At 33.5% G+C, this 87,025-nt stretch carries 66 protein-coding genes and 7 tRNA genes; 31 read left to right on the top strand and 42 right to left on the bottom strand.

Annotated elements, in window-relative coordinates:
• The first annotated feature begins 191 nt into the window (after window positions 1-191).
• Window positions 192-593 (top strand): acyl-CoA thioesterase, encoded by a 402-nt coding sequence (locus tag ACXGQW_RS12065; protein WP_457823067.1) that lies wholly within the window; start codon window positions 192-194, stop codon window positions 591-593.
• Between the two features lies 1 nt (window position 594).
• Here ACXGQW_RS12065 and ACXGQW_RS12060 read toward each other — a convergent pair whose 3' ends face one another.
• Genes ACXGQW_RS12060 through ACXGQW_RS12045 form a run of 4 tightly spaced genes read right to left on the bottom strand, consistent with a single transcriptional unit; the run spans window position 595 to window position 3,591 of the window.
• Window positions 595-1,206 (bottom strand): IMPACT family protein, encoded by a 612-nt coding sequence (locus tag ACXGQW_RS12060; protein ID WP_457823066.1) that lies wholly within the window; start codon window positions 1,204-1,206, stop codon window positions 595-597.
• Entirely contained in the window at window positions 1,206-2,072 is an 867-nt protein-coding gene (locus ACXGQW_RS12055; RefSeq protein ID WP_457823065.1) for an EamA/RhaT family transporter, read from the bottom strand. The genes ACXGQW_RS12060 and ACXGQW_RS12055 overlap by 1 nt, the downstream gene beginning before the upstream one ends.
• A gap of 2 nt (window positions 2,073-2,074) precedes the next feature.
• Window positions 2,075-3,124 (bottom strand): bifunctional diaminohydroxyphosphoribosylaminopyrimidine deaminase/5-amino-6-(5-phosphoribosylamino)uracil reductase RibD, encoded by a 1,050-nt coding sequence (gene ribD / locus ACXGQW_RS12050; RefSeq protein WP_457823064.1) that lies wholly within the window; start codon window positions 3,122-3,124, stop codon window positions 2,075-2,077.
• The gene (locus ACXGQW_RS12045; RefSeq protein WP_457823063.1) at window positions 3,124-3,591 is read right to left on the bottom strand and encodes a hypothetical protein; all 468 of its coding nucleotides are present in this window, start codon (window positions 3,589-3,591) and stop codon (window positions 3,124-3,126) included. The genes ribD and ACXGQW_RS12045 overlap by 1 nt, the downstream gene beginning before the upstream one ends.
• A 49-nt stretch (window positions 3,592-3,640) precedes the next feature.
• Between ACXGQW_RS12045 and prmC the strand changes: the two genes are divergently transcribed.
• The 4 genes from prmC to ACXGQW_RS12025 all read left to right on the top strand — a co-directional run bounded on the left by prmC (window position 3,641) and on the right by ACXGQW_RS12025 (window position 8,398).
• Complete coding sequence (gene prmC, locus ACXGQW_RS12040; RefSeq protein WP_457823062.1) at window positions 3,641-4,486, top strand: peptide chain release factor N(5)-glutamine methyltransferase; 846 nt, start codon at window positions 3,641-3,643, stop codon at window positions 4,484-4,486.
• Between the two features lie 31 nt (window positions 4,487-4,517).
• A complete protein-coding gene (gene trmD, locus ACXGQW_RS12035) occupies window positions 4,518-5,195 on the top strand; it encodes a tRNA (guanosine(37)-N1)-methyltransferase TrmD (protein ID WP_457823061.1) in 678 nt (225 codons plus the stop codon).
• Window positions 5,196-5,635: 440 nt separating this feature from the next.
• On the top strand, window positions 5,636-5,989 hold the full coding sequence (gene rplS, locus ACXGQW_RS12030) for a 50S ribosomal protein L19 (RefSeq protein WP_457823060.1): 354 nt from the start codon (window positions 5,636-5,638) through the stop codon (window positions 5,987-5,989).
• Window positions 5,990-6,187: 198 nt separating this feature from the next.
• Entirely contained in the window at window positions 6,188-8,398 is a 2,211-nt protein-coding gene (locus ACXGQW_RS12025; RefSeq protein ID WP_457823059.1) for an NADP-dependent isocitrate dehydrogenase, read from the top strand.
• Between the two features lie 137 nt (window positions 8,399-8,535).
• On the opposite strand, the gene ACXGQW_RS12020 is transcribed toward ACXGQW_RS12025, so the two are convergent.
• Complete coding sequence (locus tag ACXGQW_RS12020) at window positions 8,536-9,732, bottom strand: NAD(P)/FAD-dependent oxidoreductase (protein ID WP_457823058.1); 1,197 nt, start codon at window positions 9,730-9,732, stop codon at window positions 8,536-8,538.
• A gap of 103 nt (window positions 9,733-9,835) precedes the next feature.
• Between ACXGQW_RS12020 and ccsA the strand changes: the two genes are divergently transcribed.
• Both ccsA and ACXGQW_RS12010 read left to right on the top strand, forming a co-directional pair.
• A complete protein-coding gene (gene ccsA / locus ACXGQW_RS12015) occupies window positions 9,836-13,039 on the top strand; it encodes a cytochrome c biogenesis protein CcsA (protein ID WP_457823057.1) in 3,204 nt (1,067 codons plus the stop codon).
• A gap of 64 nt (window positions 13,040-13,103) precedes the next feature.
• Complete coding sequence (locus tag ACXGQW_RS12010; protein ID WP_457823056.1) at window positions 13,104-13,619, top strand: DUF2892 domain-containing protein; 516 nt, start codon at window positions 13,104-13,106, stop codon at window positions 13,617-13,619.
• Between the two features lie 84 nt (window positions 13,620-13,703).
• On the opposite strand, the gene bshA is transcribed toward ACXGQW_RS12010, so the two are convergent.
• Window positions 13,704-14,840, bottom strand: a complete 1,137-nt coding sequence (gene bshA / locus ACXGQW_RS12005) for an N-acetyl-alpha-D-glucosaminyl L-malate synthase BshA (protein ID WP_457823055.1) — start codon at window positions 14,838-14,840, stop codon at window positions 13,704-13,706.
• Between the two features lie 191 nt (window positions 14,841-15,031).
• On the opposite strand from bshA, the gene ACXGQW_RS12000 reads away from it, so the two are divergent.
• A tRNA-Phe gene (locus ACXGQW_RS12000) sits at window positions 15,032-15,107 on the top strand.
• A gap of 117 nt (window positions 15,108-15,224) precedes the next feature.
• Here ACXGQW_RS12000 and ACXGQW_RS11995 read toward each other — a convergent pair.
• The gene (locus tag ACXGQW_RS11995) at window positions 15,225-15,995 is read right to left on the bottom strand and encodes a M90 family metallopeptidase (RefSeq protein WP_457823054.1); all 771 of its coding nucleotides are present in this window, start codon (window positions 15,993-15,995) and stop codon (window positions 15,225-15,227) included.
• 72 nt (window positions 15,996-16,067) lie between these two features.
• The gene (locus tag ACXGQW_RS11990) at window positions 16,068-17,075 is read right to left on the bottom strand and encodes a glutamine synthetase beta-grasp domain-containing protein (protein WP_457823053.1); all 1,008 of its coding nucleotides are present in this window, start codon (window positions 17,073-17,075) and stop codon (window positions 16,068-16,070) included.
• Between the two features lie 335 nt (window positions 17,076-17,410).
• Here ACXGQW_RS11990 and ACXGQW_RS11985 point away from each other — a divergent pair, with 335 nt between their 5' ends.
• Window positions 17,411-18,598 carry an AIR synthase related protein gene (locus ACXGQW_RS11985; protein ID WP_457823052.1) on the top strand — a complete coding sequence of 396 codons (1,188 nt, stop codon included), beginning with the start codon at window positions 17,411-17,413 and terminating at the stop codon, window positions 18,596-18,598.
• A gap of 517 nt (window positions 18,599-19,115) precedes the next feature.
• Here ACXGQW_RS11985 and ACXGQW_RS11980 read toward each other — a convergent pair.
• A complete protein-coding gene (locus tag ACXGQW_RS11980) occupies window positions 19,116-19,790 on the bottom strand; it encodes an NAD(P)H-dependent oxidoreductase (protein WP_457823051.1) in 675 nt (224 codons plus the stop codon).
• Between the two features lie 95 nt (window positions 19,791-19,885).
• On the opposite strand from ACXGQW_RS11980, the gene ACXGQW_RS11975 reads away from it, so the two are divergent.
• Together ACXGQW_RS11975 and ACXGQW_RS11970 are read left to right on the top strand one after the other, a co-directional pair.
• Window positions 19,886-20,218, top strand: coding sequence for a winged helix-turn-helix transcriptional regulator (locus tag ACXGQW_RS11975; protein ID WP_457823050.1), 333 nt, complete (start codon window positions 19,886-19,888; stop codon window positions 20,216-20,218).
• Window positions 20,219-20,279: 61 nt separating this feature from the next.
• Window positions 20,280-20,990, top strand: coding sequence for a DUF1223 domain-containing protein (locus tag ACXGQW_RS11970; protein ID WP_457823049.1), 711 nt, complete (start codon window positions 20,280-20,282; stop codon window positions 20,988-20,990).
• On the opposite strand, the gene lpxK is transcribed toward ACXGQW_RS11970, so the two are convergent.
• Complete coding sequence (gene lpxK, locus ACXGQW_RS11965) at window positions 20,980-21,993, bottom strand: tetraacyldisaccharide 4'-kinase (RefSeq protein WP_457823048.1); 1,014 nt, start codon at window positions 21,991-21,993, stop codon at window positions 20,980-20,982. The two genes, ACXGQW_RS11970 and lpxK, sit on opposite strands and share 11 nt — an antisense overlap.
• Window positions 21,994-22,075: 82 nt before the next feature.
• On the opposite strand from lpxK, the gene ACXGQW_RS11960 reads away from it, so the two are divergent.
• The 3 genes from ACXGQW_RS11960 to ACXGQW_RS11950 all read left to right on the top strand — a co-directional run bounded on the left by ACXGQW_RS11960 (window position 22,076) and on the right by ACXGQW_RS11950 (window position 26,704).
• Window positions 22,076-23,170, top strand: coding sequence for a Nif3-like dinuclear metal center hexameric protein (locus ACXGQW_RS11960; protein ID WP_457823047.1), 1,095 nt, complete (start codon window positions 22,076-22,078; stop codon window positions 23,168-23,170).
• Between the two features lie 5 nt (window positions 23,171-23,175).
• Window positions 23,176-23,949 carry a zinc ribbon domain-containing protein gene (locus ACXGQW_RS11955; RefSeq protein ID WP_457823046.1) on the top strand — a complete coding sequence of 258 codons (774 nt, stop codon included), beginning with the start codon at window positions 23,176-23,178 and terminating at the stop codon, window positions 23,947-23,949.
• Between the two features lie 160 nt (window positions 23,950-24,109).
• A complete protein-coding gene (locus ACXGQW_RS11950) occupies window positions 24,110-26,704 on the top strand; it encodes a DUF6923 family protein (RefSeq protein ID WP_457823045.1) in 2,595 nt (864 codons plus the stop codon).
• A 110-nt stretch (window positions 26,705-26,814) separates the two neighbouring features.
• Here ACXGQW_RS11950 and ACXGQW_RS11945 read toward each other — a convergent pair whose 3' ends face one another.
• From ACXGQW_RS11945 to hemA, 19 genes are all read right to left on the bottom strand, one after another.
• Entirely contained in the window at window positions 26,815-27,006 is a 192-nt protein-coding gene (locus tag ACXGQW_RS11945) for a cold-shock protein (protein ID WP_457823044.1), read from the bottom strand.
• A 144-nt stretch (window positions 27,007-27,150) separates the two neighbouring features.
• A complete protein-coding gene (gene infB / locus ACXGQW_RS11940) occupies window positions 27,151-30,006 on the bottom strand; it encodes a translation initiation factor IF-2 (protein WP_457823043.1) in 2,856 nt (951 codons plus the stop codon).
• Window positions 30,007-30,067: 61 nt separating this feature from the next.
• On the bottom strand, window positions 30,068-31,318 hold the full coding sequence (nusA, locus tag ACXGQW_RS11935; protein WP_457823042.1) for a transcription termination factor NusA: 1,251 nt from the start codon (window positions 31,316-31,318) through the stop codon (window positions 30,068-30,070).
• A 9-nt stretch (window positions 31,319-31,327) separates the two neighbouring features.
• The gene (rimP, locus tag ACXGQW_RS11930) at window positions 31,328-31,792 is read right to left on the bottom strand and encodes a ribosome assembly cofactor RimP (protein WP_457823041.1); all 465 of its coding nucleotides are present in this window, start codon (window positions 31,790-31,792) and stop codon (window positions 31,328-31,330) included.
• 185 nt (window positions 31,793-31,977) lie between these two features.
• Window positions 31,978-33,555 (bottom strand): sulfatase family protein, encoded by a 1,578-nt coding sequence (locus ACXGQW_RS11925; RefSeq protein WP_457823040.1) that lies wholly within the window; start codon window positions 33,553-33,555, stop codon window positions 31,978-31,980.
• Window positions 33,556-33,628: 73 nt separating this feature from the next.
• A complete protein-coding gene (locus ACXGQW_RS11920) occupies window positions 33,629-35,989 on the bottom strand; it encodes a glycoside hydrolase family 2 TIM barrel-domain containing protein (RefSeq protein ID WP_457823039.1) in 2,361 nt (786 codons plus the stop codon).
• A 12-nt stretch (window positions 35,990-36,001) separates the two neighbouring features.
• The gene (locus ACXGQW_RS11915) at window positions 36,002-37,480 is read right to left on the bottom strand and encodes a sulfatase family protein (protein ID WP_457823038.1); all 1,479 of its coding nucleotides are present in this window, start codon (window positions 37,478-37,480) and stop codon (window positions 36,002-36,004) included.
• Between the two features lie 188 nt (window positions 37,481-37,668).
• Window positions 37,669-39,072, bottom strand: a complete 1,404-nt coding sequence (locus ACXGQW_RS11910; protein ID WP_457823037.1) for a sulfatase-like hydrolase/transferase — start codon at window positions 39,070-39,072, stop codon at window positions 37,669-37,671.
• A gap of 2 nt (window positions 39,073-39,074) precedes the next feature.
• Window positions 39,075-40,445: a sulfatase gene (locus ACXGQW_RS11905; protein WP_457823036.1), complete on the bottom strand. Its 1,371-nt coding sequence runs from the start codon at window positions 40,443-40,445 to the stop codon at window positions 39,075-39,077.
• 188 nt (window positions 40,446-40,633) lie between these two features.
• Window positions 40,634-42,451, bottom strand: coding sequence for an alpha-1,3-galactosidase-related protein (locus ACXGQW_RS11900; protein WP_457823035.1), 1,818 nt, complete (start codon window positions 42,449-42,451; stop codon window positions 40,634-40,636).
• Between the two features lie 255 nt (window positions 42,452-42,706).
• Window positions 42,707-45,754, bottom strand: coding sequence for a glycoside hydrolase family 2 TIM barrel-domain containing protein (locus ACXGQW_RS11895; protein ID WP_457823034.1), 3,048 nt, complete (start codon window positions 45,752-45,754; stop codon window positions 42,707-42,709).
• Between the two features lie 262 nt (window positions 45,755-46,016).
• Window positions 46,017-46,919 (bottom strand): oxygen-dependent coproporphyrinogen oxidase, encoded by a 903-nt coding sequence (gene hemF / locus ACXGQW_RS11890; RefSeq protein ID WP_457823033.1) that lies wholly within the window; start codon window positions 46,917-46,919, stop codon window positions 46,017-46,019.
• A gap of 71 nt (window positions 46,920-46,990) precedes the next feature.
• Entirely contained in the window at window positions 46,991-48,016 is a 1,026-nt protein-coding gene (hemE, locus tag ACXGQW_RS11885) for a uroporphyrinogen decarboxylase (protein ID WP_457823032.1), read from the bottom strand.
• Window positions 48,017-48,214: 198 nt separating this feature from the next.
• Complete coding sequence (gene hemL, locus ACXGQW_RS11880) at window positions 48,215-49,507, bottom strand: glutamate-1-semialdehyde 2,1-aminomutase (RefSeq protein ID WP_457823031.1); 1,293 nt, start codon at window positions 49,505-49,507, stop codon at window positions 48,215-48,217.
• Between the two features lie 125 nt (window positions 49,508-49,632).
• Window positions 49,633-50,178 (bottom strand): DUF922 domain-containing protein, encoded by a 546-nt coding sequence (locus tag ACXGQW_RS11875; RefSeq protein WP_457823030.1) that lies wholly within the window; start codon window positions 50,176-50,178, stop codon window positions 49,633-49,635.
• Between the two features lie 41 nt (window positions 50,179-50,219).
• A complete protein-coding gene (hemB, locus tag ACXGQW_RS11870; RefSeq protein ID WP_457823029.1) occupies window positions 50,220-51,194 on the bottom strand; it encodes a porphobilinogen synthase in 975 nt (324 codons plus the stop codon).
• A 48-nt stretch (window positions 51,195-51,242) separates the two neighbouring features.
• Window positions 51,243-51,923 carry a uroporphyrinogen-III synthase gene (locus ACXGQW_RS11865; protein WP_457823028.1) on the bottom strand — a complete coding sequence of 227 codons (681 nt, stop codon included), beginning with the start codon at window positions 51,921-51,923 and terminating at the stop codon, window positions 51,243-51,245.
• 70 nt (window positions 51,924-51,993) lie between these two features.
• Window positions 51,994-52,914 (bottom strand): hydroxymethylbilane synthase, encoded by a 921-nt coding sequence (gene hemC / locus ACXGQW_RS11860; protein ID WP_457823027.1) that lies wholly within the window; start codon window positions 52,912-52,914, stop codon window positions 51,994-51,996.
• Between the two features lie 10 nt (window positions 52,915-52,924).
• Window positions 52,925-54,169 (bottom strand): glutamyl-tRNA reductase, encoded by a 1,245-nt coding sequence (gene hemA, locus ACXGQW_RS11855; RefSeq protein ID WP_457823026.1) that lies wholly within the window; start codon window positions 54,167-54,169, stop codon window positions 52,925-52,927.
• Window positions 54,170-54,439: 270 nt separating this feature from the next.
• Here hemA and ACXGQW_RS11850 point away from each other — a divergent pair, with 270 nt between their 5' ends.
• The 5 genes from ACXGQW_RS11850 to ACXGQW_RS11830 all read left to right on the top strand — a co-directional run bounded on the left by ACXGQW_RS11850 (window position 54,440) and on the right by ACXGQW_RS11830 (window position 58,742).
• Window positions 54,440-55,345 carry a helix-turn-helix transcriptional regulator gene (locus tag ACXGQW_RS11850; RefSeq protein ID WP_457823025.1) on the top strand — a complete coding sequence of 302 codons (906 nt, stop codon included), beginning with the start codon at window positions 54,440-54,442 and terminating at the stop codon, window positions 55,343-55,345.
• A complete protein-coding gene (locus tag ACXGQW_RS11845; RefSeq protein ID WP_457823024.1) occupies window positions 55,345-55,863 on the top strand; it encodes a TrmH family RNA methyltransferase in 519 nt (172 codons plus the stop codon). The genes ACXGQW_RS11850 and ACXGQW_RS11845 overlap by 1 nt, the downstream gene beginning before the upstream one ends.
• Window positions 55,864-55,865: 2 nt before the next feature.
• A complete protein-coding gene (hemH, locus tag ACXGQW_RS11840) occupies window positions 55,866-56,882 on the top strand; it encodes a ferrochelatase (protein ID WP_457823023.1) in 1,017 nt (338 codons plus the stop codon).
• Window positions 56,883-56,884: 2 nt separating this feature from the next.
• Window positions 56,885-57,451 (top strand): CopD family protein, encoded by a 567-nt coding sequence (locus tag ACXGQW_RS11835; protein WP_457823022.1) that lies wholly within the window; start codon window positions 56,885-56,887, stop codon window positions 57,449-57,451.
• 88 nt (window positions 57,452-57,539) lie between these two features.
• Window positions 57,540-58,742 carry an IS256 family transposase gene (locus tag ACXGQW_RS11830; protein WP_457823021.1) on the top strand — a complete coding sequence of 401 codons (1,203 nt, stop codon included), beginning with the start codon at window positions 57,540-57,542 and terminating at the stop codon, window positions 58,740-58,742.
• A gap of 84 nt (window positions 58,743-58,826) precedes the next feature.
• Here the strand turns inward: ACXGQW_RS11830 and ACXGQW_RS11825 are convergent, their stop codons facing one another.
• From ACXGQW_RS11825 to ACXGQW_RS11800, 6 genes are all read right to left on the bottom strand, one after another.
• Window positions 58,827-59,960, bottom strand: a complete 1,134-nt coding sequence (locus tag ACXGQW_RS11825) for a glycosyltransferase family 2 protein (RefSeq protein WP_457823020.1) — start codon at window positions 59,958-59,960, stop codon at window positions 58,827-58,829.
• A 1,068-nt stretch (window positions 59,961-61,028) separates the two neighbouring features.
• Window positions 61,029-61,367, bottom strand: a complete 339-nt coding sequence (gene cas2 / locus ACXGQW_RS11820) for a CRISPR-associated endonuclease Cas2 (protein ID WP_457823019.1) — start codon at window positions 61,365-61,367, stop codon at window positions 61,029-61,031.
• 3 nt (window positions 61,368-61,370) lie between these two features.
• Complete coding sequence (gene cas1 / locus ACXGQW_RS11815) at window positions 61,371-62,258, bottom strand: type II CRISPR-associated endonuclease Cas1 (protein ID WP_457823018.1); 888 nt, start codon at window positions 62,256-62,258, stop codon at window positions 61,371-61,373.
• Between the two features lie 15 nt (window positions 62,259-62,273).
• Window positions 62,274-66,422 (bottom strand): type II CRISPR RNA-guided endonuclease Cas9, encoded by a 4,149-nt coding sequence (gene cas9, locus ACXGQW_RS11810; protein ID WP_457823017.1) that lies wholly within the window; start codon window positions 66,420-66,422, stop codon window positions 62,274-62,276.
• 367 nt (window positions 66,423-66,789) lie between these two features.
• Window positions 66,790-66,863 (bottom strand) — tRNA-Asp (locus ACXGQW_RS11805).
• A gap of 217 nt (window positions 66,864-67,080) precedes the next feature.
• Entirely contained in the window at window positions 67,081-68,589 is a 1,509-nt protein-coding gene (locus ACXGQW_RS11800) for an acyl-CoA dehydrogenase family protein (RefSeq protein ID WP_457823016.1), read from the bottom strand.
• 311 nt (window positions 68,590-68,900) lie between these two features.
• Between ACXGQW_RS11800 and thrA the strand changes: the two genes are divergently transcribed.
• The 10 genes from thrA to ACXGQW_RS11750 all read left to right on the top strand — a co-directional run bounded on the left by thrA (window position 68,901) and on the right by ACXGQW_RS11750 (window position 76,354).
• Entirely contained in the window at window positions 68,901-71,351 is a 2,451-nt protein-coding gene (gene thrA / locus ACXGQW_RS11795; protein ID WP_457823015.1) for a bifunctional aspartate kinase/homoserine dehydrogenase I, read from the top strand.
• Between the two features lie 79 nt (window positions 71,352-71,430).
• A complete protein-coding gene (locus ACXGQW_RS11790) occupies window positions 71,431-72,354 on the top strand; it encodes a homoserine kinase (RefSeq protein WP_457823014.1) in 924 nt (307 codons plus the stop codon).
• A 168-nt stretch (window positions 72,355-72,522) separates the two neighbouring features.
• Window positions 72,523-73,821 carry a threonine synthase gene (gene thrC / locus ACXGQW_RS11785; protein ID WP_457823013.1) on the top strand — a complete coding sequence of 433 codons (1,299 nt, stop codon included), beginning with the start codon at window positions 72,523-72,525 and terminating at the stop codon, window positions 73,819-73,821.
• 87 nt (window positions 73,822-73,908) lie between these two features.
• Window positions 73,909-74,529 carry a DEAD/DEAH box helicase gene (locus ACXGQW_RS11780; protein WP_457823012.1) on the top strand — a complete coding sequence of 207 codons (621 nt, stop codon included), beginning with the start codon at window positions 73,909-73,911 and terminating at the stop codon, window positions 74,527-74,529.
• Between the two features lie 73 nt (window positions 74,530-74,602).
• The gene (gene gcvT / locus ACXGQW_RS11775; protein ID WP_457823011.1) at window positions 74,603-75,685 is read left to right on the top strand and encodes a glycine cleavage system aminomethyltransferase GcvT; all 1,083 of its coding nucleotides are present in this window, start codon (window positions 74,603-74,605) and stop codon (window positions 75,683-75,685) included.
• A 143-nt stretch (window positions 75,686-75,828) separates the two neighbouring features.
• Window positions 75,829-75,902: transfer RNA gene (locus ACXGQW_RS11770), tRNA-Met, on the top strand.
• A gap of 38 nt (window positions 75,903-75,940) precedes the next feature.
• Window positions 75,941-76,013, top strand: a tRNA-Gly gene (locus ACXGQW_RS11765).
• A gap of 33 nt (window positions 76,014-76,046) precedes the next feature.
• Window positions 76,047-76,119, top strand: a tRNA-Gly gene (locus ACXGQW_RS11760).
• 46 nt (window positions 76,120-76,165) lie between these two features.
• Window positions 76,166-76,238 (top strand) — tRNA-Gly (locus ACXGQW_RS11755).
• A gap of 41 nt (window positions 76,239-76,279) precedes the next feature.
• Window positions 76,280-76,354 (top strand) — tRNA-Pro (locus ACXGQW_RS11750).
• Between the two features lie 250 nt (window positions 76,355-76,604).
• Here ACXGQW_RS11750 and ACXGQW_RS11745 read toward each other — a convergent pair.
• Together ACXGQW_RS11745 and ACXGQW_RS11740 are read right to left on the bottom strand one after the other, a co-directional pair.
• The gene (locus tag ACXGQW_RS11745; protein WP_457823010.1) at window positions 76,605-78,011 is read right to left on the bottom strand and encodes an ArnT family glycosyltransferase; all 1,407 of its coding nucleotides are present in this window, start codon (window positions 78,009-78,011) and stop codon (window positions 76,605-76,607) included.
• 2 nt (window positions 78,012-78,013) lie between these two features.
• Window positions 78,014-78,766 carry a glycosyltransferase gene (locus tag ACXGQW_RS11740; protein ID WP_457823009.1) on the bottom strand — a complete coding sequence of 251 codons (753 nt, stop codon included), beginning with the start codon at window positions 78,764-78,766 and terminating at the stop codon, window positions 78,014-78,016.
• A 232-nt stretch (window positions 78,767-78,998) separates the two neighbouring features.
• Here ACXGQW_RS11740 and trxB point away from each other — a divergent pair, with 232 nt between their 5' ends.
• Window positions 78,999-79,946: a thioredoxin-disulfide reductase gene (trxB, locus tag ACXGQW_RS11735; RefSeq protein ID WP_457823008.1), complete on the top strand. Its 948-nt coding sequence runs from the start codon at window positions 78,999-79,001 to the stop codon at window positions 79,944-79,946.
• Window positions 79,947-80,026: 80 nt separating this feature from the next.
• Here the strand turns inward: trxB and ACXGQW_RS11730 are convergent, their stop codons facing one another.
• The gene (locus ACXGQW_RS11730; RefSeq protein WP_457823007.1) at window positions 80,027-81,937 is read right to left on the bottom strand and encodes a T9SS type A sorting domain-containing protein; all 1,911 of its coding nucleotides are present in this window, start codon (window positions 81,935-81,937) and stop codon (window positions 80,027-80,029) included.
• A 250-nt stretch (window positions 81,938-82,187) separates the two neighbouring features.
• On the opposite strand from ACXGQW_RS11730, the gene ACXGQW_RS11725 reads away from it, so the two are divergent.
• Entirely contained in the window at window positions 82,188-82,379 is a 192-nt protein-coding gene (locus ACXGQW_RS11725; protein WP_167187329.1) for a cold-shock protein, read from the top strand.
• A 56-nt stretch (window positions 82,380-82,435) separates the two neighbouring features.
• On the opposite strand, the gene ACXGQW_RS11720 is transcribed toward ACXGQW_RS11725, so the two are convergent.
• From ACXGQW_RS11720 to ACXGQW_RS11705, 4 genes are all read right to left on the bottom strand, one after another.
• Window positions 82,436-82,885 (bottom strand): thioredoxin family protein, encoded by a 450-nt coding sequence (locus ACXGQW_RS11720; protein ID WP_457823006.1) that lies wholly within the window; start codon window positions 82,883-82,885, stop codon window positions 82,436-82,438.
• Window positions 82,886-83,048: 163 nt separating this feature from the next.
• On the bottom strand, window positions 83,049-84,146 hold the full coding sequence (locus tag ACXGQW_RS11715) for an OmpA family protein (RefSeq protein WP_457823005.1): 1,098 nt from the start codon (window positions 84,144-84,146) through the stop codon (window positions 83,049-83,051).
• Window positions 84,147-84,379: 233 nt separating this feature from the next.
• Entirely contained in the window at window positions 84,380-85,978 is a 1,599-nt protein-coding gene (bshC, locus tag ACXGQW_RS11710) for a bacillithiol biosynthesis cysteine-adding enzyme BshC (protein ID WP_457823004.1), read from the bottom strand.
• A gap of 233 nt (window positions 85,979-86,211) precedes the next feature.
• Window positions 86,212-86,940 carry a Dph6-related ATP pyrophosphatase gene (locus tag ACXGQW_RS11705; protein ID WP_457823003.1) on the bottom strand — a complete coding sequence of 243 codons (729 nt, stop codon included), beginning with the start codon at window positions 86,938-86,940 and terminating at the stop codon, window positions 86,212-86,214.
• Between the last annotated feature and the right edge of the window lie 85 nt (window positions 86,941-87,025).

Below are 87,025 nucleotides of genomic sequence, written 5' to 3'. Positions count from 1 at the left end.
TGTTTTGGTTAACACTTTTACGTTAGTTTAGTTTGTTTAATTGTATCAAGGGTAAATTAGATCAATTTCTAACTATCTTTCTAAATTAGGGGATTACAAAAATGTGAATAAATTTCAGTAAAAAAAAACCAAACGGCTATTGTATTTCATGTTTTTTTTACCTACTATCAAACTAAAATAAATACACCTACATGAATACTAAAATTTATCAGCATAGAGTGAGGTATTATGAAACTGACAAAATGCAATATTCCCATCATAGTAATTATATAAAATACTTTGAGAACGCCCGTATTGAGTGGCTTCGCGATGCAGGAATCAGTTATAAAGACTTAGAGGATAGTGGTATTATGTTACCTGTAGTGAACATCAATACAGATTTTAAAAAACCTGCGAAATACGATGATTTTTTAACGGTAAAAACAGCTATAAAATCACCCCCAAATGTGAAGGTTGTTTTTACTTATGAAGTTTACAATCAAGACGAAGAATTGCTAACCGTTGGTGAGACCACACTGGTGTTTGTTGATATGAAAAAGAACAAACCTATGAGGTGTCCAGATCATGTTTTAGAGGCTATTTTAAGACAATAAATTAGTCTAATAAAATAACTTTAACACATCTTAAATCTTTAAATTTTTTTACGACATCATCAAAAATAGAGACTGGAGAAAGTAGCTCAAATTTACAATCTAAATACATTTCTTGATTTTTAATTTCTAAATCGAACATTTTAATGAATTTCATCACCTTATCTACATGTTCATAAGAGCTTTGTACAGTGAACGTTTGTTTAATTACTTTCTCCTCTATGTTAGCGAATGATAAAGTTTCTTGAGCACAAGTTCTATAAGCTTTAATTAAGCCCCCCACTCCTAACTTTACCCCACCAAAATACCTTACTACTACAAGTAATACGTTAGTAACTTCTGTAGAAAGTAATTGTCCGTAAATGGGTTGACCTGCCGTGTTACTAGGTTCTCCATCGTCGTTCACTCTATACTTAGCTCCGTCAAACCCTAGCCTGTATGCGTAACACCAATGTCTGGCATCGTAGTATTGTTTCTTTAAAACATCTAAGTAGTTTTTAACCTCATCTTCGCTGGTTACGTGATACAAATAACCTATAAATTTGCTTCCTTTGTCTTTATACAAAATTTCTTTTACAGGAACTTCTACTGTTTTATAAGTTGATATCTTTTCCATCAAACCGCTACATATAATAATACAATAGCAATTACCGACATCAGTACCCCCAAATAATTACGGATGGTTAACTTCTCTTTATAAAACAACACTCCTAAAAAAACAGAACTCAAGACCACTAATACATTATTTACTGAAAAAATAAAAGAGGTTTGGTAATTGGGTTGCGACAAAGCTTTGAGTAAAAAGTAAACTGAAAAGTAATTGGGAATTCCTAAGATGCAGCCTCCAACGATACTTTTTGCGGATGGTTTTAAAGTACCTCTAAGCAACTTTATTACATGAAAAGTCAATCCCATCAATCCGCAAAAAAGGAAAAGAGAGGTGGAAAAAACACCTATTTCGTTTTGAGGTACGTAGAATGTTTGCATATGGTTAATTATGGTATCTGCAACGCCACTACCTACAAATATGATTATTGGCAAATACCACAAATCTTTACTAAAGCTTTGCTGCTCTTTCTTAATAGAAGTAAACCACACTCCTAACAAAGCCATTAAAATCCCTAAAACTTTGTAAAAGCCTAATCCTTCCCTATAAAAAACAACTCCTACCATAATAGGAATCACTACACTCATTTTGTTGGCCACTGACATGATAGACAATCCTCCTTTTTGAGCAGTGATAGCCATAATATTAAATACTGAAATAAATATCAACGAGATTGATAGGGCTCCATATACCCAGGACTTATGAATTAAAAAAGAATAAGTGGGTTGAATTTCGCCAAAAAAATAGCCAATAAAAGTTGCTGTAAAATAACTAGCAACAATTCCTTGAAAATTATCTATTTTAAATCGATTAAATTCTTTAAGACCTAGAAATACGATACTCGTAAAAAGTACGCTCAGTAATAGATATAACATATTTAATTAGCTATATAATGTTTTAGCAAATCACCATGTACGGTGGTAACCTTCTTTTCTTTTCGGTTTAACAATGGAGCTTCAACACCTTTCCAAAATAATGATTGCCCTACAAATACATATGCCTCGTCCCAACTATTGGACTCTATAAACGATGTTAGCAACTGTTTTCCTCCCTCAACAATTACCGATTGTATTTGTTGTTGATGTAAATGCTTTAATACTTGAGGAATGATATTCTTGGAGAAATCAATTTCAACATACAAAACTCCCTTGTGAGTTCCTTTCTTCTCTGTAAATACAATGGTTTTAGCTTCTTGATTGTAAAGCTCAAAATCTACTGGCACTTTTAACGATTTGTCCAACAAAACTCTTACTGGAGACAAACCTCCGTAAGTCCTTGTTGTTAAACTTGGATTGTCTTTTAATGCTGTTTTGGTTCCTACCATAATAGCATGTTCTTTTGCTCTTAGCTGATGAACCTTTTGTTTGGAAAAATCATTGGAAATCCAAGTAGGTTGAGCTTGTCGGATATCCGTTACACTTCTTTCCTTATCGATAAAACCATCTTGAGTTTCTGCCCATTTAAGAATAACATAAGGTCTTTGCTTATTGTGGAAGGTTAAAAATCTCTTATGCAAATCCAAGCATTCATCTTCCAAAACCCCAACATGAACTTCTCTACCCGCCTCTAACAAAATCTGAATTCCTTTACCTGATACTTCCGAGAAAGTATCTAGACAACCTATAAAAATTTTAGGAATGTTCTTTTCTTTAATTAAGTTAGCACACGGTGGTGTTTTTCCGTAATGAGCACAAGGTTCTAACGTTACATACAAACTAGACTTGGATAATAAGCTTTTATCAGCAACCGAATTAATAGCATTTACCTCCGCATGCGCTCCGCCATACTCGTTGGTATATCCTTCTCCAATAATACAATCATTATAAACCACTACCGCACCTACAGACGGATTGGGATAAGCACGTCGAGTTCCTTTTTTTGCCAAATCAATAGCTCGCTGCATGTATTTTAAATGAAAAGCTTCCATTACTTTATAATTTTAACCTTTTCCGAAAACTGAATTGAATACTTTTTATTCATCAAAAACTTTTTAAAAGTAGCATCTCCATTAAACCTAACCTCAACTGCATTGGTTAAAATACTGTTTAACAAAGTTCCTAATAATCCATTTTTCGAATCAAAAATTTGTCCGTAAGATAATTTGATTTCTAGCGGAACTGAAAAATCTTTTTTGGAAGGTATTCGTACACTCTGACGTTTTAGAAAACCTAAATCAATTTTATTGACTTCTGCATGCAAATTATCTAACACTAACTTTCCTCCTAGTCTATTGGGATTCTTAAAATTTAATGCTGCCTTTATGGTAATAGAATCGTTCACTATTTTTGAAAACTTTACCTCTCCAACCCCTACATATTCTGGAGCTTTTAAATTTGAACAAGAAACAATTAAACCTGTAGTGAAAAGGAGGAATAGTATTTTTACGAACTTCATATTTGTATATTTGTAACGAAAACAAAAATATCAATAAATAAGCCAATTAATGACTTTACTATCATTTAAACAAAAACTTTATTCAACTTTAGAAGGTCATTACCCAGCAACAGAAATTGGAACTTTTTTTAGAATGATTTTAGAGGATATTTTAAACTTATCCAAAGTAGATTTTGCTTTGAATCCAAATATGGACATTAACGCAGAAGAATGTATAAAAATCGAAGCCATTATAAAAGGCTTACAGGATTATACACCCATACAATATTTGATAGGTTTTGTAGATTATATGGACTTCAAACTAGAGGTAAATAGCAATGTTCTAATTCCAAGACCTGAAACTGAAGAACTTATTCAATGGATTATTGATGATTATAGAGACGTCATCAATTTAGATATCTTAGATATTGGTACGGGAACAGGCTGCATCCCCATTGCTTTGGATAAAAATTTAAACAAGGCCAAAATCAGCTCCATAGATATTTCTAAAGAAGCTACCGAAACTGCTATTAGAAATGCAAACAACAATCATGCGAGGGTAAATTTTATTACCCAAAACATACTCGCTACAAACTCCCTAGCACAACCATACGATATAATAGTGAGTAACCCTCCCTATGTTAGAAATTTGGAAAAAGTTGAGATTCAAAAAAACGTACTAGAGCACGAACCTCATTTAGCTTTATTTGTTGATGATAACGATCCTTTAATCTTTTATAAAAAAATTGCTGAACTGGCTCTAAAACATTTAAAATCCGATGGAGTATTGTATTACGAAATCAACCAATATTTAGGAAACGAAACGGTTGAATTGCTAAAAAATATCGGTTTTAAAAATGTAGAATTAAAAAAAGACCTATTTGGAAACCATAGAATGATTAAAGCTTTTTTGTAACACTTTACTTACTTTTACCAAAAAATTAGAAATGAGAATAGATATCATTACTGTATCGCCAGAATTAATTAAAAGTCCTTTTGAACACTCTATTATGAAGAGAGCTCAAGACAAAGGATTAGCAGAAGTTCATTTTCACAATCTTAGGGACTTTGCGTTAAATAGCTATGGTAAAATTGATGACACTCAGTTTGGAGGGGGTGCTGGTATGGTGTTGATGATTGAGCCTATAGATGCTTGCATTTCTAAGTTAAAAGCAGAAAGGAATTATGATGAAGTTATTTATATGACTCCCGATGCTCCTACGCTAAATCAAAGAACAGCCAATACACTTTCAATGACAAAAAATATCATTATACTGTGCGGGCATTATAAGGGCGTAGACCAACGTGTAAGAGATTTATTTATCACCAAAGAAATATCTATTGGTGATTACGTGTTAAGTGGTGGTGAATTAGGTGCTGTGGTTTTATGTGATACTATTCTAAGGCTAATTCCAGGTGTACTGGGAGATGAAACCTCTGCCCTAACAGATTCTTTTCAAGATGATTTGTTATCTCCACCAGTATACACTAGACCTGCTGAATACAAAGGGCTTAAAGTACCCGAAATTTTAACTAGCGGAAACTTTCCTAAGATTGAAGAATGGAGATCTGACAAAGCGTTGGAGATTACAGAAAGAATTAGACCTGATTTGTTAGAAGAATAATTGCTGTAGTGCCTTTTAGTTCTTTAGCGATGTATCTTCCATCAATCTTCTTACACCCTTTTGTACATCGTACTTATTGAAAAAAACCTAATGTGAATCTAGTTTCTTAGAAATACGTCTTCTTGAGTAATATTTTGTTGGAAAGATATTTTTGATCTTAATATTGGATGTACAAATCCTATTTTCTATCGAAAATTACTCAAAACCACCATTTCAAAACTTTGCTATTACTCATCTAAATCGCATTCATTCTACAGAAACGCAACGTGCTTGCTATCAAGATTAATTCTTTTACAAATTGCTCCACCTTTTTAACTTAAAATTTTAACAATTAATCTTTTAATTCATATTTAAATTATTATTTTTGCAGTCCTGAATTAACCTCTGACGAAAATCGTGAACGTTGCTTTAGATTAAAAACCATTATTAAATAAGCTAAAATGGAAAATTTAGTAAAATTTGTACAAGAAGAATTTGTATCAAAAAAAGAATTACCAAACTTTAAATCTGGAGATACAATTACTGTATACTACGAAATTAGAGAAGGTGAAAAAGTACGTACTCAGTTTTTTAGAGGTGTTGTAATCCAAAGAAAAGGAAGTGGTTCTTCTGAAACTTTTACCATCCGTAAAATGTCTGGAACTGTTGGTGTAGAGCGTATCTTCCCAATCAACTTACCAGCAATTCAAAAAATTGAATTAAACAAACAAGGTAAAGTTCGTAGAGCTAGAATTTACTACTTTAAAGAACTTACTGGTAAAAAAGCAAGAATTAAAGAAATTAGAAGAAAATAATTTCTATTCAATTCAACAAATTAAAAGCTCAATACGGTGTATTGAGCTTTTTTTGCGAACTAAAATAGCACAGTTTTTTATAAAATCGTTATGATTTTAACAGGCTGTAAAATAAGTTAAGAATATTATTACATTTGCAAAACTTATGACCTAAGAGCTCATTTGTTAGAACTAAAAAAACAATTTTAAAGAATTACAATGGCAACAGAAAATTCAAAAATCATTTATACGCTTACGGACGAAGCTCCTGCTTTGGCAACGTATTCATTATTACCAATTATTAAGGCTTTTACAAGTAAAGCAGGTATAGAAGTTGAAACAAGAGATATCTCTTTAGCGGGAAGAATATTAGCTAACTTTCCAGAATTTTTAACTGATGATCAAAAAATTTCTGATGCTTTGTCTGAACTAGGAGAATTAGCTAAAACTCCTGAGGCAAATATCATTAAATTGCCTAACATTTCTGCTTCTATTCCTCAGTTACAAGCTGCTATTAAAGAATTGCAAGAGAAAGGATTTAACATTCCTAGCTATCCATCTAGTCCTGCCACTGAAGAAGAAAAAGAAATCAAAGCTAAATATGCTAAAATATTGGGTTCTGCAGTAAACCCTGTTTTACGTGAAGGTAACTCTGACCGTAGAGCTCCTAAAGCTGTTAAAAATTACGCTAAGAAAAACCCACACCGTATGGGAGCTTGGCAAAAAGATTCTAAAACTCATGTAGCCTCTATGGAAGCTAATGATTTTTATGGATCAGAAAAAGCAACTACTGTAGCAAACGCAACTGAATTTAAAATTACTTTTAACGGTAAAGACTTAAAAGGATATGCTCCTTTACAAGCAGGTGAAATTATTGACTGTTCTGTAATGAGTATTAGTGCTTTAAAAGAGTATGCAGCTAAAGAAATTGCAGATGCTAAGGCTAATGGTGTATTGTTATCGCTACACATGAAAGCTACCATGATGAAGGTTTCTGATCCTATTATTTTTGGAGCTGTTGTAGAAGTGTTCTATAAAGATGTATTCGAAAAATATGCAGAATTATTTACTGAATTAGGTGTTACTGCTACCAACGGTATTGGTGATGTGTATGCTAAGATAGCTGGACACGCTAAAGAAGCAGAGGTAAAAGCTGCTATTGAAGCTGTTTACGCAGATGCTCCTGATGTAGCTATGGTAAACTCCGACAAAGGGATTACTAACTTACACGTACCTTCTGATGTAATTATTGATGCCTCTATGCCTGCTATGATTCGTACTTCTGGTCAAATGTGGAATGCTGAGGGACAACAACAAGATACTAAAGCATTGATTCCAGATAGATGTTATGCTGGAGTTTTTCAAGCAACTATAGATTTCTGTAAAGAAAATGGTGCTTTTGATCCGACTACCATGGGAACAACTCCTAACGTAGGTTTAATGGCTCAGAAAGCTCAAGAATATGGTTCTCACGACAAAACTTTCCAATTGTCAGAAGCTGGAACTGTACAAGTTGTAGATGCTGAAGGAAATGTATTATTAGAGCAAACTGTAGAAGCTGGAGATATTTTTAGAATGTGCCAGGTAAAAGATGCTCCTATTCAAGACTGGGTTAAACTAGCGGTAAACAGAGCAAAAGCAACAGGGGTTCCTGCTGTATTTTGGTTAGACGAAAATAGAGCTCACGATGCGCAATTAATCAAAAAAGTAAACACTTATTTAGCGGACCATGACACAGCTGGACTAGAACTATTAATCAAAGCTCCTTTAGAGGCTACATTATATACTTTAGATAGAGTTAAAGCTGGAAAAGATACGATTTCTGTAACAGGAAACGTATTGCGTGATTACTTAACAGATTTATTTCCAATTTTAGAGTTAGGTACTTCTGCTAAAATGTTATCTATCGTACCATTAATGAATGGTGGTGGGTTATTTGAAACAGGTGCGGGTGGATCTGCTCCAAAACACGTTCAACAATTACAAGAAGAAAACTACTTGCGTTGGGATTCTTTAGGAGAATTTTTAGCGTTGGCTGTTTCTTTAGAGCATTTGAGTGCTAGATATAACAATCCGCAAGCTCAAGTTTTAGCAGATACTTTAGATGCTGCTACTGGTAAATTTTTAGATACAGACAAATCTCCAACTCGTAAATTGGGTGGAATTGACAACAGAGGTTCTCACTTTTACTTAGGTTTATACTGGGCTCAAGAATTAGCTGCTCAAGATAAAGATGCTGAATTAAAAGCAATCTTTACTCCTGTTGCCGAAGCATTGACTAGTAATGAAACTAAAATTGTTGAAGAACTAATTGCTGTACAAGGGAAACCTGCTAACATTGGTGGATACTACGCTATGGACGAAGCTTTAACTTATAAAGTTATGAGAGCTAGTGAAACTTTAAACAAAGTAATAGACGGATTGGTTTAACAACAAAACCCATCATTCAATCATATTAAAAGAGCCTTACTTAGCTGTAAGGCTCTTTTAATATATAAAAGCAAAAAGTAAAATATAAATAGATCTCCAAAGATAAAATCTAGGAGATTTCTTAAAAAAGAACGGTCTTATTTAACAAAAGCCATTTTCTCTTTTAGTTTCTCTTTTAACGCTTCCATCACATCTTTAGGATACAGCTTTTCTCCCATAAAAATATCTGTCATAGCCTCACTAAAACGCTGTCCGTATTTTTTTAATAATGTTTTACGAATCAATTTACTTCCGTAAAACAATTTTGCCAATTTCATAGAAGTTAACAATTCAGGCATTATGGTATCTTCAATAATATCAGTATATATTTTTGCAGCCTTTTCAACATCTCCTTTGGATTCAGCAAGAGCATCCGCCACCAATTTTCCACTATAAATAGCATTAGAAATACCTTCTGCCGTTAAAGGATCGGCAAAACCTGCTGCATCACCAATTAAAAATACATTGTTTTTCACAAAACCATCTAATCTAGGAGTCACTGGTATTTTATATCCGTGTTTTTCAATACTAACAATCTCCTCAATTCCCAAGAACTTGATATAGTCTGCACAGTATTCTTTAATTTTTTTGTCCTCTTTTAGAATAGCTCCTACTCCAATAGACAAGTGATTTTTCTTTGGAAAACACCAGCCGTAACCTGCTGGAATTGCATCAATATCAAAACGAATTTCTTTAGACAATCTTTCAAAATCTGCATCGTTTACCTCAATTTCGTACTCTAAGGCAGGTATTAAATTTCTAGTGTCTTCTGTCCAACCAGCCATTTTAGCAATGGTGCTATAAACACCATCGGCCGCAATAACACAATTAGCATTTATTACTCCTTGAGCCGTTTCCAACACCACACCACTCTCGTTTTTTGTTAGATTGGTAACTTTACAATTTTGTATAAGCTCTACTCCTAGCTCTTGTCCTTTTTTAATGATTAAATTATCAAAGGTATCTCTCATTACAAGAGAAACAATAGGCTTTTCTCTTTTAGTCACAAAATGAAGTTTTTTTCCCATGTAAATATCTACTTGGTTAAACTCCACGTCTACAGTTTCAGAAATATCAAAAGGCATTTCTTTTCTTCCTCTATACACAAAACCTCCTCCACATACTTTATATCTTGGCAAGGTTTCTTTTTCTAATACAACTGTCTTAAAACCAGCTTTTGCTAAATGAAATGCTGCCGAAGCTCCGGAAGGTCCACTTCCAATAACAGCTACATCAAAACTACTCATCTTAGTTAATTTTCGGCTAATATAAATCAATCTAAAATGAATTACCATTCTAAATAATAAAAATGTGAAATAACAGGTTTATTGAATATCCATATCGCTACTTTTTTATGCTTTATTCCGTAATTTAGCGGCTCAAAATTTGATGACAATCATGAAAAATATTTGGAATTTAATTTACAGCACTCGTTTGATGGCTATTCTCTTTATCGTTTTTGCTGCCGCTATGGGAATTGCCACTTTTATTGAAAATGATTACGGTACCGAAACTGCTAAAGTATTGGTTTATAATGCATGGTGGTTTGAGGCTATTATGGTTTTGTTTGTGATCAATTTTTTTGGAAATATTTTTAAATATAAATTATACAGAAAAGAGAAATGGGCTGTGCTATTGTTTCATCTATCTTTTGTTTTGATTATTGTAGGTGCTGCTGTTACAAGATATATTAGTTACGAAGGAGTTATGCCTATTTTGGAAGGTGAACAATCTAATGAGTTTTTTTCGGAAAAAACATACATCAATCTTACTGTTGATAATTTAAAAGAGCAAAAAGAAATTCACAAACCTATTCTTTTATCAGCAAAGGGAAAAGCTTCTTTTAATTTTAGTGATGATTTTAGAGATCAGGATTTTTCTTTTGAACTTGTAGACTACATCCCAAACGTAAAAACCGAATTTACTTTATCTGAAAAGGGAGAACAGTATTTACATTTTGTTGAATCTAGTTCAGGGAGTAGACACGATCATTATATCAAAAAAGGGACTATTGAGAATATTCATGGAATTTTGGTGGGATACGAAAAGCCAGAAAATACCTCCATCAATTTTACAGAGATAGATAACGTTTTACACATTCAATCCAGACATGATGGATCTTTTATGCGAATGGCAGACAGATACAACGGATTGATCACTAAAAACACCACTGAAAAATTCAATTATTTAAGTCTACATCAAATCGCGGGTTTGAGCTTTGTAATTCCTGAAAAACCAGTGACGGGAAATATGGAAACTGTTTCTGCTCAAGACAAAAAAGCAAACCCAGAAGCTCTGCTTACGTTTAAAGTTGATTCTAATAACGAATCTACTACTGTTCAGGTACAAGGAGGACAATATACCTCTAATAGACCTGTTTCTTTTTCATTATCTGGTCTTAACTTCAAATTATCTTACGGTGCTAGAATTTTGCAGCTTCCTTTCTCTATCAAACTAAACGATTTTCAGTTGGAAAAATATCCTGGTTCAGAATCTGCGGCTTCTTATGCAAGTGAGGTTACTGTTATTGATGATGCCAACAATGAAACTTTTGATTTTAGAATATTCATGAATCATATTTTAAACTACCAAGGCTATAAGTTTTTTCAATCTAGTTACGACTTATCTGGACCTAAAGAAGAAACAAGGCTTTCTGTAAATCACGATGCGGTGGGAACTATTATTACCTACATCGGATATTTTGCGCTCTATGCTGGTTTGATGTTAATTATGTTTATGAAAAAGACTCGTTTTGGAATTTTAAGTGCAAAATTAGACAAGTTAAAAAGCAAAACAACAGTTATTGCTACACTTGTACTTTTGTCTGGTTTTAGTGGATTTTCGCAAGATCACAATCACGATGACCATCAACACGAAGATCATGATCATAGCCACGAACAACACAACCATACTGAAAGCGCACAGACCTCCGCTCCAAATGCTTTGGACCCAGAGGAAGTCAAACAAAATATTACCAAATATGCTACTAAACCAGATCATGCTTTGGAGTTTAGTAAACTAGTTATACAAGATGCTGGAGGTAGAATGAAGCCTATTCATACCTTTGCAAGCGAACTGTTAAGAAAGGTAAGTAAAAAAGATACTTATAACGGTCTAGATGCCAATCAGGTGTTTTTATCCATGGTAGAAAATCCAAGATTGTGGTACGATGCTCCAGTTATCTATTTAGAGAGAAATAACAAAAAGTTGAGGACTATTTTAGGCCTTGAACAAGACACCAAATATGCACCGTTATCTAGTTTTATTGATCCTAGTGGAAATTATAAATTAACATCTTATGTTTCTGAAGCGGAAAAAAATCAGAAAAAAAGTGCTTTTGAGAAAGATGTCATCAATGTAGATAAAAGAGTAGGATTGCTCTACACTGCTATCAGTGGAAGTATTCTACGCATTTACCCAAAAATAAACGATGAAAACAACAAATGGGTTTCTCAACTAGAACTAAGTACTGCGGGCTTTAGAGGTATCGATTCCGTATTTGTAAAACAAATTATTCCTGCTTACAGACAAACATTATGGAAAGCCAAAGAAACTGGAGATTATAAAGATGCTAATGAAATACTAGAAGGAATCAAAAATTTTCAGAAAAAACATGGTGCAGAAGTTTATCCTAGTGAGAAAAAAATAGATTTTGAAATTACCTATAATAAATATGACATCTTTAAAAAGCTGTTCTCTTATTACATGTATATCAGTGCTTTATTATTCATTTTTATCATCATACAAATTTTTAAAGACGGAAAAATAATACGCTTTCTAATTAAAGGCTCCGTGGCCATTACCATATTTTTATTTGTATTGCAAACTGCTGGTTTGGGAGTTAGATGGTTTATTAGCGGTCACGCTCCGTGGTCCGATGCCTACGAATCTATTATTTATGTGGCTTGGGCTACTATGTTTTTTGGTTTGGCATTCGGAAGAAAATCTACCTTAACCATCGCCGCTACTGCTTTTGTAGCTTCCATGATATTAATGATTGCACATTGGAACTGGATGGATCCGCAAATAGCCAACTTACAACCTGTATTAAATTCTTACTGGCTAATGATTCACGTAGCCGTTATTGTTGCGAGTTACGGACCTTTTACATTAAGTATGATATTAGGTTTGGTATCTCTTATTTTGATGATTTTAACGACTTCAAAAAACAAAAAATCTCTAAAATTAAAAATTGATGAGCTTACTATTGTAAACGAAATGAGTATGACTGTGGGAGTTGTAATGCTTACCATCGGTAACTTTTTAGGAGGTATGTGGGCCAACGAAAGTTGGGGACGTTATTGGGGATGGGATCCAAAAGAAACTTGGGCTTTGATTAGTATTATGGTCTATGCTTTTGTTTTGCATATGCGATTGGTACCGGGCTTAAGAGGAAAATTTGCCTTTAACCTTGTCTCCGTTTATGCTTTTGCAAGTATTATGATGACTTATTTTGGTGTTAACTTTTACCTATCTGGATTACACTCCTATGCTAGTGGAGACCAAGTAGTAACTCCTAATTTTGTGTACTATTCTGTAACAGCTGTAGCTATAATTGGATTGATTGCTTACTTCAAGTTTAAAAAGCATTACAAAAAATAAATTGGATGTTTAAATCCGCAATTAAAAATGTAAATTCGCAATTCTATAATTACAAATAATCAACATGTTTAATAAATATTTAAAATTAGTCTTAGCAGCTATTATCACAATCTTTGCCGTATTACAATTTATTGATGAGAATATTGGAAACGGTATTTTATTACTATTACTAGCAGGGATTTTTGTCTTCTTATATTTTAAAAATGAAATTTTATTATTAGCATTTTTACAAATGAGAAAACAAGATATGGAAGGAACGGAAAAATGGTTAAACAAAATCAAAAATCCAGAAGCCTCATTAATTGTTTCTCAACAAGCTTACTACTACTATTTAAAAGGATTAATGGTTGTTCAAAAAAACATGACTCAAGGTGAAAAATTACTGAGAAAAGCTCTTGGATTAGGTTTACGCATGGGACATGACAAAGCAATGGCCAAGTTAAATTTAGCGGGAGTAGCCATGAGCAAACGCAGAAAAAGAGAAGCTACAACTTTATTAAACGAAGCAAAGAAATTAGATAAACACGGAATGTTGGCGGATCAGGTAAAAATGATGAAAGATCAGATGAAAAGAATCTAATCCTTAAAAAATAACTAACGGCTACAAAAAACGTCTTCATCATTAATGATGAAGACGTTTTTTATGAATATCTATTCCCTCCGTTTAAGCTGTAGTAACTACTAAGCTCTCGTAGATTTCTTCGTATTTGGGTAAAACATTAGCAATACTAAATGTTTTAGCTCTATCGTACGCGTTCTGTTTGTATGTTTCCAATACTTCCTTACTTTCAATTAGTTTTAGAGTATTTTTAGCCATGTCGTTGACATCCTTCACGTTACTTAAAAAACCGGTAACTCCGTGAACATTTACTTCTGGAAGACCTCCTGTATTGGTAGAGATAATAGGTGTTTTTGCAGCCATAGCTTCTAGAGCTGCCAAACCAAAACTTTCAGATTTAGAAGGTAAAATAAACACATCTGAATAGCATAGAATTTTGTTCACTTCTGTACTATTTCCTAAAAATAAAATTTTGTTATAAACCCCTAGTTCCTTAGCCAACTTTTTCACCTCTGGCATATCAGGTCCTTGCCCAACTAGTATTAATTTTACAGGTTTCTGTTCCAAAACCTTAGCAAAAATTTTCACAACATCCTTTGCTCTCTTCACAGGCCTATAATTACTAACATGCGTAAGAATAAACTCATCCTCGCTAGCAATACCACCTCTTAAACATTCAGGACCTCCCAGCTTGTGTCCATATTTATCTAACTCAATAAAATTGTAAATCACTTCAATTTCTTTATTGATGTTAAATAATCTATAGGTATCCTCTTTTAAACTATTAGATACAGTAGTTACAACGTCTGACTGATTGATGCTGAATTCTACAGCTGCTTTGTAGTTAGGATGACTACCCACCAAGGTAATATCTGTACCGTGTAAAGTTGTTACTACTTTTATATCAATTCCTTTATCGCGTAACATTTGTTTGGCTGTGTATGCTGCATAAGCGTGAGGTATAGCATAATGAACATGTAAAATCTCCAAATTATACTTTTCTGCTACTTGAACCATTTTACTAGACAAAGCTAACTCGTAAGGTTGATATTGAAATAAGGAATATTCTTCTATCTGTACCTGATGAAAATGAATACCACTAGATATCAAATCTAATCTTACAGGTGGGTTATAGGTGATAAAATGTACTTCATAACCTTTGTTGGCCAATGCCATTCCTATTTCCGTAGCAACTACACCACTACCCCCAAAAGTTGGGTAACATACAACACCTATACGCATACTTTAAATTTTCTGTATTTGTAGGCTAAAATACCTTTAACTTACGGCTTAGACAAAATTATTGTAGGTTTCTAAATAAAAATAAATGTTAAATATCTCATTATGAATTCTCTATAAAAAACTAGTTTTTTTTAGCATAAATCCCTTTAAACATCTACAAAATAGCTTATATTTGCAAGCGCAATAGCACTGGTGCCTTAGCTCAGTTGGTAGAGCAAAGGACTGAAAATCCTTGTGTCCCTGGTTCGATTCCTGGAGGCACCACCATAAAAGCCTTAACATTTATTTGTTGAGGTTTTTTTAATTTAAATACATGATTTTTTATAGTATATAGTCATACACTATTGTTGTGCTGTGCATTCCCAAATGCTGGTCAAATAACTTTTACCTTTTAGTTGTTCCTTTACAAAAACACCTTTCTAGCATTGTATATAAATCTGGATGCTTTCTTTTTAATAATTCTGGACGTTCAAAAAAATATTCTGCAGCTACAGCAAAAAATTCTTCTTTACTGGTACCTCCATACGCTCTAATATCGGATTTATCGCTATTAATCATTTCTATTTTTTCATGCATCAAGTTTAACCAAGGAATTACAAAAGAACGATCCATTAGTGATTTAGGAATTCCGTCAACCTCTCCATCCATTTTGTCTATTAAGTGTACAAATTCGTGGATAGCTGTATTACTTTTATCAGATTTATTACTAAAACCGTGGTGTAGTGCTCTTCTGGATAAAATCATTTGATGATTAAATCTACCTGTACCCACCAAACCTGCTACATTTCTATTTTTTCCCTTGTAATTTAAGTCTTTATCAAAATAGTCGGGATAAATAATTACTGTGGATAAATTAGCGTACTCCCAATCATCAAGATAAAAAACAGGAATAATAGCACTAGCTGCCACGTATGCAATATCTATATCTTCTAAAACAAAACCTACAGCATCTATATTTACTCTTACTAAAAAGTCTGCCACCTTATCATTAAATATTATCCGTTCTTCTTTGGTTAATTTTTGATAAAACAAAATATGCTCTAAAAGCAACTCTTCTATGTTGCTAGGAACATATACGTTAGGTTTTGCTTTTCTCCTATTAAAAAGTAGTACTACTAAAACAGTACCTAGTAAAAGTCCTATAAATAAAATCATAGTTGTAAATGAATAACATAAAAAAAGCTCGGTAAAATTACCGAGCTTTTAAAAATAGTTATATGCTTATAATTAGCAAACAGTTTTAACTGTTTTGATAATACGTGCAGCAATTTTGTATGGGTCTCCGTTTGAAGATGGACGACGGTCTTCTAACCATCCTTTGTATCCTTTCTCTACAGCGATAATTGGAATACGGATTGAACATCCTCTATCAGAAACTCCCCAAGAGAAATCAGTAATAGCAGCAGTTTCGTGCTTACCAGTTAAACGTTGGTCGTTATCTTCTCCATAAACAGCAATATGCTCATCTACTACAGGACGGAAAGCCTCACAGATTTCAGCGTACTTTTCTTTAGATCCACACTCTCTTAATACAGAGTTAGAGAAGTTAGCGTGCATTCCAGATCCATTCCAGTCAGTATCACCTAATGGTTTTGGGTGGTACTCAATATACATTCCTCTATCTTCAGTTAATCTGTTTAATAAGTAACGAGCAATCCAAATTTCGTCTCCAGCTTGCTTAGCACCTTTAGCGAATAATTGGAATTCCCATTGTCCACAAGCAACCTCTTGGTTGATTCCTTCAAAGTTCAATCCAGCTTCGATACATAAATCAGCGTGCTCTTCAACTAATTCTCTACCAAAAGTGTTTTGTCCTCCTACTGAACAGTAGTACTGACCTTGCCATCCGTGGTGAGGGAAACCGATAGGTAATTTAGTTTCAGAATCCATAATAAAGTACTCTTGCTCAAATCCGAACCAGAAATCATCATTATCATCTTCAATAGTAGCACGTCCGTTAGTTTCATGTGGTGTATGATCTGCGTTGAAAACCTCAGTCATTACTAAATATCCGTTAACTCTAGCAGGATCTGGGTAGATAGCCACAGGAATTAATAAACAGTCAGATGAACCTCCTTCAGCTTGGTTAGTTGATGAACCATCAAAAGACCAGTTTCCAATTTCTTCTAAAGTTCCTTGAAAGTTTTCGTGCTCTTCAACTTTAGTTTTACTTCTCAATTGTTGCGTTGGAAAAGTACCATCTAACCAGATGTACTCTAATTTAATTTTAGCCATAATTTAAATATGATGTTAATAAAGTTTTAATTTTATCTCTTATGTCCACAAATATAAAATAATTATTCTATTGAACAACCGTAGTTCTACGTATTTTTACGTAGCAAAAAGCTTTTTTACATAGCAATGTTTTTGCGCAAAAAAAAAACTGATTTTTCGCAATTTACCCAATTTACTTCCACATGTTAGTACGATAAATATCTTTGGTTTGAATACTTTCATCAATACTAGCCGTCTATTTTTTTAGGTTATCAATGTTATTTCAATTTTATATTTCTAACTAAAATCAAATAACTAAATTTGCACATCTTTAAATCAATATTTAACACACCTATATGAGTTCTGAAGTAAGTAAAAGATATAGCCAAAGAGGAGTATCCGCTTCCAAAGAAGATGTTCACAATGCTATTAAAAATGTGGATAAAGGATTGTTTCCTAAAGCTTTCTGTAAAATTGTTCCTGATTACTTAACCAACGATAACGATTATTGTTTAATTATGCACGCTGATGGTGCTGGAACAAAATCATCTTTAGCCTATATGTATTGGAAAGAAACTGGGGATGCTTCTGTATGGAAAGGAATTGCTCAGGATGCTTTAATTATGAATATTGATGATTTATTATGTGTGGGGGCTACGGATAATATTATGTTATCCTCTACTATTGGACGTAATAAAAACTTAATCCCTGGAGAAGTAATTTCAGAAATCATTAACGGAACTGAAGAACTATTAGCCGAGTTAAAAGATTTTGGAGTAACCATACATTCTACGGGTGGAGAAACTGCTGATGTTGGAGATTTGGTAAGAACTATTATTGTAGATTCAACCGTTACTGCTCGTATGAAACGTGCCGATGTAGTGAACAATGCTAATATAAAACCAGGTGATGTAATTGTAGGTCTAGAGTCTTTTGGTCAGGCCACTTACGAAAAAGATTACAATGGAGGAATGGGATCCAACGGATTGACCTCTGCAAGACATGACGTTTTTGACAAATATTTAGCTAAGAAATATCCTGAGAGTTTTGATGCTGCTGTACCAGACGAACTGGTATATTCTGGAAAAACAAAATTAACAGATGCTGTAGAAGGATCTCCTATAGATGCCGGTAAATTGGTTTTATCTCCTACAAGAACCTATGCTCCTATCATTAAAGCTATTTTAAACAAATATACTCCAGAAGAAATTCATGGAATGGTTCACTGTTCTGGTGGAGCACAAACTAAAATTTTACACTTTGTAGAAAATCTACACATTGTTAAAGACAATATGTTTGAGGTACCTCCTTTATTTAAATTGATTCAAGAAAACTCTGGTACAGACTGGAAAGAAATGTATCAAGTATTTAATATGGGACACAGGATGGAAGTTTATGTTCCTGCAGAAATTGCTGAGGATATCATTGCTATTTCTAAATCTTTTAATGTCGATGCTAAAATTATTGGTCGTGTAGAAGCTCCAAAATCCGAAGGACAAAAATCGCTAAATATTACTAGTGAATTTGGTTCTTTTGACTACTAAAATTTGAATACAACTATATAAAAGGGCTTGTGAATTTTACCACAAGCTCTTTTCTTTTTTAGTCGCTATTCTAAATTTATTTCAGACTAGCACCTCGCCCCTAAATAATTTGCATCATTCTTTTAGCGCTCCCAAGGTCGGGCTATCCGCTATATCTTTTACTTGTTTTCGATACAAATTTATTCCGTCTTACTACATAAATTCACTCAAACTGACAGTAAAAGGATGTCGCTGCTATCCCTAGCGCATTAATATGGTATTTTTGAATTTTAAAAGTAAAGACTAATAAAAACATCTAAACTCCTATCGATGACCTGCTAATATGCTGTGTAATTGAGATAGCATAAAGAATGTTCAAGCGCAGTCCAGAATTTTCATATAAACTATCAACAAATTCCATTTAAATCATCTCGACTCCGATCAATAACCTTCTGAGATTCAACATAACTAAAACAGCAAAAAGGGGGTTCGAACGCAGTTCAGAACATTAGTATAAATCACTACTTTTTTCTAAAAACTATTTCCAAGTAACAATATCCTCCAAAGGTCTTCTAGTTTTTGGATGTGCAGGATCGTCTTTTCTGTAACCAAAAGCTACCATATAAGACAAACCATATTTGTCGGTATCTACACCAAACTTTTCTTTTAACAAAGCTTCTGCTTTTTCTTGATGAAACCCTTCTATAGGACAACTATCAATACCTGTTAAAGCTGCAGCAGTCATCATATTCCCTAAAGCAATATAAGTTTGTTTAGAAGCCCAATCAAATAATTTTTTATCTGTATCAAGTTCAAAATCTCTCTCTTGGAACTCTCTATAAAACTTAGAATACATTTCTACAACATCTTCTGGAAATTGCTTTACCTCTTTCATCATCTTCATAATATAATTTGAATCCCATTTGGTCATAGGGGCTTTCATAGCTAAACCTAATACAAAATGACTTGCAGTATCTAATTTATCTGGTGCTCCCCAAGCTACTGGCTTTAGCAATTCTCTTAACTCTTTGTCTTGAACAACAATAAAATGCCATGGTTCAAAACCAAAAGAGCTTGGAGATAAATGAGCAGTTTTTAAAATAAATGACATTTGTTCTTCCGATAATTTTTTAGAACTATCAAAAACTTTGGTTGCATGCCTGTAATTAAATACTTCTATAATTTCTTTTTCTGTAATATTTGGTTTACTCATAATTTGATTATTTAATTAAACTATACTTTTTATAGTTACAAACTTAACTATAGTCATGTATATTTGCAATAACGGTTGTAAATGATAGTATAAAAATGTATCAATTTAAAAACAAAGAATATCCTTGCTGCACAAGCTTAACCATGGGAATTATTGGAGGAAAATGGAAAACTGTCATATTATATTACTTATCGCAAGAAACACTTCGATACAACGAGCTAAGAAAAAAACTTCCGATGGTCACAGAACGTACCTTAAGTTTACAGTTAAAAAAACTTGAAGAAGACAATGTAATCAGTAGAAAAGTATATTCTGAAAAACCTCCATTAAAAGTGGAGTATGCCTTAACCGAAATGGGAGAAAGCTTAAAACCTTTAATACAAGCAATAGCAAATTGGGGTGACTACGCTGTTAAAAATTATCATTAAATAACTTTTGTATGTAATCCTAACACATAAGAAACGTCTATTTATAAATAATAGCAATCTTATGAAATATACAAAGCTTCTTGTATTAGCAATTTTTCTATTCCACATTTCAAAAATCACTGCTCAAAATAAAACTCCTGTAGTTTTTGAATTATTTACCTCGCAAGGTTGTAGTAGCTGTCCTCCAGCCGATAGTGTTTTAAAAGAAATTAAAGAGAACTACAAAGGTGCTTATGTACTATCGTATCACGTAGATTACTGGAACAGGTTAGGATGGAAAGATCACTTTAGCAAAGCAGATTTTAGTAGATATCAATCTCAATACTGTCATCAACTAAAAAGCAAATACACTTATACACCTCAATTAGTTGTTAATGGATCCGAGCATTTTAATGGTGGAAGTAAACAAAAAGCTATAAAGGCTTTTAATAAATACAACCAGCAGCTCGCTACTAATAAAATTGATTTAAAGCTGATAAAAAAGCAAGCAAGTATGTTAGCTATTGAGTACAATATTGAAAAACATAATGAAATTGTAGTTTTCAATTTAGTAGTAGATCAAAGAACTACTCATGTCAAGAGAGGAGAAAACAGTCATAGAACTCTTGTTAACCACAATATTGTTGCAAACTTGGTCATCGAACAAAAAGAAAATGGAACGTTGAAAATGGAAATACCAGCATGGGTGAACCAAAAAGATCAATTATCCATCATAGCAATAACCAAGAATAAAGATTTGCAAATTACTGCTGCCTCTAGCATTAAAATTTAGAGACAAAATTTAAAACAGCCTCATCAAAATCTGTTTCGTTTTGCATGATTTCAGTTTTAATAGGCAAGTAATACAGTTCATCTAACTCTTTTTCTAACCGAACGTAATCCTTTTCTGTGGTTAATATTTTAGAAATTGTAGCCTTATCTTTAATTAAGGATAATTCTTGTTTTGTAAAATGATGATGGTCTGGGTATTCTAAATGTTCAAACTCAATTCCTAAACTTGTTAAATAATCTAAAAAAGGTACAGGCTTAGCTATTCCAGTAACAACTGTTATTTTTTGATGGACAAACTCTTTTAATAAGACTTGCTTGGTTCCATTCAAAGACTCAGCATAACGAATCGTACTAAAAAATAATTGTTGATGAGGCTTTAATCCTATTTTTCTCTCAATTCTTAATCTTTCTTTCTCACTTAAATCACCAGGGCATTTAGTTACAATAATGATATCTGCCCTTTTTTTACCCCACCACATTTCTCTCAAATTTCCAGTAGGCAACATAAAATCATTGTAAAAAATACAATCATAAGAACTCAACAAAATATTAAATCCTGCCTTAATTTTTCTGTGTTGGTATGCATCGTCAAGCAAAACGACTTCTGTTTTAGGTCTCAACTTTAAAATTTGTTTTACCCCATTTACTCTGTTAGCATCTACGGCAACCTCAATCTTTTCAAACTTGTTGTAATACTGATACGGTTCATCCCCTATCATTTCTGATGTGGTTGATTCATCCGCCAGTATAAAACCTTTTGTTTTTCTTTTATAACCTCTACTTAAAGTAGCTATTCTATGTGAATCACTTAACAATCTTATCAAGTATTCTATTTGGGGTGTTTTTCCAGTTCCCCCTGCACTTAAATTCCCCACACAAATAACGGGTAGTTCAAATGATGTAGCTTTCAACAAACCCATATCAAACATTAAATTTCTGATACTTGTCACAACTGCATATACCACAGATAAAGGAAACAGTACAAGTCTTAAGAATTTAATCATTATCAATTTTGTCTAAAAACGTTAATAGATAACAAATATAAATATTCAAAAATGTTATAACACAAATTCTGTATTTTTGAGTATGAAAATTAAAGACATTACAAACTATATAGAAGAATTAGCCCCTTTGGCCTATGCAGAAGGATTTGATAACGTTGGATTGTTGGTAGGAAACTATGCAACTAAAGTTACGGGAGTTTTAGTTACACTAGATACTTTAGAAGAAACTGTCGACCAAGCTATTAAAGAAAATTGCAATTTAATTATCAGTTTTCATCCCATTGTTTTTTCTGGTTTAAAGAAATTTAATGGTAATAGTTATGTAGAACGTGTGGTAATGAAAGCAATTAAACACGATATTGCTATTTATGCTACACATACTGCTTTAGATAATTCGTTTGAGGGAGTGAGCGCTAAAATGTGTGAGGTATTAAAGCTAAAAAACAAGCAAATTTTAATCCCTCAGAAAAACACCATTAAAAAACTAATCACTTACGTTCCTGTAGATAAAGCTGACTCGCTTAAAGCGGCATTATACAATGCTGGTGCTGGATCTATAGGTAATTACAGCAATTGTAGTTTTGACGCACGAGGGATAGGTAGTTTTAAAGGAAATGACGATTCTAATCCTGTTATTGGAAATAAAAACGAACTACACAAAGAGAACGAAGTTCAAATTCACATCACGTTTGAAAAACATTTAGAACGTAAAATTTTACAAGCACTGTTTAAAAACCACCCATATGAGGAAGTTGCTTACGAAATTACAACCTTAGAAAATACTCATCAGCATATTGGTATGGGGATGATTGGGGAGCTAGAAACCTCTCTTGATACTACTGAATTTTTAGCTTATGTAAAAAAGCAGATGAAAACCGAATGCGTAAGACATTCGGCTCCTTTATCAAAAAAAATAAAAAAAGTAGCGGTACTGGGAGGTTCTGGAAGTTTTGCCATTGAAGCAGCTATGAATAGGGGTGCAGATGCTTATATTTCAGCAGATTTTAAATATCACGAATTTTTTAAGGCAGAAGGTAGAATACTAATTACCGATATAGGTCACTACGAAAGTGAACAGTTCACAAAAAATTTATTAGTTGATTATCTTAAAGAAAAATTTCGTAATTTCGCCATCATTTTATCGAATAAAAGTACAAACCCAATATATTACTCATAGTTATTATGGCAGTTAAACAAGAAGTATCTGTAGAAGACAAGTTAAGAGCTTTATATAATTTACAATTAATTGATTCTAGAATTGACGAAATAAAAAGCGTTCAAGGAGAGTTACCTTTAGAAATTGAAGATTTAGAGAGCGAAATTGGAGGGTTATCAACTCGTGTTGAAAAATTAAATCAAGATGTAGTTAACTTTGAAACTGAGATTGCTAATAGAAAAATTAGCATTGAAGAATCTAAAGAATTAATCAAAAAATATACAGAGCAACAAAAAACGGTTCGTAACAATCGTGAGTTTGATTCTTTAACTAAAGAAACTGAGTTTCAAGAATTGGAAATTCAATTGGCAGAAAAGAGAATTAAAGAGGCTTATGCTAAAATAGAGCACAAGAAAGAAGCTATTGCTAAAACTACTGAAAAATTAGAGGGACAACAAGCTCATTTAGACCATAAAAAAGCTGAGTTGGATGCTATTTTAAAAGAAACTGAAAACGAGCAGAATGAATTGAAAAAGTTATCTGATGAGATGGCGGAAAAAATTGACAATCATTTATTAGTTGCTTATAAAAGAATTAGAGGGAATGTAAAAAATGGATTGGCTGTTGTTGCTATTGAGAGAGGTGCTGCAGGGGGATCTTATTTTACAATTCCACCACAGGTGCAAATAGAAATTGCTGGTCGTAAAAAAATCACTATTGATGAGTATTCTGGACGTATTTTAGTAGATGCTGGATTAGCTGAGGAAGAAAGAGAAAAATTAGCAGCTATCTTAAAATAATAAGCTGACAAAAATATTTTTTATACAACACCTTTAACTTCAATAGTTAAGGGTGTTTTTTTTACCGTTAAACTACAGTAATGGTTCATTCACCTATTATCTAAAAAAGAAACGACTCTTCTTAGATAATTTTGACATTAGTAAACAAAACACCAATGTCATGAAAAAATTAACTACACTTCTATTTTTACTTTTACAATGTATTACCACTATTGCTCAAGAAAAGACCAATCAGCCTTTTAATTGCGTATATAACTCGTACTTATTCCAATACAACAACATTTATGCTTTAAACTTGGCTTCTGGAAACTCTATACTAGTGGCAGAAAACATTAACGATAGTAGGGTAAATGCAGCTGCTTATAATTCGGTAGATGGTTACCTTTGGGGATTTTTACAAGAAAAGCACAAGACTTTAATTAGAATTGGTAACGATTTTAACACAACCGAATTTAAAATAGAATCAATACCTAACACAGCTGCTAATAGTTATGTTGGAGATATTAGTCTAAACGGTATTTACTACTACAAAAAAGGAATAGAAACTCATATGATTGATTTAAATCCAGAGTCTACTGATTATCTTTCCCATGTTGGTAGCTTTAATTTATCGCGAAATCTAAATATCCACGATTGGGCTTTTAACGCCAACGATAATAATTTATATACTGTAGAAAAATCTAGTAATCATTTATTCTGTATCAATACGAGTAACAATACTATGTCAGATTTAGGTGAAGTACCTATCCTAAAGGGAAATAATTATACTTACGGTGCAGTTTACTTTGATTTGGATGGAAACCTTTACGTATCTGCCAATCAAACAGGAACTGTATATATTGTAAAGCGCACGCATACAATTAAATCAGAAAGTGATATAAGTTCTAACTTGTTTGCTTACGGACCTGCCAGTGCTTCTAATGACGGAGCCAGATGCCCAACTGCTCCAGTACCCGTAGAAAATTGTAGTAACGGTGTTGATGATGACGGAGACGGATTGGTAGATTGTGATGATCCTGCATGCTCTGGTGTAGAGGCCTGTCCTACTATCACATTAACAACTAGTGCAAATGATGGAGGTTTAGAGAGTAACAATAGATTAAGTCAAAAAATCACCGCTAGAAATTACCAGAGAAGTAGATTAAATTACCAATTTAACAAAGCAAAAGCTCCTGTTTATAGACAAAGCCAACGTTTTATCAATCAAGCAAAAACTGAATTAAAAGATTTTATCCCTTTTGGAGTTATTCACAACGCTGAAACCATTGTAACTAGCCCGTCGGACTTGATTGATATTACAAACGCTGACGATATTTTTTCTGTGGACTACGTAAATCAGGGTAAAGAAACGGTAGCTTCTATACTTGCATTAAAAACAAACAATGGGGTTTATGAACACACCAAATTTATATGTGATAGATTATTAGGAGGAGAAATTTTATCTATTGGAACTATTTTTATTGAGGAAACTCCATTTATAAAAACCATCATTAAAAATCCGGGAGGAGAAATAGAACACGTTGTGAGCTTGGCCGTAAGAGAATCAGAAAACTTTACTTATACCATAGAGTCTCATTGGAATTTAGACAAATACAAAGCCAATACTGCTTTTTATAATTTTCAAATTTGGTCTAATACTGTGGATGATGTATATGTGTTGACTAACGATATCATCAACTCTTTTAAAAATGAAAGAAGCATTAAAGAGTATATTACTTCTACTCCTCCAAAAACGTATGTTAGAAAAGGAAACTACAAAAACGGAAAACTGAATTTAAACATTGTTAACACTTACAACACACCTACAAAAACAACTATTGATGGAGGTTTAAGGGAAACAGAAACAAGTGACACTAAACATATAAACACATCTTTAGAAGTGGAAAGTTACAACACTAATGTAGCATTAGAAACGGGTTCTTTATTTGATGTTGGATTTAGAATAGAAGACAATCATGGTGGTACTCCAGATGACTTATTTGTATCGGATGGACCCTGGGGAGTTGACGATTCTGGCTACTTAACCACAGTTTACGAATATGAGGTGAGCTCAAATGATCATACTTTTTACGATGACAATTACAGTGTTGAAAGAAATATAAAGCTAAGAGCTGAAACTCCAAGTTATGTATCTGCATACAAAGCTTTCAATCCGAGATTTAAGAGTGTAAATTTGAATGAATACAACACTTTTTCGATGGATGCAATAGGTAACGGAAACATGACTGTAATTCTAATGAAAGAAAGTATTAGTGAGTGGGAAAATCAATATAAATATACTTTTAATCTTAACGACAAAGAAAAACATTTTGATATCAGTATTGAGGAGTTTAAAAATGCTAATGACAACACTATTATTGATACTTCGGATGTTACAATGATTGTTTTTTTGATGAAATCATCCCACGAAGGAATTCTAGAAAAAAAGGAGATGGAGATAAAAAATATTGAATTTAAAAGTCTAGAAGAAACTACTGAAACCTATGAGGTTATTAATACAAAGCCTACTATTAGTGTATTGCCAAACCCTATAAAAACAACAGCAAACATAACTTTCAATTCCGACGAAAAGAGTAATTACATTTTAAATGTATATAACGCTACGGGTTTATTAGTACAAGCGATTAAAGGAGACACAGTACAAGGTGCAAACACAATAGTGTACAAGCGAAATCACTTGGAACATGGAGTTTATATTTACAACTTAACGATTAATGGTAGCCAAACTTACCACGGAAAGTTAATTTTAGAGTAACTGACTGACCGACTAACTGATTGCAGGCTTACCTCTCAAAAATAGTCATAAAAAAACCTCATACTGGTAAGTATGAGGTTTTTTTAATCTTGTTCAATATAAAATAAAGCTTATAAAACCTTAACTTCTACTGCATTCATTCCTTTTCTTCCTTCTTTTAAATCGAATTCTACTTCGTCACCTTCACGAACTTCATCAATCAATCCTGAGATGTGTACGAAATAATCTTGTTTTGTCTCGTTGTCTACAATAAATCCAAAACCTTTAGATTCATTAAAGAACTTTACTGTACCGTTTTTCACTTTTGTAATGTAATAATTTAATAATGAACAAACATAGTGTTTAAAAATTTAATATTACTATCAAAGTGCTTTTAATTTTAAATAAATCATCAAACAAAAAAGCCCGTCATGTTTGACGGGCTTTTTTATATTATTTGAAATCAACTATTTAAGTTTCTTTTTTACTTCCACTATTTCGTAAGATTCAATTACGTCTCCAATGGCAATATCGTTGTAGTTCTTTATTTGAACACCACAATCGTAACCCTTGGTAACTTCTTTAGCGTCATCTTTAAATCGTTTTAATGCTGCCAATTCTCCATCATGAACAACGATTCCGTCTCTAATAATTCTAATCTGAGAGTTTCTTGTAATTTTACCTTGCACAACCATACATCCTGCAATGTTACCCACTTTAGAAATTTTATAAACTTCTCTAATTTCTACATTCCCTAACAATTCCTCTTTAGTGTCTGGAGATAACATACCTTCCATCGCATCTTTCAAGTCATTAATGGCATCGTAAATAATAGAGTATGTTCTAATATCAACTTCTTCCGTATCGGCTACTTGCCTTGCGTTTCCAGCAGGTCTAACGTTAAATCCTACAATAATTGCATCGGAAGCAGAAGCTAACAATACATCAGACTCGGTAATTGCTCCTACTCCTTTATGTAATATATTAACCTGAATTTCTTCAGTAGATAATTTTTGGAAAGAGTCTGTCAATGCTTCTACAGAACCATCTACATCCCCTTTAAGAATAATATTTAACTCTTTAAAGTCTCCTAAGGCAATACGACGACCAATTTCGTCTAATGTCAATGTTTTCTGAGTTCTTACAGATTGTTCACGTTGTAATTGAGAACGTTTTGATGCTATTTGCTTAGCTTCTCTTTCATCTTCAAATACGTTAAACTTATCACCAGCTTGAGGGGCTCCATCCAATCCTAATATAGATACCGGTGTTGATGGTGGTGCTACTTCTACGTTTCTACCACGTTCATCAAACATTGCTCTAACTTTACCAGAATGTTTACCTGCTAAAATATAATCTCCAATTCTCAAAGAACCTGCTTGTACCATAATAGTCGATACATATCCACGTCCTTTATCTAATTGTGCTTCTACTACAGTACCTGTTGCGGATTTGTTAGGATTCGCTTTTAATTCTAATATTTCAGACTCTAAAACAACTTTTTCTAATAATTCATCAACACCTAGTCCAGATTTGGCAGAAATTTCTTGACATTGGTATTTACCTCCCCAATCTTCTACCAACATATCCATGCTAGCTAATTGTTGTTTCACATTGTCTGGGTTGGCAGTTGGTTTATCTATTTTGTTTAATGCGAACACTATAGGTACTCCTGCTGCTTGTGCATGACTAATCGCTTCTTTTGTTTGAGGCATTACGTCATCATCCGCTGCAATTACAATAATTACTAAATCTGTTACTTGAGCACCACGTGCACGCATGGCTGTAAAGGCCTCGTGACCAGGTGTATCTAAAAATGCTATTTTTTGACCTGTACCAATTTTCACGGAATAAGCACCAATGTGCTGTGTAATTCCTCCGGATTCTCCAGCAATTACGTTTGCTTTACGAATGTAATCTAGTAAAGATGTTTTACCATGATCTACGTGACCCATGATGGTAATAATAGGAGCTCTTTCTTCTAAATCTTCTTCAGAATCTTCTACCTCTACTACTGATTCTTCTACTTCTGCACCAACAAATTCAACTTCGTAGTTAAATTCTTCTGCAACAATTTTAATAGTTTCCGCATCCAAACGCTGATTCATCGTAACCATCATTCCTAACATCATACATGCAGAAATAATTTCTGTTACACCCACATCCATCATAGTAGCTACTTCACTTACTGTTACAAATTCAGTAACCTTAAGTACTTTGTTTTCAGCTGCTTCTTGTGCTTGAGCATCTTCTGTTTGCTGACGGTGCAAATCACGTTTTTCTCTACGGTACTTTGCTCCTTTATTCTTTTTAGATTTCCCTTGAAGTCTTTCAAGAGTTTCTCTAACTTGTTTTTGTACTTCTTCGTCTGTAGGCTCTTCTTTAGTAACTGGCTGATTAAATCTTCCTCCACCTCTATTAGCAGGCCCTCTCCGATTAGGTCCTCCTTGACCACCTCTGTTTCCGTTATTATTACCCTGTCCTCCTCTGTTATTTGGGTTTGGAGTTCCTGGTTTAATAATACGCTTACGTTTCTTTTTAGGATCGTTTGCGTTGTTTGCCTTAGGGTCAACTTTCTTCTTCTTCGGTCTTTCGAATTGCTTTAAATCAATTTTAGCACCTGTAAGTTTTGGTCCCGAGAGTTTTTGGTATTGAGTTTTAATCGCCTCTGGCTCTCCTCCTTCTTCAGGTGAATTTGTTTCTCCAGTTGGAGTAGCTTCTGCTTTTACCTCTTCGGTTTTAGCTGTAAACTCTGTAGTTTCTTTTACCTCTTTTTCCGAAGGCTCAGACTTTTCTTCTTTCTTAGGTTCAGACTTGGCAACAGGTTTATCTTCTACTTTAGGAGCAGATTTTACTATTTTTAAACCTCCAAGTTTTGGAGCATTTGCTTTTATGACTTCAGACTCCTTCGGAGCTTCAGTTTCTGGCTTTTTAACCTCCTCTTTGACGTCCTCTTTAGGTGCTTCTTTTTTAGGCTTGTCTAAATCGATTTTACCTATTGTCTTTACCTCTAGTTTTTCAGCTTTAGCCTTCAGAATTCTATTTCTTTCCTCCTCTGCCTTACGCTTTTTTTCTTCTTGAGCTATGCGTAATTCTTCTTTTTCCTTACGCTTTTCTTCACCAACTTCTTTTGAAACGGCTTTTTTTTGCGCATCTGTTTGAAAACCATCTAACAAGATTTGATATTCTTGGTTAGAGATTTTTGTTGTAGGACGAGCTTCTATTTCAATCCCTTTGGCTGAAAGATGCTCTACTGCCCTATCTAGTGAGATGTTTAATTCTCGTAAAACTTTGTTAAGCCTTAATGTTTTGCTTACAGACATATATACTTTTTACTATTTTTTTATTTAAGAAGATCTTTTGATTAATGGCTACTGACTACCTTTATTTATCAAATTCTTCTTTTAATATACGTTGAACCTCAATGATTGTTTCTTCTTCCAAATCAGTTCTGCTCACCAATTCAGCCACATCTTTATCGATAACACTTTTAGCGGTATCTAATCCAATGCTTTTGAATTCGTCAATAATCCATGCTTCTATTTCATCAGAAAACTCTGTCAATTCAACATCTTCATCGTCTTCTGCTCCCTCTCTTAACACGTCTATTTCGTAACCTGTTAATTGAGTCGCTAATCTAATATTTACACCGTTTCTACCTATTGCCTTAGACACTTCTTCTGGTCTAAGATAAACATCAGCTTTAGGTTTGTTATCCCCTTCTGCTTCAAAGATATCCATTTTTACTACTTTAGCAGGGCTTAATGCTCTAGAAATATACAATTGTGTGTTTTTTGTATAATTTACTACATCAATATTTTCGTTCCCTAACTCGCGAACAATACCGTGAATTCTAGATCCTTTAATTCCCACACAAGCTCCCACAGGGTCAATTCTATCATCGTAAGAATCTACTGCAACTTTAGCTTTTTCTCCTGGTATACGAGCGACACCTTCAATGGTAATCAGACCGTCGAATACCTCAGGGATTTCTTGTTCAAATAATTTTCTTAAGAATTCAGGAGATGTTCTTGATAAAATAATAGCAGGCTTATTACCTCTTAATTCTACCGTTTTGATAATTCCCCTTACAGCATCACCCTTTCTAAAGAAATCTGAACGAATTTGCTCACTTTTTGGAAGTACAATTTCGTTTCCGTCATCATCCAATAAAATAATAGCATTATGCTTTATGTGATGAACTTCGGCCGTATACATATCCCCCTCTAACTCTTTAAACTTTTTATAAAGATTAGTACTGTCATGTTCGTATATTTTAGAAATTAAATTTTGACGTAAGGCTAAAATAGCTCTACGACCCAATTGGTGTAACTTAATTTCCTCTGAAACTTCTTCTCCAACCTCAAAATCAGGCTCAATTTTTCTTGCTTCAGACAATTCAATCTCTTCATTATCATCCTCAGACATTTCGTCTTCTACAACAATACGATTACGCCATATTTCTAAATCTCCCTTATCAGGGTTTACAATGATATCAAAATTATCATCAGATCCATATTTTCTCTTTAAAGCAGCTCTAAAAACTTCTTCTAAGATAGACATTAACATTACACGATCAATTTTTTTATCGTCTTTGAATTCTGAAAATGAATTAATTAAATCTATATTCTCCATTTAAATATTTTAACTAAATAATATTTTAACTTTTGTTTCTTTTATCTCTTTGTAATTTAAAGTCGCTGTTTTATCTACAGTAACTTTTCCCTTGCCTATAGGCTTTGGTTCTCTTGTTTTCCAAGTCAGTACAATATCGTCTTCGTTTACTTCTGCCAAAGTACCTTCGTACTTTTGTTCTGCAGTAGTTACTATTACAATTCTACCTATATTTTTTATGTATTGCCTTTTTAACACAATAGGCTTGGCTATATCTGGAGTTGCCACCTCTATGCTATAATCTTCTTCTTCTCTATCTAACTCTCCTTCAACAAATCTACTAATACGAATACATTCTTTTAAAGGAACACCATTATCTCCATCTATTGTTACTGATATTTTATCGTCAGCTCCAATAGCCAAGTCAACTAAAAACAAAGATGTGTCTTCTTCTAGCGCTTGATTTACTAATGTTTCTACTTTATTTTTATCCATATATACCTATAAAAAGTGGGGCTTTTAAAGCCCCACTTATCCTTTTCATTTATTTCCAACGCAAATATAAGAGTTTTTTATTGATATACAATATTTTACTCTAGGTCATTTATTACAAAAAACCAATCTAAAAAGTTAAGTGACTTAGTAGATTGGTTTTAGTATTAAGATTAAAAATTAAAAGTTTATTTTAATTCTAATTTTTGAACTTTGGAGTAGTTTTTACCTCTAATAGCCTCAAAACTTGTTAGCATTTCTTTCAATAATTCTGGTTTTGCTTCTGCCAAATTTTCTTTTTGACCTAGATCTTCTTTAACGTTGTATAACTGGAAGTCTTTATCATTACCTAATTCAATATTAACCAACTTGTTAAGTTTAGGTCCTCTATATGGAGGTATCATTAACCAATCTCCTTTTCTAAGAGCAGTTCTACTTGTCGCTTCAATAACTAAAGATTCTCTTCCCTCATCTGATTTACCTAAAAACACATCTAATAATTGCTTGCTATCTGCTGTGTTTTCTTCTGCATCAACCAAAGCACTCAAAGATGACAACAAATCCATCTGACAAACTAAAGCATCTGAAACTTTCGGTTCGATATGACCTTTCCAATAAGTGATAAATGGAACTCTTGTTCCAGCTTCATACAAACTGTATTTTCCTCCTCTTAATCCTCCTTTTGGATCATGATTTCCTAATTTTTCAACGGCATCGTCGTTGTAACCATCATTTAAAACAGGTCCGTTATCACTAGATAATACTATTAGCGTATTTTCTAACAAACCTTCCTCTTCTAGTGTTTTTACAAACTCTCCAATTACCCAGTCAGCTTCTAAAATTACATCTCCTCTTGGTCCTAAACCAGACTTTCCTACAAAACGCTCATGCGGAGTTCTCGGTACGTGTGGTTGTTGCATTGCGTAATACAAAAAGAATGGATTGTTTTTATGATCTTTTACATACGCTTTAGCCTTAGCCAAAAAGTGATCTGCCATATCTTCATCTTTCCATTTAGCTGACTCTCCACCTTTCATATAACCAATACGTGGAATTCCATTTACAATACTACTGTTATGACCATGATGCCATGTCATTTTAAGCATTTCTGGATTATCTACACCGTTGGGCTGACCTTCAAAGTTTTTCTTATAATTAATTTCTATAGGATCGTTAGGATCTAAACCTACTACATCTCCATTTTCTATATATACTGTAGGAACTCTGTCTTGCGTTGCTGCCATGATATATGAGGAATCAAAACCAACCTCGTTTGGACCTGGAGAGATATGCTCATTCCAGTTTGTATGTCCTGTTCCTAAACCTAAATGCCACTTCCCTACTATTCCAGTATCATATCCTTGAGACTTGAACATTTTAGGTAACGTTTGTTGTGTTGTAGATATTAATAAGGGTGCTGTACCTGGTAATATTCTAGCATCTTTATTTCTCCATGGATACACTCCTGTTAATAAAGCATATCTACTTGGAGTACACGTTGCGGAAGAAGCGTAACCATTGGTAAATCTTACACCTTCGTTTGCTAATTTATCAATATTAGGAGTTTTTAAAGCTTCTCCTCCGTAGGCACTAACATCACCATAACCTAAATCATCTAAGTATATTACTACAACGTTAGGTTTCACTTTTTTTTCTACTTCTGTTTCTTTAGCAACTTCTTTTTTAGAATTTGACTTGCAAGAAACGACTGCACTACCCATAGATAAAACAGCTAGACTTGATAAAAGTACTTTCTTAAAATTCATATTTTTAATTTATTTATTTCAGTTGACTAATCTATTAATTATTGACAAAGTGTGCAATTAACAATAATCAATATTATTCGTTATTATCAACTTTAAAAGAATGCGTTGTTTTTAAGTTTTTGGAATTTATGGCCAACTCTATGTCTGTTGCAGAATCACCTATCTTTAATAAAACTGAGGCTACTCCAGCTTCTGTTTTAATAGGGTCGATGTTAACAATAGAAGCATTCCCTTTAACGTTTACATTCACAGCTTCTGTATAATTTGGTACAACCGTTCCGTTTTTATCTACAATAGATATGTATGCAAATACTACATCATTTGCTCCTGAGATAGGTGCTTTACCACTTTCATCTATTATAACCACTATGCTTTCTGGTTTACCTGGCGTGGTCACTTCGGTCGTTGTAACCTCGTCTCCATCTATAAATCCAACAGCTTTCAAAGTTCCTGCCTTATATTTCTTTAAATTAAACGTAAAAGGTGGGTGATTTAATTTTGTCGTGTTTTTGTTAGCGTCTGGCTTTTGCTTTGCTAACAGTTTGCCATCTAAGTATAAAGCTACTTCGTCACAATTACTATAAACTTTAAGATTCAACGGAGATTTTTCATTCCAATAAGAAGCTATTTTTAGAACCATACCGTCATCTACGTTTCTTTGACTTTGATAAAAGTAGTACGCAAATTTAGGATATCTAAACAAGTCCATCAATCCAGATTCTTCTATTTTATCGTGGTATCCCCTGTTATAGTCATACATAACCCAGTAGCTATCAGAATAAGCTTTGGTAGTTAAGTTGTCGTTATGAGCTTCTTGTACATTATTGGCTTGTCTTAGCAATCTTTCTTCTCCATAAGCTCTTACTTGCCTACTGCTAAACTCATCTCTTAAATTGTTTGGCAAAGCATCTTGGTTAAGTCCTGCATTTTTAGAATAGTACTCCCAGTCTCCATATTCTGATACAGAGTAAGGTTGATTTTCTTTTAACTCATGAGGATGCAAAATTCTATGTTGACGTGCTTGCAAATAAATATCATAAACATCATCCATCCAACCACAAGAGTACACATTGTCTCCAGGATATTCTTGATGCACAATTTCATTCAATTTTTCCATAAAGAACACGGGCATTTTGGTTTCGTTAAGAGAAACTTCCCATGCCAAAACCGAAGGTCGGTTTCTATCTCTTCTGATTAATTGTTTAGCGGAATTGTAACAAAAACCTCTAAAATCGTCATTATCCGCATAGTATTGCCAACCCAAAATTGCATCGATAACCACAATTCCCAATTCATCACAAGCATCCATAAAAGCTGGAGATTGAGGGTAATGAGATAATCTGATGTAGTTAAATCCTCCGTCTTTAATTTTTTTAGCATCTCTGTATTGAGCATTGTCTGACATTGCATAACCTACAAAAGGATACTCTTGGTGTCTATTTACTCCTCTTAAAAAAGTTTGAACTCCATTGATATACAATTGGTTTTCTTTAAACGTAAATTCTCTAATACCAATTTTGTGTTCCTCAGCATCTACTATCTTATTATCCTTGTAAATTCTAGTTTCAACAGTATACAAATTAGGTTTAGCTGGAGACCAAAGATTCACATTTTTTAATGTAACCTCAGTTGTAATATCTATATCCTTGTTGGCATCAATTTTATTTAATTCCGATGTGATTGTTTTAACAACATTTCCATCATATGAAATAACATTTTCTACCGCTATCGATACGTTCTCAATATTCTCGTTGACTACGTTTGTTTTAATTTTAATGGTTGACTCGTCTTTAGAAACTTTTGGATAAGTGATAAAAACACCTCCTCCAGCAACTTTATCGGCAATAGCTGCGTGAGAGATATATACATTATCTTTAACAATTAGCCATGCATTTCTATACAAACCTCCAAACGTATTAAAGTCTAATATTTTTAAAGGTTTTGGTCCTGTTACAGGATTGTCTGTATTGTCTAATCTTACCGCAATTGTATTGTCACCTCGTTTTAAAAACTTAGAAACATCTATAACCACAGGTAAGTATCCTCCTTGGTGAGTTGTCGCCAATTTACCATTAATCCATACTTTAGAAACATTCATTGCTGCTTCAAACTCTATCAAGTATTTTTTTGAAGAATCAAAAGTATCAACCGTTAGTTTTTTTCTGTACCAACATATTCCTTGCCATTGATTGTTTACTACTGTTGGCTCTATATTAGCGGTGTGAGGTAAAGAAACTTTTTCCCATTCCTTGTCATTGAACTTTTCCAACTCAAAATCAGCCTCAGTTTCATCAGCAGATAATTTTTTGAACACCCACTCCTTATTAATAGAAAACTTTCCCTGTTTTACTTCTGCATTTTCTTCTGACTTACAAGACGTAGATGCAAAAGCGCATATTATGATTAATAAAAATTTATTAATTGAGATTTTCATACGATGTTTTTATTATTGTTTTTTAAGTGATTTTTTATACAAATTGGTAAATTTTCTATAACCAATTTCTTCTCCATTCTGCATTTTTTGATAGTCTTCTTTTCGCTCAGTTTTTAACCATTTAACCATCTCTGGCCCTTTAGTAATTACAGGCTCGTATTTATTACTGACTGGCGACATTTTTTTATCAAAACACTTAGTTTCTTTTCTTAGCTTATTCAAGATTTTAGTATACTTGGGATCTGTAGCCAAATTAACTAATTGGTGAGGATCCTTTTTTAAATCATATAATTCTTCTTTAGGTTTAGAAGGTTCAAAGAATGGTTTTTGATTTTCGTTTAACTTATCCTGTTTGTACAACTCTCTCATAATATGTACAGCAGGTCTGTAAAATTCTAAGTAAGCTTGATGTGCATCGTAAGGAATTTCTGGCTTATCATTTCTAATGTAAGCCCAATCTTCAGTGGTAACTGCTCTAGACTTTTCTAATACTTCATCCCATAAATCACGAGCTGCGTAAACGTATTCTCTGTCAAAATCTTCATCAAATATAGGTTGCCCCGTCATATAATCAGGAACCTTCACTCCAGCAAAATCTAAAATAGTAGCAGTAATATCTGTAGAAGAAATAACTTTATCGCTTACCTGACCTGATTTTATTCCTTTTGGATAATGAACTAGTAAAGGAATTCTTAAACCTGTATCTTGTAAGTATCCTTTTCCTCTTATATTACATCTACCGTTGTCTCCTATGAATATAACAATGGTATTGTCGGCAAGTCCTTTATCTTCTAATTCCTTAAAAATCATTCCCACTTCATTATCCATATATTCTATTTGGTCTAAATATTTAGCCCAATCTAGTCTTATTGCTGGATGATCAGCCAAATAAGGTGGTAAAGTTACTTTGTTAGGATCTTGCGGGTGAGCTGATTTGTTTCTTACATCCGTCCACCAGTCTCCACGATGTGTAACTACTAATTGTATTTGTGCAAAAAATGGCTTTCCATCGTTTTCAAAATGGTCGTACTTGTCAAAAAGCCCAAATTGAGTTTTTCCGTCCCAAGCACCTATTGGCTCGTACTTAAAATTCACATCAATCTTTCTCCCTTTTTTCATTACACTATGGTTTCCTAAAACGGTCGTGTATCCAGCATCTCTCAACAATTTTGTAAAAGGCTTAAATTGAGAGTTTAAAGGTATGTTTCTATTGCTTCTGTGGTGATGAGAATTTGTTTTTACTTGATGTGTTCCAACCATCATTGATGATCTACTTGGAGAACATATCGGGTTGGTTACAAAAGCGTTATTGAATCTAATACCTTCCGAAGCCATTTTATTCAGATGTGGTGTTTTAACGTCTGGAAATCCATAACATTCTAAGTCAGTACTCATATCCTCAGCCATCAACCAAATGATGTTCGGTTTGTTTTGAGCAGACACAAAAGTAAATGCTAAAAGCAGCATTATATTTAATATTCTATTTTTCATCTTATGTAATTATATTTTTAGTAACAATACTTTATTATGCGGAGCAAATAACTCCAATTTCGGGTTGTTTTGAGTGTGTATTCATTCAATAAATGTCTTCGGTTGTTCCATTTCTCTGGCTAACAGAAACAAAATTAACCCCTAAATTATAAAAATTTAGAGGTTAATAGCTTTATTGTAAGACTGTTTTATTTAAATACTCCACCTGAATAAGGATAATGGATGTTTTTGACACTTTCTTTTTTTAATATTTCATTGGCTTTGGCAACAACATCAGGATAATCTTTAGAAACGTCATTTCTTTCTAATAAATCATTTTCTAAGTTATACAGTTCTGTATGAAACTTGTCTCCATAACGAACTGCTTTCCATTTACCCATTCGGGTTGCTTGTTTAAAGCCTTTTACATTATTCCCTTCTTGTATTTCCCAATATAAAAATGGATGACCTTTTTGTTTTTTACCTAGTAACTCGGGTAAAAAGGAAATTCCATCAATATCTTCTGGAACTTTACCTCCTGCCACGTCTGCAAAGGTTGGCATCACATCGTAAAAAGTAGCTGGAAAACGGGTTGTTTTACCTTCTCTAATTTTGCCTTTCCAATAAGCAAGCATGGGTACTCTTACTCCACCTTCATACAAATCTCTCTTGTGTCCTTTCAAATCTCCAGAACTATTAAAAAACTGATAATTGTGATGATTCTCATTGGTAGGTCCGTTATCACTAGAAATAATAATTAGGGTATTTTCTAAGTCTCCAGACTTCTCTAATTTTTCAAATAATCGTTTTACCTGTGCATCCCACATAGTAATCCTAGCTGCATGTCTCCTTTCTATTTCAGGCCAGTCTTGCATCTTATCAGCATACAAATCATTTTTACTTAAAAAGAATTCGTGAGCATGAGGAATTCTATAAGACATATATAAAAAGAATGGTCTATCGTCCTCTTTTTTATCAATGTAATCTAAAGCAAAATTGGTTCTAAACTCATCCAGACACTTGTAGTTATTGTAATTATAGAAGATTGAATCTTGCGTATTGTTAACCCAGTGTACACGTTCATCTATTTCTTTACCATTTTTATCTTTACCCCATTGTTCTTGTACGGCATAATCAAAACCTCTTCCTTTGGCCCAAGTAGAAATGTCTTCTGGAACTCCCAAATGCCATTTACCTATCATAGCTGTTTGGTAACCTGCTTTTTGTAGAACTTCTGCAACCGTAGTTTCAGATTTTTTTAGAGGAATTCTATCCCATTTGTTATCTAACCTCTTCCCTTTGTTACCTCTAATACTTAGATGCCCAGTATGCTTACCTGTCATTAGAACGGCTCTAGAGGGTGAACAAACAGAAGTACCTGCATAAAAATCGGTAAACTTCAAACTCTTGGTAGCTATGTGGTCTAAAAAAGGAGTTTTAATTGTTTTTTGTCCATAAGACCCCAACTCTCCGTAACCTAAATCATCTGCCAAAAGAAAAATAATATTAGGTTTTTCTTTTTTCTTACTAGTAATGTTTTTTTGTGGACCATGGTTTGCCCAACTCGATATAAAAACTAAACTTAAAGCACCTAACAAGCCTATATTTCTCATCTTTATAATTTGTCTTCTTTTATTTCTAATTGATGTAATCCAAAACTAGGAACAGCCTTTTTTTCCCATTTGGCTAAATCTAACTTCAACTCTTTTTCTATTTTTAGTCCCGTTCCAATTAAATTATTTTTCTCGGATGGATCTTGATCCACGTTGTATAATTCATATTTTCCGGAGTGATATTTTATTATTTTCCAATCTCCGCGTATGATAGAAGTATATTGATCTTCATAACTTCTGAAACCATACAAACTTCTTTCTTTGATGTTGCCTCCTCTTAAAATTGGCATTAAACTAACTCCTTGACGTTCTTTGCTCTTACAGTTTTTACCTGATGCTATTTCCAATAAAGTTGGAAAAACATCAATAGATTGTACGGGTACAAATGATTCTGTGTTGGGCTTGGTTACCCCAGGATACAAAATCATAAAAGGAACTCTTGCTCCACCTTCTGCCAAAGTATCGCCTCCTTTTTTTCCACCTCTCAAAGGAGCGTTTGTATAGGCACCACCTTGGTCAGACAGTAATATAATTACTGTGTTGTCCGCAATTCCTTTATCCTCTAAAGCCTTTCTAACTTTACCAACAGATTCATCCATCGCTTCTACCATTGCATGATGATGAGCATATTTACCCTGAATTCCTCTTGCTTGATATTTAGCCAATAAATCTTTTCTACCCACAGAAGGACCGTGAACAGAATAGTACCAAAAAGTAAGCATAAAAGGATTCTTCTTGTCGTAATCCTTTATAAAATCTACCGCTCCATTAGTTAACACATCCGTTAAGTAATCTCCTTCTTTATAATTTTTCATAAATCCCTTAGGATCTTCATTAGGCTTAAAAAAAGGATAGTAGTAATTTCTAGGATGTCCTGCATCAGTCACCCCAAATTCAGAATCAAAACCTTGATCTACAGGATATCTACCTGTATGACCCAAGTGCCACTTACCAATAAAATGATTGTAGTAGCCATGTTCTTTTAGTTTTTCTGCGTAAGTAGTTTCTGCTAATGGCAAATAATTTAAAGATGGCATTTGAGCAGGATCTCTTTCTAACATTCCATATTTCGCATGGGGCCTTTTTGGATCTAGAGCAATATGTCTTACCATTTGCAACCTAACAGCTTCTTTACCAGTCAATAATGATAATCTACTAGGGCTACAAGTAGGTGTAGGAATGTATGCTCTTTGAAAATCTAAACTTTCCCTTTTTAACTGATCTAAATTAGGAGTTTTAAAAGAATTATTTCTGTATCCTATATCGGACCATCCATAATCATCAATAAACAACATTACAATGTTGGGTTTTTCTTGAGAGAATACCTTTATTGAAATAATAAAAGCCAAAAATAGCGTTAAAACGTTTTTCATTTAAATTTAAATTTTATTGTTGGATATAGCGACAAAGCTAATAAAATTAAAGCATCTAACTCAATTTCACATAAATAACGTATTACCGTTACATAATTCTTAAATCACTAAATAGTTTGACTACTTAACAGTTCAATGGTTTAATTCAGATTTTATAAAAACCAAAAACCGTAATTCCTAACATAAAATTATTTACTTAAATCTTTGTTTTTCTTGATATTAACATTAGTACAATTTTCTTTTACATGGATGGTATTTTTCCAATCAAAACCTTTGTACTTGTTTTTTTGGATAGTTACGTCCTCACAATAATCCAAACTTATAGAAGATAATTGCTTTCCTAAAGGATAAGTAGATTTATCTCCTTCTATTAGGTTTCCTTCTATTTTTAAATTCTTAACAGATAGCGCATGTACCAAATGTCCGTTAAAACTTTTTATGGTGTTGTTACTAAAAGTAATGTTATTATGAAATTTTCTATCTCCTAATTTTTGCTGTGGAGTTAACATTGGAGAGGCAAATAACGGGTAGGATTGTCCATTTCCATATCCTATATTTTCAAAAGTATTGTTTTGGATAACAACGTTTTTAACTCCACCAGATTCGTACCATTTTTTGTTATCTCCTTCGATTAAAATTCCGTGCATTTGAGATGAGAAGAAATTGTTTTCTACAATTACGTTTCCTTTAGTTGTAATCAAAGCTGCTCTCGCTCTATTATCTCTTATTGTATTGTTTCTTAATTCTAAATCTGGATTCCACGTTAAATTTTCAAAAGAAAGCAATCCAGCTGGTAATTTTTTTGGCATTTCAGATACCGTCAATAATATTCTCTGTTCATTTAAGTACTCTGCTTCCTTAATAGTAGTTTCAAAAATAGGCAATACGGTTTCTCTCGAAGTTAACATTACTTTATCTCCAGCACCTCCAAAAATAAATCCCATCTGTTGAACATGACTAGTTTCACAAATAAATTTGTTATTTCCTATGTACTCCATTACTTTAACGTATGCTCCGTGTACATTAATTCCATCATCTAGCATATGCTCTAGCAAGCAATTCTCAACTTTAATCAATCCTTTACACCCAACAAAGTGTGTTGCATCTGCTCTGGTAGAAAAAGTTCTATCTTTTCTTGATGTTACGGACAACTTATCTAAGGTAACATTTTCGCATCGTTCCGCAATTACAGCCATACCACCCGCAGCGTAAACAGTTACATTTTCTATTATTGTATTATTAGTCTGAGACAAATGTATAGCTTGTGCAAATCTATTACCTCCTGGGGAAGGTCCATAAGCAGCAAAAATAGTACCTACAGGAGGTGTTTTTTTTGTGAAATTAGTGAATTTAGCTGTCTTATCGCTTAGCTTAGTTACTTTCCCTTTAGGACTTAAGTAATAACTTCTAGTGTCCCAAATAGCGGTACTCGTTTTAGGATCAAATGCTATGTTTTGTCCAATAGGATCGCTCCAATCATAATGCTTAAAATATATTTGTCCTTTTTTAACCTCAAACTCAGAAGTACCTGAATTTACTTCTGCTACAAAGGAGTTTTCTTCTGTATTATTGCTTAATACTTTTAGTTCGTTTACAAAAGACTGCTTCCAGTCTATGGTAAAGTTTTTTAAAATTGTATGATTTCCGTTTTCTACAGTAATTGGGCATATTTTACCGTGAAACATAAAGGTAGAACCATTACCGTCCAGAGTGAAGTTTTCGAACCCAAATAATGGGAACGCCATTTTTTTTATGCTATTGTCGTGATTGGTAACTGCTCTGTATTGTTCAACGGCATTTTCAGGATAAAAGTCGTACTGTCCTTTTGGAAAAAATAAAGTAACTCCTTTTTTTCCTTTTAAAGATTTAATTAACTGATTCAACTCTAACGTGACATCTTTCCCTGGCTTTATTCCAAATTCTGAAACATTTATTACTTGGCTATATATATTAGTGCTAAGTTGACTTACGAAAAGTAAAAAAATAAGTGCAATTTTTTTAATCATGGTATTTCTAATTTTTTATTGAGTTTTATTAAATAGCTTATTTGACAATATAATGCTGGGGCTACAAAAAAAACGTAAATACTTATTTTTTTTGTCGCTATCCATATAAGTTTTGTTTGCGTGCGTTTATATATGCTTTATGCTTAACATTTTTGGTTTGATTAGCTAGATTAGTAAGACAGTGCAAAAACCTTGCTATTTCAATTTTTACACCTCAAATCTAACTAAACAATGTTTTATATCGTAATTTTTTATCTAGTTTATTAAAATTTCATCGATACTCAAACCTTTGTTTTCTAGTGTCTCAATTCTTATGGTATTAGCACCCCTTAAGATTTTTATAGGTAATTTTACTTTGTTCCAAAAGTTATTCGTGTTTCTAGTATTTCTTAAAAACATCTTTTCTTTGATTACTTCATTGTTCACGATTACTTTGATATACGTTCCTGGTGCGTTGCTATATTTCCCACTATACCTGATGAACAAATCCGCATCTCCTTCTCCTCCATCATTTTCTTGATACCACTCTATAGCAGCTCCAATTTGATTATCTAGTCTTACAAATCCTTTTCCATAAAAACCATTTCCTTTTTTAGCAATACGACCGTCTTCTATTTTTGCATTTTCTGCCTGCTCCCCTATTACCGTATTCTGGTTTGTATGTTCATTCCAAGTAAAACCTTGCTTTTTAGAAAAAGTTTCTTCCATTAGCTGAACTTCTTTTCCGTTTAAAACTAACAAAGCTTTTACTGTGGTTCCCAAATCAACATCAAAACTCTGTAAATATCTAGATGATTTTTTTGTGGGAGTAGTTCCATCGGTGGTATAATAGATTTCTATATCAACATTGGGCTTATTTCCCCTGAGCACTAATAAATCTGTATCAATACTTACTTTTTGAGATGTAATTAGTTTCTTTTCTCCTAAAATACAACTTGCTAATAAAGCTACATCACCGTCTGAATTAGTGGATTCTATAAATGCTCTGGTCAAACCATAAAACGCTTTTCTATGATTAGGTCCTACGTGCTGTTCCACATCTACAGGACTACCGTTTCCTAAACTTTTAATTTTACCTGCACCTAGCACATTAAAGTAAGTTCTATTTTCTCCATAAGGATAAAATTTATTTTTAGCATCGGTAGTGGTTACACGCACCTGTACAATATCGTTTGCTGTTTTAGATAACGGCTCTCCGTCCACACTCAACTTAATTTTAGAGGGAGCATCTGCTGTTTTTACTGTTTGCTGTGAAACTATTTTTCCATTTTTATATCCAATTGCTTTTAAAGTACCCGGATTCCACTTCACCATCCATTGACATTGCATTTTCTGCCAATCTTTCCCTGGTTTGAGTTTTCCTAAGGAGGTATTGTTATAAAACAATTCCACTTCATCACAATTAGAATATATCCAAACCGGAATTTCTGTTCCCAAGGCTACCTTAGGATGTGTCCAGTGTGGTAAAATATGAACCATTGGCTCATTAGTCCACTGACTTTGATACAAATAATACAAATCTTTCTCAAAATTTGCCAAATCAATAGCTCCACCCATAAAAGCTTTAAAAGGCCAACCTCCGTGAACATACCCTGCCTCACCTATATAATCATGACCAGTCCATCTAAAGGAACCTGCGTAAGCGGGAATATCTCTTATTTGAGCGATGTTCAAACGAGAGCTTACTCGTACCATTGCATTGTCGTAACTAGAATTAAAAATTTGTTTGTGATTAGATCTCTCAGAATGGTCAATCCAATCGTGGGTAAAAACTTCTTTCTTTGTTAAATCTAGTAAAGCATAAGGTTTTTGTTTTTTACTTGGAAAACCATCTCTAAACCAAGTTTTAGTTCTATAATATCCTCTTACTTGCCAAGTATGTGTGTTTTCAGTTCCTACAAATACTTTTCCGTTTTGCTCTTCTTCCAAATGATCAAAAAAACCTTTTTTCTCGCTATGTCCATTTACCCCCAAAACATCCATAAAATGAGATTCTGAATGACCCGATGTTACAGGTCTTGTGTTGTCTATTAAATGGCATTGGGCAACTAATTCTTTTCCTATCTCTCCTTTGGTCTCATTACCTACACTATAGATAATGATGGAGGGGTGATTTCTATCTCTCTTAATCCAATCTGTCAAATCTTTTTTCCACCATTCATCAAAAAAACGTGCTCCGTAATCTTCATCTGCTTTTTTCATCCATCCATCAAAAATTTCGTCCATCACTAGCATTCCCAATTCATCACAGATATCATAAAAAATTGGAGTTTGAGGATTGTGCGAAGTTCTGATAGCATTTACCCCCATGTTCTTTAATTGTTGAATTCTATAACGGATGATTTTATCTGGGACAGCAGCTCCTAAAGCTCCTGCTTCTTGATGATTACAAACTCCTTGTAGCTTTATGTTTTTTCCGTTTAACCAAATTCCAGTTTCAGGTATCCATTTTAAATCTCTAACTCCGAATTTAGTCTTGACAACATCCATCATTTTTCCGTTGACCCACACCTCGGAAACTAAAGTGTACAAATACGGACTATCAACACTCCATAAATTGACATCGTTTAACTGTATTTGGCTATCAACTGTGTTATGTTCTTGTGGACAAACCTTAAGTTTTCTTTGAATTTCTCCAACTGAATTTCCTTTGTTATCTAGTACTTTGGTTTTTAAAGTTGCTCCTGTTTTCTTTGAACTACCTGTGCTAACTACTTCTGTTGAAACAGAAATATTATTGCCTTTGGTTTTTATAAAAACACCATCTCTTTTGATATGAGTTTTATTCTTAACATCTAACCAAACATGAGCGTAAATTCCACTCCCTGTATACCACCTTGCTGCAGGTTGTTTGCTATTATCTACTCTTACTGCAAAAGTAATTTCGTTAGATGAATCTACTATTTTACTAATATCATACGCAAATGAAATCCATCCATAAGGTCTTGTTCCTAATTTCTGCCCATTTGCCCAAACGGTGCTATTCATAAAAACCCCTTCAAAATATATTTCCACAAACTTTTCCTTCCACTCTTTCGGAATAGCTATTGTTTTTCTGTACCACCCTATACCTGCAGGTAAATAACCGCACTTATCTCCCATTGGATTGGATTCGTCGTAAGCTCCTTCAATACTCCAATCGTGAGGTAAATTCAAGGGACTCCAAGTCTTATCATTATAGGTAGTATTCTGCGCTTCCTCAATATCTTCTTGTTTAAACTTCCAATTAGAATCAAAGTTGATATGTTGTGAAAATAAACTAATGGTTGCCACTAAAAAAATGAAGGTAATTTTATATTTCATGCGATAAAACAAGTGTTAAGTATTTACTATAAACAAAACTAAATATTAACCCTAAGGTTTAATTTACAAGCAATAATTTATATGTTCTTATGTGTTTTTTCATTTGTTTAAGGGTCATTAAAATGTGTTTGCCTATTTTTAATCTGTAAGTTATACTGGAGTAAATTGACAATCTAAACGATCCTCATGCGGATTCTGCGAGACAAAGCAACAGTAGATTTTGTTCAAAAAAAAGACGAAATATTTATTTCGCCTTTTATAATTAAACCCAGTCTTTGGGACTCTTTAAAACTTTAATCAGTTCTTCTTCCCAACTTCCTTTCTTTGGCTCATGGCAGTAATGCCATTGCACATGAGGAGGTAAGCTCATTAAAATGGACTCTATTCTTCCGTTTGTTTTTAGACCAAACAAAGTTCCCCTATCGTGAACCAAATTAAACTCCACATAACGTCCTCTTCTTACTTCTTGCCAATCTCTTTGGTCTTTGGTATAGGTTAAATCTTTACGTTTATTTACAATAGGTACGTAACTTTCTAAAAAGCTGTTTCCTACTTCTGTCACAAAATTATACCACTGCTCTAAAGACATTTCATTAGAAGGTTTGCAATAATCAAAAAACAAGCCTCCTATCCCTCTAGCCTCATTTCTATGAGTATTCCAAAAGTATTCATCACACTTCTTTTTGTAAGTAGGATAAAACATTGGATCATGAAGATCACAAGCTTTTTTACATGTGGAGTGAAAATGGCTTGCATCTTCGTTAAACAAATAATACGGAGTTAAATCTTGCCCACCTCCAAACCATTGTGTTACCACTTCTCCCTGATCATTGTAAAGTTCAAAATACCTCCAGTTAGCGTGTACCGTAGGAGCCATTGGATTGGTAGGATGAATAACCAAACTCAAACCACAAGCGTAGAAATTAGAATCTGAAACTCCAAAACTTTTTTGCATCGCTGTTGGCAGCGTACCGTGTACGGAAGATATATTAACTCCTCCTTTTTCAAAAACGTTTCCGTTAGAAATTACACGTGTACGTCCTCCACCTCCCTCAGGTCTATCCCATAAATCTTCTACAAATTTGGCTTGTCCGTCTACTGCTTCTAAACCTTTACAAATAGCGTCTTGTAAATTTTGTAAGTATTGGTAAAATTGTTCTTTCATTTATTTCAGTATAGAGTACAAAGTAGCAAGTACAGAGCTACCACTTAATATTTTGTGCTGAGTATCAAATACTAATTTCCGTACTCCTTTACAGCTTCTATAAAAGCACCTGCGTTTTCTAAACCGATGTTTGGTAAAATACCATGCCCTAGGTTTACAATGTATTTGTCCTTACCAAAAGCATCAATCATTGTTTTTACTTGCTTCTTTATTTCTGAGGGTGGTGAAAATAAACGAGTAGGATCAAAATTTCCTTGTAGCGTTATGTTACCTCCCGTTAATTTACGAGCCCACTCTGGTGTGATGGTCCAATCTACTCCTAAAGCCGAAGCATTTGATTTAGACATTTCTTCTAATGCAAACCAACATCCCTTTCCAAAGGCAATTACAGGAGCATCGTCTTTTAACGCTTCTATAATTTGATTGATGTATTTCCAAGAAAATTCTTGATAATCTACTGGAGATAACATCCCACCCCATGAATCAAATACTTGAACTGCATTCACCCCAGCTTCTACTTTTTTCTTTAAATAAGCAATGGTCGTATCTGTAATTTTTTGTAACAAAGTATGAGCCGCTAAAGGCTGAGTAAAACAAAATTCTTTTGCTTTATCAAAGTTTTTAGAACCCTGCCCTTGAATACAGTAGCACAAAATTGTCCACGGAGATCCTGCAAAACCAATCAATGGTATTTCATCATTCAACATCTCTTTGGTCAGTTTGATGGCATCCATTACATATCCTAAAGTTTCATCAATATTAGGAACAATTGCTTTTTCTACATCTTGAATATTTTTTATCGGATTGGGTAACCAAGGCCCAATTCCGTTTTTCATCTCCACCTCTATATTCATCGCTTGTGGCACTACCAAAATATCCGAAAATAAAATGGCTGCATCCATTCCGTATCTACGAATGGGTTGTACCGTAATTTCTGCTGCCAATTCTGGCGTTTGACAACGTGTGAAAAAATCGTATTTCTTTTTGATTTCTTGGAACTCTGGTAAATATCTTCCAGCTTGTCTCATCATCCACACAGGAGGTCTTTCTACAGTTTCTCCTTTTAGGGCTCTTAAATATAGGTCGTTTTTTATCATAATTAGTAGTTAGTAGCTGGTAGCTAGTATCTAGTACTTGCTTACTATTTTGATTTTAATTGTTTATGAACGCTAAGTAGCATTTTTGAATTTTAATTATTCTGTTATTCGCTTCTTTGAAGGTCAACTTTGGCAATACACCTATTTCTGATGCTATCATTGATTCTATAAAATTATGCATGCATCTAGTGCACTTGCCTACTTGACATCTGCTACCAATTTCATAGAAGCATCAATTGCCACCTCTAGTTTTTTCATTTCTCTAATAGTTAGAGAAGAAGACAAAAACCAAGCTTCGAACTGAGAAGGTGGTAAAAACACTCCATTTTCTATCATCGCCCAAAAGAACTTAGCAAATTTAGAGGTATCTGAGGTTTGTGCATCTACAAAATTTGTTACTTCGGTAGCGGTAAAGAAAGGATTCATCATCGATCCAAATCTATTTACAGTTAAATCCACTCCGTATTTTTTGGCAGCCGTTAGTAAAAATCCTTCAATTTTTTCTGCTACTACGTTAAACTTATTATACGGATTTTGTTTTTTTAATTCTGTTAGCGTAGAAATTCCTGCTGCCATCGCAATGGGATTACCCGATAAAGTTCCTGCTTGATACATACCTCCCAATGGAGCCACATTCTCCATAATCTCATTACTAGCACCGTAAGCACCTACAGGAAAACCTCCTCCAATTACTTTTCCTAAGCAAGTAATATCTGCCTGTACACCAATAATTTCTTGCGCTCCCCCAAACTTAGAACGAAAGCCTGTCATTACTTCGTCGCAAATTAAAAGTGCATTATGCTCCTTTGTTATTTCACGCAATCCTTTGATAAACTCATCTGTAGGCTGCACAACTCCCATATTTCCTGTTACTGGCTCTAAAATAACAGCAGCAATATCGTCGTGTTTTTCGAAATGGGCTTTTACACTTTCTAAATTGTTATATTCAGAGATTAACGTGTTTTCTACGGCTTGAGAGGGAACCCCCTTAGACCCTGGTAAGCTTAGTGTTGCCAATCCAGACCCCGCAGCCACTAACATGGCATCCATATGCCCGTGGTAGCATCCAGAAAACTTAATAATTTTATCTTTATTTGTATGTGCTCTCGCCAATCGAATTGCGCTTAACACCGCTTCCGTTCCAGAGTTTACAAATCTAACTTTGTCCATACCAGGAAAAGCATCGCAAACAATTTTAGCTAACGTAATTTCTGCATGAGTAGAGGCTCCAAAAGAATATCCTTTTTTTAAAGCTCTAGAAACAGCCTTTTCAACTTTTTTGTTTCTATGACCTAAAATCATAGGTCCGTACGACAGTACCAAGTCTATATATTTGTTACCATCAACATCTTTTATATAAGCCCCTTTTGCTTTATCTATAAACAAAGGGTTTCCTCCTACAGAAGCAAAAGCTCTTACAGGTGAATTTACAGCACCCACCAAATTTTCACACCCTTTTTTATATAAATATTCCGAGTTTTTAAAATTCATTTCTTTTTGGATATTTCGATACAAGTATCAATGTTTATATACCTTTGTAAGGTTAATTTCTATCTGTTTTATAATTTTCGACTAATACATACTATTACTTTCTAAGCTTATCAAATCAAACTGATTTATTTATAAGCTTGTAACAGATCCAATTCTTTAGAAACTTTTTCACTCCATTCGTCATTGACTTTTCTTTTGATACCATGAATTGTTTCTGAATCATATTTTTTTTGAAATTTTCTACAAGCTTTCCATATAGTCGAATACGCATTTTGATACTCAGAAAACCTAGCATCTTTAACATCTTTTAGCTCTCTAAATCTCTTTCTAATTTTTCTAGCAAATAACTCGGCTATGTCAAAATGCAACTGTTCGTGTCTTAGTAAGTTTGAATCATTTTTTTTATCAATTGACCAAGACTTTTCTGGCAAAAAAACAGCTTCTACCGTAACGACTTCATAGTTTATAATATGATCGTGTATATCAGTTTGTACATTGCTAGGAGAAATATTTATTTTGTAACACGTTTTTGCGCTTCCGCTCGACTTTGGTTCATAAGCACCTTTAAAGTCATCCCACGTGAGTTTATTCTCCGTCCAGCGCATTTCTTGTGTTTGGGAAAACCCAAACAATGAACTTAAAAACACTATTACTTTTACAAAACTTCTCATTTTAATTCGTCGTTGGTAGATTAATTATATGCCAAAACAACCTAGTTATTATCTTTTCTATTTAAAACTTTAGCTACTTCTTTGGCAAAGTAGGTAATAATAATATCCGCTCCTGCTCTTTTCATAGATAGCAAAGATTCCATCATCACTCTTTCTCCATCAATCCAACCTTTTTCTGCTGCAGCTTTTACCATCGCATATTCTCCGCTTACATTGTAGCAAGCAACAGGTCTATCAAAATCCTCCTTTAAATCTCTAATAATATCTAAATAAGACAATGCGGGTTTCACCATTAAAATATCAACCCCCGCCTCATCATCAAAAGAAGCTTCTCTATGTCCTTCCAATCTATTAGCAGGATCCATTTGATAAGTTCTTCTATCTCCAAATGTAGGAGCAGAATCTGCTGCATCTCTAAAAGGTCCGTAAAATGCTGATGCATATTTTACTGAATACCCCATAATAGGTAAATTAGGGTAACCACTGTTGTCTAAGGCTTCTCTAATCGTTTCTACTGTACCATCCATCATCCCTGACGGAGCTACCATATCTACCCCTGCCTTGGCATGAGAAATGACTTGTTTGGCTAAATTGACTAAGGTTGCATCATTATCAACATCATTGTCGTGAATAATTCCACAATGTCCGTGGCTTGTATATTCACAAAAGCAAACATCTGTTATCACGTACAAACTTGGATAATTCTTTTTAATGAACCTCACAGCCTGTTGCATAATTCCGTTATCATTCCAAGTTTCAGTTCCTTCATCATCTTTTTCTGATGGAATACCGAACAACAATACAGCAGGTATATTTAAACCGACAACCTCATCCAATTCTTTGGAAAGTTTATCTAGTGAAAAACGAAAGATACCTGGCATAGAAACAATTTCTTTCTCTATGTTTTCTCCCTCTTCTATAAACAACGGATAAATTAAATCGTCCACGGTAAGTTTGTTTTCCCTTACCAATCTTCTAATTCCTTCCGTTTTTCTTAACCTTCTTGTTCTATTCATTTTATAAGCCTTTCGTTTTTTGCCAATGGCTTTTGGCTGTGCTTAACCTTATACAATAACCTGATTACTCAGTACCTCCATAGCTTTTTTTATCACCGATTCTACACTAGTATCCTCAGCTATAAAAACATTTTTAAAATGATTTATTGCCTCCGTAGCTGTGGTTACTCCAATACAAATGACAGGTACTTCTGTTACTTTGTTTTCTTTGATGTAACTCTTAATTCCTGACGGACTGTAAAACAAAATAGCATCGTATTTTTTTTCTAGTTTTCTGGAAATCAATTCCGTTTGGTAAACCAAATACTTTGTAACCATAATTCCATTTTCCGCTAGAATTGTGGGTAATTCTTCATTTCTCAAATTTCCGCAAAACCAGTTTACTTGCTTTAATTCTTCCGCTTTTGATGAAAAATGATGAGCTAAAAACTCAGCCAACTCAACACCATTATTAGCTACAAAATCTACTTTTAAACCCTGTTTTTCTAACAAATATTGCGTTTTATTTCCCACACAATACACCCTATCAAACCAATCTGTATTATTTTGATGAATTTCAAATACTGATTTTACACTGTTTGCACTTGTAAATATAGCGTTTGAAACCCACTCATCAACCTTAAAATTTGACCCGTACGATATCTTTATCATCGGCACTTCATCAACTTCAAAACCTTGTAATAGGTTGAGCTGTGTTTCCGTTAATTTTTTGGTTGATAATATTTTCATTTTTACTTCAGAATACTATTTTATCATTCCTCAAAAACCATTTAAAGCGATGTTTAAAGTCTAATCTTTTTTATTTCTTGATCGTTTTTTTAATCTCCGCCATTAACTCCTTGCCTCCATTTGCCAGAACTTCTTCTCCACAAATTTTTCCTAAATCATCAGCATCATTTATATCTGCTATTCTAAAAACTCCCTTTTGCTCTTTGCCATCAATGGCACTTAGCAAGCCTTTAAACACTACTTTATCTTCCACAATTTCGGCATATCCTCCAATAGGAGCAGTACATCCTCCCTCTAAAGTCTTCATAAAATCACGCTCAATCCCTACGCACAAAGCAGTTTCTTTATGATGTAATTTTTTACAAGCTTCTAAAACTTCTTTATCACTTTCTAAAGCCGTAATCATAATCGCCCCTTGAGCTGGGGCTGGAATCATCCAATCTAACACCAAATGTTTTTTGGGTAACAAATTGATACGCTCTAAGCCTGCCTTGGCAAAAATAGCTCCGTTCCAACTGTTATCTGTTAATTTTTGCAAACGTGTATTTACATTTCCACGTAAATCTGTTAAATGGTGTGAGGGATATTTATTTAACCACTGTGCTGTTCTTCTTAAACTACCTGTAGCTATAGTAGCACCTTCTGCCAACAATTCCTCCTCTGTTCCTTTGTACACAATAACATCATGCACATCTGCCCTTTTTAAAACAGCAGCTTGTACAATAGTTTCAGGCAATTGCGTAGGTACATCTTTTAAAGAATGAACTGCAATATCTATCTGCCCACGTAACATGGCTACATCTAAAGTTTTGGTAAAAACCCCCATACTTCCTATTTGGTGCAATGGAATATCTAAAATTTCATCTCCTACGGAAGACAATTCTACAATTTTAGTTGGGTATCCTAAATGCTCTAATTGCCCCTGTACCAAATGGGCTTGCCACAAAGCAAGCTCACTATTTCTGGTACCAATTCTTATGATTTTACTCATTTAGTGAGTTTTATAAAGTAGCGTTAAATATTTTACTAACAATTTCTATGCTCTGGTCTACAGAAGTACTTTCTTCCTTGAGATGTTTTACAAATTGTGTGGTAATTTTTTGAATAATTCTAGAAGTGATTTGCTCGGCATGCTCAGTATTAAAACCGTCAATCTTTTTTTGATGAAAATTAATTTCATCTTCTTGAATAGATTGTAAAGATGTTTTTAAAGCAGCTACTGCGGGGGTAAATTTTCTTTGGTCTAACCAATCCACAAAATCTTGTTTGTGTCTATTAATGATAGACTTAGCTTTAGGGATTTCAGACTGTCTCTTAGCCAGCGTTTTATCTGTTATTTTAGAAAGCTTATCTACATTCACTAATGTAATTCCTTCTAATTTTTTAATTTCTTTATCTACATTTTCAGGCATAGATAAATCTAAAATTAACAAGCGTTTGTCTTTGGCAACATTTTTACTTGTTATCGTTGGTAATTCTGATCCTGTAGAAACAATTAATATATCTGCATCTTCTATTTCTACGTCTAAATTTTCGTAAGTATTAATGGCTACATTTTGATGCGTTTCAGAAAACTCAATAGCTCTGGCATGCGTTCTATTAATTAAGTGAATATTATTATTCTCAGTGTATTTAAGCAAGTTTTTACAAGCATTTTTACCAATTTCTCCCAAACCATACACCAACACTCTTTTAGAGTTGTAATTTTCTACATTATCAATAATATACTGAGTAGCTGCATAAGCAACCGAGGTAGTTCCAGAACTTAATTTTGTGTTGTTTTTTACATCTTTGCTAGCCTGTAAAACACAGTTCATCAATCTCTGTAAATAAGTATTGATGGTTCCGTATTTTTGAGCCAATTGGTAAGATTGTTTTAACTGCCCCACAATTTCATAGTCTCCTAAAATTTGACTTTCGAGACCTGTTCCGATATCAAATAAATGTTGAATGGCTTCTGAACCCTTAAAAACGTTAGAAAATTTTACAAAATCTTCTACAGTTCCATTCGAATGTTCACATAGTAAGCCTATCAACTCAAAAGGATGTTTTGCAAAACCTGTAATTTCTGTTCTATTACAAGTAGATAAAACCATCACGCCGTCTATTCCTTTAGACTTGGCATCTTTTAGCAAGGAAATTTGCTTTTGTTTAGATAAGCTAAAAGCACTGCGAGTTTCCACGTCTGCTTTTTTATAACTCACCCCTACATTGTAAAGCTTCGTTCCCATTTTTACTTTATTCATATGTTCACATCCCATAAGTATCGGCAAAAGTACTACCAATAATTTTTTATTAATATCGATAAAAGTACTTTAAATACCCCTCCAAGGTTTTCCACCCAATTTAAATTAATTACAAATAGCTTAAAACACTAGACAAACCTATTGAAACATGACAAAAAACATAAAATATTTTGTGTAATACTTCCTTGTAAAAAAAGTTTATTTTCAGTCTATTTTAGTACTTTTTGATGTAAATTTGTATTCACACATACTAAAAAGTAGCGATAAAAAATGAAGCTTTTCGATTCTAATAAATATCAAAACATCGACAAAAGTACTCATATACTTGTGGACGAAAAAAACTTATTTTCCTTACTAACGCTCAACAACAATTCTTCTGACAATCAACATTATATATACAGAACAGAAAATAACTATATTCAATTATTTTTCAATTTAAAGAACAAAAGCACTGTTGCTTTTAACATGGAACACTGTGCTATTCATTTGAATAAAAATGAGTCTGGAATGGTTTATTTTAATGAAGATGAAACTAACATCCTCTTCAACCTCCTGCCCGATTCGCAGATGATTATCATGTTAATTCCGGTAAAATATTTTCATTCATTGTTTACCACCGAAGAAAACTACCTACTCAATTTTGACAATTTTGTTATCGGTAAGCCCATTATAGATACCAAACCAACTACTCCTGCACAACAAGTTGTTCTGCATCAGATAGTTACCAAACCAGATGATTCACCTCTAAATCATTTGTTTTTAAAAGCTAAAGCTTATGAACTTTTTAGCTTGTATTTTAGCAATATAGAGGACAATAGCAAAGACAACTGCCCTTTTATGTCTAACGAAGAAACCATGACCCAGCTTAAACAAGCTAAAAACATGGTGATAGAACATATGGCCGACCCTCCCTCTTTAGAGGCTTTAGCAAAGGCTGTAGGATTAAATTTAAAAAAACTAAAGCAAGGGTTTAAGGAGGTGTACGGAGCTCCTGTATTTACTTTTTTACTGAATTACAAGTTAGAATACAGCAAAAAGTTGTTGTTAGAAAACAAATTAAACGTGAACGAAATTGGTAACAAAATAGGTTACAGCACTTCTAGCCACTTTATTGCAGCGTTCAAAAGAAAATTCGGAATTACCCCCAAACAATTTACCAAACAAAATAACGGTTGATGGAACAATTGAGGCACGACGATGTAACAAATAATACGCAAAAATTCCCCTTAGTGGTTGTTGGAGAGGAACTGAGAACCCCTCAGAATGTAGGGATGAGTTTGCGAGTATCCGAGGCTTTTGGAGTGCACTCTTTCTATTTGAATAGCAACTCTCCTGATTTAAACAACAGACTGGTACAAAGAACTGCTAGAAATACCGAAAAAAATATTCAAACTATTTTTTATGATGATATTATTACAACACTAGACAAACTAAAACAAGAAAACTACACGCTTATTGCTTTGGAAATAACCGACCACAGTAAAAACGTAGAAACCTATCATTTTAATCAACATCATAAAATAGCACTCGTTGTGGGTTCGGAGCGATTCGGAATTCAAAAAGAGGTACTTAATAAATGTGATTTAAGCATACACATTCCTATGTACGGATTAAATTCATCTATGAACGTAGTGAATAGTCTTAGCGTTAGCTTATACGAAATAACAAAACAATTAAAACAAAACAACTCATAGTAATGAAAGGAATATTATTAGTAAATCTAGGATCTCCTAACAGTACATCGGTGAGCGATGTAAGAAAATATTTAGACGAATTTTTAATGGATAGTAGGGTGATAGATTTACCCTACGTAACAAGAGCTCTTCTGGTAAAAGGAATTATTTTAAATACCAGACCCAAGCAATCTGCCGAAGCTTACAGCAAGGTCTGGACAAAAGAAGGTTCTCCTTTAATTGTAATCTCCGAAAAATTCACTAAAAAAGTCAAATCAAAAATTAATGTTCCTGTGGCTTTGGGAATGAGATACGGATCTCCCTCTATGGAAAGTGGAATTGATGAACTGGCAAAGCAAGGAGTTACAGAAATTCTTTTGATGCCTCTGTATCCTCAATTTGCCATGGCTACTACGGAAACCATTGTAGTGTTGGCTAACAAAATTGTAAAAGAAAAGTTCCCTAACATCACGCTTACAGACTTCCCTGCATTTTATGATAATGACGACTATATAGAAGTTCTTTCTAAAAGCATTAAAGAGGAATTAGACAAAGAAGATTTTGATCATTTGCTTTTCTCGTATCACGGTGTTCCCGAAAGACATATTAAAAACTCCGATGTTACAGGCAACCACTGTGCTTTAAACGGAGAATGTTGTAATACAAAATCTGAGGCTCATCAATATTGCTACCGTCATCAATGTTATGCAACCACGCAGGGAGTTGCGAAAAAACTGGGCTTAGCTCCTGGATTTTACAGCACTTCTTTTCAATCTAGATTAGGAAAAGATCCTTGGTTACAGCCTTATACAGACATAACGATAAATGATAGAGCTCAGAACGGAATAAAAAAACTGGCTGTAGTTACCCCTGCTTTTGTTGCAGATTGTTTGGAAACTATTGAAGAAATAGGAATGGAAGCCAAAGAAGAATTTGAAGAGAACACAGGAGAATTATTCAAAACAATTCCGTGTTTAAATGATAGAGACGATTGGGTAGACACTGTATGTGGTTGGTTAAACGATTGGATAAATCAATAGCAATGGAATATTTATACCTAAAATCGCTCCACATTATTTTTGTAGTTACCTGGTTTGCGGGGTTATTCTACATCGTCAGGTTATTTATTTATCACAAAGAAGCCGAAACGAAAGAAGACTCTGCAAGAATTGTGTTACAAGAACAGTACAAGCTGATGGAAAAAAGGCTTTGGTACATCATTACATGGCCATCTGCAGTATTAACGGCTTTAACAGCCTTTGGTTTGCTATACCTCTCTCCTGGTTTTTTAACCCAAACATGGATGTGGGTAAAATTATCCTTTGTGCTTGCCTTGTTTGTTTATCACTTAGTTTGCCACAAGATTTTTAAACAATTAAAAAACAATGTTTGTAAATACTCTACATTTCAGTTAAGATTATGGAATGAAGTAGCCACTATTATTTTGTTCTCTGTTGTTTTTTTAGTGGTCTTAAAAAACAGTATTAGCTGGATCTGGGGAGTTGTGGGTATTTTGCTGGTATCTGTGATTTTAATGTTGATGGTTAAAGTTTATAAAAAAATGAGACTCAAAAAAAATTGGGACCAAGACCACGCAATAAAAAGGTAGTGTCCAAAAAACTGTGTAAACAGAAATTAGGCGGGGTTTTAAAACCCCGCCTAATTTTTTGATTAATTTTATAACACACAGTTTTATTATGGATGATTTAAAAAATCAATTTTTACAAAGTGGTCTATTAAAAGGCCTAAAAACAGAAGACGATTTAAGTAATTTATTGAATGAATTACACAGTGCCGCTTTAGAAGCTATGCTTCAAGGAGAGATGGATGCTCATTTGGGCTATCCCAAAAATGGTAAACGCAGCAACACTAATGCTCGCAATGGTAGCACTACAAAAAAAGTAAAGAACCGCTTCGGTCAAAGCGAGATTAAAGTTCCACGTGATCGCAATAGTGATTTTGAACCTGTTGTGGTTCCTAAACACAAAAGCACTTCACTGTCTATAGAAAATATCGTAATCTCGCTTTATGCAAAAGGTATGAGTGTTTCTGATATTGAAGATGAACTTTATCAAATTTATGGCTATAAGCTCTCCACATCATCTATATCTATCATCACAGACAGAATCAATCAAGAAGTATTAGAATGGCAAAACAAGCCTTTAGAGTCTGTTTATTGCGTAGTTTGGATGGATGGAATTGTATTTAAAGTTCGTCAAGGAGGAAAGGTTGTTAACAAAACTATTTACTTAGCCGTAGGGCTCAACAGAGAAGGCCACAAAGAACTATTAGGAATGTGGTTAGGAATGAATGAATCTGCCGCTTTTTGGCAAGGAGTACTTACTGATTTAAAGGCTAGAGGGGTTGAAGATATTTTGGTAACTGTTACCGATAATCTCAACGGATTCACACAATCCATTAAAAATGTGTTTCCAACAGCAGATACTCAAATCTGTGTGTTTCATCAAATTCGTAACAGTGCACGTTATGTGGTTTGGAAAGACAAAAAAGCTTTTACAGGAGACATGAAGCATATTTACAATGCTCCTAATAAAGAAATGGCTAAAGCCGAATTAGACCAGTTTGCTGAAAAATGGAATGATAAATATCCTTATGCAGTACAATCTTGGCGTAACAATTGGGAGGAACTTACCGTGTTCTTTGATTTCCCTTTAGAAATCAGAAAAATAATTTACACCACCAATCTAATTGAAAATCTTAATGGCAAAATTAGAAAATACACTAAAAACAAAATGAGCTTCCCAACAGACGATGCCTTGAAAAAATCAGTTTATTTATCTTTGATGCAAATTACTAAGAAATGGACTCAGCCAATTCACAATTGGGGACTAATTCTTAACCAGTTCTTAACTATATTTGAAAAAAGGGTTCAACTTTAAAAAAGTTAAACCCCGTAGAATTTTTGTTTACACAAAATATTGGATACTGTCAATAAAAAAGTCATCACAATCGTGATGACTTTTTTATTTGAGATAAATTACCTCTCCTCTACCGTCGGATGAATTACTACCGATTAAAAAGTTAGTAGAATTTGGTAAAATTTTAAACAAAACTTCATTAAATCTGTGCGTACCTATTTGATTGATGATACTTTGGTAGGACATAGATTTTTCTTCGAACCAAATTTCTTGTATATCGTGTTCTCTAATAAACTCCTCTAACTTAATTACTTCTGACGAAGCTATTCTGGTGATTTTTTTATTCAACTGCAAGTCTACATTTACATCCCTCTCACCTACAAACAATATTCTTTTAGTATCCTCTATAAGTATGGGTGCGTTACTCAATTTTAAGTATTTAATTAAGAACCATAGCTTTACCCCAAACCTCATCAGTAAACAATCTATTCCTGTAAGTTTTAAATGTTTCTGATAAAAGATGTTCATCGCTCCGTAAAAATGTCTTAAATACTTTACATCTTTTCTGGTACTTTCTCCTTTATAGTGAATTACGATGGATTTTCCGTTGTAGTAATTGGTATAACCTGCTTGGGTAAGTTTATAACTCAAGTCAATATCTTCTCCATACATAAAATAGTCCTCATCAAAACCTCCAACTTCTAGGTATCTTTCTTTTTTCATTAACATAAAAGCCCCCACCAATACTTCTATTTTTCCAACACCATCTTTAGTTAAATAGCTTGCATAATAACCTCCGCGGTTAGAACCCAACATTCTTGAAAACGATTTTTTAGGAGTTGGCAATCCTCTTTTGCTTTCAGGTAAAAATACCCCCGTACCATCTATCAAACGAACTCCTAACGCTCCCAAATCAGATTGTTCATCTGCAAACGGCAAAATTTCGTGAAATAAGTTTTCACCTACTACCGTATCCGGGTTTAAAATTAACACGTATTCTCCTTTAGCTATCGCTACTCCCTGATTATTTGCTTTTGAAAAACCTACATTTTCATTATTTTCTAGTAGAGTAACCTCAGGAAAACGGTCTTTTACCATTTCGCAACTCTTATCTTTAGATACGTTATCTACCACAATAATTTCTCCGTCTATACCTTTTAAAGCTTTACTTACGCTTAGCAAGCACAACTCTAAAAAGTAGCGAACATTATAGTTAACAATAACAACAGAAACTTTCATGAATTTTTACAAATAAGATAAGTGTAAATATAATTTTTTAAGTAAAACCAATTTCATAAAATGGACTTGGGTTTTTAATTATTTTTTAGCTTCTTTTATTCTTAATCGATTTCAAATTGTATTTTTATGTGAGGAATCACATGATTAATTAGGCTTATTAACGTGGTGGTTGTGTTGTGAATTGATTTCAAATTGTATTTTTATGTGAGGAATCACATGATGCACAAGCACGTACCGAACCTTGTGGCTGTTGTGAATTGATTTCAAATTGTATTTTTATGTGAGGAATCACATGATGAGGACAATATACAATATGATAGTATAGGCTGTGAATTGATTTCAAATTGTATTTTTATGTGAGGAATCACATGCTTGAACAATAACTTAGGGCAAACTATTGAGTTGTGAATTGATTTCAAATTGTATTTTTATGTGAGGAATCACATGGACAAATGTGTTGCTGATGAGTTTAACTGGGTTATGAATTGATTTCAAATTGTATTTTTATGTGAGGAATCACATGAAAAAAATTCGATTAAACCGTTACATTTGAGTTGTGAATTGATTTCAAATTGTATTTTTATGTGAGGAATTACATGTCATTTTTATACAGCTACACCAATTGAGCTGTTGTGAATTGATTTCAAATTGTATTTTTATGTGAGGAATCACATGATCCGTATGTCACATGACTTTCGGTGCTGGGTTGTGAATTTATTTCAAATTGTATTTTTATGTGAGGAATCACATGCCTACGGGTGTAGCTGCAAACACAGCTTTGGTTGTGAATTGATTTCAAATTGTATTTTTATGTGAGGAATCACATGATCCTATTGTTATCGTAGTTAACAGCTTGTGTTGTGAATTGATTTCAAATTGTATTTTTATGTGAGGAATCACATGGTCAATCCCCAAAACTTTAGAAAAGTAAAGTTTTTTTAGATGAAAAAAACGGAAGTTCATGAGTTCGTCTTTATCAAAAAATCTTGATTTGACGTTCCTAAATCACTTCTTCCTACGAATTCATCACGTTTTGTAAATTTATATGTAGTGACAATATCTGTAGAATTAAAAAAGCTCTAGCTGCTGCGTTGTTCCAGGCAAGTCTGTCCGTTTTTTCCCATGAAACAACTCCATATTTCCAAATTGTTTGTCAGTAACGCATAAGATTCCAATTTTACCGTGTTTGGGCAGTGCGTTTTTTACGCGTTTGATATGTACATTGGCATTTTCTCTACTAGGACAGTTACGTAGATAAATAGAAAATTGAAACATATCAAATCCATCTTTAATTAAATCTTTTCGAAACAAACTCGCTGCCCTCCGTTCAACTTTAGTTTCGGTAGGCAAATCAAAAAACACCAATACCCACATAATTCTATAAGCGTTAAATCTGTCTTGTGACATAGGTTAGTCTAGTTCAGGATATTTGATGCTTCTTAGTTCTCCTGTATAACATTTATACAAAGATGCCGTGGTTGTGGTTACCGCTACCAGCAGTGGTCTTTGCTGTCCGTCTATCCAAACATCTTGCGTAGCAATTTCCAGCAAGTACGCTTTTACCTCTTTAGTTAACTCGTCCACCTCCCCATTGTTATTAACATGGTTTACCACCATTTTATCAACAAAAGGTCGGTATGGTTCCATAACATCATCTGCCAAACAGTAGGGATTGTATTTGTTCTTGTGGAACAAACCCAACACAGGTAACAAACCAGAACTTACCAACGCTCTAGCAATAATGCTTCTTAAAATAGCATAACCAAAGTTTAATAACACATTGGGGCCATCTCCAAATCTGTTTCGCTGAAATTCTGGAAATAAATGTTTCCAATAATGCTGTGCTGCTTTGCCCTCCGTATTAGTCGTATCTCCACTTTTGGTAGCAATTCTATACACTTCCATGGGTTCATAAACTCGATTGTTGAGCTTTAGCAAAGCTTCTTGATTTTTGATTTTCTGTTGAATAGTCTGCTTCCATAGTTGCTTTTTTAAAGGTTCGCTTACATCCAATTGAAATTTAACACGTTCAGAATGTTCTGTATGTCCGTAGAATGGTAAAGTAATACTAAAAGGTAGATGATGCGCATCGCAAGTAACAATACATACACCATTCCCTTGTAGACTGTTTATTGCCTGCGTACTGATAGTAACTTGATAATGGTCTAAAACTAACAAAGCCATATCCTCTACGGGCACAGAACCTTTAACCTCTCCCAACGGTTCTTGTATCAATAATTGCCGATTTTTAAGTTTTAAACGTGTTGGATTCCCTATGTATATTGTGCGCTTTATCATACTCTAAACTACTTGTTAATATTCTCCAACCTGAACTATGTGGCCTATATGATTGATTCTTACTTTTATTATTTTTTTTAGAGCTTCACAGTTTTGAATTCGCTTATATGTAAACTTTACGTTATTCGTTACCGTTGTCTCCAAATGATGCCTAAATGTGTAATCTTTACTTCCTAATTTCTGTACTCTAAATAAGTGAGGGCTAATTTGTGCGTAGTTATTTGGGTTTAATAAGTCTATTTCTTCTGGATGAAAATCATCTGTAGGAAACACAAATAATTCATTCTGTTTAAGTGTGAACAAAAATTCCCACCCTAAGTGCTTGTTATAGTTCTTATCTACAATTGGGACTGACTCTTTTTGATTAACTCTTGCAACTGCATCAAATAAAGAAATTACTTGTTCTTGTAATTTTCCATTATCATCCTTATAAATAGCAACGTGGTGGTTATTACCTGTACTTACAAAATCAACAGGTTGAGTGCAACCATCGGCATCAAGAATCAAATTCCCCAAGTGATCTTTTTTATCATGTAGAGATTCCACGTTAGACACACCGCTTATAGTTACCCTTTTTACAGCAATTCCCTTTTCTTTGTTCAACCAAATAGGTTGATTGTTTAAATCTGAAAGAGCTGCTTTTTTGTTCCCATTAAAAGCTTCTATTCTTTTATATAGTAGCTTTTGAATTTTGCTATCTAAAATCTTTTCAATTTTTAAGTCAGGACTTATCTCTTTACGGATAGTATATATATCTTCATATACTTTAGTGTTCACTATCAGTGGCATTTCCTTACCATTAGCCAATTGTATGGGAGATTTACTTAGTCCGTTTTTACCCCCGAATGCTTTTTTAGGATTATTGTTATATTCCGATAACCTACTTAGTAATAAAGCTCTATACTCTGGTTGTGTAACGGTGTTAATTTTGTTAACAGTAAATGTTGTTCCGATCTTCTCTTGTTTTACTATTTCTTTTTTAGAGCGACCATATACAGTTTCTTTATGGAGTTGGCCTCTAGGAGTCAATTGTGTTTTTTTTAGAGTTCCATTTTTGATTTTAGTAATATTGATGTTTTTTGTAACTACTTTATTTTTAGTTTTAAAAGATATTAAAATACCTTCTATATGCTTTTTTGCTTCAATTCTAAAGTCCTGCATGGGTGGCTTAAATAACCGTTTACCTTTGCTATTTTTACTCGTAATCACTTGTTGAATCGAATATATTGGACTTGTTTCAATTTGTTTAGCTTTTAAATTATTGATATATTGAATATGATTGTGCGTGGTAAAGGCCACTGCTAAAGCATCCATGGCATGGTGCCTATGATCGTTCCTTTTGGTCCAATCTACGATTTGCTCAACTTTGTTTCCATTTTTTCGTTCTTCCAAAACAGTTAACCCCAATTCTCTGTATTTGGGAAGATTTAATTCTTTCATTACATTAATCAAATCCCAATCCTCTCTTAGTTTATCTGTAATGCTTCCCGTAGTTGGAACTACATTTCTAACGACTTCGTGCAACATATTTTTTGCTTTCTTAGCAATGTATTGTGTATTCTTCAAATCTCTTTCAATAAATCCATCAGTTAAATTACACTCTTTCATCAAAAGCTTCCTATATTTTCCTTTAGAAATCTGAGCACCGTCGTATAAATTTTTGACTCTTAAAACATAATTTTCTAGCTCGGAATTGTATCTTTCCTCCATAAGATCGTAAGACGTTCTATCTGATTTTTCAAGATTTACAGTTCTGAAAGCAAGTGTTTTATTAGCGTATGAATCATCAAATAATTTTGCTTTGGGTATAATGTGCTCTATATCTATTTCTTTAGAAAATAGTTTGTAGGGTTCTATGTATTGATTGGTATATAGTGTTTTGTAACCATTCGTTTCTAATTCTTGATACAAGCGATATCTAACCACATCATTTTTGGTTGGGTTTAAAATATCAAAAGGAGCTTTTTGAAGTATTTTCTTAATATCTTGATTTCTCTTGGTTGCAGCTGCAATTCCAGAAGTCATTTCTTTTCTTTGCTTTGCTGATTTTTTTAACTCTCTGGCCAACTCTATCCTAATTTCGTCAGGTTTACCATACGTATTAATAATCTGATTGACAACATTGACTAACTGATTCAAAATTTTTTCTACCACAGGGTTTCTCAAACTATTTTTAGGTAATAGCTCTAGCTTTTCTTTTAGCTCCCTCTTTAGGTTTTCTTCTTCAGTAACACTGTTAGAATGATTATAGCCAGCTAGCAAACAAGCCTTGGAATATTCGTTTCCATCTTGTAAGTGTGGAATGATGTTACGAATGGCTTTTGTACTCAAATTACCATAATCTGACTGTAAGCTAATATTGGCAAATAAGGAAACGTATTTTGCGGGTATCCCAAACTTTAAATGTAGTTTCTTTTTTAGATTTACAGCCGTTTTTCCGTAAACTAATTCATCTTCTCTACTAATTTTAGAATCATCTTCAGCTGAATACAGTAAATGCCATAGTTGATAACTAGGCTGTTGCTCAAAATTGTCTTGGTTGATATCAAACTCTAAAATTTGTGGATTAATTCCTATAATTGGCAAAGTTGTTTTTAACTCTTCTTTAATTTCAAAAGCATTTTTTTTATTCCAATCAAAACCATGTCCTTCATTTTCAGAAATTTGTTGTAGAACGTTATAAATGGCTTGATTGGTATGATTGCCTTCAATGGTTTCAAAATTGCATTTCCAATCTTTCACCTTTAACTTTAGTAATTTTAAAACATCTGTAGACTTTAACTTTCCCCTTGTATTGAGTTCCTCAAAAATGACGTGTTTTTGCTCTAAAGTCAATATCTCTTCAAGAGAACCTGAATTTGAAAAATTATTGCTCACCTTTTCCTCAGGTGTAAAAGTTAGATTATTTAATTCTTGCCATATTTTGTATTCTTGAAAGACAGGCGAAGACTTGGGAACAACTCTCGGTCCTATTATTTTCTTTTTAAATTTGTCTCCAACAGCAATTTTTATCGTGTTCTGTTCAAACTCACAAACGCTAATCAAACCTTTTTGAGATTTTAATTTTCTCTGGTAAAAAATAATAATATCTCTAATCTCCTTTTTTAAAGAATTTGTTAGTTCAGAATGAAATTTAGATTGAGTCTCCCATATCTGTTCAAATTCATCTAAATAATCTTGTCTATAAAAAACTTGGTTTTTCAAACTGGTGTGTCTATTCTTTTGAATCTGTCTGTATAAATACTGCCCTACTGTTATTTTGTTGAAATATAACTTTTTACTCCTATCACCTATAGCTCCTAAATAACCGCTTGATTTGTTTAAATCATTATTAATTTCCTGTAGTACAATCGCTAAAGTTTCTAAATCAATTTTAATATTTAAAGACTCATTTCTCCATCTATACTTTTCTAATCTTTTGCTAATTGCATTACCTTTTTGAGTAATTCCTTTGATATCAAAAGGCTCTTTACAAATCGCCCATGTTTGATTTTTGTTTTTACCTTCTAAATTTCGAAATAATTCGTTCGTTAAAACATCTGAGTAATATTGCTTTTGAAACTCCCATACTTTTAAAAATTCATTTTTCAAATCAGATTGATAAAAATCTGGAACGTACTTTTTATCTTCTTTCAATAATTGATAGACGTATTGACCTGGGGTTACATTTTGGTCATACAATTCTTTTGCCACAGCCATACCATCAATTAAGGTTCCTTCCTCCTCATTTCTAGCTTTTCTGCTACTTTTATATCCTCTTTTTTTATTAATGGTCAATAGAACCCTAGCAAGTTCCTCTTTTTCAATGCGCTTTTTAGCCGATTTAGCCCTAAGACTAAGTGTTTCGAAAGTGGAGTTCTTTCCCGATTCTGTAAGAATAGATTCTGATTTAAGGATATTATTTTTCAGCAAAGTTTCTATTAAATTTTGCCTCCTTAGTTTAAAACGTTGCAAGTTTCTGCGAGCACCCCTTTTTAAAGTTCTATCTGCGTTGACAGCCAGAGAATTCCCTTTTTCAAAGTCAGTAATTTCATCTGTACTAAGTGGATTGACTCTGACACCAAGTTTTACGATTTTTGATACTTCTTCTTTGTTTTCTGCTTCACGAACTAAGGCCCAACCAATGGAGGTAGTACCTAAGTCTAATCCTAATATTTTTTTCATGCTATTTTTATATGTCTATTGCCTAAGAGCAATATTGAATTGACTTCGTTTTTAAAAGAAATTATTTTAATTTATAAAACGTTATAATTAAATATAATTATTTATGTCATTACTTCATAAAAAAAATTAAATTAGCAATACAATTTGAAATCAATTCACAATAAGGATTATTCCGTTGTGAAAACATTTAAAACGGCAACTTCGGTTGTCGTTTTCTTTTTATAACAAATAATACGATGAATCAGTGCTTTAAGAATACAACTCGATTTACATTCTTATGTTGAACGCTTTTTTTAGCTTTTGGATCTAAATAGCGTACAATATTTGTTATAATAAAAAAGCTTCAACAGATGTTGAAGCTTTTTCGCGGTCTGGACGGGACTCGAACCCGCGACCCCCTGCGTGACAGGCAGGTATTCTAACCAGCTGAACTACCAGACCGTTGCTATTAGCGGTGGCAAATATACTAATTTTATAGATTTAATCAATATTTAATTTGAATTTAATAACCTAAAAAATGTATCAAATCAAATTCATCATCATAACTTATCAGTAATAGCCTGAGCCCCAAAAGTGTGAAATCTATTAACAAAAAAACAGCAATGACTTCTCATTGCTGCTTTTTGGAATTTATTTTTTGAATCTTACTTTGTGCCAATTACACCAAATTTAACCAAGCGCTATCGCTTTTATAATCGGTAATTAGTTGCGTGTTAGGTTGAAAAGTTAAAGAACTTACAAAAGCAGTTACCTCGTGCTTTAATGAGTTGATAGATTCTGAAACCAAATCGTTTCTAAAACCTTTGGCTCCCAAGTCAATTACAAAATTAGCAGAAACTACTCTACCTATAATTTTACCTAAATCTACCATTTTACGCTGAGGTAGCTCCATGTTCAAGTTAAAATTGATAATCTCTTTAAAGAAATCTGCGGACTTGGTCGTTAAATCATACTGCACTAAAAAGTCAAACAAATTGGTGATTTTCTTACGTTTCATCAATTTCATAATAGCTTCAGAGATTTGAGTATACAACATTTCATTAGACCCCTCAAAAATCATAAAAGCTCTACTATCCATAATACCTCTTGCCCCAATATTCTCTTCTTTATATCCTGACGAACCAGACAATTGTACTAAGGTTTGCGCAGAGGCTTGCATCATGTCTGTAATTACAGATTTCATACTATTCGCTTCAACTTGATCCATCGCCAATTCGTTTTCAATTCCACTGTGTTCAGCGCTACGTGCACACATGGCAGAACATACAGTAAACGCTGCTTGTATGTTGGCTATTTGCTCTTTTACTTTATCTAGTGCTAATAAATTTTTTCCTCCAACAACTCTATTGTTGCAATGTTCTATAGCTTCATCCATCATTCTTTTAATGAACCCCATAGCCATACCCGGAAATTGCATTCTAGATCGATGTAATAAATCTAGCATCAACTTTATTCCTGTACTTCCTCCTTCTAACTTTTGATTCTCAGGAACGTGTAAGTCTAATTTGTTATTACCATAAGGAATAGCATACAAACCTGCATTATTATAATACTCTTCTACCTCAACTCTTTGTTCTGGGTTTTGGTTATCAGCGATAAAAAAGTCTATATCTCTTCCTAATTTACCGTTTTCACCTTTTTTACGAGAAGTTATTAACCAATAATCTGCTAATCCTGTTAATCCTTGCCAGTGCTTATATCCTTCAATGTGGTACTTACCGTCTTTATATACATTGGAAGTTTCCATATTTAAGGCATCAGAACCAAAACTAGGCTCCGTAATCATTAAACCTCCCATATTTCCTTGTTCCAAGAAACGCTTAAAAATAGGAGCTTTTACTTCTTCTTTGGCATACTTAGCAACGGGCTCTAAAAATAGCGCGATGTTAATTCCAAAAGTTAGTGATAGCGGCAAAGACTCGTATGAAGCTGCTTCTAAAACACCTAAGCATTCCTTGACTTTTACACCTCTACCTCCAAATTCCTTAGGAATTGAAACAGATAAAGGTTTTTTTGCCATGATATCTCTAAAAACCAAAGAAGGAAATCCCCTCACTTGGCTAAATTTTTGAATATCATCTTTTTCATAAAAAACGCTTTTTAAAGTATTTTTAAAATCCTTTATAAATTCGTCAAATGAAAGGTTTTGAATATCTTTTATAGACATATGATTTATGTTCTTTTACTAATTAGTGCTGCAAATATACAACTCTTCTATATATATTGTTGTAAATGCATATTTATTCAACTATTTATATTCAATTTTATATAGATTAAAACGATCCTTTTTAAATATTTTCTTAATTTTGAAGCCGTGAAAAATACAGAGACTACATATTTAACAACTTCTTTCTTTATTACCCTTTGGGGTTGTCTTTGTTATTTATATATATAAACCGTAAAATCTTGAACTCTAATTGATATGAATCTCACTAAGAATCAAGTACTGTTTTTTTCCAAATTCATTCCTTTACTCATATGAAAATTTTAAAATTTGGAGGTTCTTCAATAGCCTCTGCACAGAATATCAATAAGGTTATTGATATCTTAAAATCTAACAATAACGATCAAATTGCGGTTGTTTTTTCTGCAATTGGTAAAACCACCGATAAATTAATTGATATTGCCGCCAAAGCAAAAATTCAAGATGAGAGTTACAACACTCTGCTAAGTGACTTAGAAAATCATCATTTTGATATTGTGAGAGCGTTGGTTCCTGTTAACAATCAAAGTGGCATTTTAAGTGGCGTTAAAAAGATATTTAACGAGCTAGAAAATATTTTAGAAGGAGTTTCTTTATTACAAGAACTTTCCGATAAAACTAATGATACTGTTGTAAGCTACGGAGAGTTTTTATCAACCTTTATCATTACCAAAGCTTTGCAGTGTCAAGAAATTGATGCTATTTACAAAAACTCTGGAGAGCTAATTATCACCAACAATAAATTTGGAAATGCCACTCCTATCATGGATGTGACTAACAAAAATATCAAAACATATTTTGCTCATAACAACCATAGCATTACAGTTTTGCCTGGATTTATTGCCTGTAACGAAAATGGAGATAAAACTACCTTGGGTAGAGGTGGTTCCGATTATACTGCTGCTATTATAGCCGCTGCATTGGAGGTAGATCAGCTAGAAATCTGGACGGATGTAAGTGGAATGTACACTGCCAATCCTACCATTGTAAAGCAAGCAAAACCCATCAACAAATTAACTTATAATGAGGCTATGGAATTGTCTCACTTTGGGGCTTCTGTTTTGTATCCTCCTACAGTACAACCTGTAATGAGTAAAAACATTCCACTCTATATAAAAAACACATTCAAGCCAGAAGATTTTGGTTCTTTTATCTCTAATGAAAACGCTAAAGACAATGGTATTGTAAAAGGTATCAGTCATATAGACCACGTCGCTTTAGCAACTGTAGAAGGAAATGGATTGATTGGGATTCCTGGGGTTTCAAAAAGATTGTTTAGTGCGTTGTCTGATAAAAATGTAAACGTCATCTTAATTACGCAAGCTTCCTCAGAACATTCTATCTGTATCGCCATAGATCAAAAAGATGTTTTAAGCGCAGAGCTAGCAATACAAGAAGAATTTGCTTTTGAGTTGAGTTTAGGTAAAATAGACCCTTTACATACGCAGTTAGATATGGCAATTGTTGCCATTGTAGGTGAAGAAATGAAGAGTCATCAAGGGATTAGCGGTAAAATGTTTAGTGCTTTGGGGAAAGACAACGTAAACATTCATGCTATTGCTCAAGGGGCTTCAGAAAGAAATATTTCTACTGTTATTGATAGTAAAAACGTAAGTAAAGCTTTAAACAGTTTGCATGAAGAGTTCTTTGAAGGACACATTACCAAACTAAACTTATTTATAGTTGGTGTTGGTAATGTAGGAGCTAAATTAATTGAGCAAATAGAAAAGCAAAAAGCTTATTTATTAGATAAATTACAATTGAGTATTGAAGTTGCTGGTATGGCAAATTCTAAAAAAATGATTTTTAATAAAGAAGGAATTGACTTGACTTCTGACTGGAAACAAAACTTGATTGATAATGGCGAAGATTTAAACTTAGATTTATTTTTAGAAAATGTTAAAGAATTAAATCTAATCAACAGTGTTTTTGTAGATAATACTGCTAATGATACAATTGCTGGTTTGTATGCGGATTACTTAAAAGAAAGTATTGCCGTAGTTACTTGTAATAAAATTGCAGCTTCATCGGAATACGAAAAATATGCTGAATTAAAACGATTGTCTCAAGAGTACAATGCCCCTTATTTGTTTGAAACAAATGTAGGTGCAGGTTTACCTATTATTAATACCTTAAATAATTTAGTACAATCTGGAGATCAAATTGTAAAAATACAAGCAGTCGCTTCAGGTTCTCTAAACTTTATTTTTAACTCTTTTGTAGGAGATGCCAATTTTGCTAAAATTGTTGATGAGGCTGGTGAGCTAGGATTTACTGAGCCTGATCCAAGAATTGATTTGAGCGGTGTAGATGTTGCTCGTAAAATTTTAATATTAGCTCGTGAAAGCGGTGCTAAAATGAATTTAGAGGACATCGAAAATAAATCGTTCTTACCTAAATCTAGTTTAGAAGCAGGTTCTATAGAAGATTTTAAAAAGACTTTGGTTAATGAAGCTGCTCATTTTGAAGCTATCAAAGAAAAAGCTGCTGCGAACAATGCAGAATTAAAATATGTAGCAGAGTTTGTAAACGGAAAAGCAAATGTTTCTTTGCAGGAGGTAGACAGCAAGCATCCGTTTTCTAACTTACAGGGAAGTGATAACATCGTTTTATTCTTTACAGAAAGATATCCTGAATATCCTTTAATTGTAAAAGGTGCAGGTGCAGGTGCTGATGTTACTGCTTCGGGTATTTTTGCTGATATTATTAGAATAGGTAAGGGATAAAGTACTGAGTAGTTAGTGCAAAGCACAAAGCAAGATAGTCAAAATTGATACTTTGTACTTACTACTAAAAAAGATATTAATGAAAGAAATAAAATTATTTTGTCCAGGTACTATTGCTAATGTTTCTTGTGGTTTTGACGTATTGGGTTTATGTCTTGACGCTACAGGTGACGAAATGGTGGTTCGCAAAACCACTACTCCTGGCGTAAAAATCACAAAAATAGTAGGTCAAGATTTGCCATTAGCTACAGAAAAAAATGTAGCAGGAGTTGCTGTGTTAGCCATGTTAAAAAAGCTAAACAACACTACGGATGGTTTTGAAATTGAAATCTATAAAAACATCAAACCAGGTAGTGGAATTGGAAGTTCTGCTGCTAGTAGCGCAGGTGCTGTTTACGGGGTAAATGAATTATTAGGAAAACCCTTCAGCAATCACGATTTAATAGCGTTTGCCATGAAGGGTGAAGAATTGGCTAGTGGTGTTCCGCACGCGGATAATGTTGCTCCTGCCCTATTGGGTGGATTTACATTGGTACGAAGTACAGATCCTTTGGATGTGATTAAACTAAACACACCATCAGAATTATATGCTACCGTAATTCATCCACAAATTGAAGTAAAGACGGCAGATGCTCGTCAAATTTTAAAAAGCAAGCTGCGTTTAAAAACAGCAATCAAGCAATGGGGAAATATCGGAGCATTAGTAAGTGCCTTGTATACGGAAGATTATGACTTGTTATCTCGTTCATTACACGATGAAATCATAGAACCTGTTCGCTCTATTTTAATTCCTGCTTTTGATAAAGTTAAAGAGGAATGTAAAAAAGCGGGGGCTTTGGGTTCTGGAATATCAGGGTCAGGTCCTTCCATATTTGCTTTAAGCAAAGGAGAAGAAACAGCCAACAACGTAGCCAAAGCAATGAAAGCTGTTTATGATAAAGTGGGAGTGTCCTACGATATTCATATTTCAAAAATCAACGACCAAGGAGTTAAGGTTTTATAGATATTGATTCGGTTATTTGTTGATTTGTTAAATCGATATCAACTTACAATTGAATACATCAGCATTAAAGTAGTAAAATAAAAACATACGTATGTTCGTTTCTTGTTCGTTTATACTACTGACTAAACGAATAAACAACTACACAAATAAGCACATCAACATAAAAAAATGAAATATTTTAGTTTAAACGAAAATGCACCAAACGTGTCTTTTAGAGATGCAGTAGTTAACGGAATAGCTCCAGATAGAGGGTTGTATTTTCCTGAAAGTATTACACCATTACCTAAAGATTTTATAGATAATTTAGATAACTATAGTAACAATGAAATTGCTTACGAGGTAATCAAACAATTTGTGGGTGATGAAATCCCTGAGCAAGATTTGAAACAAATTATTGAAGAAACGCTTTGTTTTGATTTCCCTGTAGTACCTATAGAAGAAAACATTGGTTCTTTAGAGTTATTTCACGGACCTACCATGGCATTTAAAGATGTTGGAGGTCGTTTTATGGCTCGTTGTTTAGGATACTTTAACAAAAAAGAAAAAAATGAAAATGATATTACCGTACTAGTAGCTACTTCTGGAGATACAGGTGGAGCCGTTGCTAGCGGTTTCTTGGGAGTTGAAGGCGTAAATGTGGTTATTTTATACCCTACAGGTAAAGTATCAGATGTTCAAGAGAAACAATTGACAACTTTAGGACAAAATATTACTGCCTTAGAGGTTGAAGGAGCTTTTGATGATTGCCAAGATATGGTAAAAACTGCTTTTTTAGATGATAGTTTAAAAGAATACAGAACACTTACCTCTGCCAACTCTATTAACGTGGCCCGTTGGTTACCACAAGCTTTTTACTTTTTCTTTGCTTACAAACAACTAAAAGACAAATCTAAAGACGTAGTATTCTCCGTACCTAGTGGAAACTTCGGAAATATTTGCGCAGGAATGATTGCTCAAAAATTAGGATTGCCTATCAAAGAGTTTATTACTGGTACAAACGTAAACAGAGTAGTTCCTGCTTATTTAGAAACGGGTAAGTACGAACCTAAAAAAACCATTCCTACCATCTCTAATGCCATGGATGTAGGAGCACCAAGCAACTTTATTAGAATTGAAAAATTACACGATTTTAATATTGATAAGTTAAGAAGCAACTTAAAAGGCTATTCCTATACAGATGAAGAATCTACCGCTGCCATGGGACACTTGTACAAAAAGTTTAACTATGTGGCAGAGCCACACGGGGCAATTGGTTACTTAGCATTAAAAAATTATTTAAAAACCGCTACCAATACACAAGGGCTGTTTTTAGAAACTGCACATCCGGTAAAATTTATGGATGTTTTATATCCCGGCGTTGCAGAAACGATTGAGCTACCAGAACAAATTAAAGCAGTGATAGATAAACCCAAAACATCTATTAAAATATCTGACTACAATGGTTTAACCGATTTTTTAAAGTCCTAAACCAAAAATATTTAAAACCCTGATCAAACTTTTTGGTCAGGGTTTTCTTATAAGTTCTTCCATCAAAATTCAAATCTGCTTACAATTATGTTTCCAAAGCCTTTTAAAAAATTGCATGCCGATATTAAAGAGCGTTTAGAAAACTTAAATATCAACCTACCTACTCCTTTTCAAATTAGTAGCATACCTGTAATAAAAAGCGGCTCTAATGTTTTCTGTACAGCACCAAAAAACAGTGGTAAAACAACAACGTTAATCATAACCACCTTGCAAAAATTACAATGTAAAGCAGAGGGAATGTCCCCACGAGCTATCATTTTGGTAGAAAATTCAGAAAAAGCTTCGGACTTGTATAATGCTTTTTTAAAGTACACAAAACACACCTCACTTAGAATATACGCAGGGCTGGATTCACTGCACATTGATGTACAAAAATCAGAAATACTAGAAGGTGTAGATATTTTAGTTACGACTCCTAAGAGCTTTAGAAAATTACTACAATCAAATGGTATTAGTACTTCTCAAATAACCATTTTTAATATTGATGAAGCCGAATTCCTGACTCAAAATACAGGGTATGCAGACATTCTATTCATTACTCAAGGGGTTAAAAAGTGTCAATTTGTAATCTATACTGAAAAGATGTCTCCAAAATTAAAGGGCTTAGAATCTTACTTTATGGAATATGCTAAAACGGTCTCTATTTAATATTTTTCTACTTGCTTGAATCCTGCTTATTTGGTGTTTTTTTTATTTATTTTTGTCGCACACAATTATTTAGATGAAAAATACAGCACTTACACATATACATGAAAAACTGGGAGCTAAAATGGTTCCTTTTGCAGGTTTTAATATGCCTGTACAATACGAGGGAGTAAAAGCAGAACACCATACAGTAAGATCGGCTGTAGGAGTTTTTGATGTTTCCCATATGGGAGAGTTTTTATTAGAAGGACCTAAGGCTTTAGATTTAATTCAAAAAGTATCCTCTAATGATGCCAGCAAATTAAACGTTGGAGATGCTCAATATGCTTGTCTGCCTAATGATACTAACGGAATTGTAGATGATTTGTTGATATACCGAATTAAAGAAGAATTGTACTTATTAGTTGTAAACGCATCTAACATAGAAAAAGACTGGGATTGGATTTCTAAACACAATGATTTAGGAGTGTCTATGAAAAATATATCTGACGTATATTCTCTATTAGCTATTCAAGGACCAAAAACAACGGAAGCACTTCAATCATTAACTTCGGTAGACTTATCCTCAATTCCATTTTACAAATTTGTTGTTGGAGATTTTGCCGGTATAGAAAATGTTATAATTTCTGCTACAGGCTATACTGGTGCTGGTGGTTTTGAAATTTATTGTAAAAACGATGAAGTAGAACAGATTTGGGAAAAAGTATTTGAAATAGGTGAACCGTACGGGATCAAACCTATTGGTTTAGCAGCCAGGGATACTTTAAGACTAGAAATGGGATATTGTTTGTATGGAAATGACATTAACGACACTACCTCCCCTATTGAAGCTGGCTTGGGATGGGTTACCAAGTTTAACAAAGACTTTGTTAATAAGAAAAATCTTTTATCTCAGAAAGAAAAGGGAGTCACTAAAAAATTGATAGGTTTTGAAATTATAGACAAAGGAATTGCAAGACACGACTACCCAATTGTTGATGCTGATGGAAACTCAATCGGTGTGGTAACATCTGGAACCATGTCTCCTAGCCTAAATAAAGCAATTGGCCTTGGATATGTAGAAACCGAATTTTCTAAATTAGGATCTGAAATTTTTATTCAGGTAAGAAAAAAAGCCCTCAAAGCCAAAGTAACTAGACTACCTTTTTATCAAGAATAGTTCGAGATTTAGCTATGATTTTATAGACAAATAAAAATTAAAATATAAAAAACTGATAACAAAGCACCTATAGATTTATCCCAAAAAAAAGTTATTTTTTCTTTTGTCATAACCTTAGTTTGCTATATATTTGCATCCGCAATGGCGAGGTAGCTCAGTTGGTTAGAGCGTCGGATTCATAACCCGGAGGTCACGAGTTCAACTCTCGTTCTCGCTACAAGTTCTTTAAAGATATTATATACCAAATAAAATAATGCGAGAGTAGCTCAGTTGGTAGAGCGTCAGCCTTCCAAGCTGAATGTCGCCGGTTCGAACCCGGTCTCTCGCTCTAATTTTATTTACATAGATACAATCTATCAATGCGAGAGTAGCTCAGTTGGTAGAGCGTCAGCCTTCCAAGCTGAATGTCGCCGGTTCGAACCCGGTCTCTCGCTCTAATTGTTTAATTAGACGATATATTGTAACTATACTATCTACCATGCGAGAGTAGCTCAGTTGGTAGAGCGTCAGCCTTCCAAGCTGAATGTCGCCGGTTCGAACCCGGTCTCTCGCTCAAAGACACCATTCATTTGGTGTTTTTTTTTGATGACTACTCGGGGTGTAGCGTAGCCCGGTCATCGCGCCTCGTTTGGGACGAGGAGGTCGCAGGTTCGAATCCTGCCACCCCGACTAAAACCAGCTCGTATTATACTTGCTGGTTTTTTTGTGTCATTTTGTTTTTACTCAAAAATCCTACTCATAAAACTTTTATGATTTATTAAAGTTAAAACAATCCATAAAACACGCTTCACTATCATTTAATAGCTTTCTTACTATCTTGTGGTTTAACCACGGAGAAAACTTATGAATATTCTATTTTTATCATTGCTCCTAAATCAAAACAAAGTACAGAATTAAGAGATTTAAAGATTAATTTGATCTATTTAACTAATCTATAGAGCTTTGATTTTCTATTGCTTTTGAGTTCTTCAAACCTTAATTTTATTTCATCAGGCAAAGACTTAAATAAGGATTTCTTTGATAACAGCACAAAGTTTTCGTTAGAGCTTATTAATGAATCTAAAGACTGTTGATTAGACACTAACTTTATGCTACCGTGAGTATAAAATTGGGAGGAGTATGATTTGAATTTCCAAGCATAAATGTCCTTTCCGTATTTGTCATAATCTTTAACTAAGTGCTTATCTGTATTTTGCCAATCTGTATTTGTGTAAACAGTATTTACCCCCACAAAACCCACACATAGGAATACTGGAATAACCATAGCACCTATAACCCATGGTTTTTGTTTTTTATATGACTCATAATAATGTAATACCAACAATCCTAACGGAATAGTACATGGTAATGTATAGGTATGTATTAAACTTTTAGAAACCGTAAAGAAAAATGGTGTCCATAACAACCAAAGCCACAAAAATGAAATCCATGTATTTTTAAAAATTTCTTCTTTCTTTTTTACAGCTTTTATAATAGCAAACTGAATCCAAGGGATAAAGAATAAAATTAAGAACAACCATATCATTCCCAAGGGTTGTTTTTTAGCAAACCCATATTTATCACCCTTCCAACCAGATTCTACAAATCGTTTATAGTGCTCTCCAACAAAAAAGTAGTCTATAAACCCCGGAGTCCTTATTTCTGCCAAATAGTACCAAAGTCCTGAGACTAATAAAGCTAATATCAGTCCAGGAATCCATAACGCCTTTTTAAAAAAAGCTGCTAGCTTTCCTTTATACATACAAGACCATATAAAAAGAGGAGGCACGGTTAATACAAGCGTAATAGGCCCTTTAGATAACATCCCAATGATAACTCCCAACCAAGTTAGTAGTTTCCAAATTAAAGTATTTGTTTTAGCGTTTATCGATTGCCAAAAACCAACCATGATAAACGTAATTCCTACCAATAACGACGAATCCGTGGATACTACCCCACTATGAATGTAGTATTCAGGAATTGTTAGCATTACAAAAGCTAATAAGAATCCCTGTTTTCTACTTAAGGAAAAAGCCTTAGTAATAAAAACGATTAACAGTACATGAATTAAAAATGAGGGGAATCTTGCAGCAAATTCATTCACCCCAAAAATATTAAAACTGATGGCTGAAATCCACGTAGAGAACGGTGGCTTAGCCCAAAAAGGTACGTTGTAATCTATTTGAGGGGTTACCCAATTATTTGTTTCGTACATTATCCTCGCAATCTCAGCGTACCTTGCCTCAGTTTTATCTAACAAAGGTAACCAAGCACCTACAGTAATTCTTAACAACGCTAAGAAATACACCGTCACTTCTAACAAATTCTTTTTGACGAAATTTAGCATGATTATATATTTTGATATGCCTTTTTAATTTTTAGTAAATCAAACCACAGCTTAAAGAAATAGCTCATTTTCACTTTAGAGTCCCCTTGATCAACCCATTTATTTAGAGGAATTTCTTTCATTTTAACAACGGCTTGCTCTCTCCCATAAATCTTTATAATTCTAAAAAAAATTTCCACATCAAACAGCCACTTGGAAATAAATGATTGATTGAAAACATTTGTAGATAAGTTTTTTGTAAAAACCTTTGCACCGCATTGCGTGTCATAAACTCCCAAACCTAGCATATGGGAAATAAATGTTGCAATAATTCTTCCTGTAAAAAATCTGAATCGACTTCTTTGTATGGTAGAACCTAATTTTTTTATTCTAGATCCAAACACAAACTCTAAATCGCCTTTTAGTTCTTGGGAAATTCTGTAACACTCGTTCAATGATGTAGCCAAATCAGCATCTAAATAAGCTATTTTATGATAGTTCATACAACTATTGCAGTACTTTACTCCTTCTAAAATTGCAGTTGCTTTTCCTTGATTCTTTTTGCAATCATAAACAAAAATTTGTTGAGGATGCTGCTTTTTGTAATCTTCTAAAATTTGAAGTGTATCGTCCGTAGAACCATCATTTACAAAACATATTGCTACATTTTGATGATGGTTAACAAAAGAAAAAAACTCATCTTTATTTAAAGATTTTGATTCGTTGTATGATGGAATTACTATCACCAAATCAAAAGAAGAAGATGGATAAATCATAAATACTGTTTAGCAAAGAAATCCATATTGTTAAAATTTCTTTATTGTTCCAAAAATAGAATTATTTACCAATAAAATAAAACTATTAGGTATTCACTTTAGAGCCTATTTCACTAACAAAAATCATTATCATTTTTTGTGATTTAGCTATTATCAAAAGTTATAAACATTCGACATTAAAAGTGTAAAAAAGATTTATTTTAGCGACTCATAAATTCTAAAATGTAGAAATATGTCAGATACTGTTGAAAGAATTAAATCCCTGATTATCGGATCGGGTCCTGCAGGTTACACTGCAGCTATATATGCCTCTAGAGCAGATTTAAACCCTGTAATGTATACAGGAATGCAAATGGGTGGTCAATTAACTACTACAACCGAGGTAGATAATTTTCCAGGATATCCAAATGGTACAGATGGTACTGCTATGATGGAGGATTTAAAAAAACAAGCTGAACGTTTTGGTACTGAAGTTCGTTTTGGATTGGCTACAGCTATAGATTTTAGTGATGAAGTTGGAGGTATTCATAAGATTACCATTGATGGTAATAAGCAAATTGAAGCTGAAACTGTAATTATTACTACGGGAGCTACTGCTAAGTATTTAGGGCTAGAGAGTGAGGAAAGACTTAGAGGTGGAGGTGTTTCTGCTTGTGCTACTTGTGACGGTTTTTTCTATAGAAAACAAGATGTAATTGTGGTAGGAGCTGGTGATACTGCTGCAGAAGAAGCTACTTATTTAGCCAATATTTGTAACAAAGTAACTATGCTTGTCCGCAAAGATTACATGAGAGCCTCTAAAGCAATGGTTCACAGGGTAAATAAAACTGAAAATATTGAAGTTTTATACAACACTGAATTAGACGAAGTTTTAGGTGATAATGTTGTTGAAGGAGTGAGAGTTGTCAACAATCAGTCTGGAGATAAACACGAGATTGCGGTAACAGGTGTTTTTATTGCTATTGGGCACACTCCTAATACTGATATTTTCAAAGATCAATTAGAGTTAGATGAAACTGGTTATATCATTACCAAAGGAAAGTCCACCAAAACAAATAAGCCTGGAGTTTTTGCTGCAGGAGATGTACAGGATCATGAGTACAGACAAGCTGTAACTGCTGCTGGTACTGGTTGTATGGCTGCATTGGATGCTGAGCGTTACTTGGGAAGCTTAGAATAAGGAAAAAAGATAAAAATCAATACCTAAAAAAAGCTCCAATAATACTGGAGCTTTTTTTAGGTATTGATTTAACTACTACATTATTTTATAACAATTTTTTGAGTTACCAAAGTACTATTGCTCAGAAAATTTAATAGGTATATTCCAGATTTTATGTGATTTAAATCTATAACATCACTCTCTAAATTCTGACTATGAATTTGATTACCTAGCAAATCGTACAATGAAATTTTGTTAAAATTTTCGCAATTTTTAATGTGTAGGTTTTTATTCTCTATAGGATTTGAGACTACGCTACATATATTTTTTGTTTCATTTATAGTGTTGGATGACAAAGTCGGTTCACATTCTTGCAAAGCATCATCTTCTAACAAGACTTCCCCTATATAGTCAAAACCTGTACTATTGATGTTTGTTACCGTAACATTTTCTGTTCCGTCATCATTACATTTAAAATTTGCAGACATGAGATAAGTAACAATTGCAGGACCAGTTACACTTTCTCCACCATCATTTGTGGTCGCTGCTACTGCTGGGTCATTTCTATCAAAGTTAAACTCGCTTGGTATTAATTTATCGTGTTTAGCCTTTAATTGTGCTGTGTTTCCAAATACTCCCTCTACGTTGTCTACTGTTACTTTTCCGTAGGTACCTACGGTCAAACCAACATCTTGATTGTATTTTTTAGAAATAAATCCAGCTTCTATTCTCAGCGCGAACCCGCTACTCAAGGAACTAACCCCAGATACATCTACAGTACCATTGTGCATCGCGTGGGGAGAAATCATTAAAGAAGAATTACCATTTTGATTATATACATTTGTTGCAAACATTTTGTCCACTCCCCCAACTTGAACATTGTTCATAGACGTAAAACCGGTCTCTAGTCTTAACGTCACTCCCCCATCACCAGAAATATCTTTAAATAGTACATTTTCAGCAGCCTGAGTTTGTATTAAACCGTAACCGTAATGAGCATAAGCAGAACTAGAATTATAGACCACTCCGTTTCTAGGCCCAAACCAGTATTCTGGCTCGGCTCTATCGGCTAAATCAATTACTAAATTTTGAAATCTTCCTTCGTATTCCTCTATGAGTTCCTCTTTTTCCGCTGTCGTAATGGTGGAGGTGTACACTTCGCCAAGTTTTAACAACAACTTATCTCTCAGTACATCTAAAAATCCAATTGCACTGGATTGATGTTCTAGAGGCAGTAGTGTATTAATTGCGTTAAAACACTCAGTTCTTACCAATGCCGCATCATTCACATAATCGTTGTTATTAAGAGCTGCTTTGTTAAAAGCATTTTCTACGTGTGTAGCCAAGTTGGTTAATTCTGCTCTAATGTTATTTTTGGTAAGTCCACCGTTTTTAATGTTTCCCATACCTATACTAGAAAACTTAGTATAATTATCTTTTACATGAAAATCACTCAAATAAAAATTATTTACGTTGTTTACTGTAAATACTGATATATTCTTATTCGTAACAGCAGATATATCAATTACATATCTATTTTTAATATCTGTCCCTGGTACTAAGGGCACATTAGGAGTCAGTACTTGCTGATTATCTACAATAACTCCGTTATCGTCGTTACTTTTTATACTCACGTTCTCAATAGCTTCACCCTGACTACCAAAACTAAACATGAAATAATTTTTTGTACCCAGTCCTATAGGCTTAATCACCGCCAACGTATCTATGACAAGATTTACATTGGACTTTAAATGAATATTTTCAAAAGAGTAATTTCCTGCATCTATGTACAAAGTTCCTCCTCCATTACTATTGATGTCATCTATTGCTTGTTGTAATGCACTAGAGTCGTCTGTAGAAAAATTATTATCCACAGCATAGTCGTTCACCAGGTTTTTGTTGTAATTAGAATTGGATACTTCTGTATAAAAGTCACTTATTTCTTGAGCTGTTGAGTTGATACAGCATCCTAAAAGTAGTAAAAAGACATAGGTTAGTTGTTGGTTTCTCATATTGATATTTTTTGTTTAGTGCAAAATAAGTCCATTGGATGCACAACTATACTTTAGTGAATTTTTATTTTGTACTAACCAATATATACGCACAAACACATCTGTTGGATAGAACGAAACACCGCAGACTTTACTTTTTGAAAGGTGATATTACCGTTTTTTACAAATTACTTAATAAATAATAAAAATAAATGCTACGAGTGAGTTTATTTAACCTACCTTGCGGTCTTTAAAATATATATTTATTATTATGAGTAACGGTACAGTAAAGTTTTTCAACGATTCAAAAGGTTATGGATTTATTACTCCAGAAGATGGAAGTAGAGATGTGTTTGTTCACATTAACGGATTAACTGACGAAATTGCAGAAGGAGACAAAGTTTCTTATGACGTTGAAGAAGGTCGTAAAGGTTTAAACGCAGTAAACGTTCAAGTTATATAACTTGATACCTTTACTATAAAGTTTAAAAGCCTATCATTCATTTGATAGGCTTTTTTTTATTTGATATGTTTTTTAAGCATTTGAGCGTAAACTGTTGGCTCTGCTATGGAACTGTAACCACTTTTGGTTTCTAGTACTTTTCCTTTTTTATTTAAAACTAGCACATAAGGAAATATTTTTCTAGGGTTCAATTCTTTTAATAATTCTTTATTGTGTGCATACTGCTTAGGGGTAATAACATCCAATTTCTGAGGAATGTCTACATATACCAAATTAAATTCATCTAGCAAGTCAGCATATGCATTAGCATCGAATAAATCCTCTTTAAGTCGCTTACAAGGTGCACACCAATCACTTCCAGAAAAGTAAACCAGAATAGGTTTCTTATTCTTTTTTGCCTTTTTTAAGGCTAAATTATAATTTTGATTCCAGTGTAATTTTTTATCAGCTTGAGAAAAAACACTGAAACTAAATAAAAACAACAAGAACGTTAATTTTTTTAACATATTTTATGTGGATTCTTTTAATATGAACTGCTTGACTTCAATACACTTTTTAACTGTTAGCATGGACATTATCAAAAAGCATGCTATTATCTGAATCTAATATATAAAAAAAACTCTTCTCAATATTGAGAAGAGTTTTTCTTTTGCTGAATTAATATATAGATTATTGAATCAATCTAAATTCAGTTCTTCTATTTGCTGCATGCTCTCTTTCTGTACAAGACACACCATCAGAACATCTGTTCTTTAATTTATTTTCTCCGTATCCGTTTGCTACTAACAAACTTTCGTTAACTCCTTTAGTTTTTAAGTAATTTACAACGGCAATAGCTCTCCTTTCAGACAAGTCTTGGTTAGACTCTTTAGATCCTCTAGAATCTGTATGAGAAGCCACTTCTAACTTTACCCCCGGATTTGCATTCAATACTGGCATTAATCTAGTGTCAATTAATTTTTTAGCTTGATCTGTTAAAACTGCACTTCCTAAGTTCCAGTTAATCGGTAAAGCTTGGTATTCTACTAAAGAACACTCAACTTCTTTCCAAGTAGTTAATCCTCCTTTAGTTACTAATACTTCTTTAGTTACTGTTTTATATACAGCAGGAATCGTCTCTTCTGTAGTGTAAGCATCTTTTACCAATACTGTTTTTTTGATAGTAGCGTATTCTGCTGGAATTACAACTTCTTTAGTAGTTGCTGGCTCTTCTACAATTCTTACAGTGTATGAAGCAGGAACTTCTTGAATTGGAGTTGTAGAAAAGTCTGCATCCTTGTCTAAAACTTTAGTTTGAAAAGTCTCATATACTGCAGGATATCCTTTATAACACCAGTACTTACAGTCATCTGGATTGCTAGAAGAACAATCAGGTTTAGCAGCACTTAATTCCCATTGCGCGTATGCTGGTTTCATTTCAATAGTTTCAGAGGAAGCTCCAAACTCTGCTTTTGTAGTAGTAATAGCGTTTGCTTTTTCTTTTTTAATGTAGGAAACTGTTTTTGTACCCCATTTAGCTGGAACAATCACTAATTTTTTACTTTCTTCTTTTACCAAAACTTTTTCCGTTACAGTTTTAAACTCTGCAGGAACTTGTTTTAATACCTTGTAAGCTGGCTTCACTAAAATTTGAACATCTTCATTTTTGTAAACATCTGGTGTTGTACATCTCACATAACATTTACCTGGTTCTGGATTCTGAGGTAAATCTTGAGCTACCGAGTACATAGAAACACTCAGCATTGCCGCCAAAATAATTTTTTTCATGGTTGATTTAGTTTGAATTTTAAACAAATATACTTTTTTTTCGTTGACATTTGTTAATACCAAAGACCTGTTTTTAAAAAAAACATCAATTTCTTTTAATAAATAAAACAAGTAAAAATAAAATATTTTGTATCACGTGGATGAATCATTGTAAGAGAAAAAACCACGGCAACAAATACTTCTACATAAAAGAGAGACTCATTATAAGCTGCCAAGGCTTTTTTAATGAACGTTTATTTGTCTACGAGAACTGTAAATTCTTGTCGTAAGGGTTTTAAACTTTCAAATAACTCTGTAATTAACTCCTTGCCGTAACTCTCGTAATATTCAGAAAAATTATGTTGCCTCTCTTGCAAAGAGTTGTTCGGAAATAGTTGATGATGTAATATTTCTATTCTGGTGACCAACTCGTACATTTTCTTCTTTTCAGCTTTTAGCAATCTCTTCTCTAACTTGTTCAACCCTTTTAATTGCTTTGATTCCTGAGCTTTTACTGCACCTATAAAAGATTTATCAGTTTTAGCTGCCAAAACCTCTAGCTCTTTAAAAGTGTTTTTTAATTGTGTTCTTTTACTTTCAAAGTCATAATTGATATCGGTATTCTCTTTTACCTTATCTGTAATGAGTTGATTTTGAGTTTTGAACAAATCTTTGACACTAAGACTCAAATTGTTTAATTTTTTTATCTGTTTTTTTGATATCAACAACGCTGAATTTCTTAACAACAACATTGGAAAAGGAACATCAAAAGCATGAAACGTATTCTTTAGCTGTAACCAATAAGCCAACTCTCCACCTCCGCCAACATAGCACAGGTTAGGTAAAATAACTTCTTGATACAAAGGTCTTAACAAAGCATTCCCAGAAACAAATTCTAATTTATCGGCATTATCAAATAGCGCTTCTGCTCGAGAAAACCGTAACTCCGTATTGTTTACTTTGTAGATACCATTTTCATATAAAATGCGCTCTCTGAATCCCTCTCCTACGTAAAACAAGTTGATTTCTCTCGAATGCACTTGTGCGTTATAATGATTGTCCTCTAAACTTTTGCTAGTTTTAGCCACATGCTTGTTAGACAAATTCTCTTTTAATTCCCTTAAAGCATAAGGTTTAAATAATGATTTAAGGTCCTTATCATCGCTGTCAATAATCACCAAACCATGTTCACCAAACAATCTATTGACTAAATTTCGAGAGGCATCCGACAAATTATTCGTCTCTAAATATGAAGTTTTAAAAATATCTCTTAATTCGTTAGCATTATCACCAGAATTCAACAAATTTGAAAATTGCTCAAAAACTTCGTCTAATCCTTCATTAGATAATCGCCCAACAGCACCTCCTCCTTTGCGATTCCAAGCAAGTATATTCCCTTTGAAATTGAAATATTGAATTTCTTCAAAATCGTGGTCTTCAGAGGCCATCCAATACACGGGTACAAAATTTTGCGCAGGATATTTTTCTGCTAGTTCTTTACATAAATTAATGACTGAAATTATTTTGTACAAAAAATAGAGTGGTCCTGAAAAAAGATTTAATTGATGACCTGTTGTAACGGTAAAAGTATTCCCCAAGGTTAAATCATCAATATTTTGCTGGGTAAGCGCGCTTATTTTTACTTTTTGATATTGACTATTCAGAGCTTTGACTAGCACTTTTCTAGTTTTCGTGGAGAAAGATGCGGATTTTTCATCTATCTGAGCTTGAAAATTATCTAGGGTAGGAAAGCGATTGTAAAAGGGTCTGATGCTCTTTTTTTGCTCTAAGTAATCTTCAATTATTTTAGAAAAATAACCTGTTTCTTTGTATTGTATCCCTTGACTCTCCATCTTTTAATTTTGCAAAATTATAGTCGTAAAATATGTATAATATTACGAATAATTATAGGCTACATTGATTTAATTGATCTGCTCTGATAATCCAACATCAGCCGTTTTATTTTTAGTTTATTAACTGAACATTCTTGTTATTTCTATCCTTAGAAATAAACATCATTATAAAACAGTAATCACTATATTCAGTAAAATATATGAATCAAAGGCATCATTCAATTAGGAATCATTCAATTAGGAATCAAATCACAATACCAAAAACCAGTATCCCAGTTTATTTCTTTGTCTTTTTGATAGCAATTATCGTCATCACTGTTAGTAGGTTGATAAGTTTTATGTACTATTTCTCCTACAGTAAACTTTACGGGCTCTTTAAAAATAGGACCATCAAATACAAAAGTATGAAACTCACCATTCTCTCCGCAAACATCAACATTATCTGGTAAATCCATGATGAATTGTTCATCAATTACTCTCCCTGCAAAACTTTTATCTAAGTATTGTGCATTTACACACACGGTAATTGCTTTAAATCCCAAGTTTAGAAATTCTTGTAATAACTTTTTGGTGTCCTGCTTCCATAGTGGATAAACACCCGTGATACCAACCTCTGCCAATTTTTTATCTCTATAAGCTTTTAAATCTTCTAAAAAAATATCGCCAAACATACATTGTGTATATCCTTCTTGCTGAATTTGCGACATGGCTTCACCCATCACCTTATCGTATTCTGACATGGTTACATTCCCCGCGAACTGAATTTTACGCAATGGAATTCCAATACTTTTAGCTTGAGTATCTAATAATTCTTCTCGTAAGCCATGCATAGATACACGGTGAAAATCTTTGTTAATATTAGTCAACAAAAAATCAATCTGATATTCAGATTGATTCAATGTTTTGTATAAAGCTAATGATGAGTCTTTTCCAGAGCTCCAGTTAAAATAGGCTTTTTTCATTCTAATGTTGATTTGTTGAATCACGCAGTCTTCTTAATAGTTGAAACTAAAAATACATCAGCAAATCTACAAAACTAAGTTCTCG

It is taken from the genome of Wenyingzhuangia sp. IMCC45533 (assembly GCF_054111225.1).
The sequence above is the reverse complement of the archived record's forward strand: the minus strand, read 5'-3'. Positions and strand labels throughout refer to the sequence as shown.

What these genes read in the sequence shown, in the direction of transcription:
- ACXGQW_RS12065 (WP_457823067.1), top strand. Translation starts at nt 192, where the DNA reads ATGAATACTAAAATTTATCAGCATAGAGTGAGGTATTATGAAACTGAC.
- ACXGQW_RS12060 (WP_457823066.1), bottom strand. Translation starts at nt 1,206, where the DNA reads ATGGAAAAGATATCAACTTATAAAACAGTAGAAGTTCCTGTAAAAGAA.
- ACXGQW_RS12055 (WP_457823065.1), bottom strand. Translation starts at nt 2,072, where the DNA reads ATGTTATATCTATTACTGAGCGTACTTTTTACGAGTATCGTATTTCTA.
- ribD (WP_457823064.1), bottom strand. Translation starts at nt 3,124, where the DNA reads ATGGAAGCTTTTCATTTAAAATACATGCAGCGAGCTATTGATTTGGCA.
- ACXGQW_RS12045 (WP_457823063.1), bottom strand. Translation starts at nt 3,591, where the DNA reads ATGAAGTTCGTAAAAATACTATTCCTCCTTTTCACTACAGGTTTAATT.
- prmC (WP_457823062.1), top strand. Translation starts at nt 3,641, where the DNA reads ATGACTTTACTATCATTTAAACAAAAACTTTATTCAACTTTAGAAGGT.
- trmD (WP_457823061.1), top strand. Translation starts at nt 4,518, where the DNA reads ATGAGAATAGATATCATTACTGTATCGCCAGAATTAATTAAAAGTCCT.
- rplS (WP_457823060.1), top strand. Translation starts at nt 5,636, where the DNA reads ATGGAAAATTTAGTAAAATTTGTACAAGAAGAATTTGTATCAAAAAAA.
- ACXGQW_RS12025 (WP_457823059.1), top strand. Translation starts at nt 6,188, where the DNA reads ATGGCAACAGAAAATTCAAAAATCATTTATACGCTTACGGACGAAGCT.
- ACXGQW_RS12020 (WP_457823058.1), bottom strand. Translation starts at nt 9,732, where the DNA reads ATGGTAATTCATTTTAGATTGATTTATATTAGCCGAAAATTAACTAAG.
- ccsA (WP_457823057.1), top strand. Translation starts at nt 9,836, where the DNA reads ATGAAAAATATTTGGAATTTAATTTACAGCACTCGTTTGATGGCTATT.
- ACXGQW_RS12010 (WP_457823056.1), top strand. Translation starts at nt 13,104, where the DNA reads ATGTTTAATAAATATTTAAAATTAGTCTTAGCAGCTATTATCACAATC.
- bshA (WP_457823055.1), bottom strand. Translation starts at nt 14,840, where the DNA reads ATGCGTATAGGTGTTGTATGTTACCCAACTTTTGGGGGTAGTGGTGTA.
- ACXGQW_RS11995 (WP_457823054.1), bottom strand. Translation starts at nt 15,995, where the DNA reads ATGATTTTATTTATAGGACTTTTACTAGGTACTGTTTTAGTAGTACTA.
- ACXGQW_RS11990 (WP_457823053.1), bottom strand. Translation starts at nt 17,075, where the DNA reads ATGGCTAAAATTAAATTAGAGTACATCTGGTTAGATGGTACTTTTCCA.
- ACXGQW_RS11985 (WP_457823052.1), top strand. Translation starts at nt 17,411, where the DNA reads ATGAGTTCTGAAGTAAGTAAAAGATATAGCCAAAGAGGAGTATCCGCT.
- ACXGQW_RS11980 (WP_457823051.1), bottom strand. Translation starts at nt 19,790, where the DNA reads ATGAGTAAACCAAATATTACAGAAAAAGAAATTATAGAAGTATTTAAT.
- ACXGQW_RS11975 (WP_457823050.1), top strand. Translation starts at nt 19,886, where the DNA reads ATGTATCAATTTAAAAACAAAGAATATCCTTGCTGCACAAGCTTAACC.
- ACXGQW_RS11970 (WP_457823049.1), top strand. Translation starts at nt 20,280, where the DNA reads ATGAAATATACAAAGCTTCTTGTATTAGCAATTTTTCTATTCCACATT.
- lpxK (WP_457823048.1), bottom strand. Translation starts at nt 21,993, where the DNA reads ATGATTAAATTCTTAAGACTTGTACTGTTTCCTTTATCTGTGGTATAT.
- ACXGQW_RS11960 (WP_457823047.1), top strand. Translation starts at nt 22,076, where the DNA reads ATGAAAATTAAAGACATTACAAACTATATAGAAGAATTAGCCCCTTTG.
- ACXGQW_RS11955 (WP_457823046.1), top strand. Translation starts at nt 23,176, where the DNA reads ATGGCAGTTAAACAAGAAGTATCTGTAGAAGACAAGTTAAGAGCTTTA.
- ACXGQW_RS11950 (WP_457823045.1), top strand. Translation starts at nt 24,110, where the DNA reads ATGAAAAAATTAACTACACTTCTATTTTTACTTTTACAATGTATTACC.
- infB (WP_457823043.1), bottom strand. Translation starts at nt 30,006, where the DNA reads ATGTCTGTAAGCAAAACATTAAGGCTTAACAAAGTTTTACGAGAATTA.
- nusA (WP_457823042.1), bottom strand. Translation starts at nt 31,318, where the DNA reads ATGGAGAATATAGATTTAATTAATTCATTTTCAGAATTCAAAGACGAT.
- rimP (WP_457823041.1), bottom strand. Translation starts at nt 31,792, where the DNA reads ATGGATAAAAATAAAGTAGAAACATTAGTAAATCAAGCGCTAGAAGAA.
- ACXGQW_RS11925 (WP_457823040.1), bottom strand. Translation starts at nt 33,555, where the DNA reads ATGAATTTTAAGAAAGTACTTTTATCAAGTCTAGCTGTTTTATCTATG.
- ACXGQW_RS11920 (WP_457823039.1), bottom strand. Translation starts at nt 35,989, where the DNA reads ATGAAAATCTCAATTAATAAATTTTTATTAATCATAATATGCGCTTTT.
- ACXGQW_RS11915 (WP_457823038.1), bottom strand. Translation starts at nt 37,480, where the DNA reads ATGAAAAATAGAATATTAAATATAATGCTGCTTTTAGCATTTACTTTT.
- ACXGQW_RS11910 (WP_457823037.1), bottom strand. Translation starts at nt 39,072, where the DNA reads ATGAGAAATATAGGCTTGTTAGGTGCTTTAAGTTTAGTTTTTATATCG.
- ACXGQW_RS11905 (WP_457823036.1), bottom strand. Translation starts at nt 40,445, where the DNA reads ATGAAAAACGTTTTAACGCTATTTTTGGCTTTTATTATTTCAATAAAG.
- ACXGQW_RS11900 (WP_457823035.1), bottom strand. Translation starts at nt 42,451, where the DNA reads ATGATTAAAAAAATTGCACTTATTTTTTTACTTTTCGTAAGTCAACTT.
- ACXGQW_RS11895 (WP_457823034.1), bottom strand. Translation starts at nt 45,754, where the DNA reads ATGAAATATAAAATTACCTTCATTTTTTTAGTGGCAACCATTAGTTTA.
- hemF (WP_457823033.1), bottom strand. Translation starts at nt 46,919, where the DNA reads ATGAAAGAACAATTTTACCAATACTTACAAAATTTACAAGACGCTATT.
- hemE (WP_457823032.1), bottom strand. Translation starts at nt 48,016, where the DNA reads ATGATAAAAAACGACCTATATTTAAGAGCCCTAAAAGGAGAAACTGTA.
- hemL (WP_457823031.1), bottom strand. Translation starts at nt 49,507, where the DNA reads ATGAATTTTAAAAACTCGGAATATTTATATAAAAAAGGGTGTGAAAAT.
- ACXGQW_RS11875 (WP_457823030.1), bottom strand. Translation starts at nt 50,178, where the DNA reads ATGAGAAGTTTTGTAAAAGTAATAGTGTTTTTAAGTTCATTGTTTGGG.
- hemB (WP_457823029.1), bottom strand. Translation starts at nt 51,194, where the DNA reads ATGAATAGAACAAGAAGGTTAAGAAAAACGGAAGGAATTAGAAGATTG.
- ACXGQW_RS11865 (WP_457823028.1), bottom strand. Translation starts at nt 51,923, where the DNA reads ATGAAAATATTATCAACCAAAAAATTAACGGAAACACAGCTCAACCTA.
- hemC (WP_457823027.1), bottom strand. Translation starts at nt 52,914, where the DNA reads ATGAGTAAAATCATAAGAATTGGTACCAGAAATAGTGAGCTTGCTTTG.
- hemA (WP_457823026.1), bottom strand. Translation starts at nt 54,169, where the DNA reads ATGAATAAAGTAAAAATGGGAACGAAGCTTTACAATGTAGGGGTGAGT.
- ACXGQW_RS11850 (WP_457823025.1), top strand. Translation starts at nt 54,440, where the DNA reads ATGAAGCTTTTCGATTCTAATAAATATCAAAACATCGACAAAAGTACT.
- ACXGQW_RS11845 (WP_457823024.1), top strand. Translation starts at nt 55,345, where the DNA reads ATGGAACAATTGAGGCACGACGATGTAACAAATAATACGCAAAAATTC.
- hemH (WP_457823023.1), top strand. Translation starts at nt 55,866, where the DNA reads ATGAAAGGAATATTATTAGTAAATCTAGGATCTCCTAACAGTACATCG.
- ACXGQW_RS11835 (WP_457823022.1), top strand. Translation starts at nt 56,885, where the DNA reads ATGGAATATTTATACCTAAAATCGCTCCACATTATTTTTGTAGTTACC.
- ACXGQW_RS11830 (WP_457823021.1), top strand. Translation starts at nt 57,540, where the DNA reads ATGGATGATTTAAAAAATCAATTTTTACAAAGTGGTCTATTAAAAGGC.
- ACXGQW_RS11825 (WP_457823020.1), bottom strand. Translation starts at nt 59,960, where the DNA reads ATGAAAGTTTCTGTTGTTATTGTTAACTATAATGTTCGCTACTTTTTA.
- cas2 (WP_457823019.1), bottom strand. Translation starts at nt 61,367, where the DNA reads ATGTCACAAGACAGATTTAACGCTTATAGAATTATGTGGGTATTGGTG.
- cas1 (WP_457823018.1), bottom strand. Translation starts at nt 62,258, where the DNA reads ATGATAAAGCGCACAATATACATAGGGAATCCAACACGTTTAAAACTT.
- cas9 (WP_457823017.1), bottom strand. Translation starts at nt 66,422, where the DNA reads ATGAAAAAAATATTAGGATTAGACTTAGGTACTACCTCCATTGGTTGG.
- ACXGQW_RS11800 (WP_457823016.1), bottom strand. Translation starts at nt 68,589, where the DNA reads ATGTCTATAAAAGATATTCAAAACCTTTCATTTGACGAATTTATAAAG.
- thrA (WP_457823015.1), top strand. Translation starts at nt 68,901, where the DNA reads ATGAAAATTTTAAAATTTGGAGGTTCTTCAATAGCCTCTGCACAGAAT.
- ACXGQW_RS11790 (WP_457823014.1), top strand. Translation starts at nt 71,431, where the DNA reads ATGAAAGAAATAAAATTATTTTGTCCAGGTACTATTGCTAATGTTTCT.
- thrC (WP_457823013.1), top strand. Translation starts at nt 72,523, where the DNA reads ATGAAATATTTTAGTTTAAACGAAAATGCACCAAACGTGTCTTTTAGA.
- ACXGQW_RS11780 (WP_457823012.1), top strand. Translation starts at nt 73,909, where the DNA reads ATGTTTCCAAAGCCTTTTAAAAAATTGCATGCCGATATTAAAGAGCGT.
- gcvT (WP_457823011.1), top strand. Translation starts at nt 74,603, where the DNA reads ATGAAAAATACAGCACTTACACATATACATGAAAAACTGGGAGCTAAA.
- ACXGQW_RS11745 (WP_457823010.1), bottom strand. Translation starts at nt 78,011, where the DNA reads ATGCTAAATTTCGTCAAAAAGAATTTGTTAGAAGTGACGGTGTATTTC.
- ACXGQW_RS11740 (WP_457823009.1), bottom strand. Translation starts at nt 78,766, where the DNA reads ATGATTTATCCATCTTCTTCTTTTGATTTGGTGATAGTAATTCCATCA.
- trxB (WP_457823008.1), top strand. Translation starts at nt 78,999, where the DNA reads ATGTCAGATACTGTTGAAAGAATTAAATCCCTGATTATCGGATCGGGT.
- ACXGQW_RS11730 (WP_457823007.1), bottom strand. Translation starts at nt 81,937, where the DNA reads ATGAGAAACCAACAACTAACCTATGTCTTTTTACTACTTTTAGGATGC.
- ACXGQW_RS11725 (WP_167187329.1), top strand. Translation starts at nt 82,188, where the DNA reads ATGAGTAACGGTACAGTAAAGTTTTTCAACGATTCAAAAGGTTATGGA.
- ACXGQW_RS11720 (WP_457823006.1), bottom strand. Translation starts at nt 82,885, where the DNA reads ATGTTAAAAAAATTAACGTTCTTGTTGTTTTTATTTAGTTTCAGTGTT.
- ACXGQW_RS11715 (WP_457823005.1), bottom strand. Translation starts at nt 84,146, where the DNA reads ATGAAAAAAATTATTTTGGCGGCAATGCTGAGTGTTTCTATGTACTCG.
- bshC (WP_457823004.1), bottom strand. Translation starts at nt 85,978, where the DNA reads ATGGAGAGTCAAGGGATACAATACAAAGAAACAGGTTATTTTTCTAAA.
- ACXGQW_RS11705 (WP_457823003.1), bottom strand. Translation starts at nt 86,940, where the DNA reads ATGAAAAAAGCCTATTTTAACTGGAGCTCTGGAAAAGACTCATCATTA.